At 70.9% G+C, this 112,206-nt stretch carries 105 protein-coding genes, 1 tRNA gene and 1 pseudogene (1 of these 107 only partly in view); 45 read left to right on the top strand and 62 right to left on the bottom strand.

Translation table 11 applies throughout. The features are described from left to right. Positions 1 to 776, top strand: the 3' portion of a protein-coding gene (locus AB0C28_RS35900) for a fumarate reductase/succinate dehydrogenase flavoprotein subunit (protein WP_358080127.1). 1,126 nt of this gene lie to the left of the window's left edge; the window shows 776 of its 1,902 coding nt (coding positions 1,127-1,902); the start codon falls outside the window, past its left edge; it ends in the stop codon at positions 774 to 776. Further along, positions 773 to 1,543 carry a succinate dehydrogenase/fumarate reductase iron-sulfur subunit gene (locus AB0C28_RS35895; RefSeq protein ID WP_358080126.1) on the top strand — a complete coding sequence of 257 codons (771 nt, stop codon included), beginning with the start codon at positions 773 to 775 and terminating at the stop codon, positions 1,541 to 1,543. The genes AB0C28_RS35900 and AB0C28_RS35895 overlap by 4 nt, the downstream gene beginning before the upstream one ends. Before the next feature lie 64 nt (positions 1,544 to 1,607). On the opposite strand, the gene AB0C28_RS35890 is transcribed toward AB0C28_RS35895, so the two are convergent. From AB0C28_RS35890 to AB0C28_RS35830, 13 genes are all read right to left on the bottom strand, one after another. Next, positions 1,608 to 2,999 carry a hypothetical protein gene (locus tag AB0C28_RS35890; RefSeq protein ID WP_358080125.1) on the bottom strand — a complete coding sequence of 464 codons (1,392 nt, stop codon included), beginning with the start codon at positions 2,997 to 2,999 and terminating at the stop codon, positions 1,608 to 1,610. A 75-nt stretch (positions 3,000 to 3,074) separates the two neighbouring features. Further along, positions 3,075 to 4,613, bottom strand: coding sequence for a hypothetical protein (locus tag AB0C28_RS35885; RefSeq protein WP_358080124.1), 1,539 nt, complete (start codon positions 4,611 to 4,613; stop codon positions 3,075 to 3,077). A gap of 68 nt (positions 4,614 to 4,681) precedes the next feature. Next, complete coding sequence (locus tag AB0C28_RS35880; protein ID WP_357854883.1) at positions 4,682 to 5,077, bottom strand: (deoxy)nucleoside triphosphate pyrophosphohydrolase; 396 nt, start codon at positions 5,075 to 5,077, stop codon at positions 4,682 to 4,684. Positions 5,078 to 5,105: 28 nt separating this feature from the next. Further along, positions 5,106 to 6,197, bottom strand: a complete 1,092-nt coding sequence (locus tag AB0C28_RS35875) for a bifunctional lytic transglycosylase/C40 family peptidase (protein WP_357854885.1) — start codon at positions 6,195 to 6,197, stop codon at positions 5,106 to 5,108. After that, positions 6,194 to 6,820, bottom strand: a complete 627-nt coding sequence (locus AB0C28_RS35870) for a hypothetical protein (protein ID WP_358080123.1) — start codon at positions 6,818 to 6,820, stop codon at positions 6,194 to 6,196. Before AB0C28_RS35870 ends, AB0C28_RS35875 begins: the two co-directional genes overlap by 4 nt. A 3-nt stretch (positions 6,821 to 6,823) precedes the next feature. Beyond that, on the bottom strand, positions 6,824 to 9,169 hold the full coding sequence (locus tag AB0C28_RS35865) for a type IV secretion system protein (protein ID WP_358080122.1): 2,346 nt from the start codon (positions 9,167 to 9,169) through the stop codon (positions 6,824 to 6,826). After that, positions 9,166 to 11,643, bottom strand: a complete 2,478-nt coding sequence (locus AB0C28_RS35860; RefSeq protein WP_357854893.1) for an ATP-binding protein — start codon at positions 11,641 to 11,643, stop codon at positions 9,166 to 9,168. Before AB0C28_RS35860 ends, AB0C28_RS35865 begins: the two co-directional genes overlap by 4 nt. A 47-nt stretch (positions 11,644 to 11,690) precedes the next feature. Then, entirely contained in the window at positions 11,691 to 14,846 is a 3,156-nt protein-coding gene (locus tag AB0C28_RS35855) for a TcpE family conjugal transfer membrane protein (protein WP_358080121.1), read from the bottom strand. 54 nt (positions 14,847 to 14,900) lie between these two features. Next, positions 14,901 to 15,164, bottom strand: a complete 264-nt coding sequence (locus AB0C28_RS35850; protein ID WP_106240705.1) for a hypothetical protein — start codon at positions 15,162 to 15,164, stop codon at positions 14,901 to 14,903. A gap of 63 nt (positions 15,165 to 15,227) precedes the next feature. Further along, positions 15,228 to 15,944 carry a conjugal transfer protein gene (locus tag AB0C28_RS35845; RefSeq protein WP_357854899.1) on the bottom strand — a complete coding sequence of 239 codons (717 nt, stop codon included), beginning with the start codon at positions 15,942 to 15,944 and terminating at the stop codon, positions 15,228 to 15,230. A gap of 743 nt (positions 15,945 to 16,687) precedes the next feature. After that, complete coding sequence (locus AB0C28_RS35840; protein ID WP_357854902.1) at positions 16,688 to 16,987, bottom strand: hypothetical protein; 300 nt, start codon at positions 16,985 to 16,987, stop codon at positions 16,688 to 16,690. Between the two features lie 231 nt (positions 16,988 to 17,218). Then, complete coding sequence (gene ychF / locus AB0C28_RS35835; protein WP_357854905.1) at positions 17,219 to 18,295, bottom strand: redox-regulated ATPase YchF; 1,077 nt, start codon at positions 18,293 to 18,295, stop codon at positions 17,219 to 17,221. Positions 18,296 to 18,376: 81 nt separating this feature from the next. Further along, positions 18,377 to 19,093, bottom strand: coding sequence for a hypothetical protein (locus tag AB0C28_RS35830; protein ID WP_357854908.1), 717 nt, complete (start codon positions 19,091 to 19,093; stop codon positions 18,377 to 18,379). 87 nt (positions 19,094 to 19,180) lie between these two features. Here AB0C28_RS35830 and rmuC point away from each other — a divergent pair, with 87 nt between their 5' ends. Further along, positions 19,181 to 20,446: a DNA recombination protein RmuC gene (gene rmuC / locus AB0C28_RS35825; protein WP_357855533.1), complete on the top strand. Its 1,266-nt coding sequence runs from the start codon at positions 19,181 to 19,183 to the stop codon at positions 20,444 to 20,446. A gap of 13 nt (positions 20,447 to 20,459) precedes the next feature. Beyond that, a complete protein-coding gene (locus tag AB0C28_RS35820) occupies positions 20,460 to 20,972 on the top strand; it encodes a DUF6542 domain-containing protein (protein WP_357854911.1) in 513 nt (170 codons plus the stop codon). Between the two features lie 46 nt (positions 20,973 to 21,018). Here the strand turns inward: AB0C28_RS35820 and AB0C28_RS35815 are convergent, their stop codons facing one another. After that, on the bottom strand, positions 21,019 to 21,984 hold the full coding sequence (locus AB0C28_RS35815; protein ID WP_357854914.1) for a 4-hydroxy-3-methylbut-2-enyl diphosphate reductase: 966 nt from the start codon (positions 21,982 to 21,984) through the stop codon (positions 21,019 to 21,021). A gap of 101 nt (positions 21,985 to 22,085) precedes the next feature. Here AB0C28_RS35815 and AB0C28_RS35810 point away from each other — a divergent pair, with 101 nt between their 5' ends. The 3 genes from AB0C28_RS35810 to AB0C28_RS35800 are packed head-to-tail and all read left to right on the top strand — an operon-like array spanning position 22,086 to position 24,909. Beyond that, a complete protein-coding gene (locus AB0C28_RS35810; protein WP_358080120.1) occupies positions 22,086 to 23,108 on the top strand; it encodes a hypothetical protein in 1,023 nt (340 codons plus the stop codon). Positions 23,109 to 23,136: 28 nt separating this feature from the next. After that, positions 23,137 to 24,504 carry an exodeoxyribonuclease VII large subunit gene (xseA, locus tag AB0C28_RS35805; protein ID WP_358080119.1) on the top strand — a complete coding sequence of 456 codons (1,368 nt, stop codon included), beginning with the start codon at positions 23,137 to 23,139 and terminating at the stop codon, positions 24,502 to 24,504. Positions 24,505 to 24,552: 48 nt separating this feature from the next. After that, positions 24,553 to 24,909, top strand: coding sequence for a VOC family protein (locus tag AB0C28_RS35800; RefSeq protein ID WP_357854923.1), 357 nt, complete (start codon positions 24,553 to 24,555; stop codon positions 24,907 to 24,909). Positions 24,910 to 24,923: 14 nt separating this feature from the next. Here AB0C28_RS35800 and AB0C28_RS35795 read toward each other — a convergent pair whose 3' ends face one another. Continuing rightward, positions 24,924 to 25,520, bottom strand: a complete 597-nt coding sequence (locus AB0C28_RS35795) for a helix-turn-helix domain-containing protein (RefSeq protein WP_357854926.1) — start codon at positions 25,518 to 25,520, stop codon at positions 24,924 to 24,926. An 83-nt stretch (positions 25,521 to 25,603) separates the two neighbouring features. Between AB0C28_RS35795 and AB0C28_RS35790 the strand changes: the two genes are divergently transcribed. Beyond that, the gene (locus tag AB0C28_RS35790; protein ID WP_358080118.1) at positions 25,604 to 26,026 is read left to right on the top strand and encodes a nitroreductase family deazaflavin-dependent oxidoreductase; all 423 of its coding nucleotides are present in this window, start codon (positions 25,604 to 25,606) and stop codon (positions 26,024 to 26,026) included. 124 nt (positions 26,027 to 26,150) lie between these two features. Here AB0C28_RS35790 and AB0C28_RS35785 read toward each other — a convergent pair whose 3' ends face one another. The 3 genes from AB0C28_RS35785 to AB0C28_RS35775 are packed head-to-tail and all read right to left on the bottom strand — an operon-like array spanning position 26,151 to position 27,578. Then, complete coding sequence (locus AB0C28_RS35785; RefSeq protein WP_357854931.1) at positions 26,151 to 26,387, bottom strand: exodeoxyribonuclease VII small subunit; 237 nt, start codon at positions 26,385 to 26,387, stop codon at positions 26,151 to 26,153. A 40-nt stretch (positions 26,388 to 26,427) separates the two neighbouring features. Then, positions 26,428 to 26,958 (bottom strand): DUF4245 domain-containing protein, encoded by a 531-nt coding sequence (locus tag AB0C28_RS35780; protein ID WP_358080117.1) that lies wholly within the window; start codon positions 26,956 to 26,958, stop codon positions 26,428 to 26,430. Between the two features lie 11 nt (positions 26,959 to 26,969). Continuing rightward, a complete protein-coding gene (locus AB0C28_RS35775) occupies positions 26,970 to 27,578 on the bottom strand; it encodes a TetR/AcrR family transcriptional regulator (RefSeq protein WP_357854937.1) in 609 nt (202 codons plus the stop codon). 170 nt (positions 27,579 to 27,748) lie between these two features. On the opposite strand from AB0C28_RS35775, the gene glpX reads away from it, so the two are divergent. Further along, complete coding sequence (glpX, locus tag AB0C28_RS35770; RefSeq protein WP_357854940.1) at positions 27,749 to 28,783, top strand: class II fructose-bisphosphatase; 1,035 nt, start codon at positions 27,749 to 27,751, stop codon at positions 28,781 to 28,783. A gap of 54 nt (positions 28,784 to 28,837) precedes the next feature. On the opposite strand, the gene AB0C28_RS35765 is transcribed toward glpX, so the two are convergent. Continuing rightward, entirely contained in the window at positions 28,838 to 29,488 is a 651-nt protein-coding gene (locus tag AB0C28_RS35765) for a DUF1707 domain-containing protein (protein WP_357854943.1), read from the bottom strand. A gap of 228 nt (positions 29,489 to 29,716) precedes the next feature. Between AB0C28_RS35765 and AB0C28_RS35760 the strand changes: the two genes are divergently transcribed. Beyond that, complete coding sequence (locus AB0C28_RS35760; protein WP_358080116.1) at positions 29,717 to 30,394, top strand: DUF998 domain-containing protein; 678 nt, start codon at positions 29,717 to 29,719, stop codon at positions 30,392 to 30,394. Between the two features lie 23 nt (positions 30,395 to 30,417). Next, complete coding sequence (locus AB0C28_RS35755) at positions 30,418 to 31,575, top strand: MFS transporter (protein WP_357854949.1); 1,158 nt, start codon at positions 30,418 to 30,420, stop codon at positions 31,573 to 31,575. 10 nt (positions 31,576 to 31,585) lie between these two features. Here AB0C28_RS35755 and AB0C28_RS35750 read toward each other — a convergent pair whose 3' ends face one another. Next, on the bottom strand, positions 31,586 to 32,530 hold the full coding sequence (locus AB0C28_RS35750; protein ID WP_358080115.1) for a Gfo/Idh/MocA family oxidoreductase: 945 nt from the start codon (positions 32,528 to 32,530) through the stop codon (positions 31,586 to 31,588). A gap of 31 nt (positions 32,531 to 32,561) precedes the next feature. Further along, positions 32,562 to 34,001, bottom strand: coding sequence for a PLP-dependent aminotransferase family protein (locus AB0C28_RS35745; RefSeq protein ID WP_358080114.1), 1,440 nt, complete (start codon positions 33,999 to 34,001; stop codon positions 32,562 to 32,564). A gap of 68 nt (positions 34,002 to 34,069) precedes the next feature. Between AB0C28_RS35745 and AB0C28_RS35740 the strand changes: the two genes are divergently transcribed. Together AB0C28_RS35740 and AB0C28_RS35735 are read left to right on the top strand one after the other, a co-directional pair. Then, complete coding sequence (locus AB0C28_RS35740; protein ID WP_357854958.1) at positions 34,070 to 34,945, top strand: DMT family transporter; 876 nt, start codon at positions 34,070 to 34,072, stop codon at positions 34,943 to 34,945. An 88-nt stretch (positions 34,946 to 35,033) separates the two neighbouring features. Next, positions 35,034 to 36,686 (top strand): fumarate hydratase, encoded by a 1,653-nt coding sequence (locus AB0C28_RS35735; RefSeq protein ID WP_358080113.1) that lies wholly within the window; start codon positions 35,034 to 35,036, stop codon positions 36,684 to 36,686. Positions 36,687 to 36,859: 173 nt separating this feature from the next. Here the strand turns inward: AB0C28_RS35735 and AB0C28_RS35730 are convergent, their stop codons facing one another. Further along, a complete protein-coding gene (locus tag AB0C28_RS35730; RefSeq protein WP_358080112.1) occupies positions 36,860 to 37,366 on the bottom strand; it encodes an N-acetyltransferase in 507 nt (168 codons plus the stop codon). Further along, the gene (locus AB0C28_RS35725; protein WP_253757104.1) at positions 37,363 to 37,551 is read right to left on the bottom strand and encodes a DUF5999 family protein; all 189 of its coding nucleotides are present in this window, start codon (positions 37,549 to 37,551) and stop codon (positions 37,363 to 37,365) included. The genes AB0C28_RS35730 and AB0C28_RS35725 overlap by 4 nt, the downstream gene beginning before the upstream one ends. Before the next feature lie 614 nt (positions 37,552 to 38,165). Between AB0C28_RS35725 and AB0C28_RS35720 the strand changes: the two genes are divergently transcribed. The 4 genes from AB0C28_RS35720 to AB0C28_RS35705 all read left to right on the top strand — a co-directional run bounded on the left by AB0C28_RS35720 (position 38,166) and on the right by AB0C28_RS35705 (position 43,642). Beyond that, positions 38,166 to 38,774 (top strand): superoxide dismutase, encoded by a 609-nt coding sequence (locus tag AB0C28_RS35720; RefSeq protein ID WP_357854968.1) that lies wholly within the window; start codon positions 38,166 to 38,168, stop codon positions 38,772 to 38,774. Between the two features lie 70 nt (positions 38,775 to 38,844). After that, positions 38,845 to 39,945, top strand: a complete 1,101-nt coding sequence (locus tag AB0C28_RS35715) for a serine/threonine-protein kinase (protein WP_357854971.1) — start codon at positions 38,845 to 38,847, stop codon at positions 39,943 to 39,945. 35 nt (positions 39,946 to 39,980) lie between these two features. After that, positions 39,981 to 42,176, top strand: a complete 2,196-nt coding sequence (locus tag AB0C28_RS35710) for a serine/threonine-protein kinase (RefSeq protein ID WP_358080111.1) — start codon at positions 39,981 to 39,983, stop codon at positions 42,174 to 42,176. An 80-nt stretch (positions 42,177 to 42,256) separates the two neighbouring features. Beyond that, a complete protein-coding gene (locus tag AB0C28_RS35705) occupies positions 42,257 to 43,642 on the top strand; it encodes a class II fumarate hydratase (protein WP_357854977.1) in 1,386 nt (461 codons plus the stop codon). A gap of 72 nt (positions 43,643 to 43,714) precedes the next feature. Here AB0C28_RS35705 and trpD read toward each other — a convergent pair whose 3' ends face one another. Beyond that, positions 43,715 to 44,785: an anthranilate phosphoribosyltransferase gene (gene trpD, locus AB0C28_RS35700; protein WP_357854980.1), complete on the bottom strand. Its 1,071-nt coding sequence runs from the start codon at positions 44,783 to 44,785 to the stop codon at positions 43,715 to 43,717. Positions 44,786 to 45,025: 240 nt separating this feature from the next. Between trpD and AB0C28_RS35695 the strand changes: the two genes are divergently transcribed. The 5 genes from AB0C28_RS35695 to AB0C28_RS35675 all read left to right on the top strand — a co-directional run bounded on the left by AB0C28_RS35695 (position 45,026) and on the right by AB0C28_RS35675 (position 51,310). Next, positions 45,026 to 45,790 carry a 3-hydroxybutyrate dehydrogenase gene (locus tag AB0C28_RS35695; protein ID WP_357854983.1) on the top strand — a complete coding sequence of 255 codons (765 nt, stop codon included), beginning with the start codon at positions 45,026 to 45,028 and terminating at the stop codon, positions 45,788 to 45,790. Between the two features lie 111 nt (positions 45,791 to 45,901). Beyond that, complete coding sequence (locus AB0C28_RS35690; protein ID WP_358080110.1) at positions 45,902 to 47,854, top strand: GAF domain-containing protein; 1,953 nt, start codon at positions 45,902 to 45,904, stop codon at positions 47,852 to 47,854. 31 nt (positions 47,855 to 47,885) lie between these two features. Beyond that, complete coding sequence (locus tag AB0C28_RS35685) at positions 47,886 to 49,160, top strand: MFS transporter (RefSeq protein WP_357854989.1); 1,275 nt, start codon at positions 47,886 to 47,888, stop codon at positions 49,158 to 49,160. Continuing rightward, on the top strand, positions 49,157 to 50,155 hold the full coding sequence (locus AB0C28_RS35680) for an alpha/beta hydrolase (protein ID WP_358080109.1): 999 nt from the start codon (positions 49,157 to 49,159) through the stop codon (positions 50,153 to 50,155). Before AB0C28_RS35685 ends, AB0C28_RS35680 begins: the two co-directional genes overlap by 4 nt. After that, positions 50,156 to 51,310 (top strand): tannase/feruloyl esterase family alpha/beta hydrolase, encoded by a 1,155-nt coding sequence (locus AB0C28_RS35675; protein ID WP_358080108.1) that lies wholly within the window; start codon positions 50,156 to 50,158, stop codon positions 51,308 to 51,310. A 10-nt stretch (positions 51,311 to 51,320) separates the two neighbouring features. Here the strand turns inward: AB0C28_RS35675 and AB0C28_RS35670 are convergent, their stop codons facing one another. Next, a complete protein-coding gene (locus AB0C28_RS35670; protein WP_358080107.1) occupies positions 51,321 to 53,318 on the bottom strand; it encodes a glycosyltransferase family 2 protein in 1,998 nt (665 codons plus the stop codon). A gap of 119 nt (positions 53,319 to 53,437) precedes the next feature. Continuing rightward, a complete protein-coding gene (locus tag AB0C28_RS35665; protein WP_357855001.1) occupies positions 53,438 to 54,145 on the bottom strand; it encodes a lytic transglycosylase domain-containing protein in 708 nt (235 codons plus the stop codon). Between the two features lie 283 nt (positions 54,146 to 54,428). Between AB0C28_RS35665 and AB0C28_RS35660 the strand changes: the two genes are divergently transcribed. The 3 genes from AB0C28_RS35660 to AB0C28_RS35650 are packed head-to-tail and all read left to right on the top strand — an operon-like array spanning position 54,429 to position 57,045. Next, positions 54,429 to 55,103 (top strand): response regulator transcription factor, encoded by a 675-nt coding sequence (locus AB0C28_RS35660; protein WP_346115069.1) that lies wholly within the window; start codon positions 54,429 to 54,431, stop codon positions 55,101 to 55,103. Further along, entirely contained in the window at positions 55,100 to 56,512 is a 1,413-nt protein-coding gene (locus AB0C28_RS35655; protein ID WP_358080106.1) for a HAMP domain-containing sensor histidine kinase, read from the top strand. The genes AB0C28_RS35660 and AB0C28_RS35655 overlap by 4 nt, the downstream gene beginning before the upstream one ends. After that, the gene (locus AB0C28_RS35650; RefSeq protein WP_357855008.1) at positions 56,509 to 57,045 is read left to right on the top strand and encodes a hypothetical protein; all 537 of its coding nucleotides are present in this window, start codon (positions 56,509 to 56,511) and stop codon (positions 57,043 to 57,045) included. The genes AB0C28_RS35655 and AB0C28_RS35650 overlap by 4 nt, the downstream gene beginning before the upstream one ends. On the opposite strand, the gene AB0C28_RS35645 is transcribed toward AB0C28_RS35650, so the two are convergent. The 13 genes from AB0C28_RS35645 to AB0C28_RS35585 form a co-directional block, all read right to left on the bottom strand. After that, positions 57,046 to 58,365, bottom strand: a complete 1,320-nt coding sequence (locus tag AB0C28_RS35645; RefSeq protein ID WP_357855011.1) for a PhoH family protein — start codon at positions 58,363 to 58,365, stop codon at positions 57,046 to 57,048. It lies immediately after the preceding gene. A gap of 207 nt (positions 58,366 to 58,572) precedes the next feature. Further along, positions 58,573 to 59,334, bottom strand: a complete 762-nt coding sequence (locus AB0C28_RS35640; protein WP_106240621.1) for an isoprenyl transferase — start codon at positions 59,332 to 59,334, stop codon at positions 58,573 to 58,575. 55 nt (positions 59,335 to 59,389) lie between these two features. Next, on the bottom strand, positions 59,390 to 59,938 hold the full coding sequence (locus AB0C28_RS35635; protein WP_357855014.1) for a hypothetical protein: 549 nt from the start codon (positions 59,936 to 59,938) through the stop codon (positions 59,390 to 59,392). Positions 59,939 to 59,979: 41 nt separating this feature from the next. Beyond that, a complete protein-coding gene (locus AB0C28_RS35630) occupies positions 59,980 to 60,855 on the bottom strand; it encodes a hypothetical protein (RefSeq protein ID WP_358080105.1) in 876 nt (291 codons plus the stop codon). Between the two features lie 25 nt (positions 60,856 to 60,880). Further along, positions 60,881 to 61,327: a hypothetical protein gene (locus tag AB0C28_RS35625; RefSeq protein WP_358080104.1), complete on the bottom strand. Its 447-nt coding sequence runs from the start codon at positions 61,325 to 61,327 to the stop codon at positions 60,881 to 60,883. Then, positions 61,324 to 62,139: a DUF692 domain-containing protein gene (locus AB0C28_RS35620; RefSeq protein ID WP_358080103.1), complete on the bottom strand. Its 816-nt coding sequence runs from the start codon at positions 62,137 to 62,139 to the stop codon at positions 61,324 to 61,326. Before AB0C28_RS35620 ends, AB0C28_RS35625 begins: the two co-directional genes overlap by 4 nt. 1 nt (position 62,140) lies before the next feature. After that, positions 62,141 to 63,046, bottom strand: coding sequence for a TIGR04222 domain-containing membrane protein (locus AB0C28_RS35615; protein WP_358080102.1), 906 nt, complete (start codon positions 63,044 to 63,046; stop codon positions 62,141 to 62,143). 161 nt (positions 63,047 to 63,207) lie between these two features. Next, positions 63,208 to 64,167 (bottom strand): TIGR04222 domain-containing membrane protein, encoded by a 960-nt coding sequence (locus AB0C28_RS35610; protein WP_358080101.1) that lies wholly within the window; start codon positions 64,165 to 64,167, stop codon positions 63,208 to 63,210. A 74-nt stretch (positions 64,168 to 64,241) separates the two neighbouring features. Next, positions 64,242 to 66,071, bottom strand: a complete 1,830-nt coding sequence (locus AB0C28_RS35605) for a phosphoenolpyruvate carboxykinase (GTP) (protein WP_358080182.1) — start codon at positions 66,069 to 66,071, stop codon at positions 64,242 to 64,244. A 213-nt stretch (positions 66,072 to 66,284) separates the two neighbouring features. Beyond that, positions 66,285 to 66,806, bottom strand: a complete 522-nt coding sequence (locus tag AB0C28_RS35600; protein ID WP_358080100.1) for a hypothetical protein — start codon at positions 66,804 to 66,806, stop codon at positions 66,285 to 66,287. A gap of 168 nt (positions 66,807 to 66,974) precedes the next feature. Then, positions 66,975 to 68,153, bottom strand: coding sequence for a C40 family peptidase (locus tag AB0C28_RS35595; RefSeq protein WP_357855034.1), 1,179 nt, complete (start codon positions 68,151 to 68,153; stop codon positions 66,975 to 66,977). A 122-nt stretch (positions 68,154 to 68,275) separates the two neighbouring features. Further along, entirely contained in the window at positions 68,276 to 68,776 is a 501-nt protein-coding gene (gene greA, locus AB0C28_RS35590) for a transcription elongation factor GreA (RefSeq protein WP_106240602.1), read from the bottom strand. A 108-nt stretch (positions 68,777 to 68,884) separates the two neighbouring features. Then, positions 68,885 to 69,304, bottom strand: coding sequence for a DUF4307 domain-containing protein (locus AB0C28_RS35585; RefSeq protein ID WP_326635065.1), 420 nt, complete (start codon positions 69,302 to 69,304; stop codon positions 68,885 to 68,887). Between the two features lie 134 nt (positions 69,305 to 69,438). On the opposite strand from AB0C28_RS35585, the gene mca reads away from it, so the two are divergent. The 3 genes from mca to AB0C28_RS35570 all read left to right on the top strand — a co-directional run bounded on the left by mca (position 69,439) and on the right by AB0C28_RS35570 (position 70,939). Continuing rightward, complete coding sequence (gene mca, locus AB0C28_RS35580) at positions 69,439 to 70,323, top strand: mycothiol conjugate amidase Mca (protein ID WP_357855037.1); 885 nt, start codon at positions 69,439 to 69,441, stop codon at positions 70,321 to 70,323. Positions 70,324 to 70,393: 70 nt separating this feature from the next. After that, positions 70,394 to 70,642, top strand: a complete 249-nt coding sequence (locus AB0C28_RS35575) for a hypothetical protein (RefSeq protein WP_358080099.1) — start codon at positions 70,394 to 70,396, stop codon at positions 70,640 to 70,642. Beyond that, on the top strand, positions 70,643 to 70,939 hold the full coding sequence (locus tag AB0C28_RS35570; RefSeq protein ID WP_357855043.1) for a GNAT family N-acetyltransferase: 297 nt from the start codon (positions 70,643 to 70,645) through the stop codon (positions 70,937 to 70,939). Positions 70,940 to 71,037: 98 nt separating this feature from the next. Here the strand turns inward: AB0C28_RS35570 and AB0C28_RS35565 are convergent, their stop codons facing one another. Beyond that, positions 71,038 to 72,186, bottom strand: a complete 1,149-nt coding sequence (locus tag AB0C28_RS35565) for a hypothetical protein (RefSeq protein WP_358080181.1) — start codon at positions 72,184 to 72,186, stop codon at positions 71,038 to 71,040. A 107-nt stretch (positions 72,187 to 72,293) separates the two neighbouring features. On the opposite strand from AB0C28_RS35565, the gene AB0C28_RS35560 reads away from it, so the two are divergent. Beyond that, the gene (locus AB0C28_RS35560; RefSeq protein ID WP_358080098.1) at positions 72,294 to 74,276 is read left to right on the top strand and encodes a thioredoxin domain-containing protein; all 1,983 of its coding nucleotides are present in this window, start codon (positions 72,294 to 72,296) and stop codon (positions 74,274 to 74,276) included. A 22-nt stretch (positions 74,277 to 74,298) separates the two neighbouring features. Here the strand turns inward: AB0C28_RS35560 and AB0C28_RS35555 are convergent, their stop codons facing one another. Both AB0C28_RS35555 and AB0C28_RS35550 read right to left on the bottom strand, forming a co-directional pair. Further along, entirely contained in the window at positions 74,299 to 76,293 is a 1,995-nt protein-coding gene (locus AB0C28_RS35555) for a transglycosylase domain-containing protein (protein WP_357855050.1), read from the bottom strand. A gap of 270 nt (positions 76,294 to 76,563) precedes the next feature. After that, on the bottom strand, positions 76,564 to 77,043 hold the full coding sequence (locus AB0C28_RS35550; protein WP_357855053.1) for an Lrp/AsnC family transcriptional regulator: 480 nt from the start codon (positions 77,041 to 77,043) through the stop codon (positions 76,564 to 76,566). A 103-nt stretch (positions 77,044 to 77,146) separates the two neighbouring features. On the opposite strand from AB0C28_RS35550, the gene hppD reads away from it, so the two are divergent. The 3 genes from hppD to AB0C28_RS35535 are packed head-to-tail and all read left to right on the top strand — an operon-like array spanning position 77,147 to position 80,192. After that, entirely contained in the window at positions 77,147 to 78,256 is a 1,110-nt protein-coding gene (gene hppD, locus AB0C28_RS35545; RefSeq protein WP_357855056.1) for a 4-hydroxyphenylpyruvate dioxygenase, read from the top strand. A gap of 34 nt (positions 78,257 to 78,290) precedes the next feature. Beyond that, positions 78,291 to 78,734, top strand: a complete 444-nt coding sequence (locus AB0C28_RS35540; protein WP_357855059.1) for an RDD family protein — start codon at positions 78,291 to 78,293, stop codon at positions 78,732 to 78,734. A 45-nt stretch (positions 78,735 to 78,779) separates the two neighbouring features. Beyond that, positions 78,780 to 80,192 carry a M1 family metallopeptidase gene (locus tag AB0C28_RS35535; RefSeq protein ID WP_358080097.1) on the top strand — a complete coding sequence of 471 codons (1,413 nt, stop codon included), beginning with the start codon at positions 78,780 to 78,782 and terminating at the stop codon, positions 80,190 to 80,192. A gap of 75 nt (positions 80,193 to 80,267) precedes the next feature. Here AB0C28_RS35535 and AB0C28_RS35530 read toward each other — a convergent pair whose 3' ends face one another. Then, positions 80,268 to 81,443 (bottom strand): FIST N-terminal domain-containing protein, encoded by a 1,176-nt coding sequence (locus AB0C28_RS35530; protein WP_357855542.1) that lies wholly within the window; start codon positions 81,441 to 81,443, stop codon positions 80,268 to 80,270. Positions 81,444 to 81,614: 171 nt separating this feature from the next. On the opposite strand from AB0C28_RS35530, the gene AB0C28_RS35525 reads away from it, so the two are divergent. The 4 genes from AB0C28_RS35525 to AB0C28_RS35510 all read left to right on the top strand — a co-directional run bounded on the left by AB0C28_RS35525 (position 81,615) and on the right by AB0C28_RS35510 (position 86,316). Beyond that, positions 81,615 to 83,006 carry a sigma 54-interacting transcriptional regulator gene (locus AB0C28_RS35525; protein ID WP_357855065.1) on the top strand — a complete coding sequence of 464 codons (1,392 nt, stop codon included), beginning with the start codon at positions 81,615 to 81,617 and terminating at the stop codon, positions 83,004 to 83,006. Between the two features lie 61 nt (positions 83,007 to 83,067). Beyond that, the gene (locus AB0C28_RS35520) at positions 83,068 to 83,808 is read left to right on the top strand and encodes a hypothetical protein (RefSeq protein ID WP_357855068.1); all 741 of its coding nucleotides are present in this window, start codon (positions 83,068 to 83,070) and stop codon (positions 83,806 to 83,808) included. 50 nt (positions 83,809 to 83,858) lie between these two features. Next, positions 83,859 to 85,817 (top strand): hypothetical protein, encoded by a 1,959-nt coding sequence (locus AB0C28_RS35515; protein ID WP_357855071.1) that lies wholly within the window; start codon positions 83,859 to 83,861, stop codon positions 85,815 to 85,817. Between the two features lie 43 nt (positions 85,818 to 85,860). Further along, positions 85,861 to 86,316: a GNAT family protein gene (locus tag AB0C28_RS35510; protein WP_357855074.1), complete on the top strand. Its 456-nt coding sequence runs from the start codon at positions 85,861 to 85,863 to the stop codon at positions 86,314 to 86,316. A 127-nt stretch (positions 86,317 to 86,443) separates the two neighbouring features. On the opposite strand, the gene AB0C28_RS35505 is transcribed toward AB0C28_RS35510, so the two are convergent. Beyond that, positions 86,444 to 87,424, bottom strand: coding sequence for a YafY family protein (locus AB0C28_RS35505; protein ID WP_358080096.1), 981 nt, complete (start codon positions 87,422 to 87,424; stop codon positions 86,444 to 86,446). A gap of 55 nt (positions 87,425 to 87,479) precedes the next feature. On the opposite strand from AB0C28_RS35505, the gene AB0C28_RS35500 reads away from it, so the two are divergent. Continuing rightward, positions 87,480 to 88,112 carry a DinB family protein gene (locus AB0C28_RS35500; protein WP_358080095.1) on the top strand — a complete coding sequence of 211 codons (633 nt, stop codon included), beginning with the start codon at positions 87,480 to 87,482 and terminating at the stop codon, positions 88,110 to 88,112. Then, a complete protein-coding gene (locus AB0C28_RS35495; protein ID WP_357855083.1) occupies positions 88,109 to 88,570 on the top strand; it encodes a VOC family protein in 462 nt (153 codons plus the stop codon). The genes AB0C28_RS35500 and AB0C28_RS35495 overlap by 4 nt, the downstream gene beginning before the upstream one ends. 118 nt (positions 88,571 to 88,688) lie before the next feature. Here AB0C28_RS35495 and AB0C28_RS35490 read toward each other — a convergent pair whose 3' ends face one another. Next, complete coding sequence (locus AB0C28_RS35490; RefSeq protein WP_357855086.1) at positions 88,689 to 89,114, bottom strand: DUF6292 family protein; 426 nt, start codon at positions 89,112 to 89,114, stop codon at positions 88,689 to 88,691. Between the two features lie 139 nt (positions 89,115 to 89,253). On the opposite strand from AB0C28_RS35490, the gene AB0C28_RS35485 reads away from it, so the two are divergent. Together AB0C28_RS35485 and AB0C28_RS35480 are read left to right on the top strand one after the other, a co-directional pair. Continuing rightward, on the top strand, positions 89,254 to 89,379 hold the full coding sequence (locus AB0C28_RS35485; protein WP_357855089.1) for a hypothetical protein: 126 nt from the start codon (positions 89,254 to 89,256) through the stop codon (positions 89,377 to 89,379). 10 nt (positions 89,380 to 89,389) lie between these two features. Beyond that, complete coding sequence (locus tag AB0C28_RS35480; RefSeq protein WP_357855092.1) at positions 89,390 to 89,821, top strand: DUF2269 family protein; 432 nt, start codon at positions 89,390 to 89,392, stop codon at positions 89,819 to 89,821. Between the two features lie 9 nt (positions 89,822 to 89,830). Here the strand turns inward: AB0C28_RS35480 and AB0C28_RS35475 are convergent, their stop codons facing one another. Next, on the bottom strand, positions 89,831 to 90,970 hold the full coding sequence (locus AB0C28_RS35475) for a cystathionine gamma-synthase (protein ID WP_358080094.1): 1,140 nt from the start codon (positions 90,968 to 90,970) through the stop codon (positions 89,831 to 89,833). Between the two features lie 239 nt (positions 90,971 to 91,209). Next, positions 91,210 to 91,404, bottom strand: a complete 195-nt coding sequence (locus AB0C28_RS35470; protein ID WP_357855098.1) for a hypothetical protein — start codon at positions 91,402 to 91,404, stop codon at positions 91,210 to 91,212. Between the two features lie 192 nt (positions 91,405 to 91,596). On the opposite strand from AB0C28_RS35470, the pseudogene AB0C28_RS35465 reads away from it, so the two are divergent. After that, a pseudogene (locus AB0C28_RS35465) lies at positions 91,597 to 92,619 on the top strand (histidine kinase); the annotation flags it as partial. On the opposite strand, the gene AB0C28_RS35460 reads toward AB0C28_RS35465, so the two are convergent. Then, positions 92,542 to 95,796: a BTAD domain-containing putative transcriptional regulator gene (locus AB0C28_RS35460; RefSeq protein ID WP_358080093.1), complete on the bottom strand. Its 3,255-nt coding sequence runs from the start codon at positions 95,794 to 95,796 to the stop codon at positions 92,542 to 92,544. The pseudogene AB0C28_RS35465 and the gene AB0C28_RS35460 overlap by 78 nt on opposite strands. 57 nt (positions 95,797 to 95,853) lie before the next feature. Here AB0C28_RS35460 and AB0C28_RS35455 point away from each other — a divergent pair, with 57 nt between their 5' ends. Next, on the top strand, positions 95,854 to 96,711 hold the full coding sequence (locus AB0C28_RS35455) for an NAD(P)-binding domain-containing protein (RefSeq protein WP_358080092.1): 858 nt from the start codon (positions 95,854 to 95,856) through the stop codon (positions 96,709 to 96,711). Here AB0C28_RS35455 and AB0C28_RS35450 read toward each other — a convergent pair. Continuing rightward, positions 96,708 to 98,078 carry a cystathionine beta-synthase gene (locus AB0C28_RS35450; RefSeq protein ID WP_357855107.1) on the bottom strand — a complete coding sequence of 457 codons (1,371 nt, stop codon included), beginning with the start codon at positions 98,076 to 98,078 and terminating at the stop codon, positions 96,708 to 96,710. The genes AB0C28_RS35455 and AB0C28_RS35450 overlap by 4 nt on opposite strands. 128 nt (positions 98,079 to 98,206) lie before the next feature. On the opposite strand from AB0C28_RS35450, the gene AB0C28_RS35445 reads away from it, so the two are divergent. The 3 genes from AB0C28_RS35445 (at position 98,207) to AB0C28_RS35435 (ending at position 101,909) form a co-directional block, all read left to right on the top strand. Continuing rightward, on the top strand, positions 98,207 to 99,190 hold the full coding sequence (locus tag AB0C28_RS35445) for an SGNH/GDSL hydrolase family protein (RefSeq protein WP_346108804.1): 984 nt from the start codon (positions 98,207 to 98,209) through the stop codon (positions 99,188 to 99,190). 84 nt (positions 99,191 to 99,274) lie between these two features. Further along, positions 99,275 to 100,618, top strand: coding sequence for a PQQ-binding-like beta-propeller repeat protein (locus AB0C28_RS35440; RefSeq protein WP_357855112.1), 1,344 nt, complete (start codon positions 99,275 to 99,277; stop codon positions 100,616 to 100,618). Between the two features lie 73 nt (positions 100,619 to 100,691). Continuing rightward, positions 100,692 to 101,909 carry an acetyl-CoA C-acetyltransferase gene (locus AB0C28_RS35435; RefSeq protein ID WP_357855115.1) on the top strand — a complete coding sequence of 406 codons (1,218 nt, stop codon included), beginning with the start codon at positions 100,692 to 100,694 and terminating at the stop codon, positions 101,907 to 101,909. Positions 101,910 to 102,018: 109 nt separating this feature from the next. Here the strand turns inward: AB0C28_RS35435 and AB0C28_RS35430 are convergent, their stop codons facing one another. From AB0C28_RS35430 to AB0C28_RS35370, 13 genes are all read right to left on the bottom strand, one after another. Then, positions 102,019 to 102,426: a PPOX class F420-dependent oxidoreductase gene (locus AB0C28_RS35430; RefSeq protein ID WP_357855117.1), complete on the bottom strand. Its 408-nt coding sequence runs from the start codon at positions 102,424 to 102,426 to the stop codon at positions 102,019 to 102,021. 53 nt (positions 102,427 to 102,479) lie between these two features. After that, on the bottom strand, positions 102,480 to 102,713 hold the full coding sequence (locus tag AB0C28_RS35425; RefSeq protein ID WP_106240529.1) for a DUF4287 domain-containing protein: 234 nt from the start codon (positions 102,711 to 102,713) through the stop codon (positions 102,480 to 102,482). 167 nt (positions 102,714 to 102,880) lie between these two features. Beyond that, positions 102,881 to 103,675 carry a Bax inhibitor-1/YccA family protein gene (locus AB0C28_RS35420; RefSeq protein WP_357855121.1) on the bottom strand — a complete coding sequence of 265 codons (795 nt, stop codon included), beginning with the start codon at positions 103,673 to 103,675 and terminating at the stop codon, positions 102,881 to 102,883. Positions 103,676 to 104,320: 645 nt separating this feature from the next. Further along, positions 104,321 to 104,393 (bottom strand) — tRNA-Leu (locus AB0C28_RS35415). A 49-nt stretch (positions 104,394 to 104,442) separates the two neighbouring features. Beyond that, positions 104,443 to 104,937, bottom strand: coding sequence for a peptide deformylase (locus AB0C28_RS35410; protein ID WP_358080180.1), 495 nt, complete (start codon positions 104,935 to 104,937; stop codon positions 104,443 to 104,445). Positions 104,938 to 104,963: 26 nt separating this feature from the next. Then, positions 104,964 to 105,476, bottom strand: coding sequence for an ACT domain-containing protein (locus AB0C28_RS35405; RefSeq protein WP_346108813.1), 513 nt, complete (start codon positions 105,474 to 105,476; stop codon positions 104,964 to 104,966). A 78-nt stretch (positions 105,477 to 105,554) separates the two neighbouring features. Then, on the bottom strand, positions 105,555 to 106,871 hold the full coding sequence (locus tag AB0C28_RS35400) for an NAD(P)/FAD-dependent oxidoreductase (RefSeq protein WP_357855128.1): 1,317 nt from the start codon (positions 106,869 to 106,871) through the stop codon (positions 105,555 to 105,557). Between the two features lie 96 nt (positions 106,872 to 106,967). Beyond that, complete coding sequence (locus AB0C28_RS35395; RefSeq protein WP_357855131.1) at positions 106,968 to 107,762, bottom strand: uracil-DNA glycosylase; 795 nt, start codon at positions 107,760 to 107,762, stop codon at positions 106,968 to 106,970. Between the two features lie 18 nt (positions 107,763 to 107,780). Next, positions 107,781 to 108,731, bottom strand: a complete 951-nt coding sequence (locus AB0C28_RS35390; protein ID WP_358080091.1) for a hypothetical protein — start codon at positions 108,729 to 108,731, stop codon at positions 107,781 to 107,783. Next, a complete protein-coding gene (locus AB0C28_RS35385; RefSeq protein WP_346108819.1) occupies positions 108,728 to 109,054 on the bottom strand; it encodes a PadR family transcriptional regulator in 327 nt (108 codons plus the stop codon). Before AB0C28_RS35385 ends, AB0C28_RS35390 begins: the two co-directional genes overlap by 4 nt. A 200-nt stretch (positions 109,055 to 109,254) precedes the next feature. Continuing rightward, complete coding sequence (locus tag AB0C28_RS35380; protein WP_358080090.1) at positions 109,255 to 110,448, bottom strand: hypothetical protein; 1,194 nt, start codon at positions 110,446 to 110,448, stop codon at positions 109,255 to 109,257. 173 nt (positions 110,449 to 110,621) lie between these two features. Next, positions 110,622 to 111,569: a Ppx/GppA phosphatase family protein gene (locus AB0C28_RS35375; protein ID WP_357855140.1), complete on the bottom strand. Its 948-nt coding sequence runs from the start codon at positions 111,567 to 111,569 to the stop codon at positions 110,622 to 110,624. Next, complete coding sequence (locus AB0C28_RS35370; protein WP_357855143.1) at positions 111,560 to 112,048, bottom strand: DUF501 domain-containing protein; 489 nt, start codon at positions 112,046 to 112,048, stop codon at positions 111,560 to 111,562. Before AB0C28_RS35370 ends, AB0C28_RS35375 begins: the two co-directional genes overlap by 10 nt. Between the last annotated feature and the right edge of the window lie 158 nt (positions 112,049 to 112,206).

The raw sequence follows: 112,206 nt of genomic DNA, 5'->3' as shown, positions 1-112,206 counted from the left end.
ACGTCGACATCACCGCCGAGCCCATGCAGGTGGGGCCGACCTGCCACTACATCATGGGCGGCGTCGAGGTCGACGCCGACAGCGGCGCGGCGGCCGTTCCCGGGCTGTTCGCGGCCGGCGAGGTCTCGGGCGGCATGCACGGCTCCAACCGGCTGGGCGGCAACTCGCTGTCCGACCTGCTGGTGTTCGGGCGCCGGGCGGGCGCGGGCGCGGCGGCGTACGTGGACGGCCTGGCCGCGCGGCCCAAGGTCGAGTCCGAGTCGGTGGACGCGGCCCTGGAGGAGGCGCTGGCCCCGCTCAACCGCGGCGGCGAGAACCCCTACGAGGTCCACCACGAGCTCCAGCGCACGATGAACGAGCTGGTGGGCATCATCCGCAAGGCCGAGGAGGTCTCCGAGGCCCTGGAGGCCGTGGAGAAGCTCAAGGAGCGGGTGCGCATGGTCGGCGCGGCCGGCTCGCGCATCTACAACCCGGGCTGGCACCTCGCGATCGACCTGCGCAACATGGTGCTGGTCTCGGAGTGCGTGGCCCGCGCCGCGCTGCTGCGCGAGGAGAGCCGCGGCGGGCACACGCGCGACGACTTCCCCGGGATGAACCCGGACTGGCGCCGCAAGCTGCTCGTCTGCTCCACCGCGGACGGCACGTCCGTGCAGGTCGAGGAGAAGGTCCAGCCATCCATGCGCGACGACCTGATCACCCTCTTCGACCGGGACGAGCTGAGCAAATACCTCACCGACGAAGAGATGACCGAGTTCGACGGGATAGCGAAGTCATGAGCTACAAGGCAAAGTTCAGGGTCTGGCGCGGTGAGGGCGGCGAGGGCAAGCTCGAGGACTTCACCGTCGAGGTCAACGAGGGCGAGGTCGTCCTCGACATCATCCACCGCCTCCAGGCCACGCAGGCGCCCGACCTGGCGGTGCGGTGGAACTGCAAGGCCGGCAAGTGCGGCTCGTGCAGCATGGAGATCAACGGCAAGCCGCGACTGGGCTGTATGACCCGCATGTCCACCTTCGAGGAGGACGAGACCATCACGGTCACGCCGATGCGGACCTTCCCCGTCATCAAGGACCTCGTCACCGACGTGTCCTACAACTACCAGAAGGCCCGGGAGGTGCCCTCCTTCACCCCGCCGAGCGGGGTGAAGCCGGGCGAATACCGGATGAAGCAGGTGGACGTCGAGCGCTCGCAGGAGTTCCGCAAGTGCATCGAGTGCTTCATGTGCAACAACGTCTGCCACGTCATCCGTGACCACGAGGAGAACAAGAGCAACTTCTCCGGTCCCCGGTTCCTCATGCGGATCGCCGAGCTGGACATGCACCCGTACGACGTGGCCGACCGGCAGGACGCCGCGCAGGAGGAGCACGGGCTCGGCTACTGCAACATCACCAAGTGCTGCACCGAGGTCTGCCCCGAGCACATCAAGATCACCGACAACGCGCTGATCCCGATGAAGGAGCGCGTGGTGGACCGCAAGTACGACCCGCTGGTGTGGCTGGGCAACAAGATCTTCAAGCGCAGCAGCAGCAACAGCAACAGCAAGTAGGCGTACCAAATCAGAAGAGCGGGGGCCGGACGACCGGCCCCCGCACTTCTGCGTCCGTCTGGTCTTACTTCTTCTTCCGGCCGAAACGCCTGCGCTTGGCGTCGGGCATCTCCTTCGTCGGCTCCTGCGGCGGCTGCTCCTGGAACTGGGGCGGCAGCGGCTGCACGGCCGTCACGTCCGCGTCAGGCGCCAGGTAGGGCGGCGGCTCGTAGTCGGTGGCCGTCGTGGAATCTCCCGCGCCAGGGCCGGTCTCCTTGGCGGCCGGCTCGAACAGCGAACCCGCGGCGGAGGGCTTCCAGGGGTCGGGGTCACCCGACTCGGCGGCCGAGGCAGGGCCGAGCGGCTGCTCCTGGTCGCCGTCGTACGGGCCGGCCCCACCCGGCGGGATGTCCGACGGCACCGGCGGCACCAGCGGCTCGAACGGGTCGCGCTCACGCGGACCCGACGCCGGCTCGAACGGGTCACGCACCTCGGTCGCCGGCTCGAACAGATCACGCTCGCGGGACGGCGGCTCGCTGTAGGAGTCGAACTCGTCCGGATGTAGGACCACAGGCTCCTGAACGGGCTCCTGGTACGGCTCCTGCACGTAACCCTGGGGCGGATACGGGTGGTTCGAGTCCTGGTAGCCGGGCGGGACGCTGGGGTAGGTCTGCACCGGCACGAAGCTGATGATGGGCGCGTACGCGGTGCCGCCCGGATAGCCGGGGGCCTGGAAGCCCGCCGTGGCGTAACCGGGCCCCGCCGGGTAGCCGGCGCCGGGCGGAGGCATCTCGGGCCCGCCGATCGGGGGCCCCGCCTTCCGTACGGCCGCCGCGTGGGCCATCCGGCGCAGCCGGCCCTCGAAGATGAGCACGGCGAAGAGCGCGAGCAGGACCAGCACCAGCGCCGGGATGCTGAGCTTCTGCGTCAGCGTGCGCTGGTCGAACTCCGGCGCCGCGTTACGCAGCTCCAGCGGCACCTCCTCGTCGGAGGCGACCTGCGTCTCGCTGGGCCTCGGCACGACGGGGGTGGTCTCCTCCGGCGCGATGGCCGGCATCGAGACGGTCTCCTCCGGGGTGGTCGTCGGCTCCGTCGTGGACGGCACCTCGGCGGGCTGCGTGGGCAGCGGCTGCGGGTTCTGCGTCGGAGGAGTCGGCGGAGGGGTCGTGGTGGGGCTGGTCTTCGTGGGGGTCGGCGCCTTGGTCTTCTTCGTCGGGGTCGCGGTCACCGTCTTGGTGACCGTCGTCTCCGGCGCCGAGTCCGTCTCCTCGGGAGTGGGCTCGCCCAAAGTGGTGGTGACGGTGACGGTGGTCTCGGGGGTGATGTCGCAGACCTCGCCGACGTCACATGGCTCGACGGGATCCAAGGCGGTCACGGAGGCGCTCGCGCTCTGCACGATGAACGGGGTCGCTCCGGCGCCCGTCAGTGCGAGCGCCAGGACGACAGCGGACAGGGCCGTCGCTCGCGTGCGTGCCACCGGTGCCCTCCGCGCAGTCCCGGAACCATGGTCAAAGGGAATACTAGCCGGGTAAAAGTAACAGTAAAGACGGAATTACAACACGTTTCTCCGGTTACGCCCTCGTTGTACCGTGACAACGATCCAGAGCCCTCCGAGCAGCACTCCGATGGCCCCCGCGACCATGGGCAACGCCTGCGGCCCGTCGATCGGGCTGACGTAACGCACCGGATGAACGTGTTTCGCGGCCGACACCATTTCCCACGGCAGCGGCGCCGCCCCGCCGGGGCCTTCGGCTTGGAACGAGGCAAGGAGCCGCGTACCGGCGGGCAGGCTCACGGCGGCGCTCGGCAACGCCTGCGGCACGCCTCCTGAAGGCACGCCAGGACCGGGCACGCCGGGGGTGACGGAGGTGACGGGGACGATGGGGGTGACGGGCGGGAACGGCGGAAGGGCGGGCACCCCTCCGGCGGCCACCGCCGCACTCGCCGCAGGAGCCGGACTCGCCGCGAGGACGCCGCTCGCCGGAGGGGTCGCGCTCGCCGCGGAACCCGCGCCGGCCGCGGGGCCGCCCGCACCCGCCGCAGGAGTCGCACTCGCCGCCCTACCGGCCCTCACCGTCCGGTGACCCCTCGCCGTCCGGTCGGCCCTCGCCGCGCTTCCCGGGCCCTGCACCCTTGCCGTCGCTCGTGCGCTCGGCGTGGCTCCTGGGCTCGGTCTCGTTCCCGCGATCGGGGACGCGCCGACGGTCGGGGCGGCGCCTGCCCCAGCCGGGGGCCTGGTCGAGGGCCGGGCCGGGGTCGGGGTCGGGGCCGGGGAGGCGAGCGGGCTCGTGTGGGCCCGCTGGTCGAGGCCGTCGCGCTTGGGCGGCGGGAGACGGTGGGCCCGGCCGCTGAACGTCGCCCGCTCCCCCGTGATGCGAGTCCCTCCGACCTGTACGGCGGTGCTCCTGCTCAGGATCGTCGGCCCGTCGCCGGTCCCGCGCAACCTGGCCACCGCGGCGAGCACCACCTCCCACGCGCCGGCGGGCGCCTTGACCGTGACGTCCACGGCCCGCTCACCGGCGACCTTCCCCAACCGGCACACCCCCGCCCCCGGCGGAACGGCACCCGGCGCCGCCGGATCGCCCACGACCCGCAACGCCCGCCTGGCCAACCGCCCAGCCGCCCCGCCCCCTTCACCGGCACCCACCGCCTCGGCCGAAGCCGAGCCCTGCCCGGAGAGACCGACTGAAGCCGTGCCCTGCCCGGTGAGCCCGGCCGAAGCCGCGCCCTGCCCAGCGAGCCCGGGCGCAGCCGCTCCCGCAGGCCCGGCCGAAGCCTGGCCGACGACGCCGGCCGGGGTCGCGGCGCCGAGGCCGTCGGCACCCGCCGTAGGACGCGGGTCCAGCAGGGGCGGGCACGAGACCTCGGTCAGGGCCGTAGCCGGGCTGGCCGCGACCGCCACCCTGGCCCCCTTGGCCATGCCGTTGAGCCGGACCCGGAAACGCTGCACGTCCCCGGTCCTGACCTGCTTGCCGACCTCGCCGCCTTCGTGCACCCGCTCCAGCACCAGCGACACCCCGGTCGCCGCCACAGGCACAGAAGGCACCGCCACCAGCGTCAGCACCCCGGCGACGCCCCATCCACGCCGCATCGCGCCCCATCTCCCCACCGTGACACAAAATAACGCCTAGTAATCATTCTGTCACAGAGAGGGATGTCCTAATCACGCGGGAGGAGACTCTCCACCGTCTTCATGATCGGCAGGTCCGCGCCCAGCCATTCGACCTCGTAGTACTCCCCCGGCCCGAGCCAGCGCAGCGCCAGGTGTTCCCTGGCCTCCGGCGTCCCCGAGATCAGCGAGCAGAGCCAGACGCGCATGACGTACCCCTCCGCCAAGGGCCAGTCGCCGCCCACGCGCGCGCCCACGGCGACCTCGACGCCGAGCTCCTCCCTGCACTCCCTGACGAGCGCGACCTCCTCGCTCTCGCCGGGGTCCACCTTCCCGCCGGGGAACTCCCAGCCGCCGGCCAGCGCGGCGGGCTCGGCGCGCTGCGCGGCCAGCACCCGGCCGCCGGGCCCGACGATCACCGCGGCCACGACCACGATCACGCTCATGCGGACGGCGTCCGCAACAGAAAGATCCTCATAGGGTGCGATTCTGCAGCTTCTTCAGCTGTTCCTGCACCCCGGGGTTCTGCAGCGGGCGGGTGAAGCCCACGCGGGTGTCGCGCGCCTGGTAACTCGTGACCTTGATGGGGCCGCACAACCGGCACCGCGCCTCCAGCATCTTGCCCTTCGACACGACCAGCCCCACGTGGCCGGGGTTGTTCGCGGACGTACCGGGGCCGGCGTTGAAGAACACCAGGTCGCCGGGTTGTTCCTCGCCTTCTAACACCTTCACGCCGAACGGCCACTGCCCGAACGTGGTGCGCGGGATCGTCAGCCCGGCCGCCTTGTAGGCCGCGTAGATGACCCCCGAGCAGTCGAAGGAGTCGGGCCCGGTGCCGCCCCACAGGTACGGCTTGCCGCGCTGCGCCAGCGCGTACTGCAGGATCTTGGCCACGACGTCGCTGGGCGCGGCCTCGACCAGCGGCTCGTCGCACTCCTCCGACGCCTGCGGCGGCACCTTGACCGCTCCCGACTTGGCGTACTTCCTGGCGATCTCCTCGACCTGGTCCACGTACCACCAGGCCCGGTTGTAGACGAACAGCGCCCGCCGCACGTTCTCGGGGGCGCCGTTGCGCTTGAGCATCTTGGCCGCGCCGAGGATGGCGTCGGCGGGGTTGTAGACGTCGCCGACGCCGTCACCGTCGCCGTCGGAGGCGTAGCCGTTGAACGTCGACGACATCGCGACCCTCGCCTTGCCGCCCCACGTCGAGATGAGGAACTGCATCGGCCCGGCCGCGCCCGCCGAGTTGGTGCCGCTCTTGACGCCGGGCAGGGAGGAGCGGCCGTGGTCGGTCTCGCGCTTGCCCACGGCGGCCAGGATGTTCCACTGGACGCCGATCCGCTTGCCGTAGTCCTTGTACAGCTCCAGGTATTCGGACGGGATGTCGGACGAGGCGGAGTCGGACGCCTCCTCCACCTGGGCCGTGTCGTCGCAGTCGACGGAGGCGCTGTCGCTCAGGAACGACGGCATCGACATCAGCAGCAGCGGTGAGACGATGACCGCCACCAGGAGCAGCATGCCGGCCAGGCCAATGATCAGGGCCAGCCGGGTCTTGGAGAGTTTCACCAGGGGGGATCTCCGTCCTGGCCGTCGGCGGCGGGCAGGATGTCATAGACCCGCCAGTCGGCTCCCGACTGGCTCACCGTCACCGCGAACTCCTCGCTGACCAGCTTGTTGCCGCTGGTGGCCGTGACCTGCCTGTTCGCGGTGACCACGAAGACGATGGAGCTCTTGTCGACCTGCCTGATCTCCTTGAGCGCGGCCGTGGCCGTGGAGACGATCTGGTCGTTCTTGTTCGCCTCGACGGTGCCGGCCGAGGTCATCGTCCTGGTCAGGGTGTCGCCGAGCTCGGCCGTGGTGTACGCCTTGAGCCGCCCCGCGTAGGCCGCGGGATCCTCGTCGAAGCGGAAGGTGCCGTAGGCGGCGGTGAACCGGGTGGCCAGGTCGGCCGCCGCCGCCAGTTGCTCCTTCTTCATCGGCAGGTACGCGTACACGTCGAACGGCGCGGCGCTCGCGGTGGCCAGCGGCGTGCTGGACGCCACGGCGGAGCTGGTGGCCCTGGCCGCCTCCGGCCGCGCCTGGGGTTCCTCGGAGGAGTCGGGCCACATCGTCAGGTAGATGCCGACCGCCGCGATGACCACGACGATGGCGGCGAAGGCCACCCCCCGCCTGTCACCTGCCTGCGCCATGTTCTAGTCCTTGTCGGGGTTGTTCGGCTTGAGCCAGAAGGGCACGTCGGGGCTGTCGCCTCCTGAGCCGCCGCCGTTGCCGCTGCTGCGCAGCCAGAGCGGGGGCGCCTCGGAGGAGCGCGACGACGACTCGCCCGAGCCGAAGATCCGGGGCCCCGGCGACGTCCCGCCCCCGGAGCGGGAGCCGTTGCCCGAACGCGAGCCGTTGCGCGACCCGCCGCCGAACAGCCCGCCGCCTGAGCCACCCGATCCGCCGGACCCGCCGGACCCGCCGGACCCGCCTGAACCGCCTGAACCGCCGAAGAGGCCGCCGCCGGAGCCGCGCGAGCGCGTGCCGCCCGTACGGGAGCCGCCCGACCCGCCGAAGCGCGACCCGCCTGATCGTGACCCGCCGGACCCGCCGAAGCGCGACCCGCCGGAGCGTGAGCCACCAGATGAACCGCCGCGCCGCGCCCAGCCACCGCCGGACGCCCCGCCGAACCAGCCGCCGGAGGAGCCCGACGAGGCCGCCGAGGCCGCCGAGGCCGCTGAGCCGGTGGAGGCCGCGGCCCCGCCGCCGACCCGGGGACCGCCGGCCGCGGGCCCGCGCTGAGGAGCCGAGGTGCCCAGGTTGAGCGGGGGCGCGGTGCCCTTGCGCGGCTCGGGCGTGCCCCGCCCGGCCGCCCTGCCGCCCTGCGCGTCGGTGTCGAGGGGAGCCGCCGTGGCCGGGACCCTGGTGCCGGCGGCGGCGCCTTCGCCCTCCTCGCCGCGCATCCTGACCTGGCCGCCCGCCGCGGCCGTGGCCGCCGCGCCCGCCGGGTTGGCCGCACTGGCCGCCCTGATCAGCGGCTCGGCCTTGCGCAGGCCCCAGCGGCCGATCCTGGCCGACGCCACCGGCGGCAGCACGCCCGCCGACCGCTCAAGCACGGACGAACTCGCCGCCTCGCCGAGCATGCGGGTGGTGACCGTGTGGCCGCTCATGGAGGCGAACAGGTGCTGGAACGGGCGGCGGTAGAAGAACACCGCGATCGTCAGCAGGGCCATGAACAGCACCTGCATGCCCCAGGGCATGGCGGTGGAGATGATGAGCGCGTACCCGTACACGAGGACGCTCAGCACGATCGTCAGCACGGCCTGTCTCAGCAGCGTGCCGATGAGCATCTCCACCCAGCGCAGGGCGACGATCCGCCCGCTGCCGGGATGGACTCCGATCAGCAGGAAGATCGGCCCCAGGATGAGCAGGAGCAGGAAGCCCACCTTCAGCACCAGCAGCGACACCGCCACCAGGAAGATGAGCAGGCCCGCCACCAGGGCGGCGATGAACGCGCCGACGGCCACGCCGAGCCGGTTGGACCAGTCGCGGCCGGAGAAGGTGGCGTAGCGGGGGTCGTTCCTGAGCTTGTCGCCGAGCGCCGCGTACTCCGACTGGCGGGCTCCCACGTCGGGAGCCGGTTGCCCGGCCACCGCCTGCGGCACCGACTGCATCTCCAGCACCTTGCGACCCCAGTCGCGCACGATCGGCTGCTGCGGGTCGGCGGTGCCGAACAGGCCGACCAGCCACGGCTTGCAGACCAGCGTGGACCACAGCGCGTCGGCGTTCTGGTCGACCCCGGGGGTGCCGGTCTGCGCGTAGCCGCCCGCCTGCACCTGCGGGCTGGCGCCGCCGCCGGGCGGCGGCAGGCAGGACGCGCCGCCCGCGCCCGGCAGGCCGGAGAAGGCGGAGTTGACCACTTCGCCGGTCTTGTCGGTGACGACCTTGCCCAGGCCGGTGAAGTCTCCCGGCCGGCTGAAGAACCACACCGCCACCGTGACCGCCAGCACCATCCAGATCACGCCCTCGGCGGTCGTGGTGGCCCGCTTGCGGATCAGCCCGTACCAGGCCAGCCAGATGGCGCCGAGGATGACGATCGGCTGGAGGAAGTCCCAGTAGACGGCGTCGGCCAGCCGCGTGACGATGTCGTCGACCACGTCCTTGATCGCCTGGAGCGGTCCTTCCGTGGCCGCCGCCTGGTACGTGGTGATCGTCAGCCGGTCGACGGCCTTGGCCGCGGTGAAGATGCCGTTGGCCCACATGTTGCCGAGCACGGCCACGTAGTCGGAGCAGGTCAGCTCGTGGGTGTGCCAGAACTGCCCGCTCATCCCGAACTGGGCGTAGTTGGTGGTCGCCGCGGGCGTGCCGGCCGGCGGGGCGGGTGGCTGGATCAGCCCGTCGGTGCCGCTGCCCACCATCTCGGGCGAAAGCGGTCCTGACAGGTCACAGGGGGCGGCGGCGACCGGAGTGGACGTCGCGCCCAGGACGAGCGGCACCACGAGGATGCCGGTGACGAGCGCGAGAGCCAGCGCGATTCGTCGGGATAGCCGGACCTTCATGACCGTACCTCCTGCGCCCTGCCCACGCCCCCCTGAAGATCATCATGCCCCGTGCCGCCGGGTTTGTCGTGTGTCGGGTTCGTGTCGAGCCAGCGGAGAAGTTCTTCGGAGATCAGGTCTACGCCCATACGCCCCGCCCTGCCATCCAGATCACGGAATACGCATTCGCCGTTGCCCAGGGAGCGGAGCACGGCCTTGTGCTCCTCGGACGACTCCACCCCGAGCAGGGACATGACGTGGTCCACCTCCACCCTCTCGGTGGACCTGAACGCGAAGACGGACGACAGGCAGTTGGTCACCTGCTCGTTCAGCAGGTCTCCCGCGTTCTGCGAGACCAGCACCAGAGCGGTGTTGCGGGAACGGCCCATCCTGCTGACCTCGGGCACCAGCTTGGCGCCCTCGGGTGTGGAGGTGATCGCCCACGCCTCGTCCAGGAAGATCGCCTTGGGGGCGCGCCGGTCGAGGCCGTTCATCAGCCTGCGCGCGAACTGGGACACCAGGTAGAGCAGGGCCACCGACAGCCGCTGCTCGTAGGAGTAGTCCTCCCTGCCCGTGGCCACGTCGGGCAGCGTCAGCCCGCCGAGCGTGAACACGGTCGTCCAGCCCTCGGTGTCGATCTGGTCGCCGCCTGACGGGTCGAAGCACAGCCTGGCCAGGTGCATCTCCGACATCGAGCGCAGCACCGCGCCGAGGTTCTTCGACGCCGCGTCCTCGGCCTGGTCCAGGAAGTCCACGACCTTGCCGAGCGAGGGGTCCTCGCCGTTCGACACGGCCGCCACCGCCTGGATCATCGCCGACTCGCGCTCCTCCGACATGCGGGGCAGCAGCAGCCGCAGCGTCTCGGTGGCCATGGTCTTCTTCGCCGCGATGTCGTCGCCGAACGAGAACGGGTCGAGCAGCCCGGGGGCCGCCGAGCCGAGCGGGATGACGCGGGCCTTGCGGCCCCGCTTCTCCAGCAGCCGTACCAGCGACTCCGCGTCGCCCTTCGGGTCGATCACCGCGACCGTCACGCCGCGCAGCGCCATCTGGTAGATCATCAGCAGCGCCAGCGTGGTCTTGCCGCCGCCGGGCTCGCCGGTGATCGCGATGGCGGTCGGCCGGTTGCGCGTGGCCGCCACCAGCGGGTCGAAGTGCACGATGCTGCGCGCCCTGCCGACGGTCTCACCGATGTACGGGCCCAGCCAGCCCTCACTGCCCTCGTCCAGCCGGTCGCCGAGATCGACGGTGGCCGTGGCCATGCCGCCGGCGATCGTACGCAGCGGCTGGCGCTGGGCGTAAGCGTTGACGCGCACCTTCTCGCCCGGCAGCGTCTCGCAGAACAGCGAGAACTGGTCGCCGGTCGAGTTGACCACGTCGATGCCCATGTCACGGTAGTGCTCGACCACCGCCTCCACCCGCTGCACACAGATGTCCTCGGTCGGGGCCGCGACGATCAGGCGGTGCCAGCCGTACACGAAGGGCAGCCGCTCCTTGGTGATGCCGTGCTCCAGCATGCGGGCCGCGTCGATCTGCTCGGCCAGCGCCAGCGGCGCCTCCGCGCCGGCCTCGCGGATGTGGTGGTCCATGTCGCGGGCGTGCGCCAGCTTGCGCGCCACGTCCTTGGACGCCTTCACCGGCGGGATCAGCCGCATCCGCGAGGAGACCTCCACCGGGAACGGCAACTGGTCGGCGAAGTGCAGCCACGGCTCCCCGTCGGGGAAGGGCATCAGGTCGGGGAAACGCGCGAACGACAGGTGCGCCACGTAGGAGTCGCCCTGCGGCTGCACGATCCGCAGCAGCGACCTGCCGTTGTGGATCTCGCCCTCGACCAGCGACTCGATCTCGCCCTTGCCCCAGCGCCTGCGCGGGCTGGCCGAGGGCGGCGGGTCGCCGAGCGCGCCCGCGGCCGAGTGCTGGAACAGCCACGCCACCTCGACGGAGGTGGCGTGACGGGCGTAGAGGGCACTCGACGCGAGTGCTCGCCCGAGCCGTTCCGCCTGCTCCGTCCAGCGCCCGATCTCGCTGTCGGGAACGTGGTCGTCGTCCATCCCCAGCACCTTCTCGGTCTTCTGGTAGAAGCCGAGGAGCTGGCTCAGCACGCCGCTGCCGAGCTGCTTGCCGCGCGGGCCGAGCCGCACGCCCAGGTAGACCTCCTTCGACCAGAAGTCCTTGGCCCAGACGTGCCGGTACATCTCCTCCAGGTAGTCGCGCCAGCCGGGCCCCTCGTCGGAGGTGGCGTTGAGCGCCATGGCCCACTCCGCCGCCGGGTACGTGCGGTGCGCGACCCTCAGGTGGACCTCGGCGTCGGGCATCCTGATCGCCGCCAGCGCGATCGTGATGTTGGTGGCCAGCGCCTCGCGTTCCTCGGGTGTGACGAACTCGTAGCTGACCGTCGGGAGCCGGAAATACGCCCATGCGCAGGTGTCCGTGAGCAGGATGCGGTCGTCGAAGTAGCGGACCGCGAGGCGCTGGTGCGCTCGGGATGCCCTGCTCATGCCGCCCCCTCGGCGCATGAACGGGCCAGACCTGCTCGCTTGTTCACTTATCGCTCACCGATTCTCGTGCCCGGGGGGTCACTCGCCAACTCCTCTTCGCTCGGTCGTACGGACTGTGCCGCGAAACCTGCGACCACGACCCCGGCGAGGGCGAGGTACGCCCGCCGCCCGGCCGCGCGCAACTGCCCGGGATCGACGACGTCCGCGCCGCCCGGCGCGAGGTCGTCCTCCCAGGGGACCCTGACGATGGCCCGGCACCTGCCTCTGGCCACCGACTCCGCCTGCTCGACGTCGGTCATCGAACGCCTGCTCACGCCGTTGACCACCATCACCGCCCGCCTGCGCAGCTCCGCGCACCCGTGCCCGTCGAGCCACTCGTACGTCATCGCCACCGCCTCCGGCGCCTCCTCGCTCGCCGGGACCACCAGGACGAGCTGGTCCGCGTACGGCAGCAACCTGGCCGCCAGGGCGGCGGCCGGGTCGATGACGGCCAGCTTGTAGTGGCGGTCGAGCAGGCGCATGGATTCGCCGAGCCGGTGGTCGGAGAAGAAGGACCTGTCCGCGAGGCGCTGCTCGGCGCCCGCGTCGGTGTCCGCGCTGATCACCTCCAGACCGGAGGCGGTCCGCGTGGTGTAACCCCGCATGGTGAGATAGCCGCTGACCCGGTCGAGCCCCGACAGCAGCGACGTCAGGGTCTCGGGGGTCTCCGGCTGGATCTTGCTGGTCAGCGTGCCGCCGCCGCTGTTGGCATCGACGGCCACGACCCGGTCGTCGCGGTGCTGGGCGAACGTGTGGCCCAGCATGAGCGCCGTGGTGCTCTGCCCGGCGCCGCCGGTGCAGCCCAGCACGACGACCCTGCGGCTGCCCGCGAACACGCCCCTGGCCCTGGCCTCGTCGATCTCGGACCCGTCGGTCCGCACCCCGCCGCCGCCGACGACGACCTGAGCGATGCGCCGCCAGCCGCCGGAGTCGCGTCCCACGACGGACTCGATCCGCCGCACCCGGCCCTCGCCAGGCCGTGGGACGGGCACGGGCCCGATCTCCCCACCGACCTCACCACCCGGCCGAACCACAGCCCCACCCCGCGCCGCCTCGGCCACCTCCCGGCCTGCGGCGGCCACCGCCTCCCGCTCCCGAGCCGCCCGCCGCTCCCTGGCGACCTCACGCTCCCTGGCCGTCACCCGCTCGCGGTCGGCCTCACGCTCCTGAGCCGGCACGGGCTCACGCCCGGCCTCACGATCGCCCGACACCGGGGCGGTACGTTCACCGGCCGCCGGGGTTGTGCGGTCGTCTGCGTGCTTCTCAGCCCCGTCTACGGCCGTGCGCGCGTCACCGGTCCCGGCCCCACCGGCTCCGACCGCCTCGGACCCGCTCACCTCAAGCCCGGCCGCCTCGGACCCCGGTGCCTCGGACTCGGGTGCCTCAAGCTTGGCCGCCTCAAGCTTGGCCGCCTCGGACTTGGTCGCCTTGGATCGGGTGGCCCTGGATCGGGTCGCCTTGGGTCTTGCCGCCTTGGGCCCGGGCACTTCGGCCCCGGGTGCCGACGCTGCGGCGGCGTCGTTCACGCCGGCGGCGTCGGACCCATGCGCACCAGCCGTGCCCGGCTCCTGTGCAGCAGCCGGGTCCGGCACGCCGGCCGTCCCGCCCGCGATCTCCGCGTCGCCACGCTCACGCACGGACTGCGTGTCACGGGCCTCGGACAGCTTCCGCACGGGCTGCGGGTCGTGGCCCTCCGGCGTTTCGGCCGGAGTGCCAGGGACCTCGGAGTCGGTGTCCTGCCGGGACGCGGCGGGCGTTCCTGGGGTGCCGGTACGTGGGAGGTCCGCTCGTAGGTCCTCGTGGGTCTCGTCCTTGCGGGCGCTGGGGCGGGGCACCGGCTTGGCGTCGGGGTCGAGCGGCGGCCAGACCCCCTGGCCGCCCGAGAGCACCAGCCCGGGGACGAGCCGCGGCGGCTGGCCCTTCCTGTGCTTGTCACGGGCGACCTCGTCCTCGGGACGCTCACCCGCCGGACGCGGACCGGCGTCGGCCCGATCCCTCGCGTCGATCGGGCCGTCGGCGCTCGCCGCGAGCCGCCGCAGCCTGCGCAGCGCCTCGGTGTCGATGGGCTTGCCGGCGGTCGGCTTGCGGCTCTCCGCCGTCCTGATCGGATCCGCTGCCGCCTCCTGAGCGGCCAGCGCCTCGGCACTCATCGCGGCCTGCACCTCAGGCCGGTCCCGCGTCTCAAAGCCGTCCCCCGCCTCGAAGCGGTTCCGCGCCTCAGGCCGGTCCCGCACCTCAGAGCTGCCCGCCACCTCGGAGCGGTGCCGGGTCTCAGGTCGTTCGCCGAGCTGGTCGTCGGGGTGTTCGCCGGGGCGTTCGTCGGGGCGTTCGTCGGGGCGTTCGTCGGGGCGTTCGTCGAGGTGATCCGTGGACCGCCGTCCGGCCCGCCCTGCGATGCGCCGGTCCCCGGTGCGGTTCCGGCCGTGGCCTGCGGTGGTGGTGCCGTTCTGGGGCGCCTCAACCGCAGAAACCCGGGAGGCGGGTTCAGGGTCGTGTTCGCCCCGTACGGGCGTCGTCGCCCCCACCGCCTCGCCCAGCAGTGAGCGTTCCTGGCGCCGCCCGGACGCCGGGGCGCCCGCGGTGGCCCCCTGGCGTACCTGGGACTTGAGGGCGGGTGCGGCGCCGCGGCGGGTGCCCCAGCCGGTGCGCGCGGTCGTCGGCTCGGCGACGGGCGCCTGCGTGGCCGCGGCCGCCGCGGCGGCGACGGCGGGGCGCACCTGGCGCGGCCCTGCGGCGCCTTCGCGCCTGCGCTGCGGATGGCGGGCCTTGCGCGGCCCCTTCGACTTGGCGCGTACGGGCGCGGTGCGCCACACCCGGCCGGAGAACGTCACGGCCTCGGGCTCGGAGCTGGGCGCCAGGCGGTACCAGGCCTTCGGCTGCCCCAGGTAGCGCAGCTGGGACTCCAGCAGTTCGGTGAGGCGCTTGCCCTCGATGACGGGACGGGTGGACAACCACGTCACGATGCCCGGCGGCACCAGGAACAGCACGTGCCAGGGCATCTCCACCGGCACACCCACCAGGACCAGCAGGAGCGACCACGGGACGAACACCCCGACGAACACGCCGATCCAGACGATCGGCAGCGGCATCGGCAGCCGTAGGTCGTACAGCTTGTAGAGCCGCTTCTCGATCCGCCAGATGTTCGTGTACGTGGGCAGGTCCACGCGGTCCTCCTCTCCACCCGCTCGTACATGACCGCCGCGGAGCGGTCTCAACCCTTACCTGATGCCCAGTGCGCCCGCGATCGCCTTCGCCGTCACCTCGATGATGTTGGGAACGTAGAAGATCACCCCGATGGCCACGGCCAGGATGAGGAACTGCACGAAGCGCGTGATCTCGCGGGTGAAGAGGAAGAACAGCGCGACCACGGAGACCACGACGAGGAACAGCGGCGCGAAGAACGCGCGCAGGAAGTTGGCCAGCCCTCCGGTGTCGATGCCCGTGGGCGTCGGTGTCGGCGTCATCTCCATCAAGGTGAGCATTACGGTCTTCAAGGTCACTTCTTGTCCTCCCGGGGGGTACCGATCAGCAGCACGGCCGTGCCTCTATCCAGCGACCCGGCCGCCACCGCGGATGTCGGCGACGAACCACTTGTCGCCCTGCTTTTCGACGGTCAGGCGGTAGGCCTGCTCCAGCGTGCCGCCGACCACCGCGGGGTCGGTGGTGTTGGGAGTGGGCGGGGGATCGCTCGGCACGGCCCACACCACGACCGCCTGGATCTCTCGGGTGGCACCCCCCACAGGCACCACGACTTCCTTGAGCTGCGAGAAGGTGAACGCGCCCGCGAAGCTGGGCAGGCTCTTGCCCGCGGCGACGTAGCGCTGCAGCCCGCCGGTGTCGCCTGACGCGTAGTCCTTGAAGAAGCCCTCCAGCTGGGGCTTGAGCTCGGCGGCCGCCGCGTCGTCCGTCTCCGGCGCGGCGACCTGGGGCAGGTCTGCCGGAGCGGGGGCGGGCAGGATCGCCGGTCGGCCGGAGATCACGAACCGCCGTCCGGCCTCGTCGCCGGAGTAGTAGACCGGGACCGACAGCATCATCCGGCGCGGGCCCGACTGGTAGGCCACGTTGACCACGGCGTTCCTGTCGTCGCTCGCCTCGATGTCGTACGGCTGGATGGCGACGGCCGCCAGCTTGCCGTAGCCGTCCCAGCCCAACTGCGGATCCATGCCCTCGGCCAGGAACGCCTTCAGCTTGCTCGACCTGCTGGCGGCGTCTTCCGGGCTGAAATTGAGATAGACGCCGGCGAACTGGGCCGCGAAAGCCATGCCCTGCTCGGCGGGAAATCCCTTGTCAGCCGGTGCGGCGCCGGTTGTTGTCGCCGGTTCTTGCTGGGTGAACCTCTCAAATGGGGCACGAACCCCATTCACGACAACCACCACAATAAGTGCCCAAAGAATGATGCGGCCGGTCCACACCAGCCACCGTCCGCCGCCACCCGACCAGCCGCCACGCCGCGGCCTGCGGGGCGGCGGCGTGTCATAGTCGGCCGGATCGAGGGTTGCGGAAAGCCCGGGCCCGTCAGCGATCCGAGGATCGTGCTGGACGGTAGACCTACGAGCCATCACGCCTCCGCTCGCGCCGATCCCCCCGGCTGGCGCGGTGTCGTCCGTTGCCGATCCCCATCATCCGCGGTGAAGTAGTCACCCTATCCGGTCTCCGCCATTGTTCCAGGAAAGCCACGCCCATGCTGCGGCATGACAGTCCACACGGCAAACCGGGCCCGTATGACAGGCCACGGCGCCGATTCCTGTGCGTTCCCGGTGGAATGGGCTTTTGACCAGGCCAGACGCCTAAAATCGCATACCGCGGCGGCCACGCTTTCCTGTCCAAAACAGGCATGGACTCTCGCGACCTGCGGATTCGGCATGAGTCTGAACCAGATCCAGGCCGAACTCCGAGCCCTCAGCTTCGGACAGCGCCTCAGACAGGGCCTCAGACGGGGCCTCGGACAGCGCCTCAGACAGGGCCTCGGACGGAGCCCCGAGCGGGGTTCCGTCCGGGTGTCCGGTCAGGCGGGCTCGGGGTCCTGGTGGGTGCGCGACTGGCGCCTGCTGCGCAGATCGACGACGGTCGGCTGCACCGTCCGCTCCAGGGAGCCACGGAGATCGGCCAGCATCTCGGCGGGCTCACGCTCTCTCATGCGGGTCGCCATCTCGTTGCGCTCGTCGACCTTCCTGCGGAGGTACGCCTCGCGGTTGACGCGCAGGCCGTACATGAGCTCGACCCTGATGAGGGCGAGCTCCTCCTCCAGGCTGATGCCCGCGAGCGTGGGCGCGGGGCGTCGTTTCCGGATGATGCGACGGATCATGAGGGCCTCCCGAGTCAGCGTGAACGCCGTGACGATTCGACGCGCGGGGGCCCAAAGTGGTTGACGCATCACTTGTCCCCGGAGCAATCGTTCAGCTTCACACCCGGGGATCAGCCGCCGATGAGCCTCGCCGCCATCCGCCGCCGGTAACTTACCGTAGTAGGCCATCGCTCACCGTGACCGGCTCGCCGCGAACGGAACTCCCCCATGTGCCCCCGGGCTCGACGCCCGTCAGACGTTGAAGCGGAACTCCACCACGTCGCCGTCGCGCATGACGTAGTCCTTGCCCTCGATGCGCGCCTTGCCCACCGACCGGGCGCTGGCGATCGAGCCGGCCTCGACCAGCTCCTCGAAGGAGATCACCTCGGCCTTGATGAAGCCGCGCTGGAAGTCGGTGTGGATCACGCCGGCCGCCTCGGGCGCCGTGGCGCCCTTGGGGATCGTCCAGGCCCTGGTCTCCTTCGGCCCGGCCGTGAGGTAGGTCTGCAGCCCCAGCGTCTCGAAGCCGACCCTGGCGAGCTGGCGCAGGCCCGACTCCTCCTGGCCGACCGACTGCAGCAGCTCCAGCGCCTCCTCCTCGTCGAGCTCGACCAGCTCCGACTCGATCTTGGCGTCGAGGAAGACCGCCTCGGCCGGGGCGACCAGCGCGGACAGCTGCTCCCGCAGCGCGGCATCGGTGAGCTCGTCGGCGTCGAGGTTGAACACGTACAGGAACGGCTTGGCCGTCAGCAGGTGGAGCTCGCGCAGCTCGGCACGGTCGAGACCGCTCTCGAAGATCGTCTTGCCGGTCTCCAGCACGGCCAGCGCGGCCTCCGCCGCCTCCAGCGCGACCTTCTTGTCCTTGTTGTTGCGCGCCTCCTTCTGCAGGCGCGGAACGGCCTTCTCGACCGTCTGCAGGTCGGCCATGATCAACTCGGTGTTGATGGTCTCGATGTCGCGCTTGGGGGAGATCTCGCCGTCGACGTGGGTCACGTCGGGGTCGTTGAAGACCCGGATGACCTGGCAGATCGCGTCGGTGTCGCGGATGTTGGCGAGGAACTGGTTGCCCCTGCCCTGCCCCTCCGAGGCCCCCTTGACCAGGCCCGCGATGTCGACGAACTCGACCTTGGCGGGCAGGATGCGGGCCGAGCCGAAGATCTCGGCCAGCTTGGGGAGCCGGTCGTCGGGCACGCCGACGATGCCCACGTTGGGCTCGATGGTGGCGAACGGGTAGTTCGCCGCGAGCGCGTTGCCGGTCTTGGTCAGCGCGTTGAAGAGCGTGGACTTGCCGACGTTGGGCAGGCCGACGATCCCGATGGACAGGCTCATCCGACCCACTCCATCGCCGGGAAGAGGCCGACAGGGCCGCGCTGAATGGTTGACTCGCTTCGCTCGCTCACGGCGCCGAGTTTACTGGCTCAGCACGGACAGACAGGTAACCGGACGATAGGCCTGCTCGGCGCGCAGATAACGGCGCGCGCCCTGGGGGCAGGCCGAGGGCTCGCTCTCGAACGACAGCACCCTCGCCCAGGCGTCAGCAGAGCCGCACGGGACCCTGGTGACGGCGGACCTGGCGATCACGTCCGTGGCCGGCTCGGCCACGCAGGCGCCCCGGTCGAGCACCTGGCCGCCCGGGCCCAGGCAGATCACGTGGGGGTCGCCGTCGAGAGCGTCCAGGGTGCCGGACGGGCAGGCGCCGGGGTCTTCGACGATCGCGACGGACCTGCCGTACCAGCCGGGGCCCGCGCACGGCCGCTCGCGGCCGTCCAGCGTGACGCAGTCGCCCGGCCTGAGCAGGCCGCCGCCTCCGCCGGGCGCGCCGGGGTGCGGTTCGAGGAAGTTGCGTACGCACGCCGTACGGCCGGCTCCGACGCGCAGGACGTCGTCGGTGTCCTCGGGACAGTCCCCGGGGCCCGGCGGGTCGGGGGCCAGCGCCACCACCTCGGACTCGCCGCCGTTGCACGCGGTCAGCGCGTACTCCCCCGTGACGCAGGCGCCGGGGGACCAGCGCAGGACAGGACGCGGCCGGGTGCCGCTCCCCGACCCGGCGATGACGGCTCCGGCCAGGGCGATCAGGGTGATCGCCAGGGCGGCGCCCGCCGCGGCCATCTTCGGTCCCGTGTTCATGCCGGTACTCTGCGTGACGAGAGATGTGCCGCACAAGCGGAACGCCCAAGCGTGTCGGCGAGATCGGGGCCCGGCGGGCCTGCAATCATCGATGGAGTGGACGTCGTCTCGCTTCTCATAGGTCTCGCCGTCGGGTTGCTCGTGGGGTTCCTGGTGGCCAGGACGCGGGCCGCGGTGCGGATCGCCGAGTCGGACGCGCGGGCCAGGGCGGCCGCCGAGAAGCTGGTCTACGTCGAGGAACAGCTGGCCGAGCGCTTCCAGGCGCTGTCCACGCGCGCGCTCGACGTCAACAACGTGCGCTTCCTCGAGCTGGCGGAGAGCCGGCTCGCGGCCACGAGGGCCGAGGCGGCGGGCGATCTCGAACAACGCAGGCTGGCCGTCGAGCACCTGGTCGAGCCGCTGAAGGACGCGCTCACGCGGGTGGAGTCCCAGCTGCGCGACTCCGAGTCGGGGCAGCGGGCGGCGCGGGCCGAGCTGGCCAAGCAGCTGGAGTTCGTGCAGCGGAGCAACGAGCAGCTCCGCTCCCAGACCACCGCTTTGGTCAGGGCCCTGCAGCGGCCCGAGGCGCGGGGCCGGTGGGGCGAGCTGCAGCTGCGCAGGGTCGCCGAGATCGCCGGCATGCAGCGTTACTGCGACTTCGACGAGCAGGTCACCGAGGGCTCCATGCGGCCCGACATGGTCGTCAGGCTCGCCGGGGGCAAGAACATCGTGGTCGACTCCAAGGTCTCGCTGGCGGCCTATCTGGAGGCCGCGGAGGCGTCGGACGAGTCGCTCGCGACCGTACGCCTCGACGCCCACGCCCGGCACGTGCGCGAGCACATCGACCGGCTGGCGGCCAAGGCCTACTGGCAGGGGTTCAACCCGTCGCCGGAGTTCGTGGTGCTGTTCATCCCCGGTGAGGCGTTCCTGGCGCCGGCGCTCGAACGCGACCCCTCCCTGCTGGAGTACGCGATGACGCGGCGGGTGCACATCGCGACGCCCACGACGCTGATCACGATGCTGCGCACCGCGCACTACGCCTGGCAGCAGGCGGCGCTGAGCGAGAACGCGCGGGCGGTGTTCGAGCTGGGCAAGGAGCTGTACGAACGGCTGTCGTCCCTCGGCAGGAACGTCGAGTCGCTCGGCAAGGCGCTCACCCGGACCGTGGAGGCGTACAACAAGTCGGTCGGATCGCTCGAAAGCCGTGTCCTGGTCACCGCACGCAAACTTCACGATCTCGGCGTCGTGGACGGCGATCTCGACTCCCCTGAGATGCTCGAAGGGCTGCCCAGACCCCTGAGCTCCCCCGAACTGCTCGAAACCTCCTCACTGATTTCCCACGCGAACGGTAAGTTGGCCAACGGGTCGCAGTGACGGGGGAGGGCAAGTGGGTGAGAAGGGCAGGCGTTCTGCCGTCAGGCTGACGGCGCGCGGCGCCATCGCGCTCGCCCTGGTGGCCACCCTGGCGGGCTACGTGCTGGCGGCCGTGTTCGACGTCGACCACATCGTGGGCGCGGCGTTCGTGCTGGCCAGCGCGCTCGGCGCGCTGCTGGTCAACCGGCGCGAGCTGCTTTCGCTGGTGGTGACGCCGCCGCTGGTGTTCTTCTGCGCCACCCTGTTCGTCGAGCTCGGGCGGGCTCTCGGCTCGGTGTCGGTGGTGCAGTCGCTGGCGCTGGGCCTCTACACGTCGATGACGCGGGGCGCGCCGTGGCTCTTCGCCGGCTCGGCGATCGTGCTGGGCGTGGCGTGGCGGCGCGGGCTGCGCGACAACGTACGCGAGCTTCGTGAGGAGCTGAAGGCGGACGCGGCGGAGGTGCCGCGCCCGCGCCAGCCGTTCGTGCCAGAGCCGGAGGGCTATTTCGAGCCCAAGGTGTACGGCACGCCGCGCAGCGAAGACTAGAACCGGCCCCCGGCTTCAGAAGAAAGCCAGGGACCGGCATCGGGGCTCAGGAGGCCCGCAGGTCCTTGCGCAGTTCGTGGGGCAGGGCGAAGCGCATGCGCTCCTCCACCGGCTCGACCTCCGTCACGTCGCCGAACCCGTGGCGGGCCAGCCGCGCCAGCACCTCCGCCACCAGCTCTTCCGGCACCGAGGCGCCGCTGGTGACGCCGACCGTGGTGACGCCGTCGAGCCACTCGTCGCGGATGTAGTCGGCGTTGTCGACCAGGTACGACGCCTGCGCGCCGTAGTCCTTCGCCACCTCGACCAGCCGCTTGGAGTTGGAGGAGTTGTCGGAGCCGACCACGATGACCAGCTCGGACTCGGCGGCGATCTCCTTGACCGCCACCTGACGGTTCTGGGTGGCGTAGCAGATGTCGTCGCTGGGCGGGTCGATGAGCGTGGGGAAGCGCTCCTTGAGCCGGGCGACGGTCTCGGTGGTCTCGTCGACCGAGAGCGTGGTCTGCGACAGCCACACCAGCTTGCTCGGGTCCTTCACCTCCACCTTGCCGACCGCGTCGAGGCCGTCGACGAGCTGGATGTGGTCGGGGGCCTCGCCCGAGGTGCCCTCTACCTCCTCGTGGCCCTCGTGGCCGATCAGCAGGATGTCGTAGTCGGCGGCGGCGAACCGCTTGGCCTCGTTGTGCACCTTCGTGACCAGCGGACACGTGGCGTCGATCGTCCGCAGTCCGCGCTGTCTGGCCTCCTCGTGGACGACCGGGGAGACGCCGTGGGCCGAGAAGACGACGATCTCGCCCTCGGGCACCTCCTCGGTCTCGTCGACGAAGACGGCGCCCCTGGCCTCGAGCGTCTTGACGACGTGGGTGTTGTGGACGATCTGCTTGCGCACGTAGACCGGGGCACCATACTGCTCCAGAGCCTTCTCGACCGCTACCACGGCTCGATCGACTCCGGCGCAGTAGCCCCGTGGCTTGGCAACGAGGACTCGGCGGGAAGTGGGGGTCTGGGGCTCCATACTTTCTATGCTACGTGGAGCGGCGTTCTGGCCCGCGCGTGCGTGGTTGCCCGCGATTTGCCAGACTGTCCGTCCATCACTGACCTCCCAGGGAGACGTACATGTCCTTCAGCGACGTGATACGCAACATCGCTAAAACCGTTACCAACAAGGACGAACTCAAGGAGAAGGCCAAGGACCTGCCGCTTCTCGTCGTCCAGACCACGCTGAGCGCCGCCGGGCAGGCGCTGCTGCTCGTGGACCGCATGAAGAACTCCATCAAGGGCATCGGCTCCAAGGAGGAGCACGAGGAGGAGAAGGACTCCCGTCCCTCCGCCGCTCAGCAGGTGGCCGCCGCGCCGGCCGAGGCCGAGGAGGGCAAGGCCGAGCGCAAGGAGCCGGTCATCTTCTCCCCGCGCCCCGCCGCCGAGCCCAACGGGGTCGCCAAGACGAAGCCGGACCCGGTCATCTTCTCCCCCGCTCCCAAGACCGAGCCGGCGCCCGCCGCCGAGCCCGAGGCCGCCGCCAAGCCGGAAGCCGCCGCCAAGCCGGAGACCGTCTCCAAGCCCGCGACCGCGGACCCCGAGCCGGAGGCCGCCGCCCAGGCCGGCACCGCCGCCAAGGAGTCCGTCACCACGACGGACGTGGCCCCCGAGCCCGTCCAGGAGCCGGTCGTCACCTCCGCGCCCGAGCCGGAGGTCGCGCCCGCCGCGCCCAAGGCCGTAGCCGACCCCGCAGTGGCCGAGCCCGAGCCCGCCGCGAAGCCGAAGACCGCCAAGCCTAGGACCAGGGCCGCCAGGCCGAAGGCCGCGACCAAGACTTCCGGCAAGGCATCCGAGGTGGCGCCCGAGGTGGCGCCAGAGCCGGCCGCCGCGCCCGAGCCCGCCGCCGCCACGGCCGAGCCCGCCGCCGCCACGGCCGAGCCCGCCAAGGCCCCCGAGCCCGTCGCCGCCGCTGCCGTGAACCTGACCGAGCCGCTGCCCGGCTACTCCAGCCTCACCGTGGCGTCCCTGCGCGCCAGGATGCGCGGCAAGAGCGCCGAGCAGATCGGCTCCTACCTGGAGTTCGAGCGGTCCACCGCCGCGCGGCCCGAGGTCATCAAGATGTTCGAGAACCGCCTGGCCAAGCTGCAGGCCGGGGAATAACGTCGCACCGAGCCCGTAGTCTTCCGCCATGAGCTCGAAGACCACGCCTGAGTCTCCCCTGCCGATCCGCACGGTCCTGCAGATGGTGGGCGGATGGATCGGCAGACTCGGCACGGTCTGGGTCGAAGGTGAGATCACCGACCTGAGCACCCGTGGCGGCACGGTGTTCCTGACCCTGCGCGACCCGGTCGCCAACGTGTCCGCCAGGGTCACCGCCCCGCGCGGCGTCTACGAGGCGACCGTGCCGCGGCCGGCCAACGGCTCCAGGGTGGTGCTGCACGTCAAGCCCGACTTCTGGGTCAACAGGGGCTCGTTCGCCTTCACCGCGCTGGAGATGCGCCCGGTCGGCGTGGGCGAGATGATGGTCAGGCTTGAGCGGCTCAGGCAACTGCTGGCCGCCGAGGGGCTGTTCAACGCCGACAGGAAGCGGCGGCTGCCGTTCCTGCCGAGCACGATCGGGCTCGTCTGCGGGCGTGAGTCGGCGGCCGAGCGCGACGTGCTGGAAAACTCGCGCAGGCGCTGGCCGGCGGTGCGGTTCAAGGTCGAGGAAGTCGCCGTCCAGGGGCCTTACGCGGTGGCCGAGGTGACGGAGGCGCTGCGCAAGCTCGACGCCGACGCCTCGATCGACGTGATCGTCGTCGCCAGGGGCGGCGGCTCGCTCGAAGACCTCCTCCCGTTCTCCGACGAGACGCTGGTGCGCGCCGTGGCCGCCTGCCGCACCCCCGTGGTGAGCGCGATCGGCCACGAGCAGGACAGCCCGCTGCTCGACCTGGTGGCCGACGTGCGGGCCTCCACGCCCACCGACGCGGCCAAGAAGGTCGTGCCCGACGTGGGCGAGCAGCTCACGCTGGTGCGCCAGCTCCGCGACCGTGGCCGCAGGGTGGTGAGCGGCTGGCTCGACCGGGAGATGTCCTGGCTGACGTCCGTGCGCTCGCGGCCCTCCTTGGCCGATCCCGTACGCGAGCTGGAGCGCCGGGCCGAGCAGGCCGAAGCGCTGCGCGACCGGGCCAGGCGTTCGCTGTCGTCCTCGCTCGACCGCGCAGAAGACGACCTCACCCATCTGCGCGCCCGCCTCATCGCGCTGTCCCCCGCCGCCACGCTGGAACGCGGCTACGCCATCGTGCAGCACCCGTCCGGCGACGTGGTCCGCCTGGCCAAGGACGTCTCCCCCGGCACGCTCCTGACGATCCGGCTGAGCGACGACCGCCTGACCGTACGCGCAGAAGAACCGGACGGGCCCGATGGGTCGGACGAGCCGAAGAGCGGGACGAGCGGAAGTGCGCCGGCCAGGCCGAAGAGCCGGGCGGGCGGGACGAAGAGCGGGGCGAAGAGCGGGGCGAAGAGCGGGACGAGCCGGGCAGGCCGCGAAGCTCCCGACGAGCCGGAGCATGCGTAACGGGTCGAAGGAGGAGCGCGTGACGGCTCCGGGGTCTACGTTCGGCGCATGAGAGGACTCACCCAGGTCGCCCAGCACGCCGACGACCTCGACCGAGCCACCGCCTTCTACCGCGACGTGCTCGGCCTGCGGCACATCGCCACCTACCGGCCGCCCGGGCTGGCCTTCTTCGACCTCGACGGCGTACGCCTGCTGATCGAGAAGGGCGCGCCCTCAGCGGTGCTCTACCTCGCCACGGACGACCTCGAAGCCGACGTGGCCCGGTTGCGCGCGCACGACGTCGCGATCGTCCAGGAGCCGCACCTGGTCTTCACCGACGACGGGACGTTCGGCACCCGCGACAAGGAGATCCGGATGGCCGCGTTCAGGGACTCGGAGGGCAACCTGCTCTGCCTGATGACCTAGCGGAGCCCGATGACCTAGCGGAGCATGGCCTCGGCCACGGCGGTCACGCCTGACTTGATCTGCTCGACCGTCATGCCGCGTTCCTCCCGCTGGAACGCGATCAGATAGGCGTTGACGGGCGCGAGCAGGGCGTCGGCGAAGTACGCGGCGTCGGCCCGCGGGCACGCCCGCGCCAGCAGCGCCGTGAGATGGACGTGGTAGATCCGGTACGGGGTGCTGAACCCCTTCACCTTGCCCCTCTCCAGCAGCAGGAACAGCTCCTCCTGCGCCACCACCCGGTCGACGAGCGCCCGCATGAACGCGACGATCCGCTCGCCCGCGGGCGCGCCGGGGCCGAGCGGCGGCGGCCCGGCGAAGAAGGACTCCTGGAAGCGTCGCTCCCCCTCGTCGAGCAGCGCCATCGCCAGGCCCGTGCGGTCGCCGAAACGCCGGTAGACCGTGCCCACGCCCACGCCCGCCACGCGGGCGACCTCGTCGAGCGAGAGGTCCGCCGCCCCGTGCTCGGCGATCATCCGCGTGGCCACGTCGATGATCTTCTGCCGGTTGCGCGCGGCATCGGCCCGCTCGGGCTGGGGTTGCCCGACCACGGGCAGGAATCGGCGTCCGCACACGTGGCCGAGCATATCGGTGACAAACGGAGAGCTCTCCGATTAGGCTACAACCGGAGAGTTCTCCGATTACCGAGGAGCGAAGCGTGACCATCGACTACAACGAGTTCAACAAGCAGATCATCAAGGAGTTCCGCGAGAACGAGGGCCGGGTCGGCGGCATGTTCGAGGGCGCGCCGCTGGTGCTGCTCACCACCACGGGCGCCAAGAGCGGCAGGCGCGTCACCACGCCGGTGATGTACCTGAAGGACGGCGACCGCTACGTCGTCATCGCCTCCAAGGGGGGCGACGACAGCAACCCCGCGTGGTACCACAACCTGATCGCCACGCCCGCGGCGACGGCGGAGATCGGGACGGAGACGTTCGAGGTGAAGGCCGTCGTCGCCGAGGGCGAGGAGCGCGACCGCCTCTACGCCAGGATGGTGGAGCAGGCGCCCCAGTTCGCCGAGTACGAGAAGAAGACCACCCGCCGCATCCCGGTGGTGGCCCTGGTCAGAACGGACGCCTGACGCCCCTTGCGGGTCCGTGGGAGGGGCGGGCTCGCAAGACGGCGGGCCCGAAGCTCGTGGGTGGGCGCCCAACAGCTCGTGTGCGTGCGACCCGAAGCTCGTGGGCGTGCGGCCCTGAAAGCCCCTAGAAGGGGGTGTCGTCGGAGCCAGGAGAGGTGGGCTCGGAGCGGCGGGCCATGGCGGCGGCCAGCTTGACCCTGGCTCCCTGGAGCCATTCCTCGCAGACGGCCGCCAGCTTCTCGCCGCGCTCCCAGAGCTCGATCGACTGCTCCAGGGTGAGCCCGCCGGTCTCCAGGCGGCGCACCACCTCGGTCAGCTCCTCGCGGGCCTGCTCGTATGAGGGTGCCTTCTCGTCTGCCACGTCACCACCCTAGAGGGACCGGCCGACAATCACGGCACGCTCAGCCCTTGGGTCGCTGCTGGAGGCGTGCGGCCAGCTCGCCCAGCTCGGTCCAGTCGGCCGTCCCGGTGATGACGAGCGTCACGTCGGGCAGCACGCGCACCAGCGAGCGCTGGTTCTTGTCCTCCCTGAAGCGCCGCTCCCACGCGACGCCGCCGACCTGCTGGCCGCCTGCGGCCTTGTCGGTGTTGGCCATGCGGCTGGCGAACCCGGCCGCCGGCCGCTCGTCGCTCTGCGCGAACATCGCGTGCTGCCGCGCGGCCGTGGCGTAGCCCAGGTAGAGGACCTTCGCGCCGTTCTCGCCCTCGGCGATCCTGTTGCTGTTGGGCACCCAGTTCGCCGGATCTCCCTGGGGCGCCCACACGCCGTACGGGACCGTGTGGCCGAAGTTGGCGACGGTGATGGAGTAGTCGAGCCGCGGGATGTGCTCCTCCCGGCTCTGCGGGGTGACCAGCAGAAACAGCCCCGCGCCCGCGAGACAGACGAACAGGGCTACCGCGTAGCCGTAGAAACCTTGGGTGAACCGTCGCACAGTCGCCGAGGCTACCCGCTGGAGGCGGCGGTCGCCGAAGCGGCCGGCCGGATCTGCCCGATGATGGTGAGGACCTCTTCGGCCAGGTCGCGGTCACCTGTGCGGAGCACCTCGGGCACGGCCGCCGCCAGCGCCCCGGTGAGCACCACGACGAGCGCGGTGTCGTGCTCGAACAGCGCCGCGTTGAGCTCCGCCCACTTGCGCAGCCGGTCGCGCATGACCACCTCGAAGCCGGGCGGCCCGTCACCGCGCAGGAACAGCTCGGCCAGCTCGCGCTCCTCGAGACAGCCGTCGAGGTAGGCGCGGGCGGCGCCGACGAACACCCGCATCGGGTCGCTCTCGCCGGTCGCCCTGGCCGCGCGGGCGGCCTGCTTGGTCCGCTGCGTCTGCCTGGCCTGGAACTCCTCCCACAGCGTGAGGTAGAGATCCGCCTTGCCGGAGAAGTGGTGGTAGAGGCTGCCCACGCTGGCCTCGGCCCTGGCTACCACGTCCGTCACGCCGGCCTCGGCGAAGCCCTTGGAGACGAAGACCTCCCTGGCGGCGGCGAGCAGCGAGCTGCGCGTGGCCGCACCGCGCTCGGACGTACGCGGCTGGGCGACCGCGTTCTCCACATCGCTCATTCGGGATCTCCTCCACGGCGGGATGCCACGCTCCATGTTGGAGGCAAGATCCATGCCGCGCACAGCGTATGGCGCAAAATCCGTTCTCCGGAGCCAGATTATCCCCCTCTGACCGGGAAGAGACCGGCAACTACGATCGAGGTAGACGTCCGACGAGGAAGGCCACCGACATGTCCGATCAGACTTCCGTGCCCGCGGCGCTCGCCACCAGCGAGCGCGCGCCCGACCGCAACCTGGCGCTTGAGCTCGTCCGCGTCACGGAGGCGGCGGCGATGGCGGCGGCCCGGTGGGTCGGCCGGGGCGACAAGAACGGCGCGGACGGCGCCGCGGTCAACGCGATGCGCCAGTTGATCAGCACGGTCTCCATGAACGGCGTGGTCGTCATCGGCGAGGGCGAGAAGGATCACGCCCCGATGTTGTTCAACGGCGAGCACGTGGGCGACGGCAGCGGCCCCGACTGCGACGTGGCGGTCGACCCCATCGACGGCACCAGGCTGACCGCGCTGGGCATGCCGGACGCGGTGTCGGTCATCGCGGTGAGCGAGCGCGGCTCCATGTACGACCCGTCCGCGGTCTTCTACATGGAGAAGCTGGTCACCGGTCCCGAGGCGGCCGACGTGGTCGACATCGAGGCGCCGGTGTCCGTCAACATCGAGGCGGTCGCCAGGGCCAAGCACTGCTCGCCCTCCGACGTGACCGTGGTCGTGCTCGACCGGCCCCGGCACGAGCGGATGGTCAAGGAGATCAGGGAGACGGGCGCGCGGATCAAGTTCATCACCGACGGCGACGTGGCCGGCGCGATCATGGCGGCCCGCGCGGGCACCGGCATCGACCTGATGCTCGGCATCGGCGGCACGCCCGAGGGCATCGTGGCGGCGTGCGCGCTCAAGTGCCTGGGCGGCGTGATCCAGGGCAAGCTGTGGCCGCGCGACGACGCCGAGCGGAGCCGGGCGGTGGACGCCGGTCACGACCTGAGCCAGGTGCTCACCACGAACGACCTGGTCAAGTCCGACGACGTGTTCTTCGCGGCCACCGGCATCACGCACGGCGAGCTCATGCAGGGTGTACGGTTCCGGTCCGGCTCGGCGGTGACCGAGTCGCTGGTGATGCGCGGCCGGTCGGGCACGATCCGCAAGATCGAGAGCGAGCACCAGCTGTGGAAGCTGCGCGCGTACAGCGCGATCAACTTCGACACGGCCGGTTGAGCCCGCGCGGGCCGGCCCAGACCGGTCGGCTCATGGCGCCGGGCGCCCAGCCCCCTAGCGGCGGCGCTTGCGGCGGGGTGGTTCCTTGACCTTGACCTCGCCCGCGAAGTTCGTGGTGCGCACCTCCACCACCGGCGCCTCGGGCCCGGTGGGCTGCTTGGTCAGGCGGACCGTCTTGTCCTTGGTCACCCTGATCACTTCTAGCCCTTCTGGCACGTGGATCTCCAGCCCGCCGAAGACGAGGGTGGCGTTGATGATGATCCGCCGGTTCTGCAGAATCGCGTCGCGGAAGTCGAGCTTGGTGGTGCCGAACATGGCCGTCACCCCGAGCTCCGCCGGCACCACCCAGCGCCCGCCGCGCTGCTCCTTCTTGAAGATCGCCGAGACCGGTCGGCCGTCCAGGTTGAGCGGCTGCTGGTCGGCGGGCAGGAGGTCCCTCGTGAGCTCGGCCAGTTCGCCGAGTGTGCGGGCGGCGTAGAGCACGCCGAGCCGTTCCTCCAGCTCGTCCAGCGTGAGGCGCCCGTCGGCGTGCGCGTCCTGGAGCACCTGGGCGATGCGCTCCCTGTCGGCGTCGGAGGCGCGCAGCTCGTGCGGCTGGGGTACGTCGTCCGCTCCCTGCGGCCGGCGGGCGGACACCCACTCCTCGGCCAGCCGCTCGCCGACTTCCTGAAGTTTCGGCAACCACGATCCCGCGCGTTCGTTCACACTTCTGACGATATCTGGCGGTCGCGCCGTTCGCTCGTCCTGATTGGACAGGTGTCGATGGATTCCGGCGGGTAGTCCGGCAATCCTCTCTCGTGAGTTTCTCGTTCACGTCGGCGTGGCGATGGGCGCGCCGTACGGCGGGGGTTTTCTCACCGATTTCTTAGGAATCCTCCTTCGGGTACGGCCGTTGATCCGTACATAAGGGACCGGTCGAAGTGGGGTGTGCGCGTGCATCAACCAGCGCGATGGGGTCTCGGCGCGGCAGGCGCGGGCGTAGCCGTGATCCTGGGCCTGGACCTGGCGAGCTTCGACGAGATGGACCCGTTCAGGCGGACGATCAGCCAGCACGGCCTGGGCCCCGACGGCTGGATCTTCGCCCTCGGCGTGGGCCTGCTGGCGGTGGGTTCCGTGGCCATCGGGGTGTCGCTGGCGCGCAAGAGGCTGGCCGGGGTGTTCGGCACGATCGCGCTCATGGGCTGGAGCGCCGGGCTGCTGATGACGGCCTGGTTCGAGAAGCACGACTGGTCGGTCGGGCCCAGCCTGAGCGGCAGCATCCACCGGGTGGGCAGCTTCGTCGCCTTCCTCTGCCTGCCGCTGGCGGTGGTGATCATCGCCGGGCCCTGGCGGCGGGAGCGGTCGCGGGCGACGCTCGTGGCGTTCGGGTTCGGGATCTGCTCGGTGCTGTGGGTGGCGGGCATCGGCACGATGATGCTCGTCGGGGCCGCCGAGGGGGTGCCGTGGTATCGCGTCATGCCGTTGGGGCTGGTGGAGCGGGGTCTGGCGGTCAGTGAGGTGGCGGCGCTGCTCGCGCTCGGCGTCTGGGCCGCCGCCAGAGATCACTCGTTGCGTTCCGGTGCTGGCGGAGGGCCTGTGGCAGCGGCTAACCTGACCGCGCCTCACGTTTGATCTCCCCCCATCAGGAGGCCGCCGTGCCGTCCTTGCGTGATCGCCAGGCCCGCATCGCCACGTACGCCGTGTTCGCCGTACAAGGGCTGTCCCTCGCCACGCTGCTCGTCCAGATCGCGAATCTGCAGACCAAGCACCACCTCGACGAGGGCTCGCTCACACTGCTGCTGCTCATCGTGCCGGTGTTCGCCGGGGTGGGCAGCGTGGGGGCCGGGGCGTTCGCCGCCCGGTTCGGCAGCAGGCTGCTACTGCGGATCGCGCAGCCGGCGGTGGCCGCCGCCGTGGTGCTGGCGGGGTTCGCGCCGCAGGTGGCGCTGCTCGTGCCCGTGCTGCTGGTGTACGCGCTGGCGCTGGGCGCGGTGGACGCGGGCATGAACATGCAGGGCGTGGCGGTCGAGCGCAGGTACGGCCTCCATGTGCTCAACGGGTTCCACTGCGCGTGGAGCGCGCTCAGCATGGCCGGCGCGCTGTGGGCGTCGGCGGCGGCCACTCTCCCGCTCGAACTCATCATGACGCTGCCGATGCTGCTCGCCGTGGCCGGCTCCCTGATCTTCGGCCGCTCCCTCTACACGCCGGGCGAAGAGAAGCCCGAGACAGGGCCGGTGCACTTCGACGGCTTCCCGTGGCGGCCGATCATCCCGCTCTGCCTGGCCATGGCCTTCCTGTACGTCGGCGACGCGGCCGTCTCCAACTTCAGCTCCGTCTACATGCAGGGCGTGCTGACGGCCGAGCCCTGGGTGATCCCGCTGGCCTACGCCGCCTACCAGGCGACCACGCTGGCCGTCAGGCTCGGCGGCGACCTCGCCGTCAGGCGGTACGGGCCGGCCGCCATCGTCAGGGTCGGCGGCGTGATCGCGACAGTGGGCTTCGCGTGGGTCGTGCTGGCCCCGAACCAGCTGCTCGGGCTGGTCGCCTTCGGAGTGACCGGGGTGGGCCTCGCGGTGGTGGCGCCGCAGTCGTTCTCCGCGGCCGGCCGGCTCGACCCGGCCGGGACGGGGGTCGCCATCGCCCGGGTCAACCTGTTCAACTACGTCGGCTTCATCGTCGGCGCGGCGCTCGTGGGCGGCCTCGCGGAGGCCGCGAACATGCGCGTGGCCTTCGCCGCGCCGCTGGTGCTGGCCGCCGTCATCATCCTGCTGGCGCCCGGCTTCGAGCCGAGACGCACGACGGCCACCACCTGACGGGCCCCGGTCACGCCTGGAGTCGTACCTCGGCGACCTCGACGGGGCGGCCCTCACGCAGGGACAGGTCGGCGGCCTCGGCCACGTACAGGGCCTCCAGCGCGTCCGTGATCGTGCACGGGCTCGTGTCACCCGTCAGGAAGCAGTCGATCTCGTCCCGGTAGGCGGTCTCGAACCGGGCGACGAAGTCGGGCCAGGGCTTGTCCAGGCCGGGCAGGTCCTCGGTGGTGTACAGCGGGGCGCGCGGGCTGAGCCCGACGGCCTGCGTCCGCTTGGTGCCCGCCAGCTCCATGCGCACGTCGTACCCGCCGCCGTTGTAGCGCGAGCCCTGCAAGGTGGCGAGCGTGCCGTCGTCGAGCGTCAGCAGCGCGGCGCTGTTGTCCACGTCGCCCGCCTCCCGGAAGAACGGCGCGCCGCGGTTGGCTCCGCGCGCGTAGACGGAGGTCACCTCGCGGCCGGTCACCCAGCGCAGGATGTCGAAGTCGTGAATGTGGCAGTCGCGGAAGATGCCCCCCGACGTCGGCAGGTATTCGGCGGGCGGCGGCGCGGGGTCGGCCGTGATCAGGTGCACGCGGTGCACCTCGCCCAGCTCGCCGCGGCGCACCGCGCGCTCCGCCGCGACGTAGCCGGGGTCGAACCTGCGCTGGAAGCCGATCTGCACGCGGTGTCCCGCGCAGGCCCGCAGCACCTCGACGGTCGCGGCGACCGTCCCCGCCACCGGTTTCTCGCAGAACACGGGGACGCCTCTGGCGCACGCCTCAAGGATGAGGTCCGCGTGGGTGCTGGTCGGGGTGGCGATGACGACGGCGTCGGTCTCGAAGGGGTCCCCCGGTCTGCCGTACGGCGACGTGCGTACGGGATCGGCCACGATCAGCTCGTCCACGAGGGGATGCGCGGCCAGGGTCGCGGCGTGAAAGGCTCCGATCCGGCCCAGACCCAGCAGTCCCACCCGCATGACGCCTCCCGCTTTCTCGCGAAATACTCCCTTATTCAGAGATTTGTCCTGACATGCTGACCTTCAACCCTCGTACCACCTCGGCCGCCTTGTGCACGGGCAGCCGGGCGAAGCCCACCACCATGGCCGGCGGCCCCGCCGCCTCCCGCATCGGCCCCACCGCCTCGGCCGACAGGCCCAGCTCGCGCGCGGCCCGCACCGTACGCGGCTCGCCCCAGCCGTCCGGCAGCTCCAGGTAGAGGTGCAGCCCCGCGTCGATCCCCTTCACCCGCACCTCGGGCAGCTCCGCGCCCAGAGCCGTGACCAGCGCGTCCCTGCGCCGCCGGTACTCCCTGCGCATGCGCCGCAGGTGCTTGTCGTAGCCGCCGGTACGCAGGAAGTGGGCCAGCGCGTACTGCTCGATGACCGGCGAGCCCAGGTCCAGCTCGCCCCGCGCCCGCCGGATCGCCTCGGCCAGGTCGGGCGGCGCCGCCACCCAGCCCAGCCGCAGGCCGGGCGCGAGCGCCTTGCTCACGCTGCCCGACAGGATCACCCGGCCGGGCGCCAGCCCCTGGAGGCAGCCGACGGGGTCGCGGTCGAAGCGGAACTCGGCGTCGTAGTCGTCCTCCAGGATCGCCCGGTCGCCCGCGTACGCCCACTCCATCAGCGCGGCCCGGCGTGGCGGCGACAGCACCACACCCGTCGGGTACTGGTGCGCCGGCGTCACCAGCACGGCGTCCCCGCTCAGCCGCCGCACGTCGAGGCCCTGCTCGTCCACCGGCACCGGCACCAGCCGCGCGCCCGCCCGCCGCAGCAGCGGCACCTGCCGGTGGCTGGTCGGGTCCTCCACGGCCAGCCGGATCGGCCGCTGCTGGGTCAGCACGTGCAGGACCAGGCTCAGGCCCTGCGCCACGCCGCCCACGATGACGAGGTTCTCCGGGCGCACGTCGGCGGCCCTGACCCGCCGGAGGTAGCCGGCGAGCTCTTCGCGCAGCTCAGGCACGCCGCCAGGGTCCCCGTAATCGAGCGCGTCCGAGGGTACGGTGGTCAGGACATGCCTGACGGCCGCCAGCCAGCGTTCACGGGGGAAGTGGCTGAGGTCCGGGGAGGTGGGGCGATGACCGTAGTACGAGGTGCCCCTGGCGGGGGTCCTGCCAGGCCGGCCGGCCTGCTGATTGGCCCGCTGGCTGGGCCGCTGGTCGGGCCGGGGCCGCGCGGTGTCGCGCGGCTTGGGCACGCCACGCGCGTTCTTGGGGGTGACCTGGGTGCCGACGCCCACCCTGGAGATCAGGAAGCCCTCGGCGACCAGCTGCTCGTACGCCTCCACCACCACGCCCCTGGAGACCTGGAGGTCGGAGGCGAGATCGCGGGTGGCGGGCAGGCGAGTGCCGGGAGTGAGCCGCCCGCCCCGGATGGAGTCGCGCAGCTCAGCCGCGATCTGCCCGGCGATGGCCCCCTTGCCCCGCCTTATCTGGATATGGAGGTCAGCCATATTGGTCCTGTCTCTCGGCGGGACATTGGACTGTTTGAACGAACCATTGTCTCCCTAGCATCCTTCGCATGAGAAACGGCATCATCGGCGCCGCCTCGGCCATGTTCCTCGTCGGCACGCTGGCCGGCGTCTCGAAACTCGTCGAGGCGTACCCGATATACGGCGGCCAGGCCGTTCGGTATCTCGTCGGTTCGGTCATCCTGCTCCTCATAACGCGAGCGCTCGGCCTGCGGTTCGTCCGCATGACGGCGCGCGAGCTCCTGTGCCTGGGCGGGCTGACGCTCTTCGGCCTGGTGATCTTCAACGTGTGCGTAGTCGAGTCCACCCGCGCCTCGGGGCCCGCCCTGGTCGGCACCGTGCTCGGCACCGTGCCGCTGGCGCTCGCGCTGGCCGGCGGCCGGCCCGCCCCCCGGCTGCTGGCCGGCGCCGCCGTGGTCGTGGCCGGAGCCACCCTGGCCACCGGGCTCGGCAGCGGCGACACCGCCAGCCTGCTGTGGGCGCTCGGCGCGCTCGTCGGCGAGATCTGCTTCTCGCTGCTGGCCATCCCGCTGCTGCCCAAGCTGGGCGCGATCAGGGTGTCGGCCTACTCGACCGCGCTGGCCGTGCCCATGCTGGTCGTGGTGGGGCTGATCGACGCCGGTACGGACCTGGTCAGGGTGCCCACGCCGGCCGAGGCGCTCGGGTTCGCCTACCTGGCGGTCGTGGTCACCGTGATCGCCTTCTTCCTCTGGTACAGCTCACTGCCCAAGCTGGGGCCGGGGCGGGCGGGGCTGTTCGCGGGGCTCATCCCGGTGGGCGCCATCGTCACGGGCGCGGTGCTGGGGGTCGCGATGCCGTCGGCGTACGATCTGCTGGGCGCCGGGCTGGTCGTCGCCGGCATCCTGCTCGGGCTGGGCTCCGCGCGCTCGGGCGCCGAGGCTGCCGTACGGCCCTCGGAAGCCTGAGCCTTTCAGCCAAGAGCGTGCAAAGCCTGTGCCGGTCCGATGGTCAGGCCAAGGGAGCGTAATCTCTTGGAGGACCGAAAGGATGGACATGGGCGAGTTCGACTACACCGACCTGCTTCCACTGGGAGCCGACGAGACCGAATACCGGTTGATCACGTCGGAGGGGGTGCGGAAGGTCGAAGCGGCGGGGCGTACGTTCCTCGAAGTCGATCCTGAGGCGTTGCGGCTGCTCACCGAGACGGCCATCCACGACATCTCCCACTTCCTGCGTTCCTCGCACCTCGCCCAGCTCAGGAAGATCGTCGACGACCCCGAGTCCAGCGGCAACGACCGTTTCGTCGCCCTCGACCTGCTGAAGAACGCCTCCATCTCGGCCGGCGGCGTGCTGCCCATGTGCCAGGACACCGGCACCGCCATCGTCATGGGCAAGCGCGGCCGCCACGTGCTGACCGACGGCCTCGACGCCGAGCACGTCTCGCGCGGCGTGTACGACGCCTACACCAAGCTCAACCTGCGTTACTCGCAGATGGCTCCGCTCACCATGTGGGAGGAGAAGAACACCGGCAGCAACCTGCCCGCCCAGGTCGAGCTCTACGCCGAGGACCCCCACGGGCACCCCGACGAGTACAAGCTGCTGTTCATGGCCAAGGGCGGCGGCTCGGCCAACAAGTCGTTCCTGTACCAGGAGACCAAGGCCGTGCTCAACGAGAAGCGCATGCTGGCCTTCCTGGAGGAGAAGATCCGCTCGCTGGGCACGGCGGCCTGCCCGCCGTACCACCTGGCCATCGTCGTCGGGGGCACCTCCGCCGAATACGCGCTCAAGACCGCGAAATACGCCAGCGCCCGCTACCTCGACTCCATCCCCACCGAGGGCTCCGCGTCCGGGCACGGGTTCAGGGACCTGGAGATGGAGGCCAAGGTCTTCGAGCTGACCCAGAAGCTGGGCATCGGCGCGCAGTTCGGCGGCAAATACTTCTGCCACGACGTCCGCGTCATCCGCCTGCCCCGCCACGGCGCCTCCTGCCCGGTCGCCATCGCCGTCTCCTGCTCGGCCGACCGCCAGGCGCTGGCCAAGATCACGCCGGAGGGCGTCTTCCTGGAGAAGCTGGAGACCGACCCGGCCCGCTACCTGCCGGAGACGACCGACGAGCACCTCTCCGACGACGTCGTCCAGGTGGACCTCAACCGCCCCATGCCGGAAATCCTCGCCCAGCTCACGAAATATCCGGTCAAGACGCGCCTCTCGCTCACCGGCCCCCTCGTCGTCGCCCGTGACATCGCACACGCCAAGATCGCCGAGCTCCTCGACAACGGCGGCGAGATGCCGCAATACCTCAAGGACCACGCCGTCTACTACGCCGGCCCCGCCAAGACCCCCGAGGGCTACGCCTCCGGCTCCTTCGGCCCGACGACGGCCGGGCGCATGGACTCCTACGTGGGGCGCTTCCAGGCGGCCGGCGGCTCGATGGTGATGCTGGCCAAGGGCAACCGCTCCAAGCAGGTCACCGAGGCGTGCCAGGAGCACGGCGGCTTCTACCTCGGCTCCATCGGCGGGCCCGCGGCTCGGCTGGCACAGGACTGCATCAAGAAGGTCGAGGTGCTCGAATATCCGGAGCTGGGGATGGAGGCGGTGTGGAAGATCGAGGTCGAGGACTTCCCCGCGTTCATCGTCGTCGACGACAAGGGCGAAGACTTCTTCACCGACAAGACCGGTCCGGTGCTGTCGATCGGCCGCCGCTGATCATCGCGCCGGCGTTTTGAGGGCCGGGCGGGTCAAGGGCCGGGCGGGTCGAAGCCGGTTGACCCGGTCAGAGACTGACCGGCCGGCCGGCGATCCGGCGGTGGCCGGGCGGCCGGGCGGTGGCCGGGCGGTGGCCGAGTGGCCAGGCTGAGGCCCGGCAGGGGCCGGGTGGGTCAGAGGGCGAAGGGTGGCGGGTAGGCGATCGTGCCGGTGGGCACCGGTCGCCGGTCGTCGAGCACGAGCGCCATCATGGCCTCGTCGGGCACGTCGAAGGGCGCCCTGATGCCGTACGCGGAGGCGCGGACGAAGCCGAAGCGGGGGTAGTAAGCGGGGTGCCCGAGGACGAGCACCAGGGACTCACCGGCGTCGCGGGCCGCGGCGAGGCTCGCGGTGATCGCGGCGGAGCCGGCGCCCTGCCGCTGGAAGGCGGGCGACACGGCGCAGGGCGCGAGGGCCAGGGCGGGCGCCCCGGCGACGTGGCAGCGGGTGAGCAGCACGTGGCCTGCCACGCGCCCGTCGTGCTCGGCCACGATCGACAGGCCAGGCAGCCAGGAGGGGTCTTTACGGAGCGCGTCGACCAGGTCGGCTTCGAGCGCGGTCGGGAACGCCGCGAGCAGGACCTCGCGGATCGCCGGGAGGTCGCGCCGCTCCTCCGGCCTGGTGACCCAGGAGATGCTCACGCGGCCACCGGAGCCCGGTGCGGCGCCACGACGGAGCCGTCGGGCAGCAGCAGGCCGGTGTCGTCGAACAGCACGACGCCGTTGCAGAGAAGGCTCCAGCCCTGATCGGGGTGGGCCGAGATGACGTGCGACCGCTCACGGTCGAGGGAGTCGGCACTCGGGCAAGCGGGGTAGTGACTGCACATCGCGCACCTCTCAGATTGCGCTCCTGAATGCGGGTTTTCAAAAGGGCAGCTGGCGCCCTGACGGAGTGCGAAGGTCCAGAGCGGCTCTGGTCGACTTCTTCGGCCGCCGGCGAACCTGGATCTGGCGCATCTTCATCACGTCCTTCATCGGTCGTTGACTCGGTAGTGGACCTCGGAGCGGACCTCGGCGTATGCCCTCAGTCTGACGTTCGGGACCGACAGATTCCGGCCGTCTGTGGGAGCTCGCCTTCTTTCTAGGCTCAACCATGCCCCCCGCCTCTTACGGCGCCCTTACAAGTCACTGACGGAGCCGGGTGTTTCCTGTAAGCCAGCCTGCCGTACGCCTGAAAGTCCTCTACCAGGCATCATGCACAAGATTTCGGCGAGTCGTTGTGCCGGACGACACACCTGCCCGATGAGCTGCGGAAACGCTCCGAGAGGGCCGGGCGGGAAAACGCGCCGGCGGGCGGGGCCGAGCCGCCCGAGCGGCGGGGCCGATCCGGCCCTTGCCGGCCCGCCGCGGGAGGACCTAGGTCGCAAGTCCGATGCAGTTGCGAATGACTTGCAATAGTGTCCTTTCATAGATCGACTTCGCAGATCCACAAGGAGGACCCATGGGGGACTACACCCTTCCCGACATGCCTTACGACTACTCCGCTCTCGAACCGGCCATCACCGGCGAGATCCTGGAGTTGCACCACGCCAAGCACCACGCCGCGTACGTGAAGGGCGCCAACGACACGCTCGAACGCCTCGCGGAGGCGCGCGACAAGGGCGAGTTCGGGGGCCTGGTCGGGCTGGAGAAGACGTTCGCGTTCAACCTGTCCGGCCACGTGCTGCACTCGATCTTCTGGGAGAACCTGTCACCGGACGGCGGCGACCGCCCCGACGGCCCGCTCGCGGACGCCATCGTGGAGCACTTCGGCACGTTCGAGGCGTTCCAGCGGCAGCTCACCACCGCGACCGCGTCGGTGCAGGGCTCCGGCTGGGGCGTGCTGGCCTGGGAGCCGCTCGGCCGCAGACTGGTCGTGGAGCAGGTCTACGACCACCACGGCAATGTCGGGATGAACACCACGCCGCTGCTCGTGTTCGACGCGTGGGAGCACGCGTACTACCTTCAGTATCGCAACGTGCGTCCGGACTACGTCGAGAAACTGTGGGGCCTCATCAACTGGGATGATGTGGCCTGGAGGTTTGCTGACGTGACGAGTCAGGCGGGTTGACTTAAGTTCGCAACAAATTATCGGCCCCGCCTCTACTGGTCGGTTTACACAAATAGGTAAGCTGCCTGGCATGCGTGCGCCCTCCGGTTACCTACTCGCCGCGCGCTATCGGCTCATGGAGCCGGTCGGTCGGGGCGGCATGGGCACCGTTTGGCGGGCACATGACGAGTTGCTTGACCGGGACGTGGCGGTCAAGGAAGTGCGGCTGCCGACCGTTCTCGACGAGGAGCTGCGCGCTGAGTTGTGCGCGCGCACCGAGCGCGAGGGCCGGGCCACCGCCATGGTCACGCACCCCTCGGTCATCACCGTGTTCGACGTGGTCACCGAGGACGACCGGCCGTGGATCGTGATGGAGCTGCTCCGGGCGAAGTCCCTCGAACAGCTCATCCAGGAACAAGGACCGCTCCACCCGCGCCGGGCCGCCGAGATCGGCCGGCAGATCCTCGGCGCGCTGCGGGCCGTGCACGCCAAGGGCATCCTGCACCGCGACGTCAAGCCGAGCAACGTGCTGGTGACCGAGGATCGCGCGGTGCTCACCGACTTCGGCCTGGCCGCACTCGAAGGTGACGTTTCCATCACCCAGGCGGGCATCGTTCTGGGGTCCGCGGGCTACATCGCTCCAGAGCGCGTGCTGGGCTCGAAGGCCAGCCCCGCCGGCGATCTGTGGTCGCTCGGCGCGACCCTCTACACCGCCGTCGAGGGCAGAGGGCTGCACGGCAGGCGTACGGCCGCCGCCGCGCTCGCGGCGCTCACCAGCGGCGAGCCGATCCCGATGACGAAGGCGGGGCCGCTGGCGCCCGTGCTCGACGCGCTGCTGCGCATCGACCCGGCGACGCGCCTCGACTCCGTACGCGCCTCGCTCATGCTGACCAGGGTCGCCGCGGGCGGATCCGCTGAAGAGCCGATGAGCCCGCGCCAGCCCACGCCCGCCACCCAGCCCGCCTTCGCGCGCAGGCCCTCGCACCGCGGGCTGCACCGGGCCGACGCTCCCCCGCCACCGCCCGTCAACGTGCCCTCGCCCCGGCAGGAACGCAAGCCCGGCGAGGGCGTCCACAGGAAGCGCGTCGAACCGCGGCCTACTCCATCGGCTTATGCTCGATTCAAAGCTACGGTGATAAAGTTGTGCCTTCCTCGACGGTTCTGGCCCAGAGAACTTCGCAAGCGAGGGTAAAGCACTTCCCAAGCGAGAATCGATATCTTCTTCTCATGCCGGAACAGCAGACACGCCTGCTCGCGGAGCGCTACGAGCTCATCTCCCCGCTCGGCCGGGGCACGATGGGCACGGTGTGGCGCGCTCGCGACCGCGCGCTCGGGCGCGAGGTGGCGGTCAAGGAAATCCGCCAGGACCCGGGACTCACCGAGGAACAGCGGGCCGAGCTGCGCGAACGCATGGTCCGCGAGGGGCGTATCGCCGCGCGGATCAGCCACCCGTCCGTGGCCTCCATCCACGACGTGCTGATCCAGGACGACAGCCCGTGGATCATCATGGAGCTGATCGAGGCCCGCTCGCTGGAGCAGGTGATCGAGGAGGAGGGTCCGCTGCCGCCGCGGCTCGTGGCGGAGATCGGCGTCGACCTGCTCGGGGCGCTGCGCGCGGCGCACGCCCAGGGCATCACCCACCGTGACGTCAAGCCCGGCAACGTGCTCATCACCGAGAGCGGCCGGGTGGTGCTGACCGACTTCGGCATCGCCAAGGCCGAGGGCGACTCGCGGCTGACGAAAACCGGCATGGTGATCGGATCACCCGGCTACACCGCCCCGGAACGCGCCAGGGGCGAATACACCGGCCCCGAGTCCGACATCTGGTCGCTCGGAGCCACCCTCTACTTCGCGGTCGAGGGACGTCCTGCCTACGAGCGGTCCACGATCGCGGAGACGCTGGCGGCGCTGCTCACCGAGAGCGCCGACCCGCCCACGCAGGCGGGGCAACTGCGGCCGGTGCTGAACGGGCTGCTGAGCAAGGACTATCGGCAGCGGCTCAACGCTGCCAAGGCGGAGACCCTGCTGCGCATGGTCGCCGACACCCCGACGAGCGAGATGCCGGTGCTCACGGCCGAGGCTCTTATGGCGCAGGAGGCCGCTTTGCCCGATCCGTTCGCCGCCCCGCAACCCCCCACCCAAGGAGGCCAGGGTCCCGGCGGCCGGGGCGTCCAGGGCGCGGCGGCCGCCCAGGCCGGAGGCCCTCACGGGCCGGCCGGTGCTGGCCAGGGCCCCGGGTCTGTTTCGGGCGGGCCGGGTGCCGGCGGCCCTGGTGCCGGTGGCCCCGGTTCCGGGGGGCCGGCGCAGGGCGCAGGCGGTCCCGGGCAGGGCGCGGGTGGTCCCGGGCAGGGCGCGGGTGGTCCCGGACAGGGACGGCCCGGCGGGCCGGCTCAGGGCGCTCCTCCGTACGGTGGCGGCGCACCGGGGCAGGGCCCCGGCGGTCGTGGCGGCCCGCAGGCCGGCCACGGCGCACCGATGGGCGGCCCTCAGGCAGGCGGTCCGGGAGGCCCAGGAGGCCCGCAAGGACCCAGCGGCCCGGGAGGACGCGGTCCCGGCGGCCCCAACGCGTTCAACCCCCAGGGATCCGGCGGCCCCAACGCCCCGGGCGGACCGGGCGCCCCAGGGGGACCGGGCGGACCCGGTGGACCCGGGGGCCGGGGCGGACCCCATGACACGGGCGGCCAGGGCGGGCCCGGCGCACAGGGCGGACAGGGGCCCGGCCAGAGCGGGCCTCACCAGGGTGGGCCCGGTCAGGCAGCCCCGAACCAGGGTGGTCCGGGGCAGGGCGGGCCTAACCAGGGTGGTCCGGGGCAGCGGCCCGGAGCGCAGGGCGGGCAGCCGATGCGTGCTTCGAGCGCGCCGACCGTGCCCCACTCCACCTCCTCCGGCTACCCCCCGCAGGGCCAGCAGCAGCACTTCGGCGCCCAGCCGCAGACCGGCGGCACAGGCGGTACGGGCAGCGGCACCGGCGGCGGGGCGGGCAGCGGCGAGGGGTACGACCCCGAGCGCACGGTCAGCATCTCCCGTCCGAAGGGCCCCTTCCCCGCCCCGGGTTCCGACCAGGGCAGGCCGCCGCAGCGCGACGAGGGCTCGATGGCCACCACGCGCATCCCCTCGCAGCTTCCCGGAGCCCCCGGCCAGCAGGTCTACCCACTGCCCGCCGACCGGCAGCAGCCGGGCCAGCAGCAGCCGGGTCAACAGCAGGCAGGCCAGCAGCCACCGATGGGCCCGGGGGCCCAGCAGGCCGGCGCCCCACAGGTGCCGTACGAGAGCCAGGGCCTCGGCACGGACCTGTTCTCCATCGCCGGCCAGCCGGAGCAGAAGCCCGCGGGCAACCGCAACGGCATGCTGGTGCTCATGGCGGTGGCCGCAGCGGCCGCCGTGGTGATCGCCGTCCTCATCGTGGCGCTCTTCTCCAGTTGACGCCGGCCGACCCGAGCCCACCACGGGCGCCGGGCGGTGTCGTCCGAGGCGAACGCGCGGGCGTGAGCCAGACTGAAGTCATGAGCGAGTTCAGGATCGAACATGACTCGATGGGCGAGGTACGCGTGCCGGCGGGCGCGAAGTGGCGTGCGCAGACCCAGCGGGCGGTGGAGAACTTCCCGATCTCCGGACGCCCGCTGGAGCCGTCCCACATCGCCGCCCTCGGCCTGATCAAGGCCGTGGCCGCCGAGGTCAACGGCGAGCTGGGCGTGATCGACAAGGACATGGCGGAGGCGATCGCGCAGGCCGCCGCGGACGTGGCGGAGAACGAGCACGACTCCCACTTCCCGATCGACGTCTTCCAGACCGGCTCGGGCACCTCGTCCAACATGAACGCCAACGAGGTGATCGCGACGCTGGCCGAGGAGCGGCTGGGCCGGCCGGTGCATCCCAACGACCACGTGAACGCCTCGCAGTCGTCCAACGACGTCTTCCCGACCTCCATCCACGTGGCCGCGGCGACCGAGGTGAGTTACCACCTGGTGCCCTCGCTGCGGCACCTGGCGGAGGCGTTGCGGGCGAAGGCGATCGAGTTCGGCGGCGTGGTGAAGTCGGGGCGCACCCACCTGATGGACGCGACGCCCGTGACGCTGGGCCAGGAGTTCGGCGGGTACGCGACGCAGATCGAGCACGGCGTCGTCCGCGTGCTCGGGGCCCTGGAACACGTTCTGGAGCTGCCTCTGGGCGGCACCGCGGTGGGCACGGGGATCAACACGCCGCCGGGGTTCGCCCACGAGGCGATCGGCAAGCTGCGCGAGGCGACCGGCATCCCGTTCATCGAGGCCAGGGACCACTTCGAGGCCCAGAGCGCGCAGGACTCCATCGTGGAGTTGTCGGGGCAGCTCAAGGTGGTCGCGGTGTCACTCACCAAGATCGCCAACGATCTCCGGTGGATGGGCTCGGGGCCGCGGGCCGGGCTCGCCGAGATCAACCTGCCCGACCTGCAGCCCGGCTCGTCCATCATGCCCGGCAAGGTCAACCCGGTGATCCCCGAGGCCACGACCATGGTCGCGGCCCAGGTGATCGGCAACGACGCGGCGATCACGTTCGCGGGCGCCTCCGGCGTCTTCGAGCTGAACGTGCAGCTGCCCGTCATCGCGCGCGGCATCCTGGAGTCGATCAGGCTGCTGGCCAACGTCTCACGCCTGCTCGCCGACCGCTGCGTCTCCGGCATCACCGCGAACGTCGAGCGCCTGCGCGAGTACGCCGAGTCGTCGCCGTCGATCGTCACCCCGCTGAACCGGTACGTGGGCTACGAGGAGGCCGCGAAGATCGCCAAGCAGGCCCTGGCGGAGCGCAAGACGATCAGGGAGGTCGTCATCGAACGCGGCCACGTGGCCGAGGGGCGGCTCACCGAGGAACAACTCGACGCCGCACTCGACGTCCTGTCGATGACCCACCCCTGAAAACGCACACGCCCGGCACGACGGTCGGGTCCGGATAACCGCCCGTCCGGACGGCGGCGGCCTCCTCGACGGTCAGCCGCCGGCGGGCCGGACGCGGGCGGCGGCCTGGGTGGCCTGGGCCCAGCGGGTGAGCAGCGACAGCGCGGCCCCTGAGTCGACGGCGTCCGCCGCCCGCTTACAGGCCGCCCCCAGGGCCGGCGTGAGCTCGGCCGCCGGCGGAGTGCCGTCGGCGGCCACCAGGGCGGCGGCCGCGTTCAGCAGCACGATGTCGCGCACCGGCCCCGCCTCGCCCGACAACACCGCGCGCGCCACGTCCGCGTTGTGCCGGGCGTCGCCGCCGCGCAGGTCGTCGAGGCGGGCGCGCGGGATGGACAGGTCGAGCGGGTCGAAGGTCGTGCGGGTGACGACGCCGCGGCGTACCACCCAGACCGTCGAGGGAGCGCAGGTCGTCAGCTCGTCGAGCCCGTCGTCGCCCCTGAAGACGAGCGAGGAGCCGCCGCGCTCGGCCAGCACGCCCGCGATGACCTCGGCCATCGCCGGCTGGAAGACCCCGACCGCCTGACTGGGCGGCAGGGCCGGGTTGGTCAGCGGGCCGAGGAAGTTGAACACCGTGGGGACACCGAGCTGGCGGCGCGGCCCCGAGGTGCGTCGCAGCGCCGGGTTGAAGACGGGCGCGAAGCAGAACGTGATCCCGACCTCGTCCACCACCCTGACCACCGCGGCCGGCGGCAGGTCGACGACCACGCCGAGCTCTTCGAGCACGTCCGCCGCGCCCGCCGCCGACGAGGCGGCCCTGCCGCCGTGCTTGACCACCTTGGCGCCCGCCGCCGCGGCGACGACGGCGGCCATGGTGGAGACGTTGACGGTGTTGGCGCGGTCGCCCCCGGTGCCGACGAGGTCGACGGGGTTGCCGGAGACGCGGATCGCCGCCGATCCGGCCAGCATGCCGTCGGCCAGCCCGGCCACCTCGGCCACGCTCTCGCCCTTGGCGCGCAGCGCGACGGCGAACGCCGCGATCTGGGCGTCGGTGGCGCGGTCGGTCATGATCTGGTTCATCGCCCAGGCGGCCTGGCGGGAGGTCAGGGAAGCGCCGTCGAGCAGCGTGGTGAGAAGCCGTGGCCAGGTGAAGGCGGTGCCGGTCATGAGTGCCCTTTCTCGTCGGTGCTCGACGGGGGGACACCCACCTCAACGGTGACGGCCGCCTCGTCGAGGCGGCCGGGTGCGTATGCGCTGGATGGTCCGCCTAGGAGGCGGGCCACCACTGGGACGGATACGCGATCATGCGCTCAACATAGCAGACGCCGTAGATCCACATATCGCGTCGTCCATCTATGTCGCCCGCCCCCATGCTGCGTCACCCGGTCAGCGCTTAGGGTGCGGAGTATGGCGAAGCATCTCTCGGGTGAGCTGACGGGGCGCACCGCGCTGGTGACGGGGGCGGGAGGCGGCATCGGGGCGGCCTGCGCCCGGCGGCTGGCCGCGGCGGGGGCCAGGGTGCTGGTCGTGGACATGCGGGCCGAGCCCGCCGCGAAGGTGGCCGCCGAGGTGGGCGGCCTGGCCGTGGTGGCCGACCTGAGCGATCCCGGCTTCACGGCGGCGCTGCCTGACGAGCCCGTGGACATCGTGGTGAACAACGCCGGGTTCCAGCACGTGGCGCCGATCGAGGAGTTCCCGCCCGAGGTGTTCGGGACGATGCTCAGGGTGATGGTCGAGGCGCCGTTCCTGATCGCGCGCAAGGTGCTGCCCGGCATGTACGCCAGGGGCTGGGGGCGGTTCGTGAACATCTCGTCGGTGCACGGGCTGCGGGCGTCGCCGTTCAAGTCGGCCTACACCACGGCCAAGCACGGGCTGGAGGGGTTCTCCAAGGTCGTGGCGCTCGAAGGGGCGCCCCACGGGGTGACCTCGACCTGCGTCTGCCCCGCCTACGTACGCACCGGGCTGGTCGAGGCGCAGATCGAGGACCAGGCCAGGGTGCACGGCATAGCCCCCGACGAGGTCGTGAGCGACATCATGCTGGAGCCCGCGGCGATCAAACGCCTGATCGAGCCGGAGGAGGTGGCCGAGCTGGTCGCCTACCTGTGCGGCCCCAGCGGGTCCTTCATCACCGGGGTCTCTCTACCTGTGGACGGCGGCTGGACAGCACGGTGAGGGAGTGCCGTCCTCTGGAGGAGCGGAGAGAGCGAAGCGACCGGAGCGGGGGAAGAGGGCGGCATATGGCGACCGAACCCGCCGCACGCAGTGCGGCGAATTGGACATGTGATGCCTTCACTCACCCTGGAATTTCTTGAGCTGCTGGCGCGGGAGGCGTCGGCGGTCGAGTTCGAGGGGCCGATCATCCGGGCCAGGGCGGCCGGGGCGGACGCGGCGGCGATCGAGGAGCTGGAGCAGGCCAAGGTCGAGGCGCTCAAGGTACGCGACCTGCTCAAGCGGCGCGCCAGGCGCGAGACCGAGCTGTCGGCGCTCTACGACACGGCCGGCGACCTGGCCGCGCTGCGGGACCTGGACGCCGTCCTTGAGGCCATCGTGCACCGGGCCAGGCAGTTGCTGGCCACGGACGTCGCGTACATGACGCTGCACGATCCCGAGCGGGGCGACACCTACATGCGGGTCACCGACGGGTCGATCTCGGCCAAGTTCCGGGCGTTGCGGCTGGCCATGGGGGCGGGCCTCGGCGGGCTGGTGGCGCAGACGGCGACGCCGTACGCGACGGCCGACTACTTCGCCGACGCCAGGTTCCGTCACAAGGAGGACATCGACGAGGCGGTGACCGAGGAGGGCCTGGTCGCCATCCTGGGGGTGCCGCTGCGGCTGGGGCAGCGGGTGATCGGCGTGCTCATGGCGGCCAACCGCAGCGCGCGGCCGTTCCACCAGGAGGAGGTGTCGCTGCTGGCGAGCCTGGCCGCGCACGCCGCCGTCGCGATCGACAACGCCAGGCTGCTGCAGGAGACCAGGAACGCGCTGGAGGAGCTGTCGCGCGCGCACAGGACGGCGCGTGAGCACGGCCAGGCGGTCGAGCGGGCCGCCATGGCGCACGACAGGATGACCTCGCTGGTGCTGCGCGGCGGCGGGATCGAGGACGTGGCGGCCGTGGTGACGGACGTGCTGGGCGGCTCGCTGGCCGTGCTGGACGACCTGGGGCGGGCGATCGGCGGCGCGGCGGGCGAGCTGGCGGAGCCGGACGTGGGCGTGCTGGAGGCCGCGCAGGCGTCGCGGGCGCTGGGGCGTACAGTGCGCAGGGGCGATCTGCTGATCGCGTCCGTGGACGTCGGTGGTGAGCCGCTGTGCACGCTGGTGCTGCGCAGCGACGATGCCGACGAACGCATTCTTGAGCGGGCGGCGCTGGTGTGCGCGCTGCTGCTGCTGTTCCGCAGGAGCGTGGCGGAGGCGGAGGGCCGGGTCAGGGGCGAGCTGCTCGACGACCTGATCTCGCGGCCCGGCTCCCCCGGGCTCGCGGACCGGGCCAGGCGGCTCGGGGTGGATCTGGGCGCGCCGCACGTCGTCGTGGTGGTCAAGCACGGTGGCCAGCGGGAACGGGCCGCGTTCTGGGGCTCGGCGCAGGCCGCGATGCGGCACGGGCTGGCGGCGGGGCGGGGCGACGAGGTGGTGCTGCTGCTGCCAGGCGACAACGCGGGCGCCGTCGCCCAGCGGGCCGCCGCCGAGCTGTCCGCGTCGTTGCACAGCACGGCGACGGCGGGCGCCGCACCCGCCATCGGGCCTGCCGAGCCGTCACGGGGCACGGCGGGCGACTCGCGCGCACGGGACGAGCAGGGCGATTCGCGCGTACGGAACGTGGCCGCGGCCTACCAGGAGGCGCGGCGCTGCGCGGAGGCGCTCATCGCGCTGGGACGGGCCGGCGACGGCGCGAGCGCGGCCGAGCTGGGCTTCGTCGGGCTGCTGGTGGGCGACGGCCACGACGTGCGCGGATTCGTGGACCGGGTGATCGGCCCGGTGATCGACTACGACGCGCGCAGGGGCACGGCGCTGGCCGGCACGCTGGCGGCCTACTTCGGCACGGGCGGCTCGCCGTCCCGCGCGGCCGAGGCGCTGCACATCCACGTCAACACCGTCACGCAACGGCTCGACCGCGTCGGGAGGCTGCTGGGTGACGGCTGGCTGGAGCCGGAACGGGCGCTGGAGATCCAGCTCGCGCTCCGCCTGCACCGGCTCGGCCACACATCGACACGCAAGAGTATGGGTCCGGAAGCCATATGAGTGACACCGGTCACAACCTACGGTGACCGGCATGGCCACTTCCATCAAGAAGATCGTCGCCGCGAGCCTGATCGGCACCACCATCGAGTGGTACGACTTCTTCCTGTACGGCTCGGCAGCCGCCCTCGTGTTCAACAAGCTCTTCTTCCCCGAGTCCGACCCGTTGACCGGCACGCTGCTGGCATTCCTCACCTACGCGGTCGGCTTCGTCGCCCGGCCCCTGGGCGGCCTGGTCTTCGGCCACTTCGGCGACCGGATCGGCCGCAAGACGCTGCTGGTCGTCAGCCTGCTGACGATGGGTGCGGCGACGTTCCTGATCGGCTGCCTGCCGACGTACGAGACGCTGGGGCCGTCCGCGGCGCTGGTGCTGACGGCGCTGCGGCTCGTGCAGGGCTTCGCGCTCGGCGGCGAGTGGGGCGGCGCGGTGCTGATCGTCTCCGAGCACGGCGACACGGCGCGGCGCGGCTTCTGGGCCTCCTGGCCGCAGGCGGGCGCTCCCGGCGGGAACCTGCTGGCCACCGGCGTGCTGGCGGCGCTGGCCGCCTGGCAGTCGGACGAGGCGTTCCTGTCGTGGGGCTGGCGGGTGCCGTTCCTGCTGTCGGGCGTGCTGGTGCTGATCGGGCTGTGGATCCGGCTGACGATCACCGAGTCGCCGGTGTTCCAGCAGGCGCCGCCCGAGGAGCGGGCCCCGATCGTCGGGGTGCTCAAGCACCACTCCAAGGACGTGGTCATCGCGATCGGCGCGCGCCTGGCCGAGAACATCTCCTTCTACCTGCTGACCGTCTTCGTCATCACCTACGCCAAGCAGACCGGCATCGACAACTCGACCGTGCTGAACGCGGTGCTGATCTCCTCGGCCATCCACTTCGTCACGATCCCGATGTGGGGCGCGCTGTCCGACCGGTTCGGCCGCCGCCCGATCTACCTGTCGGGCGCGGCCGGCATCGGCGTGTGGATCTTCGCGTTCTTCCCGCTCGTGGACACGGGCAGCTTCCTCGCCATCACCCTGGCCGTCACCGTCGGCCTGCTCTTCCACGGCATGATGTACGGCCCGCAGGCGGCCTTCTTCTCCGAGCTGTTCGGCACCAGGACCCGCTACACCGGCGTCTCCATCGGCGCGCAGCTGTCGGCGATCGTGGCGGGCGCGCTGGCCCCGATCATCGCGGTGGCGCTGCTGCAGGCCTACGGGAGCAGTGTCCCCATCTCGATCTACCTTGGTCTGGCGGCGCTGCTCACCCTGGCCGCCGTCTACGCCGCCCGCGAGACGCGGGGCAGCGACCTGGCGGAAAGGATCAACGCGCGATGAAGATCACCACGTCGAGGCTCACCCAGAACGTCCTGACCGTCGAGGGCAGGACCACCGGCGAGCCCGTGCTGTTCGTGCACGGCAACGTCTCCTCCGGCGCCTTCTGGCGCGACACCATGGCCGCGCTGCCCGAGGGCTACCGGCCGCTCGCGGTGGACCTGCGCGGCTTCGGCGACACCGACCCCGCGCCGGTGGACGCCACCCGCGGGCTGCGCGACTACTCCGACGACGTGCTCGAACTGCTCGGCGCGCTCGATCTCGACCGGGTGCACCTGGTGGGCTGGAGCATGGGCGGAGGCATCGTCCTCCAGGCCCTGCGCGACCGCCCTCGGCTCGTCAGGAGCGTCACCCTGGTCAACCCCGTCTCCCCCTACGGTTTCGGCGGCACGGAGGACCTCAGCGGCCGGCTGACGCATCCTGACGGCGCGGGCGCGGGCGCCGGGGCGGCCAACCCCGACTTCGTGGCCCGGCTCAAGGCGGGCGACCTGTCGGACGAGTCCCCCACGTCGCCGAGAAACGTCTTCCGCTCCGCGTACGTGAAGAACGCGGTCCCCGACGAGGACTTCTACGTACGCGCCATGCTCACCACCCGGGTGGGCGAGTCCCACTACCCCGGCGACGCCGCCACCTCCGACGCCTGGCCGGGCGTGGCCCCCGGCAAGGGCGGCGTGCTGAACGCCCTCGGCCCCACCCGCTTCCGCCTGGACGACCTGCACGAGATCGAGCCGAAGCCGCCCGTCCTGTGGATCAGGGGCGCCGACGACGTGATCGTCTCGGACACGTCGCTGTTCGACCTGGCCCACCTCGGCGCGCTCGGCGTCGTGCCCGGCTCCCCCGGCACGCCGGCCCAGCCCATGGTGGGGCAGACGCGGGCGGCGCTGGAGCGGTACGGGCCCTACCGGGAGGCGGTGCTCGACGACTGCGGCCACAGCCCGCACCTGGAGCGTCCTGAGGACTTCGTACGGCTGCTGACCGAGCACCTGAGGGAGGCGTAGATGCTGGTCGCGCTCACGCTCGTGGCGAGCTTACTGACGCCGCCCGGCCACCACCACCAGCTCACCGTGCCGGGCGCCGAACACGCCGAGATCGCCGTCCTGGACGACCTGACCACGGCGGGCACCGGCAAGACCGGCCACACCGACCCGGCCGACTGGGCGGGCCTGCACTCGGCCGCCACGGTCAACCCCACCGGCGTGCCCGGGGTCCAGATCGACGGCTACTTCCCCGACACCTCCCACGGCAACACCACGCACGGCTGGAACCACGACTCCCAGTTCGTCATCAGGCTGCCGCGCCGGTGGAACGGCGGCCTGGTCGTCGGCGGCACTCCTGGCAACAGGGAGCAGTACGCCAACGACTACACGATCTCCGACTGGGTGCTGGCCAAGGGATACGCCTTCGCCACCACCGACAAGGGCAACGTCGGCGTGGACTTCCACGAGGACGGCCGCCGCCCCGGCGACGCCATCGCCGAGTGGAACGAGCGCGTCACCGAGCTCACCGTGGCCGCCAAGGCCGTGGTCAGGCAGCACTACGGCAGGAAGCCCGCCCGTACGTACGCCGCGGGCATCTCCAACGGCGGCTACCTGGTGCGCTGGCAGCTGGAGAACCGGGGCCACCTCTACGACGGCGGCGTGGACTGGGAGGGCACGCTCTGGCGGGTCAAGGGCGACAACCTGCTGAACTTCCTGCCGCCCGCGCTGAAGGCGTATCCGGACGAGGCCGGGGTGCGGGCGGCCGGGTTCGCGGCGGGCTCTGAGTTCCTGTGGCCGTTCCACCAGCAGTACTACTGGGAGCTCACCCAGCAGCTCTACCAGAAGGAGCTGGACCCGTCCTACCAGGGCGCGGCGGCCGACTACGACTACGACCGGCGCAGGCCGTACGCGGCCATGGCGAAGATCGGGCTGACCGGCCGGATCACCAAGCCGCTGATCACCATCCACGGCACGCTGGACACGCTGCTGCCGATCTCGCGTGACTCGGACGTGTACGCGAAGATGGTCGGCCCGCACCGGCCCTTCCGGTATCACCGCGTCGAGGGCGGCAACCATCTGGACAGCCTGGTCGACCTCTACCCCGACCGGCTCACCCCGATGTTGCCCGCCTTCAGAAGCGCCTTCGAGGAGCTGGAGGCCTGGACCCGGCGGTGAAGAGCACCGGTCAGTCCGTGAGGTAGCGGTGGCGCCCTGCGCGTGCCCACCGGACGAGGTGGCGCGCGCCGGGCAGCCGCCGGCCGAGCCGGTGCAGCGCGGTGTCCCGGCCCATGGGCGAGCGGCGCTCGGGGTCGACGGCAGCGGCCGGGCGCACGCCGACCCTGCCCCTGCGCATCTCCAGCGCGAACCGCAGCCCGAACTCGCCCTCGGACGAGCGCAACGAGGACAGCCAGTCGCCGGGGCCGAGGTGCTCGACGCCGGGCATGATCCGTTTGACCGGCACCTTGGCCACGAGCTGGCCCGCGATCCTGCCCGGCACCCCGGCCTCGACCAGCGCGGGGGCGCTCACCTCGCGCCTCCGCCTGCCGGTGCCGCGCAGCACCAGCTCCAGTGCGGGGCCGCCGCTCGGCGGCACGTACGGCACCGGCAGCACGACGTAGAGGTGCTTGTCGAGTTGCTTGACCATCACCCCCGGAGACACGAGCGCGATCGACTCGGAGAACGAGCGCGGCTCGATGGCCAGGCCCAGCTCTCCGTTGTCGCTCCAGCACGGCACCACCAGCCGCATCCTGGGCCGCTGGGCCAGCACGCCCAGGCAGTTGAGCGGGCCCTCGGGGCGGCTGACGCGGCTCCTGGCCTGGTTGGCCCCGCTGAACATCCGTACATGCACCTCCCACTGGCCGGGCCGCAGCGGCTCGCCCAGCGCGGCGCTGGTGATGTCCAGCCTGGTCTCGCCCATGATCCGGACGCGGACCCGGCGGCGGCCGTCCTGGACGCGTTCGACGTGCTGCTCCAGCGGCAGGAAGTGCACGATGCCGGTCTCGGTGTGGCGTACGTAGAGCTCGACGCGGGCCCGTTCGACGGCGTCGGTGATGTCGGTGACGTCCTGCGGCAGCTTCTTGGTGTCCAGGGCGCGCGGCGGGATCCAGTGCAGGCGGTCGCCGTCCACGCGGTACCTGTCGGGCGCGCCGTCGCCGGCCATGACCTCCACGGTCAGGCCGAGCACGAGCACGTGGGCGTCCCAGCGCACCTCGGTGAGGTCGGCGCGCAGGCCGGCCCGTCTGGTCGCGTTCGCCATGAGCACGATCTGGTCGAGGCGTCCTGCGCGGGCGTACGCGGCCACCACGCGCAGCTGGACCGGGAGGTGGCGGTCGAGCCGCTCGGGGAAACGCCGGACCATGAGGTCCTGCACGACGCGGAAGTGCATGCCCCTGTCCACGGACGAGTCGGCGAACTTGCTGGTCACCAGCGGGCGCAGGACGGCGAAGCGGAGCCAGTAGGCGTACATGCGGTCGCGCTGGCGGCCCTCACCGACGAAGGCGTCGATGTCGTCGAGCAGCGCGCTCAGCTCTCTCACGATCGCGCGGGGCTCCTCCTCGGCGGGCGGGCGCTCCCCGAGGTGGCAGCACACGTGCTCGGCCAGGACGGCGATGACCTTGGCGTGGAGGTAGGCGCGCAGCACGAACGCCTGCTCGCCGAGCCGGCCGCCGGGCACGGAGAAGCCCAGCTCGTGCTCCTCCAGGAAGGCGCGGCGGTAGAGCTGCTGCGGGAGGAGCAGCGTGAGCAGCCGGTCGCGCAGGATGTCGGCGCGGGCCGTACTGCGCTCGAAGGCCGTCATCGGCGGCCCGTAGTCGCGGATGAGCCGGCCCACGAGCACGTCGGCGTCCGTCTCGACGGCGCGCTCGTACATGTGCGCGAGCGCGTCGCGTTCCAGGCGGTCGCCGGGGTCGAGGAAGTAGACGTACTCGCCGGTGGCCGCCGCCGCGCCGACGTTGCGGCCGCGCGACGGCGATCCCGTGTACGGCAGGTGCAGCACGCGTACGTGGTCGCGGACCGCGGCGATGGTGTCCAGGCGCTCGGCGATGCCGTCCGTGGACCCGTCGTCCACGACGATCACTTCGTATTCGTCCGCGGGCAGCGTCTGCTCCAGCATGGAGCGGATGCACGCGTCGGCGGTGTCACCCGGATTGTGGACATTGACGATCACACTGACCTTCACACCCATGCGGCCAGCGTGCGCCCGTATACAGGATCGGGCGTGGCGGCTTGCCGATTAGAGATGCAAAGTTGACCCGCTCCTGCAGATCCGTGGACTCAGGAGCGGGCCGGGCGTGCTCTGGTGCTCTAGTACCAGCCCACGGACTGGGAGTGGCCCCACGCGCCGCAGGGGGTGCCGTAGCGGCCCTTGATGTAGCCGAGGCCCCACTTGATCTGGGTGGCGGCGTTGGTCTGCCAGTCGGAGCCCGCGCTGGCCATCTTGCTGCCCGGCAGGGACTGCGGGATGCCGTACGCGCCGGAGTAGCGGTTCATGGCCCGCTCGTTCCAGCCGCTCTCCTTGTGCCAGAGCCGCTCCAGGCAGCCCCACTGATCGGCGCCGAACCCGAAGCTCGCCAGCATCGACTTCGCGGTGGCCTTGTTGCTGCCCGGCGACGGGTCGCTGCCCGGCGGGAAGTTCGCCGGCGGGAAGCCGTCGCCGGCCGGCGCCTGCTTGGGGATCACCCAGTCGAGGTCCTTGCCCGAGCCGCCCCCGCCCGCGCGGTCCTTCTTCAGCTTGTCGGCGCGGTAGGCCTGTTCGGCCTCGGCCTTGAGCAGGTCGCTCTTGGGGTCGGGCGCGTAGAGGTCGCCGCTGGCGATCTTGCCCAGGTCCTCCATGGAGAAGACGGGCTGCTGCGGCGGGTTCTTGGCGTTCTGGACGGCGTGGTAGGCGACGAATCCGCCGCCGCCGAGGACGATGGCCACCGACAGGACACCGATGATGATGCGCTTGGGCGTCGCACGCGAACGCCGGCGCGCCGGGGGAAGGTCTTCCTTCGGGGGGCGGCGCTCACTCAACTGCGGACCGGGGCTCACGATGCATGAGCTTGCCGTGTGGTGGGGGGTGGTCCGCAACCGAAACGCGGGAATCGCTTGGCGAAAATTTCACCAACCGGCTGGTTAGCTCCACAAATCCCGAAAAATGTGACTTTCATCACATAAGCGCGGCTCCCCCTCAGGCGCCCGTAGCAGAAGGGAAGCCGGTTACAGCGTGCCTTGACTACTTTGGGGTCTGATCCACGCCATGTCACAGTTTGGTGACACAACTCGGATAATCCAGACATGGAATAATAATGTGCGCGTGGCTGGCATCCTCCTTGTAGAAGACGACCCCTCGGTCCGTACGGCTCTAGAGCTGGCGCTGACCAGGCAGGGGCACTCCGTCACGTCGTACGCGACGGGCGAGGAGGCGCTCGACCACATCAGGTCCCGCCGCCCCGAGATCGCGATCCTCGACGTCATGCTGCCCGGCATCGACGGGGTCGAGGTCTGCCGCCGCGTGCGCAAGCTCGACCAGCTCCCGGTCATCCTGCTCACGGCCAGGGGCGACGACCTCGACGTCGTGGTGGGCCTGGAGGCCGGCGCCGACGACTACGTGGTCAAGCCGGTCGAGCCCCGGGTCCTGGACGCCCGCATCCGCGCCGTGCTGCGCCGCGCCGAGTCCGCCTCCTCCGACCGCATCACCTTCGGCGACCTCGTGATCGACCGGGGCGCGCTCAAGGTCACCCTGGCCGGCAAGGAGATCCACCTGACGCCGACCGAGCTGCGGCTGCTGCTGGAGCTCGTCCGCCATCCCGGCCAGGTGCTCAACCGCCGCTACCTGCTGCGTGTGGTCTGGGACCACACGCACATCGCCGATTCGCGCCTGGTGGACGCCTGCGTGCAGCGCATCCGCGCCAAGATCGAGCCCAGGCCGGCCGCGCCCGTCTTCATCCACACCGTGCGCGGGTTCGGCTACCGGTTCAGCCCCCCGTGATCCCGCTGCCCACGGGGCTGCGCGCCCGCCTCGTCATCACGTTCACGCTCGTCGCCGTCGCCGCCTCGTTCCTGGTCGCCACGATCGGCTACGAGCTGGCCAAGGAGGCGCTCGTCACCAGGGCCGAGACCACCTCGCTCGACCTGGTGAACAGGGAGCTCAGCAGCATCTCCTTCCCGATCGGCAAGCTGCGGCCAGGAGAGGTCGCGCCGACGTCGAAGGAGCTCGACAGCGTCGCCCACGCGCTGCGCGGGCCGGGCCGCAGCGTGCTGGTCGAATATCGCAGCCTCATCGCCGCCGACGGCCCCATGTCGATGAGCGACGTGCCCAACGAGCTGCACGGGCGGGCCAAGCAGAGCCTGGTCACCCAACGCAAGATCATCAGGAACGAGCTGTATCTGATCGTCGGCGCAGAGGTCTACCGCGACAGCGGCGGCGTGCCCGAGGCGACCGGGCTGCGGGCGTTCGTCTTCTTCCCCCTGGCGGACGACGAGCGCCAGCTCGCCACCCTGCGCACCACGCTGGCCCAGACGGGCGCGGTCATCGTGCTGATCGCCCTGGCCGTGGCCCTGCTGTCGGCCAGGCAGGTGCTGCTGCCGGTACGGAGGCTCAGCGCGGCGGCCGAGGCGCTCGGCCAGGGCAGGCTGGACACCCGGCTGCCCGTGCACGGCCAGGACGAGCTGGCCGGCCTGACCGCCAGGTTCAACGACGCGGCGGCGGCGCTGGAGCTGAGCGTGTCGGAGCTGCGCTCGCTGGAGGCCATGTCACGCAGGTTCGTCGCCGACGTCTCCCACGAGCTGCGTACGCCGCTGACCGCCATGACGGCCGTGGCCGACATGCTCTCCGACGAGGCCGACCACCTGCCCGAGGCGCCCGCCGAGGCGGTCCGGCTGGTGCTCAGGGAGATCGAGCGGCTGCGCGAGCTGGTCGAGCACCTCATCGAGATCAGCCGCTTCGACGCCGGCACCGCCACCCTTAACCTCGAACCGGTGAACGTGGCCGACAGCATCGAGGACTGCCTGGACGTGCGCGGCTGGCGCGAGAAGGTCGAGGTGAACGCCTCCCAGGGGCTGACCGCCAACCTCGACCCGAGCAGGTTCGACGTCATCGTGGCCAACCTCGTCGGCAACGCGCTCAAGCACGGCGAGCCGCCGGTGACGGTCAGCGCCCGCGCCACGGAGAACGGCCTGGAGGTGAAGGTGCGCGACCACGGCAAGGGCATCCCGCGCGAGGCGCTGGCCCACGTCTTCGACCGCTTCTTCAAGGCCGGCGCGGGCCGGGCCCGCAGCCAGGGCAGCGGCCTCGGCCTGGCCATCGCCAGGGCCAACGTACTGCTGCACGGAGGCACGATCTCCGTGCGCGCCCAGAACCCAGGAACCCTCTTCACGGTCTGGCTCCCCCACACATGAACCCCATCCGAGCCCGCACGCGGCCCGTCCGAGCCCTCGTGGCCGCGGCGCTGCTGGCCTGCCTGATCCCCGCCGCGGGCTGCGGCATCACACCCACCGACGTGCAGGACAGGGGCGACGCCCCCACGACCAAGATCCCGCCCCCGTCCAAGACGTTCTTCCTCATCAGGGACGGCGAGCTGGCCAAGGAGCCGGCGGACGTGGACGACGACACCGTGGCCAGCCTGCTCGGGGCCCTCTTCGCCGCCTCCTCGCGGCCGATGGAGAACCGGGACACCGCGCTGCGCGGATTCACGTACCTGCGGGCCAAGGACTCGGTCGATCCGCCCCAGCGCGACGAGATCCAGCTCCCCCGCACCTCGACGCTGACCGTCTACATCAGCGGCGAGGGCACGCTGTCGCAGCTCGGCAAGGCGCAGATCGTCTGCACCGCGCAGCAGGACGCGGCGTTCGAGATGGTGCGGATCGTCCGGGAGAACAAGAACCGCCCCCCCATGTCGGAGGGGCGGTTCACCTGCGGCGAGCTGAAGTAGTTACATCGTGATGTCTTCCAGCATCTCGGTCACCAGCGCGGCGATGGGCGAGCGCTCGGACCTGGTCAGGGTGACGTGGGCGAACAGCGGATGGCCCTTGAGCTTCTCCACCACCGCGACCACGCCGTCGTGCCGGCCGACCCGCAGGTTGTCGCGCTGGGCCACGTCGTGGGTGAGCACGACCCGCGAGTTGGCGCCGATCCGGCTCAGCACGGTCAGGAGCACCCCGCGCTCCAGCGACTGGGCCTCGTCCACGATCACGAACGCGTCGTGCAGCGACCGGCCCCGGATGTGCGTGAGCGGGAGCACCTCCAGCATGCCCCGATCGAGCACCTCCTCGATCACCTCGGGCGAGGTGATCGCGCCGAGCGTGTCGTAGACGGCCTGGGCCCACGGGCCCATCTTCTCGCCCTCGCTGCCGGGCAGGTAGCCGAGCTCCTGGCCGCCGACGGCGTAGAGGGGCCGGAACACGATCACCTTGCGGTGCTGGCGGCGTTCCAGGACCGCCTCCAGGCCCGCGCAGAGCGCCAGCGCCGACTTGCCGGTGCCGGCCCGCCCGCCGAGCGAGACGATGCCGATCTCCGGGTCCATCAGCAGGTCGAGCGCGATGCGCTGCTCGGCGGAGCGGCCGTGCAGGCCGAAGACCTCGCGGTCGCCGCGGACGAGCCGGACGGACTTGTCGGGCTGCACCCGCCCGAGCGCCGAGCCCTTGGCCGACAGCAGCCGCAGGCCGGTGTGGGTGGGCAGCTCCCTGGCCTCTTCCAGGTCGGCGGTGCCCTGGTCGAAGAGCGTCTCCACGTCGTCGGTGGTCACCTGGACCTCGGCCATCCCCGTCCAGCCGGACTCACTGACCAGCTCGGCGCGGTATTCCTCGGCCGACAGGCCGATCGAGGCCGCCTTGACGCGCATCGGCAGGTCTTTCGACACCAGGACGACATCGCAGCCCTCGCTGGCCAGCGAGCGGGCCACCGTGAGGATGCGGGTGTCGTTGTCGCCCAGGCGGAAGCCCGCGGGCAGGATGGACGGATCGCTGTGATTGAGCTCTACCCTGATGGTGCCGTCCCCGGTCGGCATGGCCTCGTCCAGCCTGCCGTACTGGACCCTCAGCTCGTCGAGGTAGCGCAGAGCCTTCCGCGCGAAGTAGCCGAGCTCAGGATGGTGCCGCTTGCCTTCCAGCTCCGTGATGACCACGATCGGAAGGACCACGTCGTGCTCGGCGAACCTGGTCATCGCCGCCGGGTCGGCTAGCAGAACCGAGGTGTCGAGTACGTACGTGCGCTTGGCCGACTGGAGAGTAGGGTTGCTCGAGGACACTGCCACACGTTCTCCCCCGGGTGCCCCTTGGTGCGGGCACCCTGCAGACGAGGTGGGAATCGGACCGGACCCGCGTCCCCGACCGCGAACTGCCGCCGGTGCCGGAGTCCGGCCCCCCTCGGCAGATGTTGGTGCAAAGGCGGGACCTCTCCGAAATGTCCGACCTGTGATCGGACACTTCCAACGTTACGTCCTGGATACCCGAATGTCGCGTCAGGAACCGTAACGCCGGTGCCTCGCAGCGTAATCACGCAACGCCCGCAGGAAGTCGACCCTGCGGAAGTCCGGCCAGTAAGCCTCGTGGAAGTAGAACTCAGAGTGAGCGCTCTGCCAGAGCATGAAGCCGGACAGACGTTGCTCGCCCGAAGTCCGGATGAGGAGATCCGGATCGGGCTGGCCGCGAGTGTAGAGATGCTCCGCGATGTGCTCGACATCGAGTACCTCGACGAGGTCCTCGATGCTCGCTCCCTTGCTCGCGTGCTCCTGGAGCAGTGAGCGCACCGCATCGGCAATCTCACGTCTTCCTCCATACCCAACTGCAACGTTCACAATCAGGCCTGGACGGTGTGATGACGCTTCTTTTGCATTTTTTAGGACATTAGCCGTGCGGTCCGGGAGCAGATCGAGCGCGCCGACGGGGCTGATGCGCCAGCCTTCCGCCACGAGCTCCTGCGTCACGTCCTCGATGATGCGCAGCAGGGGCTCCAGCTCTTCGCGCGGCCGGTTGAGGTTGTCGTTGGACAACATCCAGACCGTGACGACCTCGACGCCGCTCTCCCGGCACCAGCCGAGCAGCTCGGAGATCTTGTCGGCGCCCTTGCGGTGGCCCGACGCCACGTCGCGCATGCCCATGGCGCGCGCCCAGCGGCGGTTGCCGTCGATGATGACCCCGACATGCCGGGGGACGCTGTCCTTCGACAGCTTGGCCTCCAGCCGGCGTTCGTACAGCCGGTAGACCAGATCGCGCAGGCCCACGGAGTGCCTCCCAGCGGTGCTGTGCCCTTGGGGCGCTTGCCTCAACAGGCAATTATCACCGCGAATCGTCCGTGCCTGCTCCTTCTACCGGATTCCTCGCAATATCTCTACCTTCCAGACACCCTTCCGCCTCATTCACCAGCTCGCCCACGAACGCCGACAGCTCCGACGAGGTCAGCACGGCCCGCATGCCCACGCCCGTGGTGCCCCACGCCTCCACGAACGCCCTCCTGGTCAGCCGCCACGCGCCGGGGCCCGGCTGCCACATGGGGATGGTCCGCAGCTGGCAGCGCAGCTCTCCGCCGCCCACCAGGCCGGCCCTCGTGCGGTAGCGGAAGGAGAACAGCTCGCTGTCGGGCTCCTCACCGGGGAAACGGTCATCGGGGTCGGACCACCGCCTGGCCGCCCCGCCGCCCCTGCGGGCCTCGTCGACGCCGCGCGCCAACCGGCTCAGCAGCCAGCCGCAGCGCTCGCCCACGCTCCCGTACGGGGTGCCGTCGCGGTGGAGCTCCAGGGTGATCTCGTACGGCGTGCCGACGCTGTCGGTGCACGCGACGGGCGTGACGCTCAGGAACGAGCCGTCAACACAGCGTAGTCCTCCCACGCCTTCTCCGTATCCGCCCGAAAGGCCGCTAAACCGGCGTTTTACTGGGGCTTCCATGCGTGCTCGCGCCAGCCGGGCGGCTGGTGCCACTCCGTCCAGCCGTAGCCGGTACGCCCGTCCTCGGTCTCGTACGCGCACATCGCCCGGGGGAACTCGGCCACCTCGCCCTCGGGGGAGGTCAGCGTCACGGGGGCGAAGGCGATCGGGCGCACGGTCGTGGCGTTCCCGGGGAAGGCCAGCACCGTCTCGACGGGCCGGTCACCATCGAACGTGGTCGCCGCCGAGAAGCCCTCGACGTGCTCCAGGCCGCCGTCACCGGCCAGGAAGGCCGGCCAAGGCAGCTCCTGGCCCAGGTTGGCCCGCATGCCGTGCAGGTAGGTGCCGTCGTCCAGGCGGGCGCTGCTCCACAACCACGACAGTGACCACCAGTCGCGCACGCCCCAGCTGTGGTCGCGCTCGCCGTGACCGTGGAAGGGGACGCCGCCGATGGTGCCGGTGACCTGGCAGGGGATCTCGTAGCGGGGGGTGATGGCGTAGCCGTAGACGCCCGCCGCCGGGCGCCACTCCAGGTCGAACGTCAGGTCGTCCGAGGTCAGGCCGATCCTGGCCGGTCCGAAGGGGTGGGTCGTGGTGTGGGTGGCCGTGTAGTCCTGGCCCGTCACCGTGAGGTCGCCTGCGGGCAGCGGGGCCTCGTGGTCGATACGGGTGACGAGGCCGCCGGGGGTCACGAGGCAGGCCCAGTACCAGGCGCGCTTCCAGTGGGGATAGAGGCCGAGCCGGATGTATCCGGCCACCTCGCCGTCCTCGGAGACGAAGTCGTAGTACCAGGACTCGTTCCACAGCGGCTCGCCGCCGGGCTCGTGCCGGTGCTCGTCCGCCTCGGTCAGGGGCCATTGGCCCATGTTGACGATCCGCATGCCGCCTCCCAAGCGCTTGCTACGATCAGCTTAGGCCGCGGATCCTGGACCACCAGCGCCGCCGCGCGGGCGGCTCGGGCGGCTCGGCGGGTTGCGTTGGGGGCATCCTGCCGCGTTCGCGCAGCCAGGCGGCGAAGTCGTCGGCGTCGGTGCGGTAATCGGGCGGCGGCGCCGTGCGGGCCCGCGCGTACGCGGCGAACTCGGCGGCCAGGTCCTGGCCCGCCGCGACGGCCGTGTCGGGGCGGATCCTGGCCACGATGCCGCGCCGCTTGGCGATCAGGCTCGCCGCCTGGGCACGCATCCGGCCGGGATCGAACCCGTCCGGCACCTCCGCCCCTGCGACCAACGCCACCACGACCCGAGCCTGCGCCTCGGCCAGCCGAGCCACCTCGTCCTCGTGCGCGGCACCCACCCGGTCTTGCGTGGCGTCCGGCGCGGCGCCGGACGCCCTGCCGGACGGTTCCCGGCTCACCGGCGCTCTCCTGCCTGGGCCATCGCGGCCCTGATCCTGGACAGCTCGCCCGCCAGCATCGCGTCGCTCGGGTACTCGTCGTCCCACTCCAGCAGCACGCCCGGCGGGGTGACGCGGGCGCACAGCTCGGTGAGCAGGTCCAGCACGGCCTGCGGCGCGGTCGTGGTGTGCGTGTCGTGCCAGATGCCGCCGTGCTCGTACCCGCCGGCGACGTGCACGTACGCCAGGTGGTCGAGCGGCAGCGCGTCGAGCGCCGCCACGGCCGGGAGGCCCAGGTTGACCTGGTTGGTGTAGAGGTTGGCCACATCGATCAGCAGCCCCACCCCCGTGCGTTCCACCAGCTCGGCCAGGAACTCCGCCTCGGTCAGCTCGTCCTCGGGCCAGCCGAAGATGGCGGCGACGTTCTCCAGCGCCAGCGGGACGGGCAGCGCGTCCTGGGCGCGGCGCACGTTCTCCGTGACGACCCGCAGCGACGCGCGGGTGCGCGGCACGGGCAGCAGGTGCCCGGCCTCGATGCCGCCGCCCCTGACGAACGCCAGGTGCTCGCTCACCAGGGGCGCGTCCAGGGCCTGGGCGCAGGCGGCCAGGTGGGCCAGGCGGGCCGGGGACGGCGGTTCGGCGCCCCCGATCCCGAGCGACACCCCGTGCGGGACGACCGTCAGGCCCCTGGCCCGCAGCACGCGCAGCGACTCGGGTAACCGCGCGGGCTTGACGTTCTCGGCGACCACCTCGAGGAAGTCGACGCCGTCCATCCGTTCGATGGTCAGGTCCAGCTCGGACCGCCAGCCGATGCCCACGCCCAGCCCGGTCATGTCAGCATCCTCCTCCGCAACCTCCGCCACCGCAGCCGCCGCCCCCGCCGCAGCCGGACGCTCCGCTGCCGTAGCCCGATGTGTGGCTGTAGGAGACCAGCGTGCCGTTGTCGGCGTAGGAGGCGGCGGCCCTGGGCCGGCGTTCGCGACGGGGCTCACGCTTGCGCAATTCCGTCCGCAGGGCCGGGTCCTGGACGGAACGGGGCCCGTAGAGCGCGATCGGCACGGGGCCTTCGGCGACGCCCTCGGCGTTCTCGCGCCTGGCCCGCTCGATCGCCTCGTGGCCCGACGCGGTCAGCCCGTCGCGCAGGCGGCGCCGGTGACCGGCCAGCACGACCTCGGCGGCGATCCCCGCACCCGCGAAGACGAGCAGAGCCAGGACGGCGAGGAAGGCCGGGTCCACGAGCACCGTCAGTCCTTCCAGCCCGGCGCCGGCGTAGGCCGCCACCGACGTCATCCGCAGCCGGAAGCAGAGCCTGCGCACCCGGGCGAACGAGCCGTCCTCGAACAGCAGGCCCTCGTCCGTGAGGCGCTGCTTGATCGCCTGCACCGCGAAGCTCCTGGTGACCTCGATCCGCAGCGACATCACGGGCAGGCCCGAGCGGACGGCCACCGCGCCGAGCACGGCCGCCTCCACCGGCTCGCGGGTGACGGTCCCCTTCGTCACCTTGTGCACCCTGCCGCCGCGTGACATGCGCAGGTCGCCGGAGCCGGCCAGCAGCGCGATGGCGGTGTCGGCCACCCGCTGCGGGCCGCCCACCAGGTACGCCAGGTCGTAATGGCCGAGACGCAGACGCCCGGATCCGGCTGTGGCCAGGATGTCGGCCCGTGCGCGCCGGATGTTCGTGGTGGTGCTGACGGCGTAAGCGCCCAGGCCCACCGAAACGATCAGCAGAAACAAGTCCATGTGCGGCCTCCCCTCGTAGGCCGAGCTGGGAGTGCGTACCGGATGGTACGCCTACGAAGCACGCTAGCCACCGCGGACGCGACGGCCGGACTTCTGCTCGTTTCGCTATCTACCGGTACTTTTCCGCATTTGCCGATCATGGGATACTTGACGGTCTTGGGTCATCCGCTGCCGCCACCACAGCTCGACCCGCAACTGGACCCGCAGCTCGACCCGCCTCCCGAGTCACCGCCTGAGCCGCCGAAGTCGCCGCCGCCGTAGGAGTCGGTGCCGTACGTGGTGCCGTCGCCGCCCGCATGGGTGCCGCAGGAGCCGGCGCAGTCGCCTCCGGGGTCCCCTGCCGACAGCTCGTCGCAGAGCGCCTGGTCACCGGCGTCCTGGAGCCCGTACAGGGCGACGGGGACACCCACCGCCAGGGCCAGCGAGGCCGGATCGCGCACGCCTCTGGGATGGTGGCCGCGGGCCGCGACCAGGACGGCGCGGCCCTCCCTGGTGGTGACGCTGTGCAGCCGCCGGTCCTGCTTGGCGAGTGCCACCAGGCCCGTGACCAGGGCGACCGCCGCGATGAACAGCGCTCCGGCGAACGCCGTCTCCTCCCCCGCCAGGTCGAGGTTGTCCAGCACGATCAGCAGCACCAGGTAGCCGGCGGCTCCGAGGGTGATCCACTTGAGCCGGTCCCTGAGCCGCCACGCCGTGCCGTACGCCTGCTGGGGCACGATCAGGCCGCGTGCCTCCAGCCCGCCGGCCAGCGCCGTGAGGGCGGGGTGCCGCTCCAGCTCGCGGCGCAGCTCACCGGCGCGGCAGCCGCCCGGCCTGGCCGCCAGTGTGTCCAGCACGGCCTGTTCGAGCGGGTCGGGCGAGGGGCGCGCGCCGTGCACCGGCGTGACCTGCGAGCCCCTGGACACGCGGACGGCGCCGGCCGTCGCGAGGACGGCCAGCGCCGTGTTGATGGCCCGTCTCGGCCCGCCTGCCAGGTAGGCCAGCTCGTAGTGGTTCAGCCGGTGGCCGGCGCCGCTCGGCTCGCGCTCGCCGACGCGGCGGCGCTCGCGTTCGACCCGCTGCCCGGCCCGGCTGACCACGAGGAACACGCCGATGGCGGCGACGAGCAGGATCGAGTCCACGGGCGCCCCTCCCTCGCGGTACGACAGTGCGTCAAGTTAGACGGCATCCGCCGTACCACACAAGGGAGATCGCGTCAGCCGAGGCGGTCGAGCAGCGCGTTGTACTCGTCCCACAGCTCCTTCGGCAGGTGGCTGCCGAAGGTCTCGAAGTGGGCCGGGATCAGCGCGGCCTCCTCGCGCCACACCTCGCGGTCGACGCTCAGCAGCGTGCGCAGGTCGTCCTCGGGCAGGTCCAGGCCCTCGGTGTCGAGGTCGCCGGGCAGCAGGCCGATCGCGGTGGGCACGGCCTTGGCCTCGCCGTTCAGCCGCTCGACGACCCACTTGAGCACCCGGCTGTTCTCGCCGAAGCCCGGCCAGATGAACTTGCCGTCGGCGTTCTTGCGGAACCAGTTGACGTAGTAGATGCGCGGCAGCCGCGCGCCCTCGCGCCGGCCGATGTTGATCCAGTGGCCGAAGTAGTCGCCCATGTTGTAGCCGCAGAACGGCAGCATGGCGAACGGGTCGTGACGCAGCTCGCCGACCTTGCCCTCGGCGGCGGCGGTCTTCTCGGAGGCGACGTTGGCTCCGAGAAAGACGCCGTGCTCCCAGCTCAGCGACTCTGTCACCAGAGGTACGGCGGTGGCGCGGCGGCCGCCGAACAGAATCGCCGAGATGGGCACGCCCTTGGGGTCCTGCCACTCGGGTGCGATGGTCGGGCACTGCCCGGCCGGGGTGGTGAAGCGGGCGTTCGGATGAGCGGCGGGCTCGTCGCTGTCAGGCGTCCACGAGCGGCCCTTCCAGTCGGTCAGGTGCGCGGGAGGCCGCTCCGTGAGGCCCTCCCACCACACGTCGCCGTCGTCGGTGAGGGCGACGTTGGTGAAGATGCTGTTGCCCCAGAGCGTCTTGATCGCGTTGGCGTTCGTCACCTCGCCGGTGCCGGGGGCGACGCCGAAGAAGCCGGCCTCGGGATTGATCGCGTAGAGCCGGCCGTCGTCGCCGAAGCGCATCCAGGCGATGTCGTCGCCGATCGTCTCGACCTTCCAGCCGGGGATCGTGGGCTGGAGCATGGCGAGGTTGGTCTTGCCGCACGCGCTCGGGAAGGCGGCGGCGATGTAGCGGGTCTCGCCGGAAGGCGGCGTGAGCTTGAGGATGAGCATGTGCTCGGCCAGCCAGCCCTCGTCGCGGGCCATGACGCTGGCGATGCGCAGGGCGTAGCACTTCTTGCCGAGCAGGGCGTTGCCGCCGTAGCCGGAGCCGTAGGACCAGATCTCGCGGGTCTCGGGGAAGTGGCTGATGTACTTCGTGCTGCTGCACGGCCAGGGCACGTCGTCCTGGCCGGGTTCGAGCGGCGCCCCGACGGAGTGCACCGCCCTGACGAAGTCGCCGCGCTCCTCGATCAGCCGCAGCGCCCTGTCGCCCATGCGGGTCATGACCCGCATGGAGACGGCGACGTACGCGGAGTCGGTGATCTCGACGCCGAGCTGCGAGATCTCGCCGCCCAGCGGGCCCATGCAGAAGGGCACGACGTACATGGTCCTGCCGCGCATGCAGCCCTTGAACAGCGCGCCGAACGTCTGCCGCATCTCGCCGGGGGCGATCCAGTTGTTCGTGGGCCCGGCGTCGTCCTCCCGCTCGGAGCAGATGAAGGTACGGTCCTCCACCCGCGCCACGTCGGTGGGGTCGGACTTGGCGTAGAAGCTGTTGGGCCTGGCGGCCAGGCGCGTGAGCGTTCCCTGCTCGACGAGGAGGTTGGTCAGACGCGTCCACTCCTCCTCAGACCCGTCGCACCACTCGATGCGGTCGGGCTGGGTCAGGGCTGCGATCTCGCTCACCCACGCCCGCAATTCACTATTGGTGGTGGGTGCGGTTACTTCCACGGAAACGGACACGGCGGTGACTCCTCCACTCTTCCAAGGCCCAGTCATCATTAACGACGAGGCGGCCGGAAAGCCAATTGGCATAGACCTCTTGGCCAGGCCGTCGCCGCAGGCAGAGGCCTTGACGATTGGGGGAGCCTACCCAGGCCGAGCGGATTTAAAAGAAGCAATTCCGAGCACTGGTCCAGTCCAATTAAGCTGGTCTAAACCAATTTTCGAAGTGGTTTAGTCCAATGCCGGAGCCGTTTCCCCTGGGCCGTCTCAGGAATTGACGTCCGGCCCCGCGGAGCGAACGCGGTCGACGTGCTGGAGAGCGTCGCGCAGATCGCTCAGCCAGGTGTCGGTGTTCTTGCCCACCAGGCGCACGCACCAGGCGAGTGCGTCGCTGCGACTCCTGGCCACACCCGCGGCCACGAGCGTGTCGAGCACCTGGCGTTCCGACTGACGCAGGCGGGTCATGACGGGCACGGAGAGTGTGGTGAACATCACAGTCTCACCGCCGCAGACGACACCCCAGGAGACCTTCTGCCGGAACTTGCGCTCGGCCTCCCTGGCGATCTCGATCCGCCGTTCGCGCGTCTCCTCCCTGAACCTGACCGCGAGCCCCTCGATCAGCGCGGCGCGCTCGGACTCCGGCACGTCTTCTGGAGGGCCGGGCAGGGTGCCGAGTACCGCGATCTCCTCGCGGTCCCTGACGATCTCGGGCGCGCCGGTGAACCAGCCTTCGGGCAGCCGCCCGGTGAACCAGCCGCGCACCTGCGCGGTCGCATCATCTGTTGCCATGTAATCAACATTACATAGTTGCGGCGCCGATGCACGGAAGGGATAGCGAAGACTGTCCATGAGGCGTGTCTCCGGTCTCCGGTTCTTCGGTCTCCAGTCGAGGAGGCTCCCGACGCCCTGGCCTCTCCCCGGAGGCTCTGACACCGTCCGGAGCGAGCTTCTGACGGGCTATCGGACCCCGGCCGCCGCCACGGGGCTGACGCGGACGACTCCGGCCAGGTTGCGGGTGTTCACCGGGACGATCTTGACCACGTCGCCGGTGCGCGGCGCGTGCAACATCTTCCCGTCACCCCAGTAGATCGCCACGTGCGAGATGTAGTCGGGGTTGGTCGGGTCGTTGCGCCAGAAGAGCAGGTCGCCCGGCTGCGCCTGCGCGAGCGGCACCTGTGGCCCGGTCACCCACTGCTGGTGCGTCACCCGCGGCATCCGCACCCCGGCCTGCGCGAAGGCCCACTGGACCAGGCCCGAGCAGTCGAAGGTGTCGGGGCCCTCGGCGCCCCAGACGTAGGGGCGGCCCAGCTTGGACACGGCCGCCCTGAGCGCCACCGTGAGCTGTTCGCCCGTCATGAACGAGCCGGCCGGCCAGTTGCGCGCCACGCTCTGCCGCGGGCGGGGCAGCACCGGGTTGACCATGGCCACCTGCGTGCCCTTGGGCAACACCTTCAGGATGCGCTTGCGCAGGGTGTCGGAGTTGGCCTTGGGCGCGCTGACGATGAGCGCGTTGTTCTGCGGCACCCCGAGGGTACGGCCGACGTCCCTGGACACGACCGCGTCCACCGCGCCGAAGCCCGTGGTGGCGTACGCGCCGATGCGCAGGTTGCCCGCCGAGCCCGCCGGCACCCTGCGGTGCAGCGTGAGCCCGCCGTCGTTGCCCAGCACGAACGAGACCGCCACGTCACCGGCCGCCACGTTCTGCCAGAGCGCGTCGGACGCGGCGGTCACCTTGGGGGTGTAGGCGCGGAACGTGGAGGGGTTGACGGCCAGGGTCTGTACCCGCTTGCCGTCGAGCGTGATCGAGGCCGCGTCGGCCAGCTCCAGCGCGCGTACGCCGGAAAGTCTCGCGACCCTCTGTAAAGCGGCGTTGGTGAACGGCCTGCGGGTGAGCACGAACAGGTTGGGCTTGTGCAGTTTGCCCAGCGGCGCGACCGGCTGGAGGGTCCTGGCCTGCGAGGTCTGTTCCTGGGGGCGCTGTTCTTGGGAGCGCCGTTCTTGGGGGCGCTTGTCGGCCAGCAGCGACTGTTTCGGCGTGGCGCGTACCGCGACGGGCTCGACGGCCGTGCGGGCCTGCGTGAGCAGCAGCACGTCGGCGGTCATCACCGCCACGAGCGCCACCACGATGAATGGCACGAGTTTGAGCGTGTTGCGCCGCTTACGGGTTTTGACTAAGAAACTGAGGTCTTGCCGAATTCCGGATGAATGCGAAAATGCCGCCGGGCCAGCGTGGGCCCGGCGGTCGTCGTCCAGGGGGGTCAGTTGCCGATGTACGGCACAGCCTCGAGGATCTCGACGGTGTTCTGCCGTCCGTTGGGCATGGAGTAGGTCGCCTTCTCACCGATCTTCTTGCCGTTGATCGCCGAGCCCAGCGGGGACTTGGGCGAATAGACGTCGATCGGCGCTCCGCTCTCCTCGCGGGAGGCGAGCAGGAAGGTGACCTCGTCGTCGTCACCGACGAACCTGATCGTGACGGTCATGCCGGGCCCGACCACACCCTCGGCCTTGGGGGCCTCGCCCACCTGGGCGTTGTCGAGGATCTGGCGCAGGTGGAAGATCCTGGCCTCCATCTTGCCCTGCTCGTCCTTGGCGGCGTGGTAGCCGCCGTTCTCCTTCAGGTCGCCTTCTTCGCGGGCAGCCTCGATCTTCTTGGCGATGTCGACGCGCCCGGGGCCGGAGAGGTATTCGTACTCCCCCTTCAGGCGGTCGTACGCCTCCTGCGTCAGCCAGGTGACGTTCTCATCGCGAGAGTCGGCCACGGGTTCTCCTTGCTTGCCTAGGGGGCCCTGAGATCACTTGAGGATGCGTACGGTTGAATTGCGAAAGGCTAACAAGTTAACCGCTCGAACGCTTCCCCAAATGTCTCACTATACGAGATTGCAGTACTGGATGTGGACGGAAGTCGCCTGACCGCTCGTGTCGAGGCTTTCCTTGAGCTGCTTACTACCCTCACCAGCCGGGATTCTTACTTCCTTGCTGCCCACTTCCGCGTGATCGACGTCCAGCGCCCTGATCCGGCAGACGGCCACCCTATCGTCTGCCTTGTACACCTCAAAGGTGATCTCGGCGCGGCTGGGCCCCAGCACCTCGAACGTGATCACCTGCGACGGCGCCTCCGACCCGCCCGCGGTCATCGACCACATCACGTAACCCCACCCACCGGCGATGATGGCGACGAGCACGCCGATCACCACGTGGACGACGAGCCGGCCACCTCGCTTGGGGCGATCGGGGAAGTCGTCGGGGGTGCCGAGAACCGGTCCGTTCTCGACATCTCTGGTGGCCATGGCGGAATCTCCCTGCACTCCCTGAGCGTTATCCGAGACAATTGTCGCCCGCGGGGGGTGTGCCCTCGCGACCGCCCAGCAGAAACTAACCTCTCTGGGCGACTGACTGGTCCCGACTGAGGAGCATCGAGCTCGTGAGTGCACCGCTGAGGCTGATGGCCGTTCACGCCCACCCCGACGACGAGTCGAGCAAGGGTGCCGCGACGATGGCGCGTTATGTCCGCGAAGGCGTGGAAGTGCTGGTCTGTACGCTGACAGGCGGTGAGCGCGGCTCGGTGCTGAACCCCAAGATGGACCGGCCCGAGATCGTGGCCAACATCGGCGAGGTGCGCAGGGCCGAGATGGCCAGGGCGCGCGAGATCCTCGGCGTCGAGCAGCGTTTCCTGGGCTTCGTCGACTCCGGGCTGCCGGAGAGCGAGGAGGAGGAGCTGCCCGAGGGCTGCTTCGCCCTGCACAAGCTTGAAGACGCCGCCGCTCCGCTGGTGGCCGCCGTACGCGAGTTCAGGCCGCACGTGATCATCACGTACGACGACGACGGCGGCTACCCCCACCCCGACCACATCATGACGAACAAGGTCTCCGTCGAGGCCTTCGAGGCGGCCGGCGACCCCGACCGCTACCCGGGCGCCGGCGACCCGTGGCAGCCGCTCAAGCTCTACTACCAGATGGGCTTCACCAAGGAGCGCTTCGAGGCTCTGCACGAGGCCATGACCGAGCGCGGCCTCGGCTCCCCCTACTCCGACTGGATCGCCCGCTGGGAGGACCGCCCCGCCAAGTGGCCGGTGACCACGCGCGTGCCCTGCGGCGACTACTTCGAGATCCGCGACGAGGCCCTGCTGGCGCACGCCACCCAGGTCGACCCCGACGGCTTCTGGTTCGTCTGCCCGCGCGAACTACAGCAGGAGATCTGGCCGACCGAGGACTACCACCTGGCCCGCTCGCTGGTCGACACCGAGCTGCCCGAGGACGACCTGTTCGCCGGCATCCACGCCGACGAGGTCGAGCCCGCCTGCCACTGACGGCGCCCCTGGCCGGAGCACGACCCCCCGGTGGCAGACTGGAAGGGTGACCGTTCTAGCAGCTGGTGACGTGAGCCCGGGCGTCCTCGGTTTCATCGTCGTGGCCCTCATCGGATTCGCCCTCTATCTCCTGATCAAGTCGATGAACAAGCAGATGTCGAAGATCCAGGTGCCGCGCGAGAGCGAACTCGACGACAGCGCCGACGGCCGGGCGTCCGATGCCGCCGGCGATCGGGCCGGCGGGACCGACGGGGTCGATGAGGCCGCCGGGGCCGACGGGGCCGACGACAAGGTCGTCGCTGACAAGAAAGCCGAATAAATGCCGATGGAAGTCGTCGACAACACGACGGAAAACCGGTTCGAGATCCTCGTGGACGGCAAGGTCGCCGGGTTCGCCGACTATCGGCTGCTGCCCACCAAGGTCGTCTTCACCCACACCGAGGTGCTGCCCGCCTACGAGGGGCAGGGGCTGGCCGGCAAGCTGGTCGACCAGGCCCTGCGCACCAGCGCCGACACGGGGCTGCGGGTCGTGCCGCTCTGCCCGTACGTGGCGAAGTACATCAAGCGCCACCCCGAGTTCGAGGACCTCGTGGACGCCCAGGACCGTACCGCCTGACAGCGCCGTAACGACTGGGCCGTACCGACTGACGGGGCCGTGCGGCCGGGCGTGCCCGCGAAGGACGCACTCGCGACGGACGTACCCGCGACGGAGGTTCAGTCGACGGCGGGCGACCAGGCACGTTCCAACGCCTGCGGCAGCCCCCACCAGCCCAGCCGGGTGAGCACCTCGCTCCCGTCCACGATGCCGAGGTGCCCCCACAGGCTCACCACCGACGCGAACAGCCCCTCCGTGGCGCCGAGGTCGTCCTCGTCCTGATCGTCGATGTCGATGTCCTCGGACTCGGCGATGAGCCGCGCCATCCGTTCCGGCGAGGCCAGCACGCCAGGACCCAGCCGCACCAGCGCCGCCACCCCGGCCAGCCAGTCGGCGTGCTGGATCGCGCAGAGGTTGGCCAGCGCCGTGTCCTCCTCGCCCAGCTCCCCGTCCAGGTCGGCGAACTCCTCCAGCACGTCACCGCCCTCCGACAGGTCGGAGACCGGCCCCGCGACGCCCGCCGCCACCGCCAGCCACAGCTCCACGTCGTCGTCCGGCACCGGCCGCTCGTCGAACCCGGCGCAGGCCCGCAGCACGCTGCCGGGATAGCCGGGCAGGTCCAGCAGCGCCCGCAGCCTCGTGGCGGCCGCCTCCAGCTCCTCTGCGGGCAGCTCAGGCCGTTCGGGCAGCTCCGCCATGATGCGGCGCAGCTCCGACAGCGCGAACGCCTCCTCCTCGTCCCAGGCGGCGAACAGCTCCTCGTCCTGCTCGTCGCTCACCGCGAACCCCGGCACCCTGCCGTCGGGCAGCGGCGTGCTCAGCCAGCGCTCCTGCAGCTCCTCGTACGCCTGCCTGGCCGCCCTGTCGCCGGTCGCCAGCGCGTCGGGATCGACCTCGCCCGCCTCCACCCGCTCCTCCAGGTAGGCCACCAGCCGCGCGAACATCTCCGTGGCCACGGGCCCGCGCTCGTCCTCCTCCGGCCACACGAAGTAGCCGGGCGTCACGAGGATCGGCTCCGTGCCCGTGGACTCGACCCACCGCTGCACGTCACCGACCGTGGCCACACCCGCCTCGATGGAGCCGAGCGTCGCCTTGGCCGACTCCCAGAACGCGACGGAGAGCGGGTTGCCCGCCGCCATCATGGCCCGCCGCAGGTCGGGCAGCGCCACGAGCGCGACCCCCGACGGCACGGCGAGCAACGCGCGCGCCACGTCCCTGCGCGTGATCCCGCTCGCGGGCCGGCCGGCGTAGGCGCGGAGGAAGTCCATGTCCACGCCCCGTAACCTACGCCGTCCCACCCACCCGAGTCAGCCTGCCCAGACCCGCGCGCCCGGGCACGGCGGTGGTGGCGTCTAGGGTTGGCAGGGGAGGCTTCATGAACCGGTTGAAAGACGCGACCAGCCCTTATCTGCTCCAGCACGCCGACAACCCGGTCGACTGGCATCCGTGGGGCGAGGAGGCGTTCGCGGAGGCGCGCCGGCGGGATGTGCCGCTGCTCATCAGCGTGGGCTACTCAGCCTGCCACTGGTGTCACGTCATGGCCCATGAGAGCTTCGAGGACGCCGGCACCGCGCGCCTCATGAACGAGCACTTCGTCAACATCAAGGTCGACCGCGAGGAGCGTCCCGACGTCGACGCCGTCTACATGGGCGCCACGCAGGCCATGACGCAGCAGGGCGGCTGGCCGATGACGGTGTTCGCGACGCCCGACGGGCATCCGTTCTACTGCGGCACCTACTTCCCGCGCCCCGCCTTCCAGCGCCTGCTCACCGAGGTGCACCGGGTGTGGACCGGCGACAGGGACTCCGTGCTGCGTCAGGGCGCGAAGGTGGTGGAGGCGCTCAACACGCACGCCACCCTGCCCACTGGGCCGCTGCCGGGCGAGGAGACGCTGCGCGAGGCCGTGGCCGACCTGCGGCGTACGTTCGACGAGGCCCACGGCGGGTTCGGCGGAGCGCCCAAGTTCCCGCCGTCGATGGTGCTGGAGTTCCTGCTGCGCTCGGGCGAGCGGGAGATGAGCGGCGCGACGCTGGAGGCGATGGCCCGCGGCGGCATGTACGACCAGCTCGGCGGCGGGTTCGCCCGCTACAGCGTGGACCGCGCGTGGGTGGTGCCGCACTTCGAGAAGATGCTCTACGACAACGCCCTGCTGCTGCGCGTCTACACGCACTGGTGGAAGGCGGGCGGCGGCGAGCTCGCGCGGCGGGTGGCGCTGGAGACGGCGGGATGGCTGCTGCGCGAGCTGCGCACGCCCGAGGGCGGGTTCGCCTCGGCCCTCGACGCCGACAGCGAGGGCGTGGAGGGCAAGTTCTACGTCTGGACGCCCGGGGAGCTGAGCGAGGTGCTGGGCGAGGACGACGGCCGGTGGGCCGCCGGGCTGTTCGAGGTGACGGCGGCCGGCACGTTCGAGCACGGCTCGTCCGTGCTGCGACTGCTGCGCGACCCGGAAGATCCTGAGCGGTACGCGGATGTACGGTCGCGGCTGCTGGCCGCCCGTGAGCGCCGGGTGCGTCCCGGGCGCGACGACAAGGTCGTGGCCGCGTGGAACGGCCTGGCCATCGCGGCGCTGGCCGAGACCGGCGCCGTGTTCGAGCGTCCCGAGCTGGTGGCGGCGGCCACGGAGGCGGCCGAGCTGCTCGCCCGCACCCACATCGACGGCGGCAGGCTGCTGCGCACCTCCAAGGACGGCCGGGCGGGCACGAACGCCGGCGTGCTGGAGGACTACGCCGACCTGGCCGAGGGTCTGATCTCCCTGTACGGCGTCACGGGCGAGGCCAGGTGGCTGCGGCTGGCGGGCACGCTGCTCGACACCGTGCTCGACCGGTTCTCCGACGGGACGGGCGGCTTCTACGACACCGCCGACGACGCCGAGCGGCTCTTCCAGCGGCCCCAGGACCCGACCGACAACGCCACCCCCTCCGGCCAGTACGCGGCCGCCGGCGCCCTGCTCTCCTACGGGGCGCTGACCGGCTCCACCCGGCACCGTGAGGCCGCACAGGCCGCGCTGGGCACCGTGTCGGTGCTGGCCACGCAGCATGCCAGGTTCGCGGGGTGGGGGCTGGCCGTGGCGCGTGCGGCGCTGTCGGGGCCCGCCGAGGTGGCCGTGGTCGGGCCGGCCGACGACCCGCGTACGGCGGCGCTGCACCGCGAGGCACTGCTCGCCGCCGCGCCCGGGCTGGTCGTCGCCCTGGGACGGGGTGACCACAACGGACTCGCCGGGCGTGAGCCCGTCTTTCCCGCACTGCTGGAGGGACGTGAGCCGGTCGGCGGCGCACCGGCCGCGTACGTGTGCAGGCAGTTCACCTGCCGCATGCCTGTGACGACGGTCGAGGAACTACGCGCCGAGCTGGCCCGCTGACCCGCTCAACAGTTCCAGCAGGTCAGCCGGTCGGGCGGCGGCTGGGGCGGTCGTCCGTGCCGCCACCACCCCCGTCCTGCTGGATCGACGGCTGGTCGGGCAGCAGCGTGTCCGGCGGGGCGGTCTCGCGTGGCTGCTCGTCGGGCCGGCCGTCGTCCTGCGGCGCCTCCTCCGTCGGCTGCTCGTCGGGGAACGGCTCGTCGGTGACGTCGGGCTCGGGAACGTCCCAGTCGTCCTGGTCGGGCGGCGGCGAGTACTCCTGGTCGGGTACGTCCCCCTGACCAGGGTCGGGCTCCGAGTAGTCGGGCGACCAGCCGTACTCCGACGGCTCGGGGAACTCCTCGACCGGCTTGCCCGCCATCGCCTCGGTCATGAACGCCCGCCAGATCTGCGCCGGCAACTGACCGCCGAACTGGGTGCCGTACCCGGGGATCGTCACCGTGGCGTTGTCGTCGCGGAACATGTTCACCGCCACCGCGAGCTGCGGCGTGAAGCCGTTGAACCAGACCGCCTTGGACTCGTCCGTGGTGCCGGTCTTGCCGGCCACCGGGCGGTCGTAGAGGCGGGCGGCGGTACCGGTGCCGTACTTGACGACCTGTTCCATCGCGTACGTGGTGTCGGCGGCGGCCTGCTCGCCGACCGCCTTGGTGGCCAGCGGCTTGACGACCGCCTCGCGCCCGTCGGCGTCGGTGACCGACTTCACCACGTGGGCCTCCATGTGCACGCCCTTGTTGGCGAAGGTGGAGAAGCCGGAGGCGTTCTGGACGGCGCTGACGGAGGCCACGCCGAGCGGGAAGGCGGCGGCGTTCGCGTGCTGGTCGAGCTGGGCGGCCGGGATCCCGGCCGCCTCGGCGGTCTTGGCGACCTTGTCCAGGCCGACCTTCTGGCCGAGGTCCACGAAGGCGGTGTTGACGGAGTTCTGGGTGGCGCTGACGAGGTTGATCTGCCCGTACGAGCGGTCGCCGTCGTTGGGGATCGACTGGGAGGCGGAGGCGACGCGCATGGGCGAGTTGCCGTTGACCCTGGTGGACAGGTCGAAGCCGTTGTCGAGCGCGGCGGCCAGCGTGTACGGCTTGAACGTCGACCCGGCCATGACCTTGGCCGAGAACGCGCTGTCGTAGTACTTCGACTGGGAGGGCTTGCCCCCGTAGAAGGCGACGACCTCGCCCGTGGCGGGATCGACGGCCGCCAGGCCGGTGCGTACCTTCTTGGGCGTGTCGTCGGGCAGCATGTCGGAGACCGCCCGCTCGGCCGCCTGCATGAGCTTCTTGTCGAACGTCGTGACGATCTTGAGCCCGCCGCTGTTGACGTCCTCGTCGGAGTAGCCACGCCGGTTGAGCTCGGCGGTGACCTGCTCCAGCATGTATTGGGCCTGACCCTTGAGCTCGAACGGCTTCTTCGGCGCCTTGAGCTTGGGGAAGACCTGGGAGGCCACCTCGTCGGCGCGCAGCGCGCCGGTCTGGCCCATCGCGGCGATCACCGAGCGCCAGCGTTCCTGGGCGGCGGCCAGGTCGGAGCCCTTGGGCGCGGCGAAGCGGCTGGGCTGCTGGATCACCGAGGCGAGGTAGGCGCCCTCCGACACGCTCAGCTCCTCGACGTCCTTGCCGAAGTAGGCGCGCGCCGCCGACTGGATGCCGTTGGCGCCCCGGCCGAAGTAGATCGTGTTCAGGTACTGCTCCAGCACCCAGTCCTTCGACCTGGACTGGTCGACCTTCATCGCGATGAGGATCTCTTTGAACTTGCGGGTGACGGAACGTTCCTGGCTCAGGCCGCTGTAGTAGTTGCGCACGAGCTGCTGGGTGATGGTGGAGCCGCCCTGGAGCTGCTGCCCGGTGAGGGTGGACCACACGGCCCGCCCGGTGCCCTTGAGCGAGACGCCGGCGTCCTCGTAGAAGGAGCGGTTCTCGGCGGCGATGACCGCGTCGCGCACGTGCTTGGGCACCTTGGCCAGCTCGACCTTCCTGCGGTCGATCCCCTGGCGCGCCAGCACCGTCTTGCCGTCGCGGTAATAGATCACCGAGCCCTGCGCGGTGGCCTGTTTCTGGGTCGTATCCGGAATGGGAGTCAGGGCCCACGCAATGGCGAAAAGCCCGGCCAGTACCAGGATTCCGGTACCGATAGATATCAGGAGCACCCGGAGTATCCGTCGTTTCCGCATCCCTTTCCCACCGCCGATCCGCACCCCTCGACTCCCCTCGTCGTCAAGCGTCGCCCAACCCCCGCAAGCTGGGCGAATGCCAAGGGTAAACGATCGATAATGGTGCCTCGTCCCTTAGCGATAGTACGACTAGCGGCCTCCACGACGCGGAACATCGGCGACCAAAGGCAACACTCGGTAGGGAACCGGAGTGTCAAGGGCGATGATCGAATTAGTCCTGAGTACGCCCTGAACGTCGACGATGCGATCGATAACCCTTTGCAAATCGGCATTCGTGCGCGCCACCACCCGGCAGAGCAGATCACTGTCACCGGTGATCGTGTGCACCTCCAGCACCTCGGGGATGCGGGCCAGCCGGTCGGCCACCGGATCGTGCCCGGCCACCTGCCTGATCTCCATGGTGACGAACGCGGTGACGTCGTAGCCGAGGGCGGCGGGCGACACGTCGGGGCCGAAACCGGTGATCACCCCTCGCTCGGTGAGCCGGTCGAGCCTGGCCTGGACCGTGCCACGGGCCACGCCGAGCCGGCGTGAGCACTCCAGCACCCCCAGGCGGGGCTCGGCGGTGAGCAGGGCGATCAATCGGGCGTCGAGTTCGTCGATCGTCATGCTGTACAGATGTACCCGAGGATCGGCGATACGACTAGGCAGATTGCACACTCATCAAAGTAACTGTTGCGCAAGTCGTCCAGGTAAATCCAGTGTTTGTGGTATGAGTGATGTCTTTCCGGTCAACGGCATGGACGCCGTGGTGTTCGCCGTGGGCAACGCCAGGCAGGCGGCCCACTACTATTCGACCGCTTTCGGCATGCGCCTGGTCGCCTATCGCGGGCCTGAGAACGGCAGCAGGGACGAGGTCGCGTACGTGCTGAGGTCGGGCAGCGCCACCTTCGAGTTCAGGGCGTCGATCCGCCCCGGCACGGAACTCGCGCGGCATGTGGCCGAGCACGGCGACGGGGTGATCGACCTGGCCATCGACGTGCCCGACGTCGAGGCGGAGTACGCCCACGCGGTCGCGCAGGGCGCCAAGGGGCTGGTGGAGCCGTACACGGCGGAGGACGAGCACGGCAAGGTCGTGCTCGCGGCCATCGCCACGTACGGGCAGACCCGGCACACGCTGGTCGACAGGTCCAACTACGGCGGCCCCTACCTGCCGGGCTACGCCGCCGCCGAGCCGCTGGTCGCGCCGCCGGACACCAGGAACGGGCGGCTGTTCCAGGCGGTGGACCACTGCGTCGGCAACGTCGAGCTGGGCAAGATGGACGAGTGGGTGGAGTTCTACCGCAAGGTGATGGGCTTCACGAACATGGCCGAGTTCATCGGCGACGACATCGCCACCGAATACTCGGCGCTGATGTCCAAGGTCGTGGCCGACGGCAGCCGCAAGGTCAAGTTCCCGCTCAACGAGCCGGCCGTCAGCCGCAGGAAGTCGCAGATCGACGAATACCTGGAGTTCTACGGAGGGCCCGGCGTGCAGCACATCGCGCTGGCCACCAACGACATCCTGGCCACGGTCGACCACATGCGGGCGGCCGGGGTCCGCTTCCTCGACACGCCGGACTCGTACTATGACGATCCCGAGCTGCGCCGGCGCATCGGCCGGGTGCGCGCCCCGATCGAGGAGCTGAAGAAGCGCGGGATCCTGGTGGACCGCGACGAGGACGGCTACCTGCTGCAGATCTTCACCCAGCCCGTGCAGGACAGGCCCACCGTGTTCTTCGAGCTCATCGAGCGGCACGGCTCGCTCGGATTCGGCAAGGGCAACTTCAAGGCGCTGTTCGAGGCGATCGAGCGCGAGCAGGAACGCAGAGGCAACCTTTAGTTTGTCCCGACTTAGTGGTGGTCATCCAGACATCATGGGATTGCCACCACCGGGGCTGGCGGGACGCTGGCGGCGGCTGTTCGCCGGCGTCCTCGACTGGCTCATCGTCAGCGTCGCCGCCGCGCCGTTCAGCTGGACGAGCTGGGAGTACGCCTGGGACGGCGGCAGAGGCGCCTGGGAGCGCTACCCGGTGGAGCACGCCTTCCTGACCGGGCTGCTGGCCTTCCTGTACTTCTGGCTGCTGCACGCCTTCTGGAACGGCCAGACGCCGGGCAAGAAGCTGTTCGGCATCCGCGTCGTCAGCGAGTACGACCGCAGGATCGGCGTGGGCCAGGCGGCGGTCAGGCAGGCCGTGATGAGCGTGCTCGCCTGGCTCTGCTGCGTGGGCAGCCTGCTCGATCTCGGCTGGATCCTCTTCGACCCCCGAAAACAGGCACTGCACGACAAGGCCGCCAGGACGGTCGTCGTCAATGCCTGACTCAGCGTAAGATTCTGGTCACGAACCGAAGGGGGCCGGTCGCCTATGCGGGTCAACAGACGCAGGATGGCCATGGTCGCGGCGCTGGTCAGCGTGCTCGCCTGCTCACCGGCCGACGGGCCGCTGCCGGGAGACGAGGCGCCGGCCGCCGCCGACCAGCGAGCGGGCGCGCCCGGCATCGGCGACCCCGACTTCCCCAAGGACGGCAACGGCGGCTACGACGTCGCCCACTACGACCTGGTCGTCGACTACGTGCCCGCCACCAAGCGGCTCACCGGCGTCACCACCATCAAGGCCAGCGCCACCCAGCAGCTGTCCCGCTTCAACCTCGACCTGGCCGGGCTCGACGTGCGCGAGGTGGCGGTCGACGGCTCCCCCGCCAGGTTCGGCAGGCAGGGCGACGAGCTGACCGTGCGGCCCGCGAAGACGATCGCCGACCGGGCCAAGTTCACCGTCAAGGTCTCCTACTCGGGCACCCCGAAGCCGCGCAAGGACAGCGCCAACCTGGGCACCTACGGCTTCGTCCCGACCTCCGACGGCGCCTTCGTGGCCTCCGAGCCCAACGGCTCCAAGACCTGGTTCCCCAACAACGACCATCCCTCCGACAAGGCCACCTACGACTTCACGATCACCGTGCCCGCCGGGGTGACGGCCCTGGCCAACGGCGAGATGGTCGGCGCGCCCGCCACCAAGGGCGGCACGACCACCTTCCGCTGGCGCGAGCGCCACCCCATGGCCAGCTATCTGGCCACGGCCACGCTCGGCAAGTTCGACCTGCGCCAGGGCACCACGGCGAGCGGCATCCCCAACCTGGCCGCCACCGATCCCCGGTTCAAGTCCACGCTCGACAAGCTCTACACCGTCTCCGCCGAGGTCACCGACTACTGGTCCACGGTCTTCGGCCCCTACCCGTTCTCCTCGACGGGCGGCGTCGTCGACGACTACTCCGCCGGCTACGCGCTGGAAAACCAGACCAAACCGCTCTACGGCGGCTTCGACCCCGACGAGACGATCATCGCGCACGAGCTGGCCCACCAGTGGTTCGGCAACAGCCTGACCATCAGGCGCTGGAAGGACCTCTGGCTCAACGAGGGCTTCGCCACCTACGCCGAGTGGCTGTGGTCGGAGCACAAGGGCCGTAAGACCGCCGAGGCCACCTTCGCCGAGCTGCTCAAACGCCCCGCCACCGACCCGATGTGGTCCTACCCGCCGGGGCGCGCCAAGCCCGACGACCTGTTCAACCAGTCGGTCTACACGCGCGGCGGCATGACCCTGCACGCGCTGCGCAAGGCCGTCGGCGACGCCACGTTCTTCACCCTGCTCAAGACGTGGGCCGCCGACCACCGCTACGGCCACATCACCACCGACCAGTTCATCGACCTCGCCGAACGGCTGTCCGGGAAAGACCTCACCGCCCTGTTCGACGCCTGGCTTTACCAGCCCCGCCGCCCAGCCTGACCCGCTGTGCGGGGCCTCAGAGGTCCGTACGGCTCCCGCAAGTGTCTCCGGGCCGTCAGGGCGCCACAGGCGTCGTCAGGGGCTGCCGGCGGCGCTGGAGAAGACCAGGACCGAGGCCGTGAAGCCGTGCACGTGGTTGTGCCCGGCGACCGGCCCGACCTCCCCGGCCGCGAAGAAGCCGGCCACGCCGATGGGCCCCAGCGTGTCGCGCAGGGCGACCGGGTCGTGGTCGGCGGTGCCGAACATGGCCGAGCCGCGCCCGTTGCAGGAGAACAGCAGCGCCCCGTCCACCTTGCCCAGCTCTTCGCGGTGCGCGTCGAGCAGGTCGTAGAGGTCCTCGTCGGCCGTGGCCGCGTCGCGGACCTGGAAACGCACGGTCCTGCCGACCTCGACGATGTCGCCGATGGCCACGGCCTCGCGGTCGGGGTCGATGCCGATGACCCCCCTGATCAGGAAGTCGCCGCGTTCGTGCCGCTCGGCGTACTCGTCCATGGCCAGGCCGATCTGCAGCCCGGACGCGACGAGCTCGCGGTCGTCCTCGTCCAGGTCGCTGACGATGTCCTCCAGCCGAGCCAGCGCCGGCTGGCCGGCCAGTTCGAGCAGCAGGTTGTCCTCCGACGCGGTGACCACCATGCTCGGGCCGATCGGGCGGCAGCCCTGGCTGACCACCGTGCTGATCTTGACGGGGCCGCTGAGGAGCACGCCGATCGCGCCCTCGGTGTAGATCTCGCCGTCGGCGAAGAGCCGTACGGAGCCCCTGCCCTGCAGCCCGTTGGCCAGCCCGCCGATCAGCGGCAGGTCGCCCAGGACGTCGACAGAGCGCTCGACGAAGGCGTCGGTCGGAAAGGTGTACGGATCGGCCAGCAGGATCGCCACGTGGTCGTCGCCGCCGCGTTCCGGCAGCCCGACGACGACGAACCTGTCCTCGGCCGTCAGCGTCTCCAAGGCGAACGTGGTCAGCCGCGCCCCTTCCAGGGTGGCCGCCCACGCGCTCACGGCCGGCGTCAGCTCAATGCCCTGGCCGTCTCCGATCACTCCGGTGGCGCTGCATCCGATCACGTGCGCCTCGGGCGCGAGTTTCATCGCGGCCTGGCCGGCCCGCGCGACGTCCTCGGGATCGTCGCCGCAGATGAAGAAGCAGACCAGGTCGGCTGGGCCGTTGAGCCTCGACAGTGCCTGACCGACGGCGTTCTCCGCGGCCTCCACCAGGTCGGAACCCACGGCGAGGCCGTCGGCGAAGCGGCTTGTCATCAAGGCCACGGATCTCGCCTCCCTCGACATGTCCAAGTTCCCTAGGCCCGATTCTCCCCACTAAAAGGACAAGCACGCGCACGAACCGTCACGCAATAGTCAAGATCCGAAATCTCCGCCAGCTGCGAAACTCTCTGACACATTCCGCACGGGGGACGTAGTCTCGATCCCGTGCATCAGCCACGTATTCTCCGCGAGTTGCGAGAGAGCGGCCACGTTCATCGCACCGTCAAGGCCGAGGTCCGGGAAAACCTGCTCGCCAAGCTGCGGGCGGGCGAGCCGCGCTTCCCCGGCATCGTCGGCTTCGACGACTCCGTCCTGCCGCACCTGGAGCGGGCCCTGCTCGCCGGGCACGACCTGGTCCTCCTGGGCGAGCGCGGCCAGGGCAAGACCCGGCTCATCCGCACCGTGACCAGCCTGCTCGACGAGTGGACGCCGGTGGTCGAGGGGTGCGAGATCAACGACCACCCCTATGCCCCGGTCTGCACCCGCTGCCAGGCCATGGCGCGCGAGCTGGGCGACGAGCTGCCGGTGGCGTGGAAGCACCGCGACGAACGCTACGGCGAGAAGCTCGCCACCCCCGACACGTCCGTGGGCGACCTGATCGGCGACGTCGACCCGATCAAGATCGCCGAGGGACGCACGCTCGGCGACCCCGAGACGGTCCACTACGGCCTGGTCCCGCGCACCAACCGCGGCGTCTTCTCCGTCAACGAGCTGCCCGACCTGGCAGAGCGCATCCAGGTGTCGCTGCTCAACGTGCTGGAGGAGCGCGACATCCAGGTGCGCGGCTACAACCTGCGGCTGCCGCTCGACATCCTGCTCATCGCCAGCGCCAACCCCGAGGACTACACCAACAGGGGCCGGATCATCACGCCGCTGAAAGACCGGTTCGGCGCCGAGATCCGCACCCACTACCCGCTCACGGTCGAGGACGAGCTCACGCTCATCCGCCAGGAGTCCGTGCCGGACATCGGGGCCGACGTCCCCGAGCATCTCATCGAGGTGATCGCCCGCTTCACCCGGCTGGTCCGCGAGTCGACCGCGGTGGACGCCCGTTCCGGCGTGTCCGCGCGCTTCTCGATCGCCGCGGCCGAGACCGCCGCCGCCTCCGCGACCCGCAGGGCGGCGCTCGCCGGCGAGGACAAGCCGGTCGCCCGCGTGGTCGACCTGGCCTGCGTGGTGCACAGCCTGCGCGGCAAGGTGGAGTTCGAGGTCAGCGAGGAGGGCAGGGAGACCGAGATCCTGGCCCACCTGCTGCGGCGGGCGACGGCCGAGACGTTCAGGAACCGGCTGGGCGGCATGGACCTGTCGCCGGTGACCGACAAGTTCGCCGAGGGCAACCAGGTGGAGTCGGGCGAGCTGGTGCCGGCCGGCGAGCTGCTGCACCGGATCGGTCCCGTCACGGGCCTGGCCAAGGTCATGTCGCGGCTGGGCATGGGCGCGGGCGAGGAGTCTCCCGGGCACGCGGCGGCGGCGCTGGAGTTCGCCCTCGAAGGGCTTTACCTGATGCGGCGGTTGTCCAAGGAAGACATTGACGGGGTGACCGTTTACCGCACGTGAACAAGTGGGCGCTCTCCCGCGTCATAGTGGTACAGAACTACGCCGTCGGGGGAGACCGTCCATGCGCCTGTTCACCTGTGCCACCATCGCCGCTCTCACGCTGAGCACGCTCGCCGTGCCCGCCCAGGCCGCCACTTCCGCGTACGGATGGGCCTGGTCCAACGGCAAGGGTCACCTGCGGATCTTGCCGAAGTCGGCCACCCGCGTGACCCGCCAGGGCAACGTGCTGCACCGGCTGAAGGCCGTCTCCGGGGCCAAGGAGCTGCGGCTCGACTACACCGGGGCGGCCTACGGTCGGGTCACGGTCAAGTGCGACCTGAAGGAGACCGAGGGGCACGTGGCCCTCGACTCCAAGGGGCTCGGGCGCACCCGGTGCGCCTCCGGGCAGCTGGCCACCTCGCTGGGGCGCGGTCCCGTACCGGTGCGGGTCGAGCATCGGGGCGGCAAGGCGGTCAAGGTGAACGAGATCCTGCTCGCCGAGTGGCCCGAGCAGCGCTCGGCCAGGGGGACGATCAAGCGGGTGGACGACACGACCCTCCTGTTCGCGACGGGCGGAAAGACCATCAAGCTCGGCTACTCGTACGTCACGGGCTTCTCCCGCACCACGGCCGGCTGCGGCGACGGCTGGCTGTCCGGCAGGCCGGTCAACGCCGACAGGAACGGCCTGGGCAAGAAGCAGTGCACGTGGACGGACCTCACGAAGGCCCTCAAGACGGTCAGGCACCCCGTCCTGGTCAAGATCGAGTACACCCCGGGCGCCGACTCACTGGACCAGGTGTGGGAGATCTTCGGCGACGCCTGATCTTCCACGCACACACATGGGGGCGTTTTCCGGGTTAGCGTGGTTTCGTGATGGCCTTCCGCTATGGCGAATACCACGACGGCCCCGACCCCCTCGCTCCTCCCTACGACGTGCGCGCGGCGCTCGACGAGATGGGCGATGCGATCCTGTCGGGCTCGACGCCGGTCCACGCCCTGCGTGATCTGCTCAAGCGCGGCCTGCCCGGTGGCCAGGACCGCCGCGGGCTCGACGACATGCTCAAGGAGGTCCGCCGGCGCCGCCGTGACCTGCGCGAGCGCGGGCGCCTCGACGGCACGCTGGAGCGGGCCAGGGCGCTGCTGGACAAGGCGATCGGGCAGGAGCGGGCCGAGCTGTTCCCCGACCCGTCCGACGAGGCGCGGCTGCGGGAGTCCGAGCTCGACGCGCTGCCCGAGGACACGGCCAGCGCCATCCAGGAGCTGAGCTCGTACGAGTGGCGCTCCGCGGCAGCCAGGCAGACCTTCGAGGAGCTGCGCGACCTGCTGCGCAGGGAGGTGCTGGACAGCCAGTTCAGGGGCCTGCGCGACGCGCTGGCCAACCCCGACCCGGCGGCCATGGAACGTGTCCGCCAGATGATGTCGGACCTGAACGACATGCTCGACCGCGACTCCAGAGGCGAGCACACGCAGGACGACTTCGATGACTTCATGTCGAAATATGGGGATCTCTTCCCGGAGAAGCCCCGCACCCTCGACGAGCTCGTCGACATCCTCGCCCGCCGCGCCGCCGCCACGCAGCGCATGCTGGCCTCGATGACCCCGCGCCAGCGCGAGGAGCTGGGCAACCTCATCAACCAGACCCTCGACCAGGCGGGCCTGGCCGACCAGATGCGCCGCCTCGGCGAGGCGCTCTACGCCCGCCGCCCCGACCTGGCCTGGAACGCCCCCGAGCGCCTCACCGGCGAGGAGCCCCTGGCCATGGGCGACGCCGTGACAGCGCTTGAGGAGCTGGCCGACCTCACGCAGCTCGAAACCGCCCTGCGCCAGGACTACCCGGGCGCGCGGCTCGACGACATCGACGAGGCCGCCGTACGCCGTGCGCTCGGCCGCTCGGCGGTCGACGACCTGGAGGCGCTCAAGCGCATCGAACGCGAGCTGGAGGAGCAGGGCTACCTGCTGCGCCGCCGCGGCAAGCTGGAGCTCACCCCCAAGGCGGTGCGCCGGCTGGGCGAGACCGCGCTGCGCCGGGTCTTCGCCTCACTCGACGGAGGCCGCCGCGGCGACCACGACCAGCACGACGCGGGCTCGGCCGGCGAGCTCACCGGCTCCTCGCGGCCCTGGCGCTTCGGCGACGAGCAGCCGATCGACGTCGTCCGCACGCTGGTCAACGGCGTGCGTGGCGGCGGCGTCAGCCTCGGCGAGCGGCCCAAGGTGCGGCTGACGGTCGACGACTTCGAGGTGGCCGAGACCGAGCGCCGCAGCGCCGCCGCCGTCTGCCTGCTGGTGGACCTGTCGTACTCGATGGCCCTGCGCGGCACCTGGGCCGCGGCGAAGCAGACGGCGCTGGCCCTGCAGGCGCTGGTGGCCTCCAAGTTCCCGCAGGACGCCGTGCAGATCGTCGGCTTCTCCAACTACGCCAGGGTGCTGCAGCCCGACGAGCTGGCCGGGCTCGACTGGGACATGGTCCAGGGCACCAACCTGCACCACGCCCTGCTCATCGCCGGCCGCCACCTCGACCGCCACCCCGACTTCGAGCCGGTGGTGCTGGTGGTCACGGACGGCGAGCCGACCGCCCACCTCATGCGCGACGGGCGCTCGGCGTTCGAGTGGCCGCCGTCGCACGAGACGCTGGAGCTCACACTGGCCGAGGTGGACAAGATGACCCGGCGGCGGGCCACGATCAACATCTTCATGCTGGCGGCCGACGACCGGCTGAAGGAGTTCGTGGACGAGGTGGCCCGCAGGAACGGCGGGCGCGTCTTCTCGCCCGACGCCGAGCGGCTGGGCGAGTACGTCGTCAGCGACTTCCTGCGCCTGCGCCGTTCTCGCTGATCACCGGCCGTTCTTGTCGGTGCCGCCTGCGAGACTGCTCGCCATGAGCGAGGACGTGCGGTTGCGTGATGTCGTGGAGGCCGACCTGGAGGTGTTCCTGGCGCAGGAGCACGATCCGGAGGCGGTGCGGCGGTCGAGGTTCGCGCCACGGGAGCGCGAGGCGTTCCTGCGACATTGGCGCACCTCGGTCCTCGGCGATCCGGACGTCCACGTGCAGGCGATCATGGTGGGCGACGAGCTGGCGGGCAACCTGGTGGCGTGGTGGGAGGGTGATCGGCGCTTCATCGGCTACTGGATGGGGCGGGCGTTCTGGGGGCGGGGCGTCGGCACGCGGGCGCTCGGCCTCTTCCTCCAGGCGGAGAAGACCAGACCGCTCTACGCCGACCCCTTCCACGACAACACGGCGTCTGTGCGGCTGCTGGAGCGCCTCGGCTTCGAGCGCACCGGCACGGTGCGGCACGGCGACGACGAGCACATCCTGCTGACCCTGCACGAGTAAGCCCACGGCATACCCCGGCGCATCCCGGCGCTCCATACCCGCCGCAGGCTCCACGAGCAGCCGCCGGCGACCACCTGCCGCGGGCTCCACGACCTGCCGCCGCGATCGGCTCACGCGCCACGCATGGTCAACCGTCGTGGGGTCCTGCGGCCGACAGCAGTTTGGCGGCCAGCTCGCGGCTGCGTTCCACCAGCTCAGGCGGGTCGAGCACGGTGAAGTCGTGACCCAGCAGCACCACGTGCATGAGCACGAAGTCGAGGTTGGCGGCGCCGCTGGTCACCTCGCAGCGCTCGCTCCCTCGCGCCCTGACCACGGCCGCCGCCGCCGGGATCTGCGCCCGTACCGTGTCGGCCGGGGCGTGCACGAGGAAGCGGGCCTGGTGCGGGTAGACCCGGCTGGCGACGCTCTCCTGCACGTACGACGCCGCGTCGGGAGCCGGCCGAGGGCGGAAGCGCCGGGTCCTGGCGGACACCTCGCTCATCCGGTCGACGCGGAAGTTGCGCCAGCCGTCGCGGTCGAGGTCGTAGGCGAGGAGATACCAGCGCCGGTCGGAGGCGACCAGCCGGTACGGCTCGACCCGCCGCGCCCGCACCTCGTCCCTCGAGGGATAGTCGAAAGCGGCCTCGACCTCGTCCCGGCAGGCCCTGGCCAGGGTCATCAGGGTCTTGGGGTCGATGAGCGTACGGCCGCCCCCGCCGAACGACTCCACCGAGCCCGCCAGCGCCCGCACCTCGTGCCGCAGCCGGGTGGGCAGCACCTGGTCGAGCTTGGTCAGCGCCCGCAGCGCCGCCTCGCCCGCGCCGCCGACCGCGCCACCGGCGCCGGCCAGCAGCGAGACCGCCGTGGCGATGGCCTCCTCGTCGTCGAGCAGCAGCGGCGGCAGGTCCTGGCCCCGGCCGAGCTGGTAGCCGCCGCCGACGCCCTGGCTGGCGTGCACGGGATAGCCGAGCGTGCGCAGCCGTTCGACGTCGCGCCGCACCGTGCGCGGGGTCACCCCGAGCCGGGCGGCGAGTTCGGGGCCGGTCCAGACCTGGCGCTGCTGCAGCAGCCCGAGCAGGGTGAGCACCCGCTCCGTCGTGCCCCGCTCGTCACCGTTCGCCACGCCCATAGCCTGCCAGAGATAGCGGACCGATCCTGTCCGCCTGTGGTGTCAGAGTGGGGCCATGGACGCAACAGACTTCGACTGGAACCGGTCGCTGCGCGAGCAGTTGGAGTGGCACTGGAACCACCATCTTCTCCGCCGGTTCGACGGTCTCACCGACGACGAGTACTTCTGGTCACCGGTCCCGGACGCCTGGAGCGTGCGGCCACGGGGGCACTCGACGGCGCCCGTGCAGGCCGGCACCGGGAACTTCACGATCGACTACGGCTTCCCCGAGCCGGTTCCCGCGCCCTTCACCACGATCGCCTGGCGGCTCGGCCACGTCATCGTCGGCGTGCTCGCCGCCCGCACCGCCTCCCACTTCGGCGGGCCGCCGGCGTCGTACGAGAGCTGGGAGTACGCCGGCACCGCGGCCGGTGCGCTCGGCCAACTGGAGACGGAGGTGGAGGCGTGGCTGGCCGGGGTACGCGGCCTGAGTGAGGAGCAGCTGCGCGCCCCGGTCGGCGAGAAGGAGCCCTACCCCGAGGCCCCCATGGCCGACCTGGTGCTGCACATCCACCGCGAGCTGATCCACCACCTGTCCGAGGTCTGCCTGCTGCGCGACCTCTACCTGCACACCCACCCCACCACGAAAACCGCAGAAACCACGGAAACCGCGAACGACTCGAACAACACGGAAGGCACGAATCGATGAGCCGCACCATCCAGGTCACCTTCGACGCACACGACCCGCGAGGGCTGTCGATCTTCTGGCGCGACGTGCTGGGCTACGTGCATCCAGGGCCTCCCGGCGTCGACCTGCCCGAGGGCGCCGATCCGCTGGCCGCGTGGGACGACTTCCTGGAGCGAGCCGGCATACCGGAGGAGCAGCGCAACACCAGGTCGGCGCTAGAAGATCCGGACGGGGCCGGGCCGCGGCTGTTCTTCCAGCAGGTGCCGGAGGACAAGGTGGCCAAGAACCGCGTCCACCTCGACGTACGCGCGGCTCCCGGGCTTGAGGGGGACGAACGCATGGCGGCGCTGGAGGCGGAGTGCGAGCGGCTGGTCAAGCTGGGTGCGACGAGAACCCGCCGCTTCGAGCCCGAGCCCCCGATGAGCGGCGGCTTCATCGTGATGGCCGACCCGGAGGGCAACGAGTTCTGCCTGGACTGAGCAGCCTCCGGCGGGGAGCCGGTGATGGGACAAGGCTCTGCCGGGAGGGGGCTCTGCCGGGAGGAGGTTCCGGGGGCGGGACGAGGCTCTGGCGGGAGAGCTCTCCGGGGGAAGGAGCTCAGGCGTCCACGAGTCGGGTGTAGAAGTCGAGGGCGACGTCGAAGCCGTCGCGGCAGTTGCGGTGGGAGCGGTAGCAGGGGCGCCAGGCCGAGCTCGCGCCCACCCCCGCCCGCGCGTCGTGCAGCGCCGCCACCACGCGCTCCGGTTTCGGCAGCAGACCGTGACCCAGGTAGCGGACGACGCCCGACAGCTCGGTGTGCCGGCCACGGCCGCCCGAGGCGAAGACGCCGAGGCGCCAGCCGCTCTCCTCGTCCCACACCAGCGCCGTGCCGTCGGCGAGCTTGAGCGTGGCGTCACGCGGATCGCACGGGCCCTTCCACCAGTCCACGACCTCGGATCCGAGCAGGTCACGAACCTGCAGCACGTAGCCGTACGGCTGCTGCAGCCATTCGTCGGTGTAAGGCTCGACGTGCCTGATGGCCACGGACGGCACCCCCTTGTGCCCAGACGGTAAGGAAATTGCGGCGGTCCCCAACCATACCCGCGCCGAACTTATTCCGTTGCACAGCCGTCTAGTCATTACGGACGATATTTACGTCCGAGACGGGGAAGGAGGGGCAGCCATGATAGCCACGGTTCTCCTCATCGTGCTCATGGTCGTCGCGGTGGCGGCCACGGAGCTGTGCCTGCGTTGTGGCGGAGAAGGCAAAGAGAGTGTCGAGTCCCCCGCCGAGATCGTCGGGGACTAGTCTCTCCCGCATGTCGTCCCTGCTTCTCTGGCTGCACATCGTCTTCGCGGTCTTCACCATCGGGCCGGTGACCGCCGCGACCATGTCCGCGCCGCGCGCCATCCGCACCAAGAACGTGCCCTCGCTGCAGTTCATCCAGCGGACCACCAGGATCTACGCCTTCGGCAGCCTGGGGGTCTTCGTGTTCGGGCTGGTGCTCGGCGTGGTCATGGGCGGCGGGGTGCTCGGCAAGTGGTACATGACGGCGTCGATGACGCTGTTCATCGTGGCCGCCGTGCTGCTCGTCATCATCGACCGCGACCTGCGCACCGCCGTCCAGGCTCTCACCAGCGAGAGCGCGGACGACGACGCGAAGGTGCAGAACGGGAGGATCGCCGCGATCAGCGGGCTGCTGTCCGTGATCTGGCTGGTGATCCTCTTCTTGATGGTCGTCCCCTCCTGACCCGGCGCGTCAGCGCAGTGCCTGGGTGAGGTCGGCGAGCAGGTCGTCGACGGTCTCGATGCCCACCGACAGCCGGACCAGGTCGGACGGCACCTCCAGCGCCGAACCGGCCACGGAGGCGTGGGTCATCCGGCCCGGGTGCTCGACGAGCGACTCCACGCCGCCGAGCGACTCGCCCAGGGTGAACAGCTTCGCCCGGTCGCACACCGCGACGGCCTCGGCCTCTCCCCCGGCCACGCGGAACGACACCATGCCCCCGAAGCGGCGCATCTGCTTGGCCGCGATCTCGTGGCCGGGGTGCTCAGGCAGCCCCGGGTAGAGCACGTCGGTCACGCGCGGGTGGGCGAGCAGCAGGTCGACGACGCGTTCGGCGTTGTCGCAGTGGCGGTCCATGCGGACGCCGAGCGTCTTCAGGCCGCGCAGCGTCAGCCACGCGTCGAACGGCCCCGCGACCGCTCCCATCGCGTTCTGGTGGTAGGTCAGCTCCTCGCCGATCCCGGCGTCGGCGGCGATCAGCGCACCACCCACCACGTCGGAGTGCCCGCCCACGTATTTGGTGGTCGAGTGGACGACCACGTCGGCGCCGAGCGCGAGGGGCTGCTGCAGGTAGGGCGAGGCGAAGGTGTTGTCGACGACCAGCAGCGCCCCGTTGTCGTGGGCGAGCTGGGCCAGGGCGGCGATGTCGGCGATGCCGAGCAGCGGGTTGGTGGGCGTCTCGACCCAGACCACCTTGGTCTTCTGCGTCATCGCGGCCGCGACGGCGTCGAGGTCGTGCAGCGGGACCGGGTCGTAGTGGAGCCCCCAGCGCTCGTGCACCTTGGCGAACAGCCGATAGGTGCCGCCGTAGGCGTCGTTGGGGATGATCACGTGGTCCTGCGGCTTGCACACCGTACGCAGCAGGGTGTCCTCGGCGGCCAGCCCCGACGCGAACGCCAGCCCGCGCGCCCCGCCCTCCACGGCGGCCAGCGCGGATTCGAGCGCGGTCCTGGTGGGGTTGGCCGAGCGGCTGTACTCATATCCGGAACGCAGCCCGCCCACGCCGTCCTGCTTGTACGTGGACGTGGCGTAGATCGGCGGCACCACCGCGCCGGTCAGGGGGTCGGGCTCCTGACCTGCGTGGATGGCCAGCGTCTCAAAACCGTTGCTCATACAGGCAACGTTACAGGCCCCGCCCCAGGTGAACGTCCGTCTGGCACGCCGCGCACCGCGGCCCCTGACCCCCGCGCCCGGCGCACCTCGACCCACCCGCTCGCCGCAGCCCCGGCCGCTCGCCGAAGATGGGTGCGGCCCGCGATCCGATCCCCATCGGACCGCGGGCCGCTCACGAGGGTTCCGTCCCCAACGGCCCCCGTGGGGCTCGCGCACCATGCCCGCGCGAGCCGGGTCGGTCAGGCCGCCTTCGGCTCCCGCCGGTCCCCGCCTGACCGGGGCGGGAGCCGTACGACGTCCGCCTTGACGAACCGGCCGCTGCCGCCCTGCGCCTCTTCCCCGTTGATGCGCGAGAGCAGCACCGGGTCGGCCAGCGCGAGCAGTACCGCGACGACCAGCCCGAGACTCAGCAGAGCGAACCCGATGGCAACCATTTCTCTGTCCCCTTCCGACATATCCAGCATCGGCCAGGCACCCGGCGGCGCGCCTCCACTCAAGGGCTGGTCTCCGGCGAGCCGCCTCGGCCGAACGGTTGATACGACTTGTCCGACTTCCGGCTTAGGCTCGGGGCCGTGGGGGATTCGAAACGGGTCGTGTACTGGCTCCGCCGGCTCAGCGAGCTGGCGATGCTCGGCTGGCTCGCCCTCATGCTGCCGATCGACCTCGTGCTCGCGACCTCCGTCGGGACGTTCCAGTGGCTGGTCCCCATCTGCGGCGCGGCCGGCATCGCGGCGGTGATCCTGCGGCGCAGGTACCGGCTGGAGGGCTTCTGCGTCCTGCTGGCCCTGTCGTTCGTCTCGTCGATGGTGATCGGCCTGACCGGGACGGCCGGCGCGCCGGGCATGACGGAGACGGGCGCGCTGCTCGTCCTGCTCATCGGGGTGCTGCGGCACGTGCAGCCGGTGCACCGGGCGGCGATGCTGACCATCGCGGCACTGGTCGTGCTGATGATCGAGGGGAGCGGGCGCGACTACGGCGGGGCGGGGCTGGCCTTCTCGTTCATCCTGTTCGCGGGCTGGTCGATGGCCGCCGGCGCGGGCGGCTACCTGCGCTTCCAGCAGGAACGCCGGATGGAGGCGGTGCACTCGGTACGCCGGGCCGAACGCCTGGAGCTGGCCAGGGAGCTGCACGACCTGGTCGCCCACCACATCACCGGCATCGTGGTGCAGGCCCAGGCCGCCCGTACGGTCGCGGAGACCCGGCCGGACGCGGTGGCTCCCGCGCTGGACGCCATCGCGTCTGCCGGCTCGGAGGCGCTGACCTCGATGCGGCGCATGGTCACGGTGCTGCGCGCGGAGGACGAGGCGGCCAGGAAGCCGGGCGTCACGCTGGCGGACCTGCGGATGCTGACCGAGCGGTTCTCCTCGGAGGGGCCGCAGGTGGCGTTCGAGATCGGCCAGGGGCTGGACGACCGTACGTTGCCGCCCGAGGTCATGACGACCCTGCACCGGGTGCTCCAGGAGGCCCTGACCAACATCCGCAAGCACGCGTCCCGCACCGCCTGGGTGGAGGCGGATCTGCGGCGCTTCGAGCGGATGACGGTGCTACGCGTCCGCAACTTCGGCTCCGGCTCAGACTCCCGGGTGAGCCGGCTCGGCGGCGGCTTCGGCCTGGTCGGGATGGGCGAACGGGTGGAGGCGCTGGGCGGCAGGCTCTACGCAGGCCCGTCCCCTGAGGGCGCCTGGGAAGTGATCGCCGAGTTCCCGCTCCCCTGAGGCCAGCGCGTCGGCGAGTGTGTGCTCGCCGAGGGCGGCGCGCAGGCGGCGCAGGATCCGGTCCACGTCCAGTCGTTCGCCGGAGGGCAGTGGCGTCCCCGCGGCCCTCCTGATGGCCGTGGCCGCCCCGAGCAGCCCGGCCGCCTCCAGCTCCTGCTCCCCGGCCGTACGGCGCTCAGGGGCCAGCGACAGGGCCCCGGCCAGCCCTTCCAGGGCGAGCGCGACCGCGCGGGGGTCGCCGGTGGCCCGGGCGGCGGCGTACCCCTCGCGATGCCGGCTCAGCGCCGCCGCGCCGGCGCCGCGCTGCTCGGCCGTGAAACCCAGCTCGGCCATGATGAACGCCACCCCGGGCGTCCCCTCCACCTCCCGCAGCCAGTCCAGCAGGGACAGCAGGTGCGCCTCCGCCTCCTCGTGCCGGCTCTGACGCCGCGCGCTCATACCCAGCCCGAGCACGGCGTTCTCCTCGGCCGACTTGTACGACTGCGCCACCGCCAGCACCCTGGCCCGCTCGTGGTAGTCGTCGGCCCGCGCGTAGTCACCCGCCAGCAGCGCGATCCGGCCCAGCCCCGCCAGTTTGAACGACACCTCGATCCCCAGCTCCTCCGCCAGCCGCAGCCCCTCCTCCCTGAGGCGGACGACCTCGGCGTAGTCGCCCCTGATCTCGGCCGCCCGGTCGAGGACGTCCATGGCCTCGATCCGGCCCCAGGCGTCACCCAGCTCCTCGAACAACGCCAGCCCCCGCCGCCCGTCGCGTTCCATGGCGGCCAGGTCGGCCCGCCCGACGGCCAGCTTGGCCCGCAGGCACAGCGCCGCCGCGACCCCCCACCGATCCCCCAGCGCCTCGAACGCCACCAGCGCCCGATCCGCCGCCTCCTCATGCGCCCGATGATCGCCGTACGCCCACCGAACGTGACTCAGCAGCCAGTCGGCCAGCGCCGCCCCCGCCGCATCGAGCCCGTCCCGCCGTACGGGCGACGCACTCTCCCCGATCAGCAACTCGATCCCGGCCAGCCACACCGACGCCCGCGCCACCTCCCGCGCACGAGCCCGAACCGCACCGCCATCCAGGTCCGCGGCTCCGTCCGCGTCCCCGGCACCGGACGCGGCAGCGCGCAATGCGGCGGTCAGGGAGCGGCGGCCCTCGTTGAGTCGCCCGCGCAGGATCCAGTACCAGGCCAGCGCGTTGACCAGCCGCACCGCCTCCGCCCCCGACAACGCGAGGCGCAGGTTGGCGCTCTCGGCGTCGAGCCGGGCCAGCCACTCCCGCTGGCCCGGCCCCCGCAGGTCGGCCCGCGCCGCGAGCGCCGTGTAGTAGCGGGCGTGCCGGTCTCTGATCCGGTCGTGCTCCCCCGCCTCCCGCAGCCGCTCCACGCAGTACGCCGCCACGGACTCCAGCAGCCGGTACCGGGGCCCTTCGACCCGGACCACGAGCGAGCGGTCCACCAGCCTGGCCAGCGTGTCGAGCACGTCCACGCCGGGTTCTGCGCACACCTCCTCGGCCGCCTCCAGCGTGCACCCGTCGGCGTGCACGGCCAGCCGCCGCAGCACCACCCGCTCGGCGTCGCCCAGCAGCTCCCAGCTCCAGTCGATCATCGCCCTGAGCGTGCGCTGCCGGGCGGGCGCGTCCCGCATCCCGGCGTTGAGCAGCCGGAACCGGTCGTCCAGCCGCGCGGCCAGCTCCCGTACGCCGAGCGCCCGCACGCGGGTGGCGGCCAGTTCCAGGGCCAGCGGGATGCCGTCGAGCCGCCGGCAGACGGCCGCCACGGTCTCGTCGGCCGGGACGTCCGCTCGGGCGGTGAACAACCGCACGGCCTCGGCCTCGGGCAGCGGCTCGACCACTCGTACGCGCTCGCCCGTCACTCCCAGCGGCTCCTGCCCCGTGGCCAGCACCCGCAGCCCCGGCGCGACCCGCAGCAGCCGCGACACCAGCCCCGCCACCGCCTCCACCAGGTGCTCACAGTTGTCCAGCACGATCAGCACCCGCTTACCCGCCAGCACCCCGCCCAGCCGCTCCACCATCGAACCGGACACCTCACCACGCACCCGGAACGGGGCCGCGCCATCACCAGACCCACCGGCCACGTCCGCGCGCGCGGCGGTCGTGGAGTCACGGCCGCCGCGCGGAGCAACGGCGTCGTCACGCACCCCCAGCACGGCCGCGAGAGCTTCGGCCGGGTCGGCCGCTCCGGCCAGTTCGACCAGCCACACCCCGTCGGCCGGCGCCGGGACGTTCGCGGCGGCGGCGATGGCGAGCCGGGTCTTGCCGACGCCGCCAGGACCCGTGAGCGTCACCAGCCGGGACGCCGCCAGCAGCGCACCCACCTCGGCCAGATCCCCCTCCCGCCCGATCAGCTCCGTGAGCGGCGCGGGCAGGTTGGTACGCGGCGCGCCCCCAAGCCCCGGCTCCTGCCGCAGGATCGCCTGGTGCAGCGCGGCCAGCCGGGGCGAAGGATCCACCCCCAGCTCCTCCGACAGCCGCCCCCGCAACTCCCCGTACGCAGAAAGCGCCTCGCTCTGCCGCCCGCCCCGGTAGAGCGCCGTCATATGGGCGGCCACCAGCCGTTCACGCAGCGGATGGCGCGCCACCAGATCGCCCAGGTCCACCAGCTCGCCCAGCGTGAGGCGCAGCTCGGCCTGCTCCTCCAGCGCCCCCAGGCGCAACTCCTCCAGCCGGGCCGCCTCCGCGCGGGCGAAGCCGTCGTCGGCGAACTCGGCGTAGGCCGACCCGCGCCACAGCCCCAGCGCCTCCTCCAGCTCGGCGGCCCGGGCGGCGGGATCGCCCGAGCGGCGGGCGACGAGCGCGGCGAAGCGGCCGGCGTCGGAGTCGCAGGCGGCCAGCCGGTAGCCGGCCGGCCCGAGCACGACCGTGCCGGCGCCGCCGAGCGCGCGGCGCAGCTCGGAGACGCGCGCCTGAAGGGTGCCGGCCGGGTTGCGAGTGGGCCGGGCGCCCCACAGGTCGTCGATCAGCCGGTCCGCGGGTACGGGACCGCCGCCGTGCGCGAGCAGGTCGGCCAGCAGCGCGCGCACCTTGGGCTCGGCCACGCGCACCGGCGAGCCGTCGCCGGCCACCACTCGCAACGGCCCCAGAACCTCGAAACGCAGCACGTCCATGCCAACCCGTGGCGGAGCCGAAGGAATTCCGTAGCGGCCGGCCCGATGGTGAGGTCCATGAGTCAAGTGACGGTTGTGGGACTGGGCCCGATGGGGTCGAAGATGGCCGAGACGTTCCTGGCCGCGGGCCACGAGGTGGCGGTGTGGAACCGTACGGCGAGCAAGGCAGATCCGCTGCTGGCGAAGGGCGCCAGGCGAGCGGCGAGCGCGGTGGACGGCGAGTTGCTGGTGGTGAGCCAGATCGGCTACCAGGCGATGGACGACAGCTTCGGCGACGCGCGGCTGGACGGGAAGGTGGTGGTCAATCTCAGCTCGGGCAGCCCCGGCGAGCTGCGCGCGGCGGCCCGCCGGGTGGCGGAGCGCGGGGGCACGCTGATCACGGGAGGCATCATGGTGCCGCCGCCGGGGATCGGGCAGCCGGGGGCGTACACGTTCTACAGCGGCCAGAAGGACGTGCTCGACCGGCACGCGCCCGTGCTGGAGGCGCTCGGCGAGGTCTCCTACGTGGGGGCCGACGAGGGCCTGGCGATGATGTACTACCAGGCGCAGCTGCTGATCTTCTGGTCCAGCCTGACCAGCTACATGCACGCGATGGCGCTGCTGAGCACGGCCGGGGTGGCGCCGGAGGAGTTCCTGCCGTTCGCGCGGGAGACGTTCATCCAGCTGGGCGGTGACGGGCCCATGGGGTTCGTCGGGCAACTGACCGAGGAGTTCGCGGCCGGGTCTTATCCGGGTGAGCTGAACTCCCTGCACATGCAGGCCGTGGGCCTCGGCCACGCCGTGGAGGCGCTGGCGGAGGCCGGGGTGGAGATCACGGTGCCGACGGCGCTGTGGCGGCTGTTCGAGCGCGCCGACGCCGAGGGCCGCGGCGGCGAGGGCCTCGGCACCGTGATCCAGTCGATCATGAAGCCCTAGTGGTTGGCCAGGAAGGCGAGCAGGTCCTGCCTGGTGAGCAGGCCGGAGGGCTTGCCGTCTTCCAGCACAACGGCCGCATCGGCCTTCTCCAGCGCTTCCACCGCACGCGCCACAGGTTCACCACTGCCGATCGTGGGTAGCGGCGCGGACATGTGATCGGCGATCGGGTCGTCGGAGGAGAGCCTGCCGTGATAGAGCGCTTCGAGGAGGTCGCGCTCGACGATGGAGCCGACCACCTCGGCGGCCATGACCGGCGGCTCCTCCTTCATGACCGGGAGCTGGGAGACCGAGTATTCGCGCATGATCGCGATGGCCGTGCCGACCGACTCGTGGGGGTGGGCGTGGACGAACTCCGGCAGCCCCGGCCGCTTGCGCGCGAGCACGTCGCCGACCAGGCCCTCGTCGGACGAGGTGGTCAGGAAGCCGTAGTCGGCCATCCAGTCGTCGTTGAAGATCTTCGACAGGTAGCCGCGGCCGCCGTCGGGCAGGAGCACGACCACCACGTCGTCGGGCGCCGCCTTGGCCGCCACCCGCAGCGCCGCCACCACGGCCATGCCGCAGGAACCGCCGACCAGCAGCCCCTCCTCGCGGGCGAGCCTGCGGGTCATGTTGAACGACTCCTTGTCGGACACCGCGATGATCTCGTCACAGACCTCGGTGTCGTACGTGGCCGGCCAGATGTCCTCGCCGACCCCCTCGACCAGGTAGGGGCGCCCGGAGCCGCCGGAGTAGACGGAGCCCTCGGGGTCGGCCCCGATGATCTTCACCCGCCCGTCGGACACCTCCTTCAGGTAGCGCCCGGTGCCGCTGATCGTGCCGCCGGTGCCGATGCCCGCCACGAAGTGCGTGACCCGGCCCTCGGTCTGCTCCCACACCTCGGGTCCTGTCGAGTGGTAGTGGGAGTCGGGGTTGTTGACGTTGGAGTACTGGTCGGGCTTCCAGGCGTTGGGCACCTCGCGGGCCAGCCGGTCGGAGACCGAGTAGTAGGAGTCGGGGTGGTCGGGCGAGACGGCGGTCGGGCAGACCACGACTTCGGCCCCGTACGCGCGCAGCACCGAGATCTTGTCCTGGGCCACCTTGTCGGGCACCACGAACAGGCACCGGTAGCCCTTGCGCTGGGCCACGATGGCCAGCCCCACCCCCGTGTTGCCGGAGGTCGGCTCAACGATCACGCCGCCAGGGCGCAGCTCACCCGACTTCTCCGCCGCCTCGATCATGCGGACCGCGATGCGGTCCTTGACCGAGCCCCCCGGGTTGAAGTACTCGACCTTGGCGAGCACCTGGGCGGGGACTCCCGCGGTGACTTTGTGCAGCCGGACCAGCGGGGTGTTCCCCATGAGGTCGACCAGGGAATCGTAAACGCGCACCGAGGTGTTCACCTTCTTTGCCGAAGCTTGATCAGCTTGCCGACGGCCGAGGTCCGGTGGGGGTGGCAGGCCCTCGGCTACTTTTCAAGCAAACGCTACCGCCGAGTTCGACCGGGGAGGGCACGTACGTGGTCTGGCCAGCTGGCATGGCGCGCGCGGCGCGGAAGATCGCAACAGCGGCGGCACTCGGCGGAGGCGGCCTCACGGCTCTCGGAGCCACGGCGTACGGGCTGCTGATCGCCGAAGGGCTGCTCGCCCGCAAGGCCATCGGCCGACCCCACGGGCTGGACGGCCCCGTCGCCGACGGCCTGTACGGGGCGTTTCCCGGCGAACCACTCAAAATGGCCATGCTCGGCGACTCCACCTCCGTGGGCCTGGGCATGACCGACCCCGCCAAGACCCCTGGAGTCCTGCTCGCCAACGGCCTGGCCGCGGTCGCCGAGCGTCCGGTGCGCCTGGTGGTCGCGGGCAAGTCCGGCGCGCCCTCGGCCGAGCTGGCCGAGCAGGTGGACGTGGCGCTGGCGATGGAGCCCGACCTGGCGGTGATCTTCGTGGGCGCGAACGACATCATCACGCAGACGCCGCCCGCGACCGCCGTACGACATCTGTCCAAGGCCGTGCGGCGGCTCAGGGACGCGGGGGTCGAGGTGGTCGTGGGCACGTGCCCAGACCTCGGCACCGTGCGGCCCATCGCGCAGCCGCTGCGCTGGGTGACGCGGCGCTGGAGCCGGCAGCTCGCGGCGGCTCAGACGGTGGCGGTGGTGGACGCCGGCGGCCGTACGGTGGCGTTCGCCGACGTCCTGGGCCCGGAGTTCGCGACAAATCCGACAGAAATGTTCGGACCCGATCGTTTCCATCCAAGTGACCGAGGTTACGCGCAGGCCGCTTACGCGGTGCTACCGTCAGTGTGCGCTGCGTTGGGACTGTGGCCTGAGCCGCGCCCCGCACGCGGCGAAGCACTGCAACCGATCTATCTCGCGGCGGCTACGGCCGCGGAGGAGCCCGGCACCGAGGTCACCGCGACCAGGGTCGACGGGCGGGCGACGGGCCTGCACGGGAAGTGGGCCACGTTGTTCCGCCGTCGGCTCGGCGAGCCAGTCAACGACGCCTGAACGGCTCGGCGGGACCACGCCCCCAGCCGGTCACCCTTCGCGTCGAAGCCGTCACTCCTCGTCCCACTTTGGAGTGGATTGCCCGTGCTCCGGCCCCACTGGAAACCGTCCCTCGCCCTCGCCGGAACCCTCGCCGTGACGGCCTGCTCCGGCAGCGACGCGGCCACCACGAAGTTCACGACCTGGGAGAACGGCCAGGTCAACGCCGTCAGCCGGATGGCCGTGGGCGGCGGGGTGGTCGCCACGACCTCGATGAAGCCCGGCGGAGCCCTCGAAACCGTCGCCATCGGCCTGCGTGACGGCAGGCGCCTGTGGGCCCACCCCGCCACCATGGCCGGCCGCCTGCCCGGCATGGGGGTCTCCACGCCCGCGATCGTGGAGACGAGCGGCGGCGACAGCGTGATCGTCGCGCTCGACCCGGGCAGGAAGGGCCGCTGGAACGCCACCCTCGTCGCCCGTGACGCCCTGTCGGGCGCGCAGAAGTGGTCCAGGCCCGTGCACTCGACGTTCGGGCCGCAGCGGTGCGGGCCCTACGTGTGCCTGTCCGAGCACACCGCCCTGGCCAAGGCCCGCATGGTGGTGCTCGACCCGGCGACCGGCAAGCAACTGTGGAAGCTGCCGGGGATCTCCGAGGTCGAGTGGTCCGACGAGAGCCGGGTGCTGCTGCTGCGGCTGGCCACCAACCCCATGGTGGAGTCGTACGAACTCAAGACCGGCAAGCTGCAGTGGCAGCAGCCGATCGAGCAGGCGCTCGGCCCCGGCATCGACCTGTCGGGCGGCTGGGCCTTCGGCTCGACCGGCGACGACCTGGTCGGCTACGTGGCCCCGTACACGAACCCGCGGACCAAGAAGCTGTCCGCCTTCGGGCTCTTCTCCGTGAAGATCGCCGACGGGACGATCAACTGGATGCGGCCCTCCGTCGTCCGCGTCTATCCCAGCGGCAACCCCGGCGCCGCCCCCGTCGTGCGCCCGGTGGACCGCCAGGGCGGCTACGGCGGCTTCGCCCGGCTCGACTCGGCCTCCGGCCGGGTGCTCGGCCAGATCACCGCCGCCGACGTGCCCGGCTCCGGCTGGTGGCTGGCCTTCCCCGACGGGATGGACCGGCTCGGCTTCCTCAAGCACGGCGCCAAGGGCACGGCGTTCGACATCGCCTCCGGCCGGCCTGTGCCGGTGGAGGAGGAGCGCGGCTGGTCCTTCTGCGTCACCGACCCCAAGCCGCTGCCGCTGCGCGGTCAGGCGCCCGGCTTCTACGCCACCGCCGCCGTCTGCGAGTACGACCTGGCCACCGGGCAGCGGATCTCCCCCGCCACGGCCCCGCCGCCCTGGTTCACGGGCAGCCAGGACGGCTGGCGGCTGTGGCGCGACGAGAAGGGCGCCGTGCACGCGGTCAATGACCACACAGCGACGGCGCCGGGTATGTACGGATAAGCGATGGGCCGGGCGGGCCTCGCGTGGTGAACTGGAATATAGTTCTACAATTAGCGCCGACAGAGGAGGGGCCATGCCCGAGGCAGTCATCGTCGCAACCGCGCGTTCCCCGATCGGACGAGCCTTCAAGGGTTCGCTGAAGGAGATCAGGCCCGACGACCTGACCGTGCAGATGATCCAGGCGGCGCTGGCCAAGGTGCCCCAGCTCGACCCGTCCCAGATCGAGGACATCATGCTGGGATGCGGCCTGCCGGGAGGCGAGCAGGGCTTCAACATGGCCCGGGTGGTGGCGGTGATGCTGGGGCTGGACAACGTGCCCGGCACCACCGTGACCCGTTACTGCTCCTCCTCGCTGCAGACCACCAGGATGGCCTTCCACGCGATCAAGGCGGGCGAGGGCGACGTGTTCGTCTCGGCCGGGGTCGAGACCGTGTCCAGGTTCGCCAAGGGCAACTCCGACTCCCTGCCCGACACGCACAACCCCGCCTTCCTCGACGCGGGCGGCCGGACGAAGGCGTTCGCCGAGGGCGGCCGCACCTGGCACGACCCGCGCGAGGACGACGCCGTTCCGGACGTCTACATCGCCATGGGGCAGACGGCCGAGAACCTCGCCCAGCTCAAGGGCGTCTCCCGCCAGGAGCAGGACGAGTTCGGCGTACGGTCGCAAAACCTGGCCGAGAAGGCGCTGGCCGACGGGTTCTGGCAGAAGGACATCACCCCGGCGACCCTGCCCGACGGCACCGTGGTGAGCAAGGACGACGGGCCCAGGGCGGGCACGACGTACGAGAAGGTCGCCTCCCTCGCGCCCGTCTTCCGTCCCGACGGCACCGTCACGGCGGGCAACTGCTGCGCGCTCAACGACGGGGCCGCGGCCGTCGTCATCATGAGCGACGTCAAGGCGGCCGAGCTGGGCATCACGCCGCTGGCCAGGATCGTCTCCACCGGCGTCACCGGGCTGTCGCCCGAGATCATGGGGCTGGGGCCGGTCGAGGCGTCGAAGATGGCGCTGTCCAGGGCCGGCATGGCGATCGACGACATCGACCTGGTGGAGATCAACGAGGCGTTCGCCGCCCAGGTGATCCCCTCCTACCGAGAGCTCGGCATCGACCTCGACCGGCTCAACGTCAACGGCGGGGCCATCGCGGTCGGGCACCCGTTCGGGATGACCGGCGCCCGGATCACCTCGACGCTGATCAACAGCCTGCAGCACCACGACAAGAGCATCGGCCTGGAGACGATGTGCGTGGGCGGCGGCCAGGGCATGGCGATGGTGATCGAGCGCCTGAGCTGACGCCAGGCGCGCGCGATCGAGGTCTGAGCGTCTGAGCGGACGCGCGGCGAGCGGCCGGGTCGCGGAAACGCGACCCGGCCGTCAGCCGTTGAGGGCCAGCCGTTGAGGGTCAGCCGTGGCGGTCGGGGCCGGCGTGGACCGGCGTGACGCGCATGATGACGCGGCGGTCGCTGACCATGGCGGCGCGGTAGTCGTCCCAGTCGGGATGCTCGCCGGAGATGTCGCGGTAGTACGTGACCAGCGGCTCCATCGCCTCCGGCAACGAGACGATCTCGGCGGTGCCGTCGACCTGGATCCAGTCGCCGAAGAAGCCGTCGGTGAAGACGCACAGCGACACCTGGGGGTCGCGGCGGGCGTTGCGCACCTTGGCCGCGGTCTCCCTGGTGCTGATGACGATGTGACCGTCCTGCACCCCTGCCGTGACCGGCGACATCTGCGGACGCCCATCGCGATGCCGGGTCAGCAGGACCGCTCGGTGGTTGTCGCGAAGAAAGCCGAGGGCCTTGTCGATGTCCATGCCCTCATGATGACGCGCCCGCGCTTGCGGCACGGGCGCGGGGGCGGTTGGGCTTAGATGAAGCCCATGCGGTTACGGCGGTGCCGCTCGTGCTCGTGGACGATGGCGGCGGCGTAGCCGTGGGTCAGCCCGTGCTCGTCGGCGAGCCAGTTGGCCCGCTCGTCACACCTCAGGAAGGACGGGCCGTTGTCGATGGCTTGGAACCACTCGGGGAGTTCGCGTCCCGTGATCGTTGGGACCCTTGCTATCAGCTTCGTCTGCGTCTCCATTGAGTGGTTCAAGGACATGGGCACCTCCGCGGATTAAGGTCCTTTGCTTGACACTGCAACACGGACGTGCGAATGGCAACCCCTGAGCCGGGCATCATTTCGTGACCATGGGTAGATCTTCGATCGCACAGCGAAAGGAGCCCCGCCTTGACGGCGAGGCCCCTGACGACCGTAAGTGGTGACGGTCAGTCGCTACTGCTGAAGTAGCTGATGAACCGGAGCACCTCCAGGTAGATCCACACCAGGCTCAGCGTCAGCCCGAACGCGCACTGCCAGGCGAACTTCTCGGGAGCGCCCTGCTTGACGCCCTGCTCGATCGAGTCGAAGTCGAGCAGGAGGAAGAAGCAGCCGATCAGGATCATCACGACGCTGAAGATCCAGCCGATCGGGCTGTCGGTACGCAGACCGAGACCGCCCTCGACGAAGAAGCCGACGAGCAGGTTGACCAGGATCAGCCCGAGCGCGGCGATGGCGGCGGCGACCGTGAACTTCACCAGTTTGGGAGTGACCCTGACGATGCGCAGCGAGTAGACGGTCAGCACCGCGCCGAAGGCGAACGCCGTGCCGAGGACCGCCTGCATCACGATGCCGCTGATCATCCCCTCGAAGACGGCGCTGATCTTGCCGAGGAAGACGCCCTCGAACACGGCGTAGCCCAGGATGAGCGCCGGGTTGGTGCTCCCCGTGAACGAGACGATCAGCCCGAGGATCAGCGCGACGACCGCCGCGCCGATGGCGATCATCGGGGGCACGTTGAGAATCCAGGCCGCGGCGGCGGCCACGACGAGGGTGCCGAGGGTCATGAACCCACGGACCACGACGTCGTCGAGCGTCATGGTTCGGAACGCCGGCCGTGCCGGGGGTGCGTACGACGGGGAGTCGTACATGTTCTGCAACTGCTCGGGGGACGGACTGGGGCCGCCCCAGCCCGTCGCGGCCTGCTGCCGCGACCTGCTGAATACGGGGTTCTTGCTCTCCATCGCTGCCTCCTGTGACGCCGAGCCTACGATGCGCGGCGGCACCTTGGTCAACTAGACGCTCAGATCGATGTTCATTCGGGACTTCGGCTGGGATCACAACGAACCGCCTCACCGCGAAGTTCCCCGCCCCCGCCTCCGGGGAAACCCGCCGGGAGCGCGCCGGGCGCGCGATGACCGGCCGGGGCCGGACCGGGCGGCGACGTGCGGGAGATCGGGCGGGAGATCGGGTCGAGATCGGCGGTGGCGGGGCCGGGATGGCGGCCGCGATCGGGCCGGTGTCCACTAACGCCGTTATCCCGAACCGAAAAGGGCCGGTCGTAAAGCGTAGTCAACCATTCACGGAAAGAAACTCCGGCAGGTCGGGAGAAAGCAGAAACCGGACACGTTGTCAATATCGTCGTGCGTACGAAAACCGCTCGGCCGGGTAAACACGCGCCTACATCAACAGCCAGTGAGCGAGACCTTACCCACCCGTCCGACAGGGCCCTCAGCCCCGGCGGCACCGGCCCTCCACCAGCAGTGACCGCCCGGTGACAGGACAGCTCCATAACAACTCGATATCGACCGAGAAGGGCCGGCCGGGGCCCGTCCGTCGATCGCGGTAAACCTCCAGGTCAGAGACCCGAGGACAATGAAGATGGCAAGTGCCCCCGGCGGGATTCGAACCCGCACGTCAACCCTTTTAAGGGGTTTGCCTCTGCCATTGGGCTACGGGGGCGCCGCAATCATACGAAACGGACCATGCTTCCGAGGAGCACAACTTCGCATCAGGCGCCACAAGTGTGAAGTCTGCGGTGAAGTGATAGCGCTCCAGGGACTCTGTCCAAGAAGAGTAGACCGTCTAGATGGTCCAGTTGGTGCTGAATGCAACGAGCTTCGAACGCGTCCGCTTCGATGGTGACTGCCTCGCCGCTGCCTGGCAAATGCCCATGTACGGTGATACGCGTCGCACGGCGCACGTCGGCCGTGAGCCCCTCGACGGACGCGCACCCCTCCCTGCCCTCGTCCCAGTGGGCCGCGCGCGAGAGCCGTGGATTGGCCACCACGAGCTCCCCGGCCCAGGACCGGCTTCTAGGGTGGCGACCGGCGTCAAAGGCGATCAGGCGCAGGCTCAGGCCGATCTGGGGGGCGGCCAGCCCCGTCGTCCCCCGCTCAGCGCGCAGGGTGGCCAGGAGGTCCTCCGCGGCGGACACGACCGCGGGGTCGGTCGGGTCCACCGGTTCCGCCACGGCGGACAGGAGGGGGTGCGGGGCGCCGAGCACCTCACGCACCGTTCCTCCTGTCCCTGTCACAGGAGATCCGGTTCTACGGGTCTGAAGGTGATGTCGGAGTCGAGGCTCGCCCCCGTGGCCGCCAGCCGGCGCATGAGCGCCGCCACGTCCACGTCCTTGGGCAGCTCGACGTCGGCGATGAGCACGTACAGGCGTCCGCTGAGCCTGGTGCTCATGCCCGTGATGTTGCCCCTGTCCTCGGCGAGCACCGCGCTGATGGCGGAGACGATGCCCGGCCGGTCGGGGCCGTGCACGGTCAGCACGTAGGCCAGCCCGCCGCCCTCGTCGCAGAAGTGACGGCGGGCCTCCACCGCCGAGGCGCTGATCACCAGGTCGGGCACCTTCAGACGTTTCAGCAGCTCGGCGGAGTCGAGCTCGCCCGACACCAGCAGCATCATCGCGATGTGGCCGCCGAGCAGCGTCATGGTCGAGTCCCGGATGTTCGCCCCGCAGTCAGCGAGAGAACCTGTAACGGCGGCGATCACGCCCGGCCGGTCGACACCGAGCACGGTGACCGCTGAAAGACTCACCCGTGGTACCCCTTCCGCTTGCGCCAGGGGTGCCGAAAACGCCCCGGCGATGATCGCCGGGGCGCTGCCGTACCTGGGCTAGCGGCGAGTCGTCGCCACCGCGGCCCTGAAGCCCTCGCGCGGGTGCTCCATCTCACCCAGTGAGATCGTCTCTCGCTTGAAGAACAGGGCCAGGGTCCAATCGACGACGACCCGGACCTTGCGGTTCAGCGTCGGCACCCGCGACAGATGGTAGGTCCGGTGCATGAACCACGCAGGGAATCCGCGAAGCTTGACGCCATAGACATTGGCCACGCCCTGATGCAGGCCCAGACCGGCCACCGATCCGACGTACTTGTGGCGGTATTCGACCAGTTCCTGCCCGCGAAGGTGACGGACGACGTTGTCGGCCAGCACCTTGGCCTGGCGGACCGCGTGCTGGGCGTTGGGGGCGCAATACTGGCCGGGGTTCGTCACGTCCGGCACGCCGGCGGCGTCGCCCGCGGTGAAGGCGTCCGGCGTGCCCGCCACGGTGAGCATGGCGGTGGCCTTGATCCGGCCGCGCTCGTCGAGCGGCAGGTCGCTGTCGTTGACCACGGGGCTGGGCTTGACTCCGGCGGTCCACACCAGCGTCTCCGCGTCGAACTCCGAGCCGTCCGACAGCACCACACGACCGCCCTCGCAGGACTCCAGGCGGGTGCGCAGCTTGACGTCGATGCCGCGCTCGCGCAGCTGCTCCAGGGTCCACTTGCCCATCTCGGGGCCGACCTCGGGCAGCACCCGGTCGGTGGCCTCGACGAGCACCCAGCGGATGTCGGCGGGCGTGATGTTGCGGTAGTAGCGGGTCGAGTCCTTGGCCATGTCCTCAAGCTCGGCCAGCGCCTCCACGCCGGCGAACCCGGCCCCGACCACCACGAACGTCAGCGCCCTGCGCCTGACCTCGGGGTCGGTGGTCGACTCGGCCACGTCGAGCAGGTGCAGCACGCGGTTGCGCAGCGCGATGGCCTCGCCCACGGTCTTGAAGCCGATGCCGATGTCGGTGAGCCCGGGGATGGGCAGCGTGCGGGAGATCGAGCCGGCGGCCATCACGATCACGTCGTAGGCCACCTGGCGCGGCTCGCCCTCGGCCGGCTGGAAGGTGACCGTGCGCTCCGCGTGGTCGACCTTGGTGACCGTTCCGTTGAGGATGTGCACCTTCGGCAGGATGCGCCGCAGCGGCGCCACCATGTGGCGCGGCGACAGGTTGCCCGCGGCGGCCTCGGGGAGGAACGGCTGGTAGGTCATGTAGGACTGGGGGTCGATGACGGTGATGCGGGCTTCTCCGCCGCGCAGCTCGCGGTGGAGTTTGCGCTGCAGCCGCAGCGCCGTGTAGAGGCCGACGTATCCGCCGCCGACGATCAAAATGTGCTTGTTCATCCTGAGGCCCCATCCCTCGTGGGAGTGCTTGTGAAAGCATTCACAAGCATATGTCAGGGCCTCTCGGCGAATCCAATCCGGGCGTGGTGGGACGCGTCACACAGCCAGTGACCTGGCCCTTTCGAAGACGTCGTCCAGCATCTGGGCGGTGACGCGGCCGGTGAAGGTGTTCTGCTGGCTCGGGTGGTAGCAGCCGAGCAGGGTGACGGGGCTCCCGGCGTGCCGGATCTCGTGCTCCACCCCGTGGCCGAACGGCGGGCGGGCGCGCGGCAGCTCGTAACCCGCGGCCTTGAGCGCCGGCCACATGGCCTGCCAGGCGTACCCGCCGAGCGCCACGATCACCCGTACGTGCGGCGCGACCAGCTCGACCTCCCTGGCCATCCAGGGGAGGCAGGCGGCCTTCTCCTCCGGCGCCGGCTTGTTCGCCGGCGGCGCGCAGCGCACGGAGGCCAGCACGCGCGTGCCGATGAGGCGCTGCCCGTCGCCCGCGTATGTGCTGGTCTCCCGCGCGGCCAGGCCGGTGCGGTGGAGTGAGGCGAACAGCCAGTCGCCGCTCCTGTCGCCGGTGAAGATGCGCCCCGTCCTGTTGCCCCCGTGGGCGGCCGGCGCCAGGCCGACCAGCAGGATCCGCGGCCGCTCGTCGCCCCATCCGGGAACGGGACGGCCCCAGTACGTCTCGTCCGCGAACGCGCGCCGCTTGACCCGCGCGACCTCCTCGCGCCACTCCACCAGACGGGGACACGCCCGGCAGACCGACTGCGCGGCCGTGAGCTCGGCGAGGGTGCCGCACCCTGCGGCGATGCGGCGCACGTCCGCCGGGCCGAGCGCCACGGGGGTGTCGGCGGTCGCGGGGTCGTCGGGCCAGCCGGTTCCGGGAGGTACGAAGCTCATGGCACCGATGGTGCCCGATCAGTCGCCCTGAGCAGGCGCGGGGGTCGCGGTGACCGTGGTCCCCTCCGATGGACGCGCCGACGGGACGGCCGACGGGCCACCTGACGGGGCGGCCGACGGGCACACCGAGGGCTTGGGCGTCTCCATCTCCGCGCCCACCTCCGCCTTCATGGCCGCGTCACCGGAGATCAGCGGCAGCGGGTAGCGGTTGAGCACCGGGTCGCCGCACGACCTGTCCACCTGGTAGCCGTAGTCCTCAGGCGTGGTCGTGAACGGCCTGCCGTCCTGGTCGTAGAGGTAGACGTCGGTCAGCGGGGTGCCGTCCTTGGCGTACGGCCGCAGGTTGTAGACCCCGTCGGAGGAGGCCTGCCGCACGTAGACGCGCCCAATCGAGGTGACGGCCTCCGGGCTGGGCACGGGCGTCGTGAGACCTCCGGCCTCCACCATGCCCGCGAACAACGCCAGCGCGGCCACCGCGTTCGCGGCCACGGCGACCAGCACCACCGGCCGGCTCCTGGCCCGCCGCCCGAACCAGACCGAGGCGAAGACCCCCGCGAGCACGACGGCCCAGTCGCTCGGGGTCATCGGGACCAGGCGTACCTGCGCCGCCATGGACACGACGACCATGGCCAGCAGGTAGCCGCGCAGCACCCACCAGCCGGGCCGCAGCTCCGGCAGGAAGGCCGTGAAGCCGCTGTAGGCCGCGGAGACCCGGAGACGGGCTCCGACCCTGCGTCCCCACTCGCGCGCGGCCGTACGGCGGTTTCCGTCGCTCTCAGGGCGCTCCCCGTAGGCGGCCGCCAGCTCGTCGGCGTAGACCCCGGGCGGGCCCAGCCGCTCCTCCAGCGGCAGGTCCGACTCCGCCGCGATCTCGCCCAGGTGGTCGTCGAGGTCTTCGAGCAGTTCGTGCCGCTCGGGATGATCCGCCAGGGCCTCACGTACGGCCTGCGCGTACTGTTCGGGGGTCATTCTCGTTCCTCCTTGAGCAGGGTCGCCATCGTGGCCGAGAAGGAGGCCCAGGTCTTGGCCGAGGTGGCGTACATCTGCCTGCCGACGTCGTTGAGCCCGTAGTACTTGCGGTGCGGCCCCTCGTCGGAGGCCACCACGTATGAGGTCAGGGCGCCCGCCTTGAACAGGCGGCGCAGCGTGCCGTAGACCGAGGCGTCGCCCACCTCGTCGAGCCCGGCCTCCCTGAGCCGGCGCACGACGTCGTAGCCGTAGCCGTCACGTTCTTTGAGCACGGCCAGCACGGCCAGGTCGAGCACGCCTTTGAGCAGTTGGCTGCTGTCCACGCGAAGCACACTACTGTGCAAAGCGCGGTAGTGGCAACCAGAAAACCGGGTGGCGCCCGAGGGTGCCACCCGGTTCGTCGTGCTGGAGGCGCCGTCCCACTCGCCTACGGCGCCCCAGTGTCGGATCCGGCGTCGGATCCGGCGTCAGATCCGGTATCAGATCCGACGTCAGACCAGGTGTCAGATCCCGTGTCAGATCCCTACGACGCCGCGGGAGCCGTCGGCTCCGGAGTCTTCGTCGGCGTCGGGGTCGGCGTCGGCGCCGGGGCCGAGGCCTCGCACGCGCTGTAGGACTTGACGACGTGGTCGCGGTTGTTCGGGCCGCTGATCGACAGCGTCACCGTGCCGCCCTTGCGGGCGTCGCCGCTCAGCGGGGAGGAGAAGCCGGAGATCGACTTCGACCCGCCGTTACGACCGAAGTAGGTGTCGCCGCTGGTCACCACGCTGCCGTTCAGCTTCCACACGTAGCCGACCCGGCCGGCGCCGGTCGAGGTGACGACCGCGGAGGCGTTGACCGCGCAGTTGAGGCTGACCACGGTGGCACTGGCGGAGACCTTGGTCACCGGCCTGGGGATCTCGGGAGCCGAGTCCTTGCACCAGACCTTGTAGTAGGCCCGGTTGGAGTAGGCGCCGTCGCGACCCAGGACCTGCAGCTGGGCATAACCCTCGCCGCTGTGGCGCGGGGAGATGCCGAAGCCGACCCGGCGCGAGTCGCGGACCCTGATCTTGCCGTAGTCGACCACGTCACCGTTGAGCACCCAGCGGTAACGCACCCAGGTCGGGCGGCTGGTCTCGATGCGGCCGACGAAGTCGATCTTGTCGCCGGGGGTGCAGGGGCCGACGTACCTGCTCGGGCTCGCCCACGCGGTGGCCTCGACCGTCCGGTCGAGGTGCGTGCGCACCTTGTCGTCGTCCCGCGGCTGCTCGCACGAGACGGAGAAGCGGCCCTTCTTCGAGGTGAACTTCTTCGGACCGAGGACCTGTACGGCCTCCCAGCCCTTCACGTCCTCCTTGAAGGTGATGGACTGCTTGACCGTCACCGTCTTGGTGCCCTTGCCCGTGAGCCGGACCACCTTGACCTTGCTCTTGGACCCGTCACCGTGCAGCCAGCGGTAGGCCAGCACGGTCTTGCCCTTGACCGGCACCCTGATCTTGGCCGAGAAGTCGACCTTGACCGGGCAGGAGCCGTCGTGAGCACGGGGCGAGGCCTTCGGCGTGGAGACCGAGGCCCTTGACTTGGACGCGGGCTTGGCCGCCGCCTTGCCGGCGGCCGAGGCCGTGGCGGCGGTGGCGGCCTGGGCCGGACTCGCGACGAGCCCCGCGGCCAAGCCGGCCAGCATCGCGGCCGAAGCGCCGAACGCGGCGGCCTTACGTGCTAACCCGACAGACATCATGTGAGAGTGCTCCATTCCTTTGGGGGAAGAGACGCGCTCGGGAACGGTCGTCACGCCGGCGCCTTCCGCGCACAGCGATATGACAAAGCCCCCGTAATGCCCCTTTACTGAAGCACAATACTGATCACACTCTCAACAGTGACTGTGAATAAGAAATGTCCGGATTTCTTCAGCTATGTCGCTAGAGACCAGGCGATTCCATCCAAGATGTCGTGTTCACTGACGACGACCTGCGAAAACGCGAAACGACGGACGATTCGGTCAAGAATGAGCGCTCCGGCACCAATCACGTCCACCCTTCCCGGATGCATCACCGGGATCTCCGCGCGCTCACCATGGGTCATCGCGAGCAGCCGCCGCGTCACCTCGTGCACCTGCTCCGCCGAAACGCGCGAGTGGTGGATGCGCTCGGAGTCGTACACCGGCAGCCCGAGCGCGATGCCCGCCACCGTCGTCACCGAGCCGGCCAGGCCCACGAGCGTGTGCGCCTGCCTGACCGGCACCTGCGCCTCCACCCGGTCGAGCGCGGCCTCGATGTCGGCCACCACGGCCTCCAGGGCCGGCGCGGCGGGCGGGTCGCCGGCGTCGCGCAGGTGACGCTCGGTCAGGCGGACGCAGCCGATGTCCACCGACAGCGCCGACTCGGCGTGGCCGGAGCCGACCACGAACTCCGTGGAGCCGCCGCCGATGTCCACCACGAGGTAGGGAGGCAGCGGGCCCTGCGGCACCTCGGTCTCGGGCGACAGGCGCAGCAGCCCTCTCGTCGCTCCCGTGAACGACAGCTCGGCCTCCTCCGACCCCGTCACCACCTCGGGCTCCACCCCGAAGATCTTCCGTACGCCGTCGACGAACTCCTGCCGGTTGGCCGCGTCGCGCGTCGCGCTCGTCGCCACCACGCGCGTGGCGGTGGCGCCGTGGCGCCGGATCAGCTCCTGGTAGCCGCGCATGGCCGCGAACGTGCGCTCCAGCGCCTCGGGCGCCAGCCGGCCGGTCCTGTCCACGCCCTGGCCCAGGCGGACGATCTCCATCAGCCGCTCGACGTCGCCCAGCTCGCCGTCGCCGACGTCGGCGATGAGCAGGCGTACGGAGTTGGTGCCGCAGTCGACGGCGGCTACACGCATGGTCCGTCACTCCACCAGTCGGGGAGTGCGTCCAGCGCCTCCCTGCCGAACGGGTTGGCCCCGGGCACCGCCAGCTCGTGCGCCACCAGCGCGTGCAGGCACTTGACCCGCTCCGGCATCCCGCCCGTGCTCTGCATGTCGCGGGGAAGCGGGGCCAGGCCCTCCGCCTCGGCCGCCTGGTCGCGCCTGGCCACGTAGTCGTCGTGCGCCGCCCGGTAGGCCTCGGCCAGCTCGGGCTCGGTGGCCAGCCTGGCCTGCATCTCGCGCATCAGGCCTGAGCCCTCCAGCGTGCCGATGGCCGAGGCGGCCTTGGGGCAGGTCAGGTAGTAGAGGGTCGGGAAGGGCGAGCCGTCGGGCAGCCGCGGCGCGGTCTCCACCACGTCGGGGTTGCCGCACGGGCAGCGGTGCGCGACCTCGCGCAGCCCTCTCGGCGGGCGCCCGAGCTGCTTCTCGACGACCTCGACGTCCTTACTGTCCAACGCGTTCCTTCCGTGTCGCGGGCTCGCCCGGCGGGCTCGTAAAGCGGCCGCCCCGCCGGGGGGGGCCGCCGGGGCGCTCCGGCGGGCGCACCCGAACGGCGTGTTGGTGGGGTGTCCGAATGCGCGCGCGCTGGGGGGGGCAGTGGGTTGTTTTGTGG

Source organism: Nonomuraea sp. NPDC048892, assembly GCF_040649735.1.
Classification (GTDB): domain Bacteria; phylum Actinomycetota; class Actinomycetes; order Streptosporangiales; family Streptosporangiaceae; genus Nonomuraea; species Nonomuraea maheshkhaliensis.
Note: the sequence above shows the minus strand (reverse complement) of the source record. Positions and strands in the feature narration are given on the sequence as shown.

What these genes read in the sequence shown, in the direction of transcription:
- AB0C28_RS35430 (WP_357855117.1), bottom strand. Translation starts at nt 102,426, where the DNA reads ATGGACATCGACAAGGCCCTCGGCTTTCTTCGCGACAACCACCGAGCG.
- AB0C28_RS35480 (WP_357855092.1), top strand. Translation starts at nt 89,390, where the DNA reads ATGTCGTCCCTGCTTCTCTGGCTGCACATCGTCTTCGCGGTCTTCACC.
- AB0C28_RS35585 (WP_326635065.1), bottom strand. Translation starts at nt 69,304, where the DNA reads ATGGCCACCAGAGATGTCGAGAACGGACCGGTTCTCGGCACCCCCGAC.
- AB0C28_RS35535 (WP_358080097.1), top strand. Translation starts at nt 78,780, where the DNA reads ATGCGGGTCAACAGACGCAGGATGGCCATGGTCGCGGCGCTGGTCAGC.
- AB0C28_RS35565 (WP_358080181.1), bottom strand. Translation starts at nt 72,186, where the DNA reads ATGGACTTCCTCCGCGCCTACGCCGGCCGGCCCGCGAGCGGGATCACG.
- AB0C28_RS35840 (WP_357854902.1), bottom strand. Translation starts at nt 16,987, where the DNA reads ATGATCCGTCGCATCATCCGGAAACGACGCCCCGCGCCCACGCTCGCG.
- AB0C28_RS35830 (WP_357854908.1), bottom strand. Translation starts at nt 19,093, where the DNA reads ATGAACACGGGACCGAAGATGGCCGCGGCGGGCGCCGCCCTGGCGATC.
- AB0C28_RS35725 (WP_253757104.1), bottom strand. Translation starts at nt 37,551, where the DNA reads ATGTGCAGTCACTACCCCGCTTGCCCGAGTGCCGACTCCCTCGACCGT.
- AB0C28_RS35870 (WP_358080123.1), bottom strand. Translation starts at nt 6,820, where the DNA reads ATGGCGCAGGCAGGTGACAGGCGGGGGGTGGCCTTCGCCGCCATCGTC.
- AB0C28_RS35685 (WP_357854989.1), top strand. Translation starts at nt 47,886, where the DNA reads ATGGCCACTTCCATCAAGAAGATCGTCGCCGCGAGCCTGATCGGCACC.
- AB0C28_RS35705 (WP_357854977.1), top strand. Translation starts at nt 42,257, where the DNA reads ATGAGCGAGTTCAGGATCGAACATGACTCGATGGGCGAGGTACGCGTG.
- AB0C28_RS35550 (WP_357855053.1), bottom strand. Translation starts at nt 77,043, where the DNA reads ATGACGATCGACGAACTCGACGCCCGATTGATCGCCCTGCTCACCGCC.
- AB0C28_RS35505 (WP_358080096.1), bottom strand. Translation starts at nt 87,424, where the DNA reads ATGGGCGTGGCGAACGGTGACGAGCGGGGCACGACGGAGCGGGTGCTC.
- AB0C28_RS35845 (WP_357854899.1), bottom strand. Translation starts at nt 15,944, where the DNA reads ATGGCTTTCGCGGCCCAGTTCGCCGGCGTCTATCTCAATTTCAGCCCG.
- AB0C28_RS35630 (WP_358080105.1), bottom strand. Translation starts at nt 60,855, where the DNA reads ATGCGGATCGTCAACATGGGCCAATGGCCCCTGACCGAGGCGGACGAG.
- AB0C28_RS35540 (WP_357855059.1), top strand. Translation starts at nt 78,291, where the DNA reads ATGGGATTGCCACCACCGGGGCTGGCGGGACGCTGGCGGCGGCTGTTC.
- AB0C28_RS35500 (WP_358080095.1), top strand. Translation starts at nt 87,480, where the DNA reads ATGGACGCAACAGACTTCGACTGGAACCGGTCGCTGCGCGAGCAGTTG.
- AB0C28_RS35425 (WP_106240529.1), bottom strand. Translation starts at nt 102,713, where the DNA reads ATGTCCTTGAACCACTCAATGGAGACGCAGACGAAGCTGATAGCAAGG.
- AB0C28_RS35530 (WP_357855542.1), bottom strand. Translation starts at nt 81,443, where the DNA reads ATGACAAGCCGCTTCGCCGACGGCCTCGCCGTGGGTTCCGACCTGGTG.
- AB0C28_RS35740 (WP_357854958.1), top strand. Translation starts at nt 34,070, where the DNA reads ATGAGAAACGGCATCATCGGCGCCGCCTCGGCCATGTTCCTCGTCGGC.
- xseA (WP_358080119.1), top strand. Translation starts at nt 23,137, where the DNA reads ATGAGCTCGAAGACCACGCCTGAGTCTCCCCTGCCGATCCGCACGGTC.
- AB0C28_RS35620 (WP_358080103.1), bottom strand. Translation starts at nt 62,139, where the DNA reads ATGACCGGGCTGGGCGTGGGCATCGGCTGGCGGTCCGAGCTGGACCTG.
- AB0C28_RS35745 (WP_358080114.1), bottom strand. Translation starts at nt 34,001, where the DNA reads ATGGCTGACCTCCATATCCAGATAAGGCGGGGCAAGGGGGCCATCGCC.
- AB0C28_RS35885 (WP_358080124.1), bottom strand. Translation starts at nt 4,613, where the DNA reads ATGCGGCGTGGATGGGGCGTCGCCGGGGTGCTGACGCTGGTGGCGGTG.
- ychF (WP_357854905.1), bottom strand. Translation starts at nt 18,295, where the DNA reads ATGAGCCTGTCCATCGGGATCGTCGGCCTGCCCAACGTCGGCAAGTCC.
- AB0C28_RS35475 (WP_358080094.1), bottom strand. Translation starts at nt 90,970, where the DNA reads ATGAGCAACGGTTTTGAGACGCTGGCCATCCACGCAGGTCAGGAGCCC.
- AB0C28_RS35775 (WP_357854937.1), bottom strand. Translation starts at nt 27,578, where the DNA reads ATGAGCGATGTGGAGAACGCGGTCGCCCAGCCGCGTACGTCCGAGCGC.
- AB0C28_RS35515 (WP_357855071.1), top strand. Translation starts at nt 83,859, where the DNA reads ATGGCCTTCCGCTATGGCGAATACCACGACGGCCCCGACCCCCTCGCT.
- AB0C28_RS35735 (WP_358080113.1), top strand. Translation starts at nt 35,034, where the DNA reads ATGGGCGAGTTCGACTACACCGACCTGCTTCCACTGGGAGCCGACGAG.
- AB0C28_RS35675 (WP_358080108.1), top strand. Translation starts at nt 50,156, where the DNA reads ATGCTGGTCGCGCTCACGCTCGTGGCGAGCTTACTGACGCCGCCCGGC.
- AB0C28_RS35560 (WP_358080098.1), top strand. Translation starts at nt 72,294, where the DNA reads ATGAACCGGTTGAAAGACGCGACCAGCCCTTATCTGCTCCAGCACGCC.
- AB0C28_RS35670 (WP_358080107.1), bottom strand. Translation starts at nt 53,318, where the DNA reads ATGGGTGTGAAGGTCAGTGTGATCGTCAATGTCCACAATCCGGGTGAC.
- AB0C28_RS35895 (WP_358080126.1), top strand. Translation starts at nt 773, where the DNA reads ATGAGCTACAAGGCAAAGTTCAGGGTCTGGCGCGGTGAGGGCGGCGAG.
- AB0C28_RS35815 (WP_357854914.1), bottom strand. Translation starts at nt 21,984, where the DNA reads ATGGAGCCCCAGACCCCCACTTCCCGCCGAGTCCTCGTTGCCAAGCCA.
- AB0C28_RS35650 (WP_357855008.1), top strand. Translation starts at nt 56,509, where the DNA reads ATGAACCCCATCCGAGCCCGCACGCGGCCCGTCCGAGCCCTCGTGGCC.
- AB0C28_RS35695 (WP_357854983.1), top strand. Translation starts at nt 45,026, where the DNA reads ATGGCGAAGCATCTCTCGGGTGAGCTGACGGGGCGCACCGCGCTGGTG.
- AB0C28_RS35605 (WP_358080182.1), bottom strand. Translation starts at nt 66,071, where the DNA reads ATGACTGGGCCTTGGAAGAGTGGAGGAGTCACCGCCGTGTCCGTTTCC.
- AB0C28_RS35615 (WP_358080102.1), bottom strand. Translation starts at nt 63,046, where the DNA reads ATGGACTTGTTTCTGCTGATCGTTTCGGTGGGCCTGGGCGCTTACGCC.
- trpD (WP_357854980.1), bottom strand. Translation starts at nt 44,785, where the DNA reads ATGACCGGCACCGCCTTCACCTGGCCACGGCTTCTCACCACGCTGCTC.
- AB0C28_RS35715 (WP_357854971.1), top strand. Translation starts at nt 38,845, where the DNA reads ATGCGTGCGCCCTCCGGTTACCTACTCGCCGCGCGCTATCGGCTCATG.
- AB0C28_RS35380 (WP_358080090.1), bottom strand. Translation starts at nt 110,448, where the DNA reads ATGATGTCTGTCGGGTTAGCACGTAAGGCCGCCGCGTTCGGCGCTTCG.
- AB0C28_RS35375 (WP_357855140.1), bottom strand. Translation starts at nt 111,569, where the DNA reads ATGCGTGTAGCCGCCGTCGACTGCGGCACCAACTCCGTACGCCTGCTC.
- AB0C28_RS35600 (WP_358080100.1), bottom strand. Translation starts at nt 66,806, where the DNA reads ATGGCAACAGATGATGCGACCGCGCAGGTGCGCGGCTGGTTCACCGGG.
- AB0C28_RS35710 (WP_358080111.1), top strand. Translation starts at nt 39,981, where the DNA reads ATGCCGGAACAGCAGACACGCCTGCTCGCGGAGCGCTACGAGCTCATC.
- AB0C28_RS35680 (WP_358080109.1), top strand. Translation starts at nt 49,157, where the DNA reads ATGAAGATCACCACGTCGAGGCTCACCCAGAACGTCCTGACCGTCGAG.
- AB0C28_RS35860 (WP_357854893.1), bottom strand. Translation starts at nt 11,643, where the DNA reads ATGAGCAGGGCATCCCGAGCGCACCAGCGCCTCGCGGTCCGCTACTTC.
- glpX (WP_357854940.1), top strand. Translation starts at nt 27,749, where the DNA reads ATGTCCGATCAGACTTCCGTGCCCGCGGCGCTCGCCACCAGCGAGCGC.
- AB0C28_RS35880 (WP_357854883.1), bottom strand. Translation starts at nt 5,077, where the DNA reads ATGAGCGTGATCGTGGTCGTGGCCGCGGTGATCGTCGGGCCCGGCGGC.
- AB0C28_RS35510 (WP_357855074.1), top strand. Translation starts at nt 85,861, where the DNA reads ATGAGCGAGGACGTGCGGTTGCGTGATGTCGTGGAGGCCGACCTGGAG.
- AB0C28_RS35495 (WP_357855083.1), top strand. Translation starts at nt 88,109, where the DNA reads ATGAGCCGCACCATCCAGGTCACCTTCGACGCACACGACCCGCGAGGG.
- hppD (WP_357855056.1), top strand. Translation starts at nt 77,147, where the DNA reads ATGAGTGATGTCTTTCCGGTCAACGGCATGGACGCCGTGGTGTTCGCC.
- AB0C28_RS35690 (WP_358080110.1), top strand. Translation starts at nt 45,902, where the DNA reads ATGCCTTCACTCACCCTGGAATTTCTTGAGCTGCTGGCGCGGGAGGCG.
- AB0C28_RS35395 (WP_357855131.1), bottom strand. Translation starts at nt 107,762, where the DNA reads ATGAGCTTCGTACCTCCCGGAACCGGCTGGCCCGACGACCCCGCGACC.
- AB0C28_RS35460 (WP_358080093.1), bottom strand. Translation starts at nt 95,796, where the DNA reads ATGGACGTGCTGCGTTTCGAGGTTCTGGGGCCGTTGCGAGTGGTGGCC.
- AB0C28_RS35570 (WP_357855043.1), top strand. Translation starts at nt 70,643, where the DNA reads ATGCCGATGGAAGTCGTCGACAACACGACGGAAAACCGGTTCGAGATC.
- AB0C28_RS35800 (WP_357854923.1), top strand. Translation starts at nt 24,553, where the DNA reads ATGAGAGGACTCACCCAGGTCGCCCAGCACGCCGACGACCTCGACCGA.
- AB0C28_RS35470 (WP_357855098.1), bottom strand. Translation starts at nt 91,404, where the DNA reads ATGGTTGCCATCGGGTTCGCTCTGCTGAGTCTCGGGCTGGTCGTCGCG.
- AB0C28_RS35750 (WP_358080115.1), bottom strand. Translation starts at nt 32,530, where the DNA reads ATGCGGGTGGGACTGCTGGGTCTGGGCCGGATCGGAGCCTTTCACGCC.
- AB0C28_RS35850 (WP_106240705.1), bottom strand. Translation starts at nt 15,164, where the DNA reads ATGCTCACCTTGATGGAGATGACGCCGACACCGACGCCCACGGGCATC.
- AB0C28_RS35435 (WP_357855115.1), top strand. Translation starts at nt 100,692, where the DNA reads ATGCCCGAGGCAGTCATCGTCGCAACCGCGCGTTCCCCGATCGGACGA.
- AB0C28_RS35485 (WP_357855089.1), top strand. Translation starts at nt 89,254, where the DNA reads ATGATAGCCACGGTTCTCCTCATCGTGCTCATGGTCGTCGCGGTGGCG.
- AB0C28_RS35865 (WP_358080122.1), bottom strand. Translation starts at nt 9,169, where the DNA reads ATGAAGGTCCGGCTATCCCGACGAATCGCGCTGGCTCTCGCGCTCGTC.
- AB0C28_RS35810 (WP_358080120.1), top strand. Translation starts at nt 22,086, where the DNA reads ATGTCCTTCAGCGACGTGATACGCAACATCGCTAAAACCGTTACCAAC.
- AB0C28_RS35455 (WP_358080092.1), top strand. Translation starts at nt 95,854, where the DNA reads ATGAGTCAAGTGACGGTTGTGGGACTGGGCCCGATGGGGTCGAAGATG.
- AB0C28_RS35720 (WP_357854968.1), top strand. Translation starts at nt 38,166, where the DNA reads ATGGGGGACTACACCCTTCCCGACATGCCTTACGACTACTCCGCTCTC.
- AB0C28_RS35420 (WP_357855121.1), bottom strand. Translation starts at nt 103,675, where the DNA reads ATGGAGAGCAAGAACCCCGTATTCAGCAGGTCGCGGCAGCAGGCCGCG.
- AB0C28_RS35520 (WP_357855068.1), top strand. Translation starts at nt 83,068, where the DNA reads ATGCGCCTGTTCACCTGTGCCACCATCGCCGCTCTCACGCTGAGCACG.
- AB0C28_RS35400 (WP_357855128.1), bottom strand. Translation starts at nt 106,871, where the DNA reads ATGAACAAGCACATTTTGATCGTCGGCGGCGGATACGTCGGCCTCTAC.
- AB0C28_RS35390 (WP_358080091.1), bottom strand. Translation starts at nt 108,731, where the DNA reads ATGACCCCCGAACAGTACGCGCAGGCCGTACGTGAGGCCCTGGCGGAT.